105 protein-coding genes and 2 pseudogenes (2 of these 107 running past the window's edge) are annotated in these 115,343 nt (G+C 33.1%); 55 read left to right on the forward strand and 52 right to left on the reverse strand.

Going from position 1 to position 115,343, the window contains the following annotated elements:
* The 3 genes from ACTJIW_RS05750 to ACTJIW_RS05760 all read left to right on the forward strand — a co-directional run.
* Window positions 1-736 carry the 3' portion of a hypothetical protein gene (locus ACTJIW_RS05750; RefSeq protein ID WP_440715009.1) on the forward strand. Its footprint begins 230 nt before the window's first position, so only the last 736 of its 966 coding nucleotides appear in the window; the start codon falls outside the window, past its left edge; it ends in the stop codon at window positions 734-736.
* A gap of 5 nt (window positions 737-741) precedes the next feature.
* Window positions 742-1,701, forward strand: coding sequence for a hypothetical protein (locus tag ACTJIW_RS05755; RefSeq protein ID WP_440715008.1), 960 nt, complete (start codon window positions 742-744; stop codon window positions 1,699-1,701).
* 63 nt (window positions 1,702-1,764) lie between these two features.
* Window positions 1,765-2,715, forward strand: coding sequence for a hypothetical protein (locus ACTJIW_RS05760; protein ID WP_440715007.1), 951 nt, complete (start codon window positions 1,765-1,767; stop codon window positions 2,713-2,715).
* A gap of 3 nt (window positions 2,716-2,718) precedes the next feature.
* On the opposite strand, the gene ACTJIW_RS05765 is transcribed toward ACTJIW_RS05760, so the two are convergent.
* Window positions 2,719-3,933, reverse strand: a complete 1,215-nt coding sequence (locus tag ACTJIW_RS05765) for a glycosyltransferase (RefSeq protein ID WP_121361692.1) — start codon at window positions 3,931-3,933, stop codon at window positions 2,719-2,721.
* Window positions 3,934-4,060: 127 nt separating this feature from the next.
* On the opposite strand from ACTJIW_RS05765, the gene ACTJIW_RS05770 reads away from it, so the two are divergent.
* The gene (locus tag ACTJIW_RS05770) at window positions 4,061-4,621 is read left to right on the forward strand and encodes an L-threonylcarbamoyladenylate synthase (protein ID WP_440715006.1); all 561 of its coding nucleotides are present in this window, start codon (window positions 4,061-4,063) and stop codon (window positions 4,619-4,621) included.
* An 86-nt stretch (window positions 4,622-4,707) separates the two neighbouring features.
* Here ACTJIW_RS05770 and ACTJIW_RS05775 read toward each other — a convergent pair whose 3' ends face one another.
* The gene (locus ACTJIW_RS05775) at window positions 4,708-5,832 is read right to left on the reverse strand and encodes a cysteine desulfurase family protein (RefSeq protein WP_440715005.1); all 1,125 of its coding nucleotides are present in this window, start codon (window positions 5,830-5,832) and stop codon (window positions 4,708-4,710) included.
* Window positions 5,833-5,918: 86 nt separating this feature from the next.
* Between ACTJIW_RS05775 and ACTJIW_RS05780 the strand changes: the two genes are divergently transcribed.
* Window positions 5,919-6,926 carry a hypothetical protein gene (locus ACTJIW_RS05780; RefSeq protein ID WP_433810157.1) on the forward strand — a complete coding sequence of 336 codons (1,008 nt, stop codon included), beginning with the start codon at window positions 5,919-5,921 and terminating at the stop codon, window positions 6,924-6,926.
* A gap of 140 nt (window positions 6,927-7,066) precedes the next feature.
* On the opposite strand, the gene ACTJIW_RS05785 is transcribed toward ACTJIW_RS05780, so the two are convergent.
* A complete protein-coding gene (locus ACTJIW_RS05785) occupies window positions 7,067-7,618 on the reverse strand; it encodes a Smr/MutS family protein (protein ID WP_440715004.1) in 552 nt (183 codons plus the stop codon).
* Window positions 7,608-7,793: a hypothetical protein gene (locus ACTJIW_RS05790; RefSeq protein WP_012024574.1), complete on the reverse strand. Its 186-nt coding sequence runs from the start codon at window positions 7,791-7,793 to the stop codon at window positions 7,608-7,610. The genes ACTJIW_RS05785 and ACTJIW_RS05790 overlap by 11 nt, the downstream gene beginning before the upstream one ends.
* Window positions 7,794-7,917: 124 nt before the next feature.
* Here ACTJIW_RS05790 and ACTJIW_RS05795 point away from each other — a divergent pair, with 124 nt between their 5' ends.
* The gene (locus ACTJIW_RS05795; protein WP_316251617.1) at window positions 7,918-8,184 is read left to right on the forward strand and encodes a DUF2752 domain-containing protein; all 267 of its coding nucleotides are present in this window, start codon (window positions 7,918-7,920) and stop codon (window positions 8,182-8,184) included.
* A 17-nt stretch (window positions 8,185-8,201) separates the two neighbouring features.
* Here ACTJIW_RS05795 and ACTJIW_RS05800 read toward each other — a convergent pair whose 3' ends face one another.
* Window positions 8,202-8,903 carry a DUF1003 domain-containing protein gene (locus ACTJIW_RS05800; RefSeq protein ID WP_012024572.1) on the reverse strand — a complete coding sequence of 234 codons (702 nt, stop codon included), beginning with the start codon at window positions 8,901-8,903 and terminating at the stop codon, window positions 8,202-8,204.
* A gap of 190 nt (window positions 8,904-9,093) precedes the next feature.
* Between ACTJIW_RS05800 and epsC the strand changes: the two genes are divergently transcribed.
* The 4 genes from epsC to ACTJIW_RS05820 all read left to right on the forward strand — a co-directional run bounded on the left by epsC (window position 9,094) and on the right by ACTJIW_RS05820 (window position 12,451).
* A complete protein-coding gene (epsC, locus tag ACTJIW_RS05805; protein WP_012024571.1) occupies window positions 9,094-9,885 on the forward strand; it encodes a serine O-acetyltransferase EpsC in 792 nt (263 codons plus the stop codon).
* Window position 9,886: 1 nt separating this feature from the next.
* Entirely contained in the window at window positions 9,887-10,774 is an 888-nt protein-coding gene (gene cysM, locus ACTJIW_RS05810) for a cysteine synthase CysM (RefSeq protein WP_121361697.1), read from the forward strand.
* Window positions 10,775-10,918: 144 nt separating this feature from the next.
* On the forward strand, window positions 10,919-11,905 hold the full coding sequence (locus ACTJIW_RS05815; RefSeq protein WP_440715003.1) for an aldo/keto reductase: 987 nt from the start codon (window positions 10,919-10,921) through the stop codon (window positions 11,903-11,905).
* 144 nt (window positions 11,906-12,049) lie between these two features.
* Window positions 12,050-12,451 carry a hypothetical protein gene (locus ACTJIW_RS05820; protein WP_121361699.1) on the forward strand — a complete coding sequence of 134 codons (402 nt, stop codon included), beginning with the start codon at window positions 12,050-12,052 and terminating at the stop codon, window positions 12,449-12,451.
* Between the two features lie 75 nt (window positions 12,452-12,526).
* Here ACTJIW_RS05820 and ACTJIW_RS05825 read toward each other — a convergent pair whose 3' ends face one another.
* The gene (locus ACTJIW_RS05825) at window positions 12,527-13,405 is read right to left on the reverse strand and encodes a sensor histidine kinase (RefSeq protein ID WP_440718441.1); all 879 of its coding nucleotides are present in this window, start codon (window positions 13,403-13,405) and stop codon (window positions 12,527-12,529) included.
* Between the two features lie 332 nt (window positions 13,406-13,737).
* Between ACTJIW_RS05825 and rlmD the strand changes: the two genes are divergently transcribed.
* From rlmD to ACTJIW_RS05840, 3 genes are read left to right on the forward strand one after another with little or no spacing between them, the layout of a single operon-like run.
* Window positions 13,738-15,150, forward strand: a complete 1,413-nt coding sequence (rlmD, locus tag ACTJIW_RS05830) for a 23S rRNA (uracil(1939)-C(5))-methyltransferase RlmD (protein ID WP_440715001.1) — start codon at window positions 13,738-13,740, stop codon at window positions 15,148-15,150.
* A 14-nt stretch (window positions 15,151-15,164) separates the two neighbouring features.
* Window positions 15,165-15,713: a DUF6452 family protein gene (locus ACTJIW_RS05835; RefSeq protein WP_012024565.1), complete on the forward strand. Its 549-nt coding sequence runs from the start codon at window positions 15,165-15,167 to the stop codon at window positions 15,711-15,713.
* Window positions 15,685-16,509, forward strand: a complete 825-nt coding sequence (locus tag ACTJIW_RS05840) for a DUF6048 family protein (protein ID WP_073409719.1) — start codon at window positions 15,685-15,687, stop codon at window positions 16,507-16,509. The genes ACTJIW_RS05835 and ACTJIW_RS05840 overlap by 29 nt, the downstream gene beginning before the upstream one ends.
* 52 nt (window positions 16,510-16,561) lie before the next feature.
* Here the strand turns inward: ACTJIW_RS05840 and ACTJIW_RS05845 are convergent, their stop codons facing one another.
* From ACTJIW_RS05845 to ACTJIW_RS05855, 3 genes are all read right to left on the reverse strand, one after another.
* Window positions 16,562-17,254: an aspartate/glutamate racemase family protein gene (locus ACTJIW_RS05845; protein WP_012024563.1), complete on the reverse strand. Its 693-nt coding sequence runs from the start codon at window positions 17,252-17,254 to the stop codon at window positions 16,562-16,564.
* Window positions 17,255-17,272: 18 nt separating this feature from the next.
* Window positions 17,273-17,509 (reverse strand): hypothetical protein, encoded by a 237-nt coding sequence (locus tag ACTJIW_RS05850; RefSeq protein WP_012024562.1) that lies wholly within the window; start codon window positions 17,507-17,509, stop codon window positions 17,273-17,275.
* A 155-nt stretch (window positions 17,510-17,664) separates the two neighbouring features.
* Complete coding sequence (locus tag ACTJIW_RS05855; RefSeq protein ID WP_012024561.1) at window positions 17,665-18,828, reverse strand: THUMP domain-containing class I SAM-dependent RNA methyltransferase; 1,164 nt, start codon at window positions 18,826-18,828, stop codon at window positions 17,665-17,667.
* A gap of 114 nt (window positions 18,829-18,942) precedes the next feature.
* Here ACTJIW_RS05855 and ACTJIW_RS05860 point away from each other — a divergent pair, with 114 nt between their 5' ends.
* Both ACTJIW_RS05860 and ACTJIW_RS05865 read left to right on the forward strand, forming a co-directional pair.
* Window positions 18,943-19,707, forward strand: coding sequence for a class I SAM-dependent methyltransferase (locus ACTJIW_RS05860; protein ID WP_012024560.1), 765 nt, complete (start codon window positions 18,943-18,945; stop codon window positions 19,705-19,707).
* 95 nt (window positions 19,708-19,802) lie between these two features.
* Complete coding sequence (locus tag ACTJIW_RS05865) at window positions 19,803-20,471, forward strand: ZIP family metal transporter (RefSeq protein WP_012024559.1); 669 nt, start codon at window positions 19,803-19,805, stop codon at window positions 20,469-20,471.
* Window positions 20,472-20,688: 217 nt separating this feature from the next.
* Here ACTJIW_RS05865 and ACTJIW_RS05870 read toward each other — a convergent pair whose 3' ends face one another.
* Both ACTJIW_RS05870 and ACTJIW_RS05875 read right to left on the reverse strand, forming a co-directional pair.
* A complete protein-coding gene (locus ACTJIW_RS05870; RefSeq protein WP_440715000.1) occupies window positions 20,689-23,076 on the reverse strand; it encodes a TonB-dependent receptor domain-containing protein in 2,388 nt (795 codons plus the stop codon).
* Window positions 23,077-23,232: 156 nt separating this feature from the next.
* Window positions 23,233-24,372 (reverse strand): helix-turn-helix domain-containing protein, encoded by a 1,140-nt coding sequence (locus ACTJIW_RS05875; RefSeq protein WP_440714999.1) that lies wholly within the window; start codon window positions 24,370-24,372, stop codon window positions 23,233-23,235.
* A gap of 167 nt (window positions 24,373-24,539) precedes the next feature.
* On the opposite strand from ACTJIW_RS05875, the gene murQ reads away from it, so the two are divergent.
* The 5 genes from murQ (at window position 24,540) to ACTJIW_RS05900 (ending at window position 26,829) form a co-directional block, all read left to right on the forward strand.
* Entirely contained in the window at window positions 24,540-25,352 is an 813-nt protein-coding gene (gene murQ, locus ACTJIW_RS05880) for an N-acetylmuramic acid 6-phosphate etherase (protein WP_440714998.1), read from the forward strand.
* A 138-nt stretch (window positions 25,353-25,490) separates the two neighbouring features.
* A complete protein-coding gene (locus tag ACTJIW_RS05885; protein WP_073409714.1) occupies window positions 25,491-25,712 on the forward strand; it encodes a DUF6095 family protein in 222 nt (73 codons plus the stop codon).
* 27 nt (window positions 25,713-25,739) lie between these two features.
* The gene (locus tag ACTJIW_RS05890; protein WP_012024554.1) at window positions 25,740-25,970 is read left to right on the forward strand and encodes a hypothetical protein; all 231 of its coding nucleotides are present in this window, start codon (window positions 25,740-25,742) and stop codon (window positions 25,968-25,970) included.
* Window positions 25,955-26,269, forward strand: coding sequence for a type II toxin-antitoxin system RelE/ParE family toxin (locus ACTJIW_RS05895; protein ID WP_440714997.1), 315 nt, complete (start codon window positions 25,955-25,957; stop codon window positions 26,267-26,269). Before ACTJIW_RS05890 ends, ACTJIW_RS05895 begins: the two co-directional genes overlap by 16 nt.
* The gene (locus ACTJIW_RS05900; RefSeq protein WP_440714996.1) at window positions 26,257-26,829 is read left to right on the forward strand and encodes a pentapeptide repeat-containing protein; all 573 of its coding nucleotides are present in this window, start codon (window positions 26,257-26,259) and stop codon (window positions 26,827-26,829) included. The genes ACTJIW_RS05895 and ACTJIW_RS05900 overlap by 13 nt, the downstream gene beginning before the upstream one ends.
* A 22-nt stretch (window positions 26,830-26,851) precedes the next feature.
* On the opposite strand, the gene ACTJIW_RS05905 is transcribed toward ACTJIW_RS05900, so the two are convergent.
* Both ACTJIW_RS05905 and ACTJIW_RS05910 read right to left on the reverse strand, forming a co-directional pair.
* Window positions 26,852-27,655: a DNA alkylation repair protein gene (locus tag ACTJIW_RS05905; RefSeq protein ID WP_440714995.1), complete on the reverse strand. Its 804-nt coding sequence runs from the start codon at window positions 27,653-27,655 to the stop codon at window positions 26,852-26,854.
* The gene (locus ACTJIW_RS05910) at window positions 27,652-28,290 is read right to left on the reverse strand and encodes a peroxiredoxin-like family protein (protein WP_440714994.1); all 639 of its coding nucleotides are present in this window, start codon (window positions 28,288-28,290) and stop codon (window positions 27,652-27,654) included. The genes ACTJIW_RS05905 and ACTJIW_RS05910 overlap by 4 nt, the downstream gene beginning before the upstream one ends.
* 99 nt (window positions 28,291-28,389) lie before the next feature.
* Between ACTJIW_RS05910 and ACTJIW_RS05915 the strand changes: the two genes are divergently transcribed.
* The 7 genes from ACTJIW_RS05915 (at window position 28,390) to ACTJIW_RS05945 (ending at window position 35,955) form a co-directional block, all read left to right on the forward strand.
* Window positions 28,390-28,740, forward strand: coding sequence for a winged helix-turn-helix transcriptional regulator (locus ACTJIW_RS05915; protein WP_440714993.1), 351 nt, complete (start codon window positions 28,390-28,392; stop codon window positions 28,738-28,740).
* A 12-nt stretch (window positions 28,741-28,752) separates the two neighbouring features.
* The gene (locus ACTJIW_RS05920; RefSeq protein ID WP_433810128.1) at window positions 28,753-29,328 is read left to right on the forward strand and encodes a DUF1572 family protein; all 576 of its coding nucleotides are present in this window, start codon (window positions 28,753-28,755) and stop codon (window positions 29,326-29,328) included.
* Window positions 29,329-29,357: 29 nt separating this feature from the next.
* A complete protein-coding gene (locus ACTJIW_RS05925; RefSeq protein ID WP_440714992.1) occupies window positions 29,358-29,729 on the forward strand; it encodes a DNA topoisomerase IV in 372 nt (123 codons plus the stop codon).
* A 184-nt stretch (window positions 29,730-29,913) separates the two neighbouring features.
* Entirely contained in the window at window positions 29,914-31,833 is a 1,920-nt protein-coding gene (locus tag ACTJIW_RS05930) for a DUF294 nucleotidyltransferase-like domain-containing protein (protein WP_440714991.1), read from the forward strand.
* A 1-nt stretch (window position 31,834) separates the two neighbouring features.
* A complete protein-coding gene (locus tag ACTJIW_RS05935) occupies window positions 31,835-32,464 on the forward strand; it encodes a 3'-5' exonuclease (protein ID WP_440714990.1) in 630 nt (209 codons plus the stop codon).
* A gap of 157 nt (window positions 32,465-32,621) precedes the next feature.
* Window positions 32,622-34,103, forward strand: coding sequence for a hypothetical protein (locus ACTJIW_RS05940; RefSeq protein ID WP_440714989.1), 1,482 nt, complete (start codon window positions 32,622-32,624; stop codon window positions 34,101-34,103).
* Window positions 34,104-34,170: 67 nt separating this feature from the next.
* Window positions 34,171-35,955, forward strand: a complete 1,785-nt coding sequence (locus ACTJIW_RS05945; protein WP_440714988.1) for a cytochrome-c peroxidase — start codon at window positions 34,171-34,173, stop codon at window positions 35,953-35,955.
* A 56-nt stretch (window positions 35,956-36,011) separates the two neighbouring features.
* Here the strand turns inward: ACTJIW_RS05945 and ACTJIW_RS05950 are convergent, their stop codons facing one another.
* The 10 genes from ACTJIW_RS05950 to ychF form a co-directional block, all read right to left on the reverse strand.
* Window positions 36,012-36,338 (reverse strand): hypothetical protein, encoded by a 327-nt coding sequence (locus tag ACTJIW_RS05950; RefSeq protein WP_440714987.1) that lies wholly within the window; start codon window positions 36,336-36,338, stop codon window positions 36,012-36,014.
* A gap of 153 nt (window positions 36,339-36,491) precedes the next feature.
* Complete coding sequence (locus ACTJIW_RS05955) at window positions 36,492-39,212, reverse strand: DNA gyrase/topoisomerase IV subunit A (RefSeq protein ID WP_440714986.1); 2,721 nt, start codon at window positions 39,210-39,212, stop codon at window positions 36,492-36,494.
* 23 nt (window positions 39,213-39,235) lie between these two features.
* The gene (locus ACTJIW_RS05960) at window positions 39,236-40,303 is read right to left on the reverse strand and encodes a PDDEXK nuclease domain-containing protein (protein ID WP_440714985.1); all 1,068 of its coding nucleotides are present in this window, start codon (window positions 40,301-40,303) and stop codon (window positions 39,236-39,238) included.
* A gap of 21 nt (window positions 40,304-40,324) precedes the next feature.
* Entirely contained in the window at window positions 40,325-42,193 is a 1,869-nt protein-coding gene (locus tag ACTJIW_RS05965) for a DNA topoisomerase IV subunit B (protein WP_274252958.1), read from the reverse strand.
* 163 nt (window positions 42,194-42,356) lie between these two features.
* A complete protein-coding gene (pncB, locus tag ACTJIW_RS05970; RefSeq protein WP_012024538.1) occupies window positions 42,357-43,532 on the reverse strand; it encodes a nicotinate phosphoribosyltransferase in 1,176 nt (391 codons plus the stop codon).
* A 77-nt stretch (window positions 43,533-43,609) separates the two neighbouring features.
* Complete coding sequence (locus ACTJIW_RS05975; RefSeq protein WP_440714984.1) at window positions 43,610-44,590, reverse strand: transglutaminase domain-containing protein; 981 nt, start codon at window positions 44,588-44,590, stop codon at window positions 43,610-43,612.
* Window positions 44,591-45,115 carry an NADPH-dependent FMN reductase gene (locus tag ACTJIW_RS05980; RefSeq protein ID WP_440714983.1) on the reverse strand — a complete coding sequence of 175 codons (525 nt, stop codon included), beginning with the start codon at window positions 45,113-45,115 and terminating at the stop codon, window positions 44,591-44,593.
* A 66-nt stretch (window positions 45,116-45,181) separates the two neighbouring features.
* Window positions 45,182-46,099 (reverse strand): YihY/virulence factor BrkB family protein, encoded by a 918-nt coding sequence (locus ACTJIW_RS05985; RefSeq protein ID WP_440714982.1) that lies wholly within the window; start codon window positions 46,097-46,099, stop codon window positions 45,182-45,184.
* A gap of 269 nt (window positions 46,100-46,368) precedes the next feature.
* A complete protein-coding gene (locus ACTJIW_RS05990) occupies window positions 46,369-47,046 on the reverse strand; it encodes a TIGR02117 family protein (protein WP_121361716.1) in 678 nt (225 codons plus the stop codon).
* A 341-nt stretch (window positions 47,047-47,387) separates the two neighbouring features.
* On the reverse strand, window positions 47,388-48,482 hold the full coding sequence (gene ychF / locus ACTJIW_RS05995; RefSeq protein ID WP_012024533.1) for a redox-regulated ATPase YchF: 1,095 nt from the start codon (window positions 48,480-48,482) through the stop codon (window positions 47,388-47,390).
* A 294-nt stretch (window positions 48,483-48,776) separates the two neighbouring features.
* On the opposite strand from ychF, the gene ACTJIW_RS06000 reads away from it, so the two are divergent.
* Window positions 48,777-51,440, forward strand: a complete 2,664-nt coding sequence (locus tag ACTJIW_RS06000) for a TonB-dependent receptor (RefSeq protein ID WP_440714981.1) — start codon at window positions 48,777-48,779, stop codon at window positions 51,438-51,440.
* 142 nt (window positions 51,441-51,582) lie between these two features.
* Here the strand turns inward: ACTJIW_RS06000 and ACTJIW_RS06005 are convergent, their stop codons facing one another.
* Both ACTJIW_RS06005 and ACTJIW_RS06010 read right to left on the reverse strand, forming a co-directional pair.
* Complete coding sequence (locus ACTJIW_RS06005) at window positions 51,583-52,743, reverse strand: hypothetical protein (RefSeq protein WP_121361717.1); 1,161 nt, start codon at window positions 52,741-52,743, stop codon at window positions 51,583-51,585.
* Window positions 52,744-52,913: 170 nt separating this feature from the next.
* Entirely contained in the window at window positions 52,914-53,264 is a 351-nt protein-coding gene (locus ACTJIW_RS06010) for a 4Fe-4S dicluster domain-containing protein (RefSeq protein WP_012024530.1), read from the reverse strand.
* Window positions 53,265-53,413: 149 nt separating this feature from the next.
* Between ACTJIW_RS06010 and ACTJIW_RS06015 the strand changes: the two genes are divergently transcribed.
* The 8 genes from ACTJIW_RS06015 (at window position 53,414) to ACTJIW_RS06050 (ending at window position 62,147) form a co-directional block, all read left to right on the forward strand.
* Complete coding sequence (locus ACTJIW_RS06015) at window positions 53,414-54,478, forward strand: acyl-CoA reductase (RefSeq protein ID WP_440714980.1); 1,065 nt, start codon at window positions 53,414-53,416, stop codon at window positions 54,476-54,478.
* A 105-nt stretch (window positions 54,479-54,583) separates the two neighbouring features.
* Window positions 54,584-55,654: a 3-phosphoserine/phosphohydroxythreonine transaminase gene (gene serC, locus ACTJIW_RS06020; protein WP_073409696.1), complete on the forward strand. Its 1,071-nt coding sequence runs from the start codon at window positions 54,584-54,586 to the stop codon at window positions 55,652-55,654.
* Between the two features lie 249 nt (window positions 55,655-55,903).
* Window positions 55,904-56,854: a D-2-hydroxyacid dehydrogenase gene (locus ACTJIW_RS06025; protein ID WP_073409695.1), complete on the forward strand. Its 951-nt coding sequence runs from the start codon at window positions 55,904-55,906 to the stop codon at window positions 56,852-56,854.
* A gap of 97 nt (window positions 56,855-56,951) precedes the next feature.
* Complete coding sequence (locus ACTJIW_RS06030; protein ID WP_440714979.1) at window positions 56,952-57,341, forward strand: hypothetical protein; 390 nt, start codon at window positions 56,952-56,954, stop codon at window positions 57,339-57,341.
* Between the two features lie 119 nt (window positions 57,342-57,460).
* A complete protein-coding gene (locus ACTJIW_RS06035) occupies window positions 57,461-58,024 on the forward strand; it encodes a DUF937 domain-containing protein (protein ID WP_440714978.1) in 564 nt (187 codons plus the stop codon).
* Between the two features lie 179 nt (window positions 58,025-58,203).
* A complete protein-coding gene (locus ACTJIW_RS06040) occupies window positions 58,204-58,638 on the forward strand; it encodes a DUF6146 family protein (protein WP_073409692.1) in 435 nt (144 codons plus the stop codon).
* A gap of 31 nt (window positions 58,639-58,669) precedes the next feature.
* The gene (locus ACTJIW_RS06045; RefSeq protein WP_440714977.1) at window positions 58,670-58,987 is read left to right on the forward strand and encodes a DUF6787 family protein; all 318 of its coding nucleotides are present in this window, start codon (window positions 58,670-58,672) and stop codon (window positions 58,985-58,987) included.
* 400 nt (window positions 58,988-59,387) lie between these two features.
* Window positions 59,388-62,147 carry a T9SS type A sorting domain-containing protein gene (locus tag ACTJIW_RS06050; RefSeq protein ID WP_440714976.1) on the forward strand — a complete coding sequence of 920 codons (2,760 nt, stop codon included), beginning with the start codon at window positions 59,388-59,390 and terminating at the stop codon, window positions 62,145-62,147.
* Between the two features lie 54 nt (window positions 62,148-62,201).
* Here ACTJIW_RS06050 and ACTJIW_RS06055 read toward each other — a convergent pair whose 3' ends face one another.
* Window positions 62,202-62,501, reverse strand: coding sequence for a hypothetical protein (locus tag ACTJIW_RS06055; protein WP_440714975.1), 300 nt, complete (start codon window positions 62,499-62,501; stop codon window positions 62,202-62,204).
* A gap of 228 nt (window positions 62,502-62,729) precedes the next feature.
* On the opposite strand from ACTJIW_RS06055, the pseudogene ACTJIW_RS06060 reads away from it, so the two are divergent.
* From ACTJIW_RS06060 to ACTJIW_RS06075, 4 genes and pseudogenes are all read left to right on the forward strand, one after another.
* Window positions 62,730-62,942, forward strand: a pseudogene (locus ACTJIW_RS06060) (ATP-binding cassette domain-containing protein); the annotation flags it as partial.
* A 219-nt stretch (window positions 62,943-63,161) separates the two neighbouring features.
* A pseudogene (locus tag ACTJIW_RS06065) lies at window positions 63,162-63,608 on the forward strand (ABC transporter ATP-binding protein); the annotation flags it as partial.
* A gap of 14 nt (window positions 63,609-63,622) precedes the next feature.
* On the forward strand, window positions 63,623-64,387 hold the full coding sequence (locus tag ACTJIW_RS06070; RefSeq protein WP_012024519.1) for a TIGR02757 family protein: 765 nt from the start codon (window positions 63,623-63,625) through the stop codon (window positions 64,385-64,387).
* Window positions 64,388-64,489: 102 nt separating this feature from the next.
* A complete protein-coding gene (locus ACTJIW_RS06075; protein ID WP_012024518.1) occupies window positions 64,490-65,842 on the forward strand; it encodes a DEAD/DEAH box helicase in 1,353 nt (450 codons plus the stop codon).
* Between the two features lie 117 nt (window positions 65,843-65,959).
* On the opposite strand, the gene ACTJIW_RS06080 is transcribed toward ACTJIW_RS06075, so the two are convergent.
* Complete coding sequence (locus tag ACTJIW_RS06080; RefSeq protein WP_440714974.1) at window positions 65,960-67,072, reverse strand: lactonase family protein; 1,113 nt, start codon at window positions 67,070-67,072, stop codon at window positions 65,960-65,962.
* 254 nt (window positions 67,073-67,326) lie between these two features.
* Between ACTJIW_RS06080 and ACTJIW_RS06085 the strand changes: the two genes are divergently transcribed.
* The 7 genes from ACTJIW_RS06085 (at window position 67,327) to ACTJIW_RS06115 (ending at window position 73,206) form a co-directional block, all read left to right on the forward strand.
* Window positions 67,327-69,255 (forward strand): BatA domain-containing protein, encoded by a 1,929-nt coding sequence (locus ACTJIW_RS06085; protein WP_440714973.1) that lies wholly within the window; start codon window positions 67,327-67,329, stop codon window positions 69,253-69,255.
* Window positions 69,256-69,401: 146 nt separating this feature from the next.
* Window positions 69,402-70,652, forward strand: a complete 1,251-nt coding sequence (locus tag ACTJIW_RS06090) for a dihydroorotase (RefSeq protein WP_440714972.1) — start codon at window positions 69,402-69,404, stop codon at window positions 70,650-70,652.
* A gap of 4 nt (window positions 70,653-70,656) precedes the next feature.
* On the forward strand, window positions 70,657-70,983 hold the full coding sequence (locus ACTJIW_RS06095; RefSeq protein WP_012024514.1) for a membrane protein: 327 nt from the start codon (window positions 70,657-70,659) through the stop codon (window positions 70,981-70,983).
* 211 nt (window positions 70,984-71,194) lie between these two features.
* Window positions 71,195-71,839 (forward strand): alpha/beta hydrolase, encoded by a 645-nt coding sequence (locus ACTJIW_RS06100; RefSeq protein ID WP_440714971.1) that lies wholly within the window; start codon window positions 71,195-71,197, stop codon window positions 71,837-71,839.
* A gap of 112 nt (window positions 71,840-71,951) precedes the next feature.
* Window positions 71,952-72,545, forward strand: coding sequence for a hypothetical protein (locus tag ACTJIW_RS06105; RefSeq protein ID WP_440714970.1), 594 nt, complete (start codon window positions 71,952-71,954; stop codon window positions 72,543-72,545).
* Between the two features lie 29 nt (window positions 72,546-72,574).
* A complete protein-coding gene (locus tag ACTJIW_RS06110; protein ID WP_440714969.1) occupies window positions 72,575-72,898 on the forward strand; it encodes a hypothetical protein in 324 nt (107 codons plus the stop codon).
* Between the two features lie 137 nt (window positions 72,899-73,035).
* Window positions 73,036-73,206, forward strand: coding sequence for a hypothetical protein (locus tag ACTJIW_RS06115; RefSeq protein ID WP_440714968.1), 171 nt, complete (start codon window positions 73,036-73,038; stop codon window positions 73,204-73,206).
* Window positions 73,207-73,265: 59 nt separating this feature from the next.
* On the opposite strand, the gene ACTJIW_RS06120 is transcribed toward ACTJIW_RS06115, so the two are convergent.
* From ACTJIW_RS06120 to ACTJIW_RS06130, 3 genes are read right to left on the reverse strand one after another with little or no spacing between them, the layout of a single operon-like run.
* Window positions 73,266-73,688, reverse strand: coding sequence for a hypothetical protein (locus ACTJIW_RS06120; RefSeq protein ID WP_262410486.1), 423 nt, complete (start codon window positions 73,686-73,688; stop codon window positions 73,266-73,268).
* Between the two features lie 45 nt (window positions 73,689-73,733).
* Complete coding sequence (locus ACTJIW_RS06125; protein WP_012024509.1) at window positions 73,734-74,237, reverse strand: hypothetical protein; 504 nt, start codon at window positions 74,235-74,237, stop codon at window positions 73,734-73,736.
* A 13-nt stretch (window positions 74,238-74,250) separates the two neighbouring features.
* Window positions 74,251-75,015, reverse strand: coding sequence for an MBL fold metallo-hydrolase (locus ACTJIW_RS06130; RefSeq protein WP_440714967.1), 765 nt, complete (start codon window positions 75,013-75,015; stop codon window positions 74,251-74,253).
* A gap of 89 nt (window positions 75,016-75,104) precedes the next feature.
* On the opposite strand from ACTJIW_RS06130, the gene ACTJIW_RS06135 reads away from it, so the two are divergent.
* The gene (locus ACTJIW_RS06135; protein ID WP_073409682.1) at window positions 75,105-76,565 is read left to right on the forward strand and encodes a TonB-dependent receptor; all 1,461 of its coding nucleotides are present in this window, start codon (window positions 75,105-75,107) and stop codon (window positions 76,563-76,565) included.
* A 267-nt stretch (window positions 76,566-76,832) separates the two neighbouring features.
* On the opposite strand, the gene bcp is transcribed toward ACTJIW_RS06135, so the two are convergent.
* Window positions 76,833-77,285, reverse strand: a complete 453-nt coding sequence (gene bcp, locus ACTJIW_RS06140) for a thioredoxin-dependent thiol peroxidase (protein WP_012024506.1) — start codon at window positions 77,283-77,285, stop codon at window positions 76,833-76,835.
* Window positions 77,286-77,311: 26 nt separating this feature from the next.
* Entirely contained in the window at window positions 77,312-77,866 is a 555-nt protein-coding gene (locus ACTJIW_RS06145; RefSeq protein ID WP_012024505.1) for an Imm21 family immunity protein, read from the reverse strand.
* Between the two features lie 67 nt (window positions 77,867-77,933).
* Here ACTJIW_RS06145 and ACTJIW_RS06150 point away from each other — a divergent pair, with 67 nt between their 5' ends.
* The gene (locus ACTJIW_RS06150; RefSeq protein WP_012024504.1) at window positions 77,934-78,590 is read left to right on the forward strand and encodes an endonuclease III domain-containing protein; all 657 of its coding nucleotides are present in this window, start codon (window positions 77,934-77,936) and stop codon (window positions 78,588-78,590) included.
* A gap of 15 nt (window positions 78,591-78,605) precedes the next feature.
* Here the strand turns inward: ACTJIW_RS06150 and ACTJIW_RS06155 are convergent, their stop codons facing one another.
* The 9 genes from ACTJIW_RS06155 to ACTJIW_RS06195 form a co-directional block, all read right to left on the reverse strand.
* A complete protein-coding gene (locus ACTJIW_RS06155; protein WP_012024503.1) occupies window positions 78,606-79,670 on the reverse strand; it encodes a tetratricopeptide repeat protein in 1,065 nt (354 codons plus the stop codon).
* Between the two features lie 457 nt (window positions 79,671-80,127).
* On the reverse strand, window positions 80,128-80,271 hold the full coding sequence (locus ACTJIW_RS06160; protein ID WP_165608771.1) for a hypothetical protein: 144 nt from the start codon (window positions 80,269-80,271) through the stop codon (window positions 80,128-80,130).
* Between the two features lie 50 nt (window positions 80,272-80,321).
* Window positions 80,322-80,906, reverse strand: coding sequence for an RNA polymerase sigma factor (locus ACTJIW_RS06165; RefSeq protein ID WP_012024502.1), 585 nt, complete (start codon window positions 80,904-80,906; stop codon window positions 80,322-80,324).
* Between the two features lie 320 nt (window positions 80,907-81,226).
* Window positions 81,227-81,985 (reverse strand): glycoside hydrolase family 16 protein, encoded by a 759-nt coding sequence (locus tag ACTJIW_RS06170; protein ID WP_440714966.1) that lies wholly within the window; start codon window positions 81,983-81,985, stop codon window positions 81,227-81,229.
* A 68-nt stretch (window positions 81,986-82,053) separates the two neighbouring features.
* On the reverse strand, window positions 82,054-83,724 hold the full coding sequence (locus ACTJIW_RS06175; RefSeq protein WP_440714965.1) for a family 16 glycosylhydrolase: 1,671 nt from the start codon (window positions 83,722-83,724) through the stop codon (window positions 82,054-82,056).
* A gap of 11 nt (window positions 83,725-83,735) precedes the next feature.
* Window positions 83,736-85,334: a hypothetical protein gene (locus tag ACTJIW_RS06180; protein WP_440714964.1), complete on the reverse strand. Its 1,599-nt coding sequence runs from the start codon at window positions 85,332-85,334 to the stop codon at window positions 83,736-83,738.
* A gap of 12 nt (window positions 85,335-85,346) precedes the next feature.
* Complete coding sequence (locus tag ACTJIW_RS06185) at window positions 85,347-86,846, reverse strand: RagB/SusD family nutrient uptake outer membrane protein (protein WP_440714963.1); 1,500 nt, start codon at window positions 86,844-86,846, stop codon at window positions 85,347-85,349.
* An 11-nt stretch (window positions 86,847-86,857) separates the two neighbouring features.
* Entirely contained in the window at window positions 86,858-89,893 is a 3,036-nt protein-coding gene (locus tag ACTJIW_RS06190) for a SusC/RagA family TonB-linked outer membrane protein (protein ID WP_121361736.1), read from the reverse strand.
* Between the two features lie 241 nt (window positions 89,894-90,134).
* Window positions 90,135-92,936, reverse strand: a complete 2,802-nt coding sequence (locus tag ACTJIW_RS06195; protein ID WP_440714962.1) for a triple tyrosine motif-containing protein — start codon at window positions 92,934-92,936, stop codon at window positions 90,135-90,137.
* 196 nt (window positions 92,937-93,132) lie between these two features.
* On the opposite strand from ACTJIW_RS06195, the gene uvrA reads away from it, so the two are divergent.
* Entirely contained in the window at window positions 93,133-95,928 is a 2,796-nt protein-coding gene (uvrA, locus tag ACTJIW_RS06200; RefSeq protein ID WP_440714961.1) for an excinuclease ABC subunit UvrA, read from the forward strand.
* A gap of 140 nt (window positions 95,929-96,068) precedes the next feature.
* Here uvrA and ACTJIW_RS06205 read toward each other — a convergent pair whose 3' ends face one another.
* The 6 genes from ACTJIW_RS06205 to ACTJIW_RS06230 form a co-directional block, all read right to left on the reverse strand.
* Window positions 96,069-96,434: a hypothetical protein gene (locus ACTJIW_RS06205; RefSeq protein ID WP_440718442.1), complete on the reverse strand. Its 366-nt coding sequence runs from the start codon at window positions 96,432-96,434 to the stop codon at window positions 96,069-96,071.
* Window positions 96,435-96,611: 177 nt separating this feature from the next.
* Window positions 96,612-98,264 (reverse strand): mechanosensitive ion channel family protein, encoded by a 1,653-nt coding sequence (locus ACTJIW_RS06210; RefSeq protein ID WP_440714960.1) that lies wholly within the window; start codon window positions 98,262-98,264, stop codon window positions 96,612-96,614.
* A 93-nt stretch (window positions 98,265-98,357) separates the two neighbouring features.
* Window positions 98,358-99,827: an oligosaccharide flippase family protein gene (locus ACTJIW_RS06215; protein ID WP_012024492.1), complete on the reverse strand. Its 1,470-nt coding sequence runs from the start codon at window positions 99,825-99,827 to the stop codon at window positions 98,358-98,360.
* Window positions 99,828-99,904: 77 nt separating this feature from the next.
* Window positions 99,905-101,188: a glycosyltransferase family 4 protein gene (locus ACTJIW_RS06220; RefSeq protein WP_440714959.1), complete on the reverse strand. Its 1,284-nt coding sequence runs from the start codon at window positions 101,186-101,188 to the stop codon at window positions 99,905-99,907.
* Between the two features lie 39 nt (window positions 101,189-101,227).
* Entirely contained in the window at window positions 101,228-103,666 is a 2,439-nt protein-coding gene (locus ACTJIW_RS06225; RefSeq protein ID WP_440714958.1) for a YfhO family protein, read from the reverse strand.
* A gap of 51 nt (window positions 103,667-103,717) precedes the next feature.
* Window positions 103,718-104,005, reverse strand: coding sequence for a DUF4834 family protein (locus ACTJIW_RS06230; RefSeq protein WP_044048302.1), 288 nt, complete (start codon window positions 104,003-104,005; stop codon window positions 103,718-103,720).
* Between the two features lie 124 nt (window positions 104,006-104,129).
* Between ACTJIW_RS06230 and ACTJIW_RS06235 the strand changes: the two genes are divergently transcribed.
* A complete protein-coding gene (locus tag ACTJIW_RS06235) occupies window positions 104,130-105,098 on the forward strand; it encodes a transporter (RefSeq protein ID WP_073409672.1) in 969 nt (322 codons plus the stop codon).
* A 45-nt stretch (window positions 105,099-105,143) separates the two neighbouring features.
* Entirely contained in the window at window positions 105,144-106,262 is a 1,119-nt protein-coding gene (locus ACTJIW_RS06240; RefSeq protein ID WP_440714957.1) for a GTP cyclohydrolase, read from the forward strand.
* 107 nt (window positions 106,263-106,369) lie between these two features.
* Here the strand turns inward: ACTJIW_RS06240 and ACTJIW_RS06245 are convergent, their stop codons facing one another.
* On the reverse strand, window positions 106,370-106,852 hold the full coding sequence (locus ACTJIW_RS06245) for a hypothetical protein (RefSeq protein WP_012024486.1): 483 nt from the start codon (window positions 106,850-106,852) through the stop codon (window positions 106,370-106,372).
* 118 nt (window positions 106,853-106,970) lie between these two features.
* The gene (locus ACTJIW_RS06250) at window positions 106,971-108,230 is read right to left on the reverse strand and encodes an aminotransferase class I/II-fold pyridoxal phosphate-dependent enzyme (protein WP_012024485.1); all 1,260 of its coding nucleotides are present in this window, start codon (window positions 108,228-108,230) and stop codon (window positions 106,971-106,973) included.
* 263 nt (window positions 108,231-108,493) lie between these two features.
* On the opposite strand from ACTJIW_RS06250, the gene nirK reads away from it, so the two are divergent.
* The 3 genes from nirK to ACTJIW_RS06265 are packed head-to-tail and all read left to right on the forward strand — an operon-like array spanning window position 108,494 to window position 111,342.
* The gene (gene nirK / locus ACTJIW_RS06255) at window positions 108,494-109,933 is read left to right on the forward strand and encodes a copper-containing nitrite reductase (RefSeq protein WP_149207968.1); all 1,440 of its coding nucleotides are present in this window, start codon (window positions 108,494-108,496) and stop codon (window positions 109,931-109,933) included.
* A 15-nt stretch (window positions 109,934-109,948) separates the two neighbouring features.
* On the forward strand, window positions 109,949-110,725 hold the full coding sequence (locus ACTJIW_RS06260; RefSeq protein WP_440714956.1) for a formylglycine-generating enzyme family protein: 777 nt from the start codon (window positions 109,949-109,951) through the stop codon (window positions 110,723-110,725).
* A gap of 17 nt (window positions 110,726-110,742) precedes the next feature.
* Window positions 110,743-111,342: an SCO family protein gene (locus tag ACTJIW_RS06265; protein WP_121361745.1), complete on the forward strand. Its 600-nt coding sequence runs from the start codon at window positions 110,743-110,745 to the stop codon at window positions 111,340-111,342.
* Window positions 111,343-111,427: 85 nt separating this feature from the next.
* Here the strand turns inward: ACTJIW_RS06265 and ACTJIW_RS06270 are convergent, their stop codons facing one another.
* From ACTJIW_RS06270 to ACTJIW_RS06280, 3 genes are all read right to left on the reverse strand, one after another.
* Entirely contained in the window at window positions 111,428-112,657 is a 1,230-nt protein-coding gene (locus tag ACTJIW_RS06270; protein ID WP_440714955.1) for a hypothetical protein, read from the reverse strand.
* Between the two features lie 282 nt (window positions 112,658-112,939).
* Window positions 112,940-113,671 (reverse strand): iron-sulfur cluster repair di-iron protein, encoded by a 732-nt coding sequence (ric, locus tag ACTJIW_RS06275; protein ID WP_121361747.1) that lies wholly within the window; start codon window positions 113,669-113,671, stop codon window positions 112,940-112,942.
* A gap of 23 nt (window positions 113,672-113,694) precedes the next feature.
* Window positions 113,695-115,343, reverse strand: the 3' portion of a protein-coding gene (locus tag ACTJIW_RS06280; RefSeq protein ID WP_440714954.1) for a nitric-oxide reductase large subunit. Its footprint extends 586 nt past the window's final position; the window shows 1,649 of its 2,235 coding nt (coding positions 587-2,235); its start codon lies off the right edge, out of view; its stop codon occupies window positions 113,695-113,697.

The following is a 115,343-nucleotide window of genomic DNA, read 5'->3' on the forward strand; positions in this document are numbered from 1 at the left end:
CGAAATTCAAGATGTCATACTTGTTATTAAAGGTGATTTTATTGACCCTAAAAGTATTGTTGAATTAAAAAAATATAGTAAAAAAACGATTGCTTATTTTAACGACAACACACAAAGATGTCCTAAGATAACAAGAGTACTTCCATTTTTTGATGAAGTATATTCATTTGAAAAAGAAGACTGTCAAAAATATAATTTAAAATTTGCTACAAACTGGATTTATAATTCTCCTTCTACAGATCCAAACAAAAATTACAAATACAAAGTTTTTAACATTATTTCAAAAGACAAGAGACTTAAAACACTCTCTAAAATTGCTAATAATCTTCAAGCAAAAAATATTAGCCATAAAATAATTGTTCATAATAAAAAACATATAGAAAAAAACTCTTCTATTGAATTTATTACAGAATATGTTTCCTTATCAGAAATTAATGAATATATAAACAATTCGCAGGTATTATTAGATATTAACCGAAAAGGACAAACCGGCTTAACATTCAGGGTCTTTGAAAGCATTGGATTACATAAAAAATTAATCACAACTAATAAAGATATTATAAATTATGATTTTTACAATCCAAATAATATTCTAGTAATAGACGAAAAAAATCCAGAAATACCTGTTACTTTTTTCGACAAAGAATACGAAAAAATACCTGAAGAAATTTTCAAAAAATACACCATTCAAGGCTGGATAGAACACGTAGTTTTTAACAGCCAAAAAATTAATTAATAAAAATGTCTAAAAACATATACATTATCTGTCCGCCAAAAAAAGCAACCGGAGGACCAGAAGCTTTACATCAATTGGGTTACATCTTAAATACTCTTGGATATAATGCTAAAATGCTATATTCAAAATATAAAAAAGATCCTGTTCATCCATTTTACAAAAATTACAATGTACCTTATGTAATGAATGTAAAGGACAGCTCTGAAAACATTATTATAATTCCAGAATCAATGACTAATTTAATTGCTAAATATCCTTTGGCAGAAAAAAAAGTATGGTGGCTGAGTCTTGATTTTTATGAAGTTTTAATGAACAGCCGTGAAAAGAAAAAAAACTGGCTGAGAAAATTAATTGTTCCTTACAAACACACTGAATATCGTTTTGAACCTAATAAGACCGTTACACATTGGTATCAGTCACAACGAACTAAAGAGTTCTTAATGACTAAAAAGCTGGATAACGAAATAGCCTATTTATGCGATTATGTAACAGAATTATTTTTTGAAAATCTTCCGGATTCATTTACGAAAGAAAACATAATAACATACAACCCTAAAAAAGGACTTGAGAAAATTGAAAAATACATGCAGCTTCTTCCTCAATATCAATGGGTTCCATTAACAGGAATGACAAGAGAAGAAATGCGTGACACTTTAAGAAGAGCTAAACTTCATATTGATTTTGGTTATTTTCCAGGAAGGGATAAAATTCCAAGAGAAGCTTTAGTTTCTGGAGTTTGTCTTTTAACAGGACGTGATGGAACTTCTGCTTTTAAAGAGGATCTTGGAATTCCTGAACAATATAAACTACATGAAAATGAAATGGAAGATGATAAAATAATAAAACTTATTAATCATCTTATGGATAATTATGAAACTGTTTCACTTGAATTTGCTGATTTCAGATCATTTGTCGTGAATGAAAAAAACAATATGATCGAAAATGTGAAGAAGCTTTTTTCTTAGAAACAAATCCAGCAGCAATCAAATTACCCGCAAAATTCATTTTAAAGCATTAAAAAGATATTTATGAAAATCTGTTTAATTAGTTTCGATTCAACTTATTTTGATCACAATATTATTCTTGAATTAAAAAGAAAAAATATTGATGCTCATCATATTGACGCTTCAAAATTCAGATATAAATACAAATCAGTTTTTGAAAAAATAAGCAATTCAATAAAAAAAAATCTTTTTAATGCTAATATAAAACAAGAAGCCTTAGAACATTATGTACTAACTGAGGTTAAAAAATTAGGACATCAGGACATTATCATGTTTATTCGTCCAGACAGAGTGAGTAAAAAAACGCATTTAGAAATAAAAAAGCAAAGCAATAAATACATCACATACATCTACGACAGTTGTCGACGTTTTCCAATTGACCATCTGCTGGATGGAATATTTGATGAAATTTATTCTTTCGATTTAATTGATGTAAAAAAATACAATTTCAACTTTATTTCAAATTATATCTATCTTGATAAAAGACATTTAGATTCAAAAATAAATGAGAATGTTTTTATCGTAATATCAATTGACGAGCGCTTTGATTTTCTAAATAAACTTGCAGAGTATTTTACAAATCATGCTGTCAAATTTAAATTTATAGCAGTTGGTAAAAAAACTCCTAACAATATGAATAAAAATATTATTCATTTAGAAAAAACACTTTTACCACACGATATACAAGAAGATTTAGAAAACTCAAAAATATTTTTGGATCTAATAAGACATGGCCATAACGGATTAAGTTTCAGAATATTTGAAGCTTTAGCTATGCAGAGAAAAATAATAACAACAAATCAGTCTATAAGCCAATATGACTTTTATAATCCAAATAATATTTTGATTCTTCATGAAAACGAACCTATAAACATAAATCCTGATTTCTTCAATACGCCTTATGAACCATTGAGTGATGAAACATATAATAAATATACTATCGAAAATTGGGTAAAAACAGTTTTTAAAATATAGGATTTACTTAACCAAACTCAGTATTTTTTGTTCAATTGCAGAAGTTGAAAAAGGTTCTATTACATTTTTTGAGTTCAAACTTACCTTTTCCCACACTTCTCTATTTTGATAAAGAAGTATAATATTATCAACTATTTCCTGAGTTGAATTACCAACCATAACATCCTTACATTCTCCAAAATCAAATCCTTCTGCACCAACATCTGTTGTAACTAACGGAAGACCAAACTCCAGACTCTGCCCTATTTTACCTTTAATTCCTGCACCGTATCGAAGAGGTGCTGCAAAAATTTTAGACTCTAAAAAATAAGGGGAAACATTTTCAGCATAACCTAAAACTTTAAAATTTTCAGAATTCAAACTAACAATAGATTCCGGCGGATTACTGCCAATTATAGAAATAGAAATTTCTGGGTATGATTTCCATAATAAAGGCATAATTTCTTCTGCCAGATAATTTACAGCGTCAACATTTGGTTTATGATCAAAGCCGCCAATAAATAATAAACCTTTTCGTTTCTCAAAAGGAACCGAATTTTCATTTTCAATAAATTGATGAATATTGCTAATGCTTATTATTTTAGAATCTTCTTTATAATGTTCCTGAAGAGTTTGTTTTTCAACATCTGAAATTACAATAACTTTATCTGCTTTTTTACAATTTTCTATTTCCAATTGCAAATACTCATTAGCAGTTTTCATGATTTCAGAATTACCCAAAAGTTCTGACTCTCTTTTAAATCTCAAATAATGAAAGTCTACCATATCAAAAAACACCTTTACATTTGGTTTATACTTTTTGACAATTGGGTAATACTTTGCAAAAATTTCAGGTCTGTGCAGCCAGGCAAAATCTGCAAAAGGAAGAACCTGTTCTAAAAAATCATTTTTCATAATTAATTTCCCGGTTCCATCTACAGCCGGCTCGTAAACTACAGCTCCTAAATCCTTAAAGTACTGAACATAATCAGCTGTAAAACGATGCTCTCTAAAATCTGGCAACAAAAAAACCCCGATATTATTAGAAAGAAGCAGTTTTATAATTTCAGTTAATCGTCTCGATCCAGAATCTTTATCATATTCCGGAAGTTTAACATCAACTATAATAACATTTTTATTAAATTTTAAATTACTCGTAAAATCAATTTCTTTTTTTTGTTTTTGAAGTCTTCTTGCTAATGATTTTAACCTAAAGTATAATTTTATTGATTTGAACATTTTTACGATTTTATTAAACCCCAAAAATAGTTTATTTTTGGCATTTAAAAAGTCACTTCAAATAAGAAATGGCATTTAGTTTTTTACTCAATTAAAAACTAAAAACAGAATTTAATATCAATAAATCATGAATGAAGAAATAATCAACGCTTACGAAGTTATAAAAGAAGGCGGAATCATACTTTATCCAACTGATACCGTTTGGGGAATTGGCTGTGATGCGACGAATCCGGAAGCTGTTGCAAAAATATACAAGTTAAAACAGCGTGCCGAAACACAAAGCATGATCGTTTTAATGAATGGAGAAAAAATGATGTACAATGTTTTTAAGAATATTCCCGAAGTCGCATGGCAGATTTTAGATTTATCTGAAAAACCAACAACATTAATCCTGGACGATGCCAGAAATGTTGCTCACAATGTTATTTCGGCAGATAAATCACTTGGAGTTAGATTAGTAAAAGAGCCTTTTTGCTACAAACTAATGGAAAGAATGAAAAAACCTTTGGTTTCGACATCGGCAAATATTTCCGGACAGCCAACGCCAATGTCTTTTAAAGAGATAAGTCCAGAAATTATTAAGGGAGTCGATTATGTCGTAAAACTAAATCAGGATAAAGTTGCCGGAAAACCTTCGACAATTATAAAACTGACAAATGATTCTCAGGTAAAAATTATTCGAAAATAGAACTTAAATTAAAAAGCCGGATCAAAAACAAATTTGATTCAGCTTTTTATTATTAAAAAAATGCAAACTCAGAGTTGTGCATCTTTTTAAACATTTTTTAAACTCTCAATCAGCCAGTCGATATCTTCTTTTGTATTGTAATGGCTAAATGAAATTCTGAGATTTGGCAGTTTCAAATCCGCTTCTGAAAGCATTTCTTTTAAAACATGCGAAGGTTTTATACTTCCTGACTGACAGGCACTTCCTCTAGAAACAGCAATTCCCTTCATATCCAAACTAAACAAAAGCATAGAAGTTTTATCTGAAGAAAATGGCAGTGTAATATTTATAATATTATAAAAATCATCCTTTTTTCCGTTTATTCTAAAACCCGGAAATTCAATTTCTAATTGCTCTATTAGATATTTCTTTAAATCAGAAATATAATCTCTCTCCTGATCTAAATTTTCATAAGAAAGAGACAGCGCTTTAGCCATTCCGGCAATTTGATGCACTGCTTCTGTTCCCGCACGCAATCCTTTTTCCTGCTCACCTCCAAAAATTAAAGGCTGTAAACCAGTATTTTTTCGAATAAAAGCAAAACCAACACCTTTTGGTCCGTGAAATTTATGTGCGCTTGCTAAAATAAAATCTACAGGAGTTTTTTGAAGATCAATTTCAGTTTTCCCAACTGACTGAACTGTATCTGAATGAAATAAGGCATTATATTGCTTGCAAATAACACTTACTCTTTCTAAATCTAAAATAGTTCCTGTTTCATTGTTTATATGCATTAAACTAACGATTGTTTTCTTTTCGTCAGATAATAAATTAGACAGATGCGTTAAATCAATGCTTCCGTCTGTATTTACATTTACATAATCAACCTGAATATTATAATCAGACTGTAAAGCCAAAACAGTGTATAAAACGGCATGATGTTCAATTCTTGAAGTAATAATACGTTCTACCTTAAGATCTTCAACTGCCGATCTTAAAATCCAGTTATCGGCTTCAGTCCCGCCCGAAGTAAAAAGAATTTCCTGTGCAGAACAATTTAAATATTTAGCAATAGTTTTTCTTGAAAGTTCTAAAATGGTTTTTGCATTACGTCCAAAACTATGTGTAGATGATGGATTTCCAAAATCTTCGCTCATAATTTTAGTCATTTCCTGAACGACTTCAGGACGCATCGCAGTAGTTGAGGCGTTATCGAGATATACTTTTTTCATTAATGCAAAGTTATAAAATATCAATTGTCTAATCTTAAATATCATTTGCCAAATTTTTCACTATTTTTGGCACAAATAAAACTACAATGAAAAAATATGCAAGCCTTATATTTCTGGCGTTTTTGTTAAACGGCTGCGACGATGGTGATCTAACCGTAGACGAAATCAATTTTGATTCTGTAACTCCTGTAAGCTGTACTACATTTACAGAAAACTCGCTTAGTACTGATCCTACGATAATATATAAGTTAAAAACTCAGGAAGCGTTTGTTTTACAGCTGCCTCAAACCAATGGACTTGTAAATAACAATGGAACTGTAACGTATGACATTGATAACTCAACATACCGAGTTTTATACAGGGCTTATAACGGAGCGGTTGCAAAAGATAATATCTGCGGCACTATTCCGCCTAGTTCTCCAAATGTTACTGAAGAATGGGTTGGATCTTCTGGAAAAATAAAAATTGTTTCTTCTCAGGTTCCAACAACGACAGATGCAAATGATTCATTTCGAATCGAGGCATATAATCATGTTATTACATTTGAAAACATTACTTTTCAAAAACCATCTGGTCCTCAGGTTCAAGAAATATTTGAGTTTGGTACATTTAAAACTACTGTTACGCCTGCTGATTTAACATTTCAAAATACTGATACTGGAGAAGCTTTTAACTGTCCTGACAATAAAAAAATATATAATTACAATGCTTCATTTACTTTAACAGTAGAGAATTTAGATCCTGCTTTACTTACTAATGAAGCAACTGCTCCGAATCAACCAAGATCTCAAGCAATTACTGCAACAACCAATAAAGTTGTTTATCGAAATTTTGTAAACGGGTCTGGAAGTATTACTTCTACATATGATTTCTGCGCAGCTCAAATTCCAAGCTTACCATTACTAAATCAAACCTGGATTGGTGCTGATACAAGTGAAACAAAAAAAGCAACTATAGAAGTAACTACAGAAAAAATTGGAGACAAAACATTTATCCATACAGTTGTACTAAAAAATGTAAAACTAACAAAAGACAGCAGTTACTTTCAGTTAGGGAACACTTTTACTTTGGGTAAAATAACAGTAAACTTATAGTAAAAAACAAAAGGATTCACAGCTTTTATTTCTTACAAAAAAACGTCCGTTTTTCATTTGATTTTTAAATTAAATCAATACTGAAAAACGGACGTTTTTTTATGCTCTAAAATGAATGATTTTAAACTATAAAAGCAATTTTATTTGTTATTCTGACGAATATAAACTTCGGTTGCACCTAAGCCGTATTTTTGATAATTCGCATCCTGAAAATCAATTCCGTCATAACGGCCTAATAAAAAATCAAGTTCGGCTTTTAAAATTCCTTCGCCGACACCGTGAATAAAAACAATTTTTGGAATGCGGTTTCGTATCGCAAATTCAATATGTCTTTTTGCAGTTTCAGTCTGCAGAGTCAGGATATCATAATTTGACATTCCTCGTTTATTTGGAACCAGTTTTTCGATATGTAAATCAAATTCCGGAACTGCAACATCGCGTTTATCCTTCTTTTCTTTTACAAAACTTCTCGGTTTTGGCTCAGTTTTCTCTTTTGTAACTTCTTCTAAATTAATTCTTTTAATAGAATTCATTAAATCACTGGAATCTTGTATTTTAACCAATTCATTGACAAAAAATGTCATCGTAAATCCGTCTTCAGTTTCTATTAAAACTTCATTGTTTTTAACCGAAACCACAGTTCCGTTTATTGCTTCGTCCAAAACCGAAACTTTATCTCCTTTAGTCAACATCCTGCTCTTCTTTTTCTTGATTCTTACTTGGTGTTTTTGCGCTCAGCTGCATCATTCCGTACATGAAAACTGCAATTGCAATAACCATTACATAAATATTTTTTTGATCTGAAACCTGCTCGTACAAAGCAACTGAAATAGCAAGAATCATAATTATAATTTTAAACGTTTTCATTTTTTTGAGTTTGAGATTTCAAAAGTATAAAACTTTAAATTAGCTGTTGTTTTTCTTTTAAAATGTTATCCAATATTTTTTTGTAAAATTGTAAAAAAATCCCCTCGTGAATTTAGAGAAATATATGATCCCCTGCCCGTTCAAAAAACTCTTTGGTTTTGAGTGTCTAGGCTGTGGTTTTCAACGCTCTTTATTCTTACTTTTTAAAGGCGAGTTTTCGGCTGCCTTTTATATGTATCCGGCAATTTATACAACCCTTCTTTTTTTAATTTTAGTTGGTTTATATTTTTTGGATAAATCCAGAAATTATCACAAAATAATATGGAAAGCAGCAACCCTGAATATCATTTTTATGTGCATTGGTTACATCTATAAACACTTTTATATTTAATTTTTGACACAGCTGTTTTACTTCTTAACCTGGTTCAAAATATCATTCATCATTTCGATCTGCACTTTTTGAATTTCAATTAATTCTTGCTGCTGATGCATAATAAGATGATCAATTTTATCGTGAATCATTCTAATTTCTAATTCAGATTTCAGGTTAATCATATAATCTTTTTTAGCGCGGTTTCGGTCTTTTTCTTCCTGACGGTTTTGACTCATCATGATTACCGGAGCCTGAAGTGCTGCAATACACGATAAAATCAAATTCAATAAAATAAACGGATACGGATCAAAACCTTTGTTAACCAAAATATAAACATTTGAGCCAATCCAAATAACAATAAAAACAACAAAAGAAATTATAAACGTCCAGCTTCCGCCAAAATCTGCCACTTTATCGGCTATTTTTTGACCAAAACTTCTCGTTTCATCTTCATCTTCAACAATGCTTACAATCGATTTATCTTCTTTTAATGACGAAATAACATTTTTCTCTAGATCAGAAAGCATTCCTATCTCAGTAGACAAATAATTCGAAATATACTTTTGACGGTATTCATTTAATTCCTGAACCGAAATAGAATCATCATCACAAAAAGAAGGATGATCTTTTACAATAAGGCTTAAAATTGGATCATGAATCGATTTACCGTAAATTTTCTCGCTTTCGGGAAAAGAAATACTAGAAATCGCACTTTTAAAAGTTGAATTGTTTTTCATTTTTGCAAATTTTATCTGCTAATTTACACAATTAACTTCTTAAGAATCATATAAAATATAACCATTTATAAGTGCTTGATTTATCACAAATAGGATTTTTAAAACAAAATTTCTTTAGTTAATTCGTGTCCTTATTTACAAAAAACACCTTACTTTTAACGTTTTAAAATATCCACTCAATTTTATTATTGTGACAAAAGACAATATCATACAAAATATTAAGGCTTTAAAGAGCCATTCTAATATAAATTACGGTATCAAAACCAAAACTGAAGATTTTACCGAGAAGCTTTTCTATACCCTTTTTGATTCGAATGCCGCACTTGACGAAAGCATTGACGAACTTGAAATTCGTTTTAAAGAAATTGCTGTTTTAGCGTGCAAAAAACCCGAAAATCTTTGTGAATCAATCTGGGATCGCTTTGTAGAAAAACTTCCGGGCGTTTTAGAAAAATTAAACGAAGATGCTGCTTATATTCTTGAAAATGATCCGGCATCAAACAGTATCGATGAAGTTTATCTAGGATATCCTGGTTTTTATGCCATCGCAATTTACAGACTTAGCCACGAATTATACAAACTAGACTTATTGTTGTTTTCGCGATTAATGAGCGAATATGCGCATAGAATTACCGGAACTGATATTCATGCTGGTGCTGATATTGCTTCGCCATTTTTTATAGATCACGCCACAGGAATCGTTATTGGCGAAACTACCGTTATTAAAAAACATGTCAAGATTTATCAAGGTGTTACTTTGGGAGCTTTAAGCGTAAGCAAAGACATGAAAAATGCCAAAAGACATCCAACCGTTGAAGCGAATGTCTGTATTTATGCCAATGCCACCATTTTGGGCGGAGGCACAATTATAGGAAAAAACAGTGTTATTGGAGGAAATTCATGGGTTACTAAATCTATTCCCGAAGATTCTATCGTATTAAACACAACTACAACAGAAGTCAAAATAAAAGAAAAAAAATAAAATGGGTCCACAGAAACTGCTAAACCTAATTGGAAATACTCCATTAATGGAAACGGTCAATTTGGTTAAAAATAAAAACGTTAAACTTTTACTGAAACTTGAAGGAAACAATCCGGGAGGAAGCGTAAAAGACAGAGCAGCATATAACATGATTGCAGCTGCTCTTGAAAGAGGCGAAATTAAAAAAGGAGACAAATTAATTGAAGCAACAAGCGGTAATACAGGAATTGCCCTTGCTATGATTGCACAATTGTTTGGAATAGAAATCGAATTGGTTTTACCGGAAGATTCAACAAAAGAAAGAACACAAACCATGCGTGCTTATGGCGCTACGGTTATTTTAACGCCTGCTGAAGAAGGAATTATCGGTTCAAGAGATTATGCTGATAAAAAAGTAGCACAAGGCGGATATCTTATGCTGAATCAGTTTGCAAATGATGACAACTGGAAAGCACATTACAAAACAACCGGACCAGAAATATGGAATGATACAGAAGGAACCGTAACTCATTTTGTTTCGGCAATGGGAACAACCGGAACTATCATTGGAACTTCGACTTATTTAAAAGAAAAAAATCCGGCTGTTCAAATTATTGGTGCACAGCCTAGCGACGGATCTCAAATACCGGGAATCCGCAAATGGCCTCAGGAATATTTACCTAAAATTTTTGATGCTTCGAAAGTAGATACTGTTGTAGATGTAAGCGAAGAAGAAGCCCGAGAAATGACCAAAAGGCTGGCTCTTGAAGAAGGTGTTTTTGCCGGAATGAGCAGCGGCGGTTCTGTAGCTGTTGCCCTTAAAATCGCCGAACAATTAGAATCAGGAGTTATAGTTGCCGTTATCTGCGACCGCGGCGATAGATATTTGTCATCGGATTTATTTGACTAAAAAGGAACAAAGCGACAAAGGTTCAAAGGGACAAAGGCAGTCACAAACTACAACCCTTATACCCAAAAAAGACGCACTGCTGTGCGCCTCTATAAAAAACCTTTACACCTTTGTACCTCTGAACCTTTGTAACTTAAAAAGAAAATGAACTACAGAAAACTAGGAAAAACAAATTTTAATATTTCTGAAATCTCTCTGGGAACCTGGCAGGTTGGCGGAAAATGGGGATCAGGATTTAATGATAAAACAGCCGACGAATTAATAAATACTGCCATAGATAATGGCGTAAATTTTATTGATACGGCCGATGTTTACGAAAACGGATTAAGCGAAACTGCTGTTGGACGAGTAGTTCGTTCACGATCTGAACGTATTTATGTAGCCACAAAATGCGGACGCCAGATTAATCCGCATGTGAATGAAGGCTATCAGCCAAAAGTGCTTCAAAAGTTTGTTGAAGACAGTTTGAAAAGAACCGGATTAGAAACTTTAGATTTAATTCAGCTGCACTGTCCGCCGACAGAAGTATATTACCGTCCTGAAATCTTCGAAATGTTTGATCGTTTAAAAGATCAGGGTAAAATTCAAAATTTAGGAGTAAGTGTCGAAAAAGTTGAAGAAGCTTTAAAAGCAATCGAATACTCTAATGTAATGACTGTTCAGATTATTTTTAACCTGTTTCGTCAGCGTCCGTCACAATTATTCTTCTCAGAAGCCAAAAAGAAAGATATTGGAATTATTGCGCGTGTTCCTCTTGCCAGCGGACTTTTAACGGGTAAATTTGATGCTAAAACGACTTTTGATGCTCAGGATCATCGTAATTTCAACAGAAACGGAGATGCTTTTGATAAAGGCGAAACTTTTTCAGGAATCGATTATGATTTAGGTTTAAAAGCTGTTGAAGAATTAAAAGCACTTTTTCCTGAAACTACAAACCTCGCTCCTATTGCACTGCAATGGATTTTAAGTTTTAACGAAATAAGCTGTATTATTCCGGGAGCTTCAAAAGAAAGTCATGTGCTTTCTAATTTATCTGTTTATGATCTGCCGAAATTATCTCCTGAGAAAATTTTGGCTATGAATAAAATTTACGAAGAGTATATTAAACCTTCTGTGCATCATCTTTGGTAGCTTTTTTATGCTTCTAAGATACTAAACTGCTGAGTTTCTAAGTTTTTCCAGACTTAGAAACTCAGTTTTTATTTTTCTTCCTGACGCAACCATTTTACTAAAGAAACATCTTACTAATAAAACTAACCCTAAAATTCACTAACCATGAAAAAATTAAGTTTTATTTTGTTTTCGATCTGCCTGATATTTGCTTCTTGCAGCAGTGATAATGAAGAATCTGCCGAAGAAACATCAAAAAGATTAGACAAGATGTATAATGAAATTATTGAGCTTTCTTTAATTAACTCCCAAACTTGTACAAATCCGGAAGAATGGGGTTTTGAACTTCTCAGCTCGTCAGGATGCGGTACCAATAGAGGTTATATTCTATATTCTAAAAAAGCTGACAAAGCTAAACTAGATGCAAAAATAAAAGAGTACATCAAAACAAAATCAGATTATGTAACAAAATGGAATGTTCTTGGCGATTGTGCTCCTACTAATGCGCCAACCAGCATTAACTGCGTTGATGGAAAAGCAAAACTTGTTTTTCAAAATCCCTTATAAACGAATTATTGCTTAATTCAATTTCCTGCAAAAAATAAGGTCATTAAGATTTTCACTCTTAATGACCTTATTTTTTTAATTGATATCGAACTCAATTTTAAACTCGGCGCCTTTATTTTTGCCTTCGCTTAAAGCACTTAATCGGCCTTTATTTTTTTCGATAATTTTTTTACATAAATAAAGTCCAATTCCAGTTGATGATTCATTCGCAGTTCCCAATCGGCTCATTTTGGTAAACTTCTTAAATAACTCTTCTATCTGATGTTTATCAAAACCAATTCCCCTGTCGGCAACTGTTATAATTAAATCTGATTGTTCTTTATAAATTCTGACTTTAATTACACTATCAAAATAAGAGAATTTTACAGCATTGCTAATCAAATTCACAATCACCTGAACTAAGAGACCTTCATCTATTCTAAGTTTAGCTTCATCTATTTCAAGACTTAAATTAAGTATTATATTTTTGTCTAATAAACGCTGTTCGACCTGCTCATTTATAAAAGGCAGAATATTTTGGAAATTAATGATTCTGGATTCAGATGTTATTTTTGAAATCTGATCCTGTTCTTTTAATAATTTTATAAAATTTTCGATATAACGAAACTGTAAATTAGTCGATTCGCAAATTAAATCGGCTAAATGTTTTACAGATTCAGATGGATTTTCACTTAAAATTAGTTTCGCCAGACCCTGAGGATTTCCGGCAAAATTTTTCAAATCATGTGAAAGCATATAAATTAAATCCTGTTTTTCATTTATAAAACTCTCAGACTCATAAATCGATTCCTGAATGTTGCACATCAGCAAACCTGCTTCATCAGTATATTCTGTTGGAAGAATAGACAATTTACGGCTGTTTCTGTAATCGTCTAAAGATTTTGATGCAACAGAAATGGGTTTAATGAGCTGTTTTAAAACCATAAGAGTTATTGCTGTCGCCAGCAATGTCATTATTAATGAAAAAAACAAGATTGATGCAGGAGAAATAGTGTGCTCAAAAAAAAGGACAAAAAAAAGGATTCCTATTAACGGAATATGTATTCCTATAAAAGCAACAAACAAAAATTTAAACGCATAACTTTTTTTCAAAAAGCTAATTTGCGAAAGGTTATGATATAATTTCATAAAACATAACAAAACTATAGGTTATATACTGCAGCTTGGGGCTCAATAGCAGAAACAAAGTTAACTTTTAAAGTTAATTAAACTAGCAAATTACATAATTTGATAAAATATTATGAAAATAAAATTTGTAAAAGTTTACAAAGGCTTATTTTTGCGCTATGGGAAGAAAAAATACAGACAAAGTTGTCTTTCATCAAATTCAGGTTCTTGATGCCGGAGCCAAGGGAGTATCAGTAGCAAAAGCTCCTGACGGAAAAGTTATCTTTATTCCAAATGTCGTTCCTGGAGATGTTGTTGATGTACAAACATTCAAAAAAAGAAAAGCATATTACGAAGGAAAAGCCGTAAAATTTCACGAATTATCAGAACATCGTGTAGATCCTATCTGCGAACATTTTGGTGTTTGCGGCGGATGCAAATGGCAGAATATGAAATACAGCCAGCAGCTGTATTACAAACAAAACGAAGTAAAAAATCATTTACAGCGTATTGGAAAAGTTGAATTGCCGGAATTTGAAACTATTTTGGGTTCGGAAAAGCAGTTTTTTTACAGAAATAAAATGGAATTTTCGTTTTCTAACAGCCGTTGGTTAACCGAAAAAGAAATAGGAAGCACTGAAGATTTAGGAAACAGAAATGCATTAGGCTTTCATATTCCGAAAATGTGGGATAAGATTCTGGACATTGAAAAATGTCATTTACAGGAAGATCCGTCAAATGCTATTAGAAACGAAATTAGAGCTTTTGCCAACGAGCATAATTTAGCTTTTTTTAATCCAAGAGAACATTCCGGTCTTTTAAGAACTTTAATGATACGTACGGCTTCAACCGGAGAAATCATGGTTTTGATCCAGTTTTTTGAAGATGATAAAGCAAACCGCGAATTGGTTTTAGATCATTTATACGAGAAATTCCCGCAGATTACCTCTTTACAATATGTGGTAAATGCCAAACAAAACGATACTATTTACGATCAGGATATAAAACTTTACAAAGGAAGAAATTATATCTTAGAAGAAATGGAAGGCTTAAAATTCAGCATTAATGCTAAATCTTTTTACCAAACCAACTCTGATCAGGCTTACGAATTATACAAAATTACACGTGATTATGCAGGACTAACAGGAGAAGAAACTGTTTATGACTTGTATACAGGAACAGGAACTATTGCACAGTTCGTTTCTAAAAAAGCAAAAAAAGTAATTGGTGTAGAAAGTGTTCCTGAGGCAATTTTAGACGCTAAAGCAAATGCAGAACGCAATAATATTACCAATTGTGAGTTTTTTGTTGGAGACATGAAAGTCGTATTCAACGAAGCTTTTATTGCACAGCACGGAGAACCAGATGTTATTATTACAGATCCTCCAAGAGACGGAATGCACGCTGCGGTTATCGATCAGATTTTAAAAATTGCGCCTAAAAAAGTAGTTTATGTAAGCTGTAATTCTGCAACACAAGCACGTGATTTAGCTTTAATGGACGAAAAATACAAAGTAACACGCGTACGTCCGGTTGATATGTTCCCTCAAACGCATCATGTTGAAAATGTTGTACTTTTAGAACTTCGATAATTATAAAACTGTAAATGAAAAAAATAATCTCTCTTTTATTACTTTTTACTTTTGGCTTGTCCAGCTGTGAGAAAGATGATATTTGCGATGCAAATACGCCTACAACTCCCAGACTTGTAATTACATTTTATGATAACGCAGCTCCAACAAGTCTTAAAACGGTTACCAATTTAAAAGTAGTCGGCGAAGGTAAAGAGGATACTGATGCAATTATTTTTAACGAAACCGGAACTTCGGTAACTAAGTATTTAACAAATGCAAATACTATTTCTATTCCGTTAAAAACAGATGCAAAAACAACAACATACAAGTTTATTTATAATGCAACAAGCGCAACTCCAAATATTGATGTTTTGACGTTTAATTATGAAACTCAAAGTGTTTATGTTTCGAGAGCCTGCGGTTTTAAAACCACTTTTACACTAAATCCTCGTGATAATACCGCCAATTCAGGATTAATAAGAACAGATCCCGCTGGTGACGGACTTTGGATGCTGAATATAAATGTAGTTAATTCTAATATCGAACTTGAAAATGAAACACACGTTAAAGTATACTTTTAGTCTTTGTTTTCTTTTATCAATGTTCTTGGGATATTCTCAGGTGGTAATAAAAGATACCGTAACAGTAAGAGATCTTGATGATCAAAAACCGAAAACTGAAGTTGCGGCAAAACCTGCAGTCAAAGAAATTAAAAAAGACAGTATTTCTATAAAAACTGATCGTTATGGTTTAAGAGTAGGTGTCGATCTATATAAACTAACCAGAGGCTTTTATGATAAAAATTATAAAGGAATTGAGTTTACAGCAGACTGGCGTTTAACTAAAAAGTATTACATCGCAGCCGAATTAGGTTTTGAAGATAAAACTACAGATGACGATAGATTAAATTCTACAGCTACAGGAACGTACATAAAAGGAGGTTTTGATTATAATTTATATGACAACTGGCTTGACATGGAAAACCTTATTACGATTGGTTTAAGAGGAGGTTTTAGTTCTTTCAGCCAGGATTTAAACAGTTATAAAATCTACAATCCAAATCCGTATTGGGGAGAACAACCCGCAATATCCGCAAATCAAAAATACAACGGATTATCTGCTGCATGGTTAGAAGTTGCATTGGGAGTTAAAGCCAAAGTTTTCAATAATATCTTTGTTGGATTTGGTGTACAGCTTAAACTTTTGGCAATGAACAACAAACCTTCAGGATTTGATAATCTTTACATTCCGGGATTCAACAGAACGTATGACGGAAGTTTTGGAGTAGGATTCAATTACACTGTTTCGTATTTCATTCCTATCTACAAGAAAAAAACAATTGTACCTGAAATCATAAACCAAGCTCCAAAAAAGTAACGTTTTAATTCATAAAAAAAGCCCTAAATTTAAAAATTCAGGGCTTTTTTATTTAAGACAACTGAAATTCAACAGCTGCTTTTGCGTGTATTAAAGTCGTATCAAAAATAGGAACAGATAAATCGCCTTCTTTTATTACTAACGGAATTTCTGTACATCCTAAAATAATACCTTCTGCTCCGTTTTTAATTAATTCGTCTGCAATTTCAAGATAACGTTTCTTTGTTTCATCTGTCACAATTCCTCTCCCCAGTTCTTCAAAAATAGTATAATGAACAAAATCTTTATCTTCCTGACTGGCTGGAATTACAGCTTCAATTCCTTTTTGTTTTAATTTATCTTTAAAAAAATCAAGCTCCATTGTAAACTTGGTTCCCAATAAACCTACTTTTTTAAGATTCTGTTTCTGAATTTCAATCGCTGTTTCGGCAGCAATATGAATAACAGGAAGACCAATTGCTTCCTGAAGTTTATCTGCAATTAAATGCATCGTATTGGCGCATAAAACAATAGCTTCTGCCCCGCCCGATTTTAAAAATTCACAGCCTTTAAAAAGCATCTTAAAAGTAGAATCCCAATCGTTGTTATCGTTATTCTTTTTAATATCAGCATAATTGAAAGAGTAAACCAAACATTCAGAAAAGTTTAAACCTCCCAGTTTTTCGTTTATTCCAAGATTTATAAGTTTATAATAATCTGTAGTCGAAACCCAGCTTATACCGCCAATAAGTCCAATTTTTTTCATATTGCTGATTTAAAAATTTTATCCAATTTCTCTAATTCCTTTTATAAAAATCCATTTCATAAAAAGTTTCTCGCCGTCTTTTGTTTTCACGGCCTGAAATTTAGGCGAAATCAAAGTAGCCGCGATAAAAGCAGTCATAGGAATCCAAAGTCCCGTTAGACCCGTGTACATTGCCACCAAAAATCTTCCTAAAATAAATAGAATTGCGAAACATCCTAATTGATATAGAAATGCTCTTACTTGTAGTTTTGTCATTTTTTTTGAGATTCAAAGCTGCAAAGGGACAAAGTTTTTTTCTTTGCGACTTGAAGCTTTATATTATTTACTTGACTTATTATTTCATTTTTTTGAGATTCAAAGCGTGCAAAGTTTTAAAACCTTTGTTACTTTGAACCTTTGTTACTTTGTAACTATTCAGAAACCTGAAACTTCGTTCTCTTACTTCCTTCGTACATTTCGTATTTTACCAAACGTGCTTCAAGACTTCCGTTAAAAAGTTTAATTTTTCTTGACGGTTTTAATCCAACGAATTTTAAAGCTTCAAGGTTTGCAGTTATAAACCACGCATTTGTTCCCGGATAATTTTTCTTTAAAGTATCGCCGATATTTTTGTAGAACTGCTCCATGTGAATATCCAGACGCTCATCATACGGAGGATTAAAAACAATATGCAGTTTTCCTTCTACCTCTTTTTCAGTATCAAAAAAGTTATCTTCATGAATTGTTATATAATCTTCAAGATTCGCATTTCTAATATTGTCTTTCGCTTTGCTTACAGCACTTGGCGCTTTATCAAAACCTTTTATAGTGTAATGAAACTCTCTTGTTTTCTTCATCAAACTGTCAACAATAGTATCAAACAAATCGTTGTCCCAGTCTTTCCATTTCTCAAAAGCAAATTCTTTACGATTAATATTTGCCGGAATATTGCAGGCAATCATAGCTGCTTCGGCAAGAAAAGTTCCAGATCCGCACATTGGGTCTAAAAAGTGAGTTTGTCCGTCCCAGCCTGATAATAAAAGAATCCCAGCCGCTAAAACCTCGTTTATAGGCGCAATATTAGTAGCCGTTCTGTAACCGCGCTGATGAAGTGAACTTCCGGAAGTATCTAAAGAAACAGAAACCTGATCTTTATCAATATGAACATTAATTCTTAAATCCGGATATTGTTTATCAATACTTGGTCGTTGTCCTGTTCTTTCTCTAAACTGATCAACAATAGCATCTTTACATTTTTGAGAAACAAACTCAGAATGATTAAAATAAGTAGAATGAACTGTTGAATCGATTACAAAAGTCTGATTAGCGTTTAACAACTTCGACCAGTTAATGCCCGAAATTCCTTTATACAAAGCCTGTTCATTGTTAGCTCTGAAAGAATAAATTGGTTTCAGGATTTTTAATGCAGTTCTAAGCGACAAATTGGCTTTGTACATAAAACCTTTATCTCCTTTAAAACTTACCATACGCACTCCTTTTTCAACATCCTGAGCCCCAAGCGTGCGCAATTCTTTCTCTAATATTTCCTCAAAGCCAAAAAAACATTTGGCTATCATTCTAAAATTTTCTTCCATTTTTACTTTTTGTATTAAAAACAACCCCAATCGCAGACAGATGCCGCGAAATAGTTATTTTTCGGCAAAAATACACTAAATTTGCCGGACTTTGAATTAATTGAAATAGAATAAATGTCTGACGCACCGAACTCATCAACACCAAATCAGGAAAGAAACACTGAAAACTGGTTTACATCATGGTTTGATACTCCATATTATCATATTCTGTATAAGGATAGAAACTATAGAGAAGCTCAGATTTTCATGGATAATTTAACGCATTATTTAAATCTTCCCGAAAAAGCTAAAGTTCTTGACTTAGCCTGCGGAAAAGGGCGCCATTCTATTTACTTAAACCAATTAGGTTATAATGTTTTAGGCGCAGATTTATCTGAAAACAGCATCGCTGAAGCCAATAAAAACAGCAACGAACATCTTCATTTTAAAGTGCACGATATGCGCGAACCTTTTGAGGAAAAATTCGATGCCATTTTTAATCTTTTTACCAGCTTTGGCTACTTCGAAAATGATGATGATAACCTGACAACACTAAAAGCCATCAAAGAAAGCTTATCTGAATATGGTTTTGCCGTTATCGATTTTATGAATGTAAATCAGGTAATTGAAACTCTCGTTCCTGAGGAAGTTAAAACCGTTGACGGAATTGATTTTCACATCAAAAGATATGTGGAAGACGGACATATTTTAAAAGAAATTGATTTTGAAGACCAAGGCAGAAAATACCATTTTACCGAAAAAGTAAAAGCCTTAACTTTAAAAGATTTTCAGGATTTAATGGATGAAGCCGGAATCTATCTTTTAGATATCTTTGGAGATTATAAGCTTAAAAAATTCCATAAAACCGAAAGCGAAAGATTAATCATGATTTTTAAATAGGTTTAATTGGTAAACCGTTTATTTGTTTAACCGTCAAACCGATTAAACAAATACAACGATTAAACGATTAAACAACAAAAAACGATTAAACAAAAATGAATTATCTACTACCCTTATTTTCTGTACTTTTAGGATATAGTGTGGCTTTGTTTATAAAACCCGAAAACAAAACCAATTTAAAATTGCTTCTGGCATTCAGCGGTTCATTTTTGTTATCGTTAACTGTAATGCATCTTCTGCCCGAAGTTTACAGTACTCACAATCATAAAATTGGAATATTTATAATGATTGGGATTTTATTTCAAATTGTTTTGGAATTTTTCTCAAAAGGAGCCGAACACGGACATGTTCATGGTCATGCAAAAATGTCACAAATTCCGTGGCTGCTTTTCATCAGTTTGTGTATTCATGCCTTTTTAGAAGGATTTCCGGTAAGTCATCATCATGATCTGGCGGTTGGAATTGCCATTCATCATTTGCCAATTGCTGTGATTCTAACGACATTTTTTATCAATGCCGATCTTAACAAAAAAGCTATTTTTGCTTTTATGCTGACTTTTGCCCTCATGACACCGCTTGGAACTGTGGCTTCTCAATATTTACAATTCTTAAACGATTATTATACCGAAATAACAGCCATTGTAATTGGTATTTTATTCCATATTTCTTCGACCATTATTTTTGAAAGCAGCGAAGGACACAAATTTAATATCGCCAAAGTTTCGATGATCGTTCTCGGAATTATATTGGCATCTTTTTTATAATCTGGACGATTTAATAAAAAATGCTCCAGAGGAGCAGAATATCTATAACAATTATTTACCCTTGATTTCAAGCTCCAGAGGAGCGAAACCTACATTGTTTAAAATTATGCCGCTCCTCTGGAGCTTTTATACATGGGAAATAAATTGATTATGCTATAAATATCATGCTTCTCTGAAGCTTTGAATTATCTAATTACCTAATTGACTAATTTTCTAATTACTTACCTGTTCGTTTTTTCTCCTCTTTATTTCCAAAATCACGTTCCTGAACTTTAATTTTCTTATTTCCAAAATTATACGTTGCAGACAATCTCACAAATCGGTTACTTTCATTCTGGCTGTAAACCTGCACTACTCCATTTACAATCGATTTATAACCTTTTAAATAAGAAGTATTAAAAATATCATTCACCAAAAAAGTCAATTGCAGATTGTTTTTCAAGAAACTTTGTCTAATTGCAATATTCAATCCCGCCATATAACCAATTTCATATAAACCTTTTTTGAAAGGTGAACTGTAAAAATATTCCAATTGCAGTTTTGTAGTTTCACTCAGTGAAAAAGAATTTTCGGTTGTAAAATAAACCTGTGCACTATTTGACGGAACCGCATTTATATTCGAAATAAACGAAGTTTTTGAACCTAAAAGATAAACCGAAGTCTGTGTTTCAAACCAGTTTGTAACTTCTGCCGAATAGCTTTCACCAATTCCAAAAGAACTTTCGTCAAAATAATTCTCTCTCGTTACAATCTGTGTATTGATTTCAGGATTTGAAGTAAAAACAACGCCGTAACCATTAGTAGTTTTATTGAAGGAAATATTAGTTCTTAAATTCTTTTTAAACGAATACGTAAAATCAAAATTATTACCGAAAGACGGTCTTAAAAACGGATTTCCTTCTGAATAACTGTTACTGTTAATATAAGATCGAAACGGATTTAATAATCCAAATCCCGGACGGTTAATACGTTTTCCGTAAGTAAAATTAAAACCATGATTGTCATTCAGCTGATAATCCAGATACAAACTCGGAAACAGTTTTAAATAATCATTTTTTACTTCTTGATCTAAAGTTGCAGAATAACCGTTTGTCTGCGTATTTTCTAATCGAAAACCAAGCTGAACAGAGAATTTGTCATTGATTTTTTTATTTCCATTCAAATAAACTGCCTGATTGTTTTCTTTATACTCAAATACGTTCGACTGATTGGGATCCAAAACTTCACTTCCCGAAATGGTATTGTAATAAAACACATCACTGTTACTTTTTACAAAACTTACTTTTCCTCCATAAGACAAATTAACAGCTTGCATTGAATGTTCAAAATCAGCTTTTAAACTAAAATTATCAATATTCTGGTTCGAGTTGTTTCGTGCTGCCTGATTCGTATTTTGATACGTTCCGTCTGGCAGATACGATTTGGCTGTGAAATTTTTATCAAATTTTGAGTCGTAAGTAAAATAATCCACATCAACACTTACTTTTCTGCCAATAGAATCCAGTTTAGAAATCAAATGTGCGTTATAAGTCTGGCTTCCTGAATATTTATTATTAAAACCTTTATTTATAAGTACAGAATCTATTGAATTTGAATTGTTAAAAATGGAAATAACTGTATTCGAATTCATATCAGGATTATAACTTTCGTTTAAATACTGAAAACCAATTGTAGTTTTATCTGAAATATCATAATCTAAAGAAAAACGTCCTGAAATACTGTTTTCCTTTTGCTTAGAAACATCTCTTAATTCCCAAAGCCCTGTTGGGTAATAAATATCTAAATCTTCTGTATTATTGGTGTTTCCAATTCTTCCATTTCCGCTGAAAGCAAATCTAAATTTGTTTTTGTTGTAGAAAAAGCTATTTCTTAAAGTATAAATTCCGTACTTATTTTGGTCGTAAGAGATTGTAGTCGCATTTTTCCATGAATCGCGGATTCCTTTTTTCAAAATGATATTGATGATGCCACCTGTTCCATTTGCTTCATATTTTGCCGGCGGATTCGCAATGACTTCGATACTTTTAATATCATTGGCAGAAATAGATTTTAAATAACTATTTAATTCTTCGCCAGATAATTCAATCATTCTGCCATCGATCATGACTCTCGACGCGCCTTTTCCTAAAATATTGATAACATTATTCTGCACTACAACGCCCGGAGCCGTATTTATGGCCGTAAGCGCATCTCCGCCAGTTACTGAAATATTATTTTCGACATTATAAACAACTCGATCTATCTTTTGTTCTACCGTTTTCTTTTTGGTTTGAATTACAACTTCTCCCAAATTGGTTGTGGTTTCTTTTAAAATAATGATTCCTAAATCTGTATCTTTTTCTATTGAAATTTCTTTTTCATATTCTGAATATCCCAAAAGACTGATTGTAATTTTATAAGTTCCTTTTTTAAGATTGATTTCAAAACTTCCGTCTTGTTTGGTTGTCGTTCCATCAATAATTTTCCCTTCTGAATTGAATACAGAAACATCTGCCCATGCTAATCCTGCAGTTTCATTTGACACTTTTCCTTTTAATTTTAAAGTTGACTGCGCTAAACAAAACAAAGGCAATAATAAAAAGATAAGGAGATTTGACTTTTTCATAATTTCTAATTTTAACTTGTTCGATTAATTTGAAGCAAAGCTGCGTTAGAAAATCTCCCTGCGCGACCGACAAAAAAAAGTCGAACCATTTTCTAATTCAAAAATTGGTTCGACTTTATTTGTTATGAAGTACGACTTTTTACAAAACGTTTATTTTCAACTGTTTCTATAAGCCGTTGGCGTTAAATTGGTATATTTTTTAAAAGAAGTATTAAAGGAAGATTTTGAATTAAAACCCACTTCATATAAAATTTCTAAAACTGTAAGTTCTTTTTTTGATGGATTTTTTAAAATACTCATGGCTTTTTGAATGCGGTATTCGTTTACAAAATCAAAAAAATGCTGATCGATATGATGATTTATCAAAACTGATAAATCGCGAACTGGAATATTGATCTGGTTTGCCAATTCCTGTATCGTTAGCGACGGATCGAGATAAGGTTCTTTATCAGTCATATATTGTCTTAAAGTCTCAATTTGAGCAGTAATTACATCGTTTTGAGAGTTTGCGGTTTCTGATTTTATTTCGCCTTCGGGCAGAATATCTTTTGTGAGTTTCAGCTTAGAGTTAATTCCCCTGAAAAGTTCCGGATGATTCAGGGCTTTCATTATAAACCAGCAGGTAATCAATAACGCAATGCTTCCTACCAAAACATTGGCCCAGAGAAAGGTTTCGTTTAAATCTGTATATCGCAATAACGTTTTTAATACTACAATAATATGTGCGATCAGGAAAACGGTTGCCATTTGAAAAAGCCACATATAAGTTGAAAAACCTGTATTGGCGTAATTCTCTAAATAAAGTTTTTTGTATTTCTTTAAAATTAAAAATACACCCACAATATAATATACATACTGAAACTCAACAATTGAACGAAAGATCAACATTTCGGGCATTTGATTGTGTATTCTAAAAAACTGTATTTTTTCTACTTCACCTGCCAGATAAAACCTTGGCACAAAAATTAAATTAACTGCCAAAAACGGAAAGAGATGCCATAAATGTTTCCACTGTAATCTAAAATCAGAATAACATACAGCAAGAACAAATAAATAAAACAAAGGCATTCCTAGCAGACAGGTTGTCCATCTAAAAACCTCAAGATCAAATTGTCCGTCAATAAATTCATAGAAAAAAAATCCGCTTAGATCAATAGCAGATAAAATAAAAAAGAAAGCAAATAAACGATTGGCAAGTTTATTTTGAGTTTTTACCGTAAATAAAAAGAAAGCCAGAAGCATAGAAACAAAAACAGCAATCCAGGCAATACCATTCAAAAAACTTAGTTTATCCATTTGTCTATTAATATTAAACAAATATAATATTTTAGTTCTTGTAACAAAACGGCTTGCGGGTAGTCTTTATACAGAAAAATAAGAAGAAAAAAAAGAGTATAAATCTTTGAGACTTTGCAAGATTGAGATAAAAAATATTAATTTTGACTGGTCTAAATAACACTAAAATGACATTTACGAAAACCACTGAACAATCATCAAAATACGAGCATTTAGAAAAAATGTCTGTTCATGAATTGTTATCAAATATTAATCAGGAAGACAAAACTGTTCCTTATGCAGTAGAAAAAGCTCTTCCGCAAATAGAAGCTTTAGTACCGCAAATCGTGGCAAAATTAAAGCTGGGCGGAAGATTATTTTATATAGGAGCAGGAACTTCTGGCAGACTTGGTGTGGTAGATGCATCTGAATGTCCTCCAACTTTTGGTGTTCCGTTTGATTTAGTAAATGGCATAATTGCCGGCGGTGACACTGCTATTCGTCGTGCAGTAGAAAACGCCGAAGACAATGCAGTACAGGCCTGGATTGATTTGCAAGCGCATAATATTGGCGAAAATGATGTGGTTATAGGAATTGCGGCTTCTGGAACAACTCCGTATGTTATTGGCGGATTAGAGACTTGCAATCAAAATAATATTGTTACAGGCTGTATTACAAACAATGCCGGAAGTCCGCTGGCGTTAACGGCAAAATTTCCTATTGAAGTTGTAGTGGGACCTGAATTTGTTACCGGAAGTTCAAGAATGAAAGCCGGAACAGCTCAAAAACTAGTTTTAAATATGATTTCGACTGCTTCGATGATTCAGCTTGGAAAAGTAAAAGGCAACAAAATGGTCGACATGCAGTTAAGCAACATAAAACTGGTTGATCGCGGCGTAAAAATGATTATGGGAGAAATTCCGGTTTCGTATGAAGAAGCTTCAGAATTATTAAAAAAATACGGCAGTGTAAGAAACGCTGTTGACAATTATATAAAGTAAAAGGTTTTCTGCTTAGTTATTTAACCGCAAAGCGCGCAAAGGTTTTTTCGCAAAGTACGCAAAGTTTAAATTAATAAATCTTTGTCAAAATTTAAAACTTGAGACAAAGCAGACCTAAAACTTGAAACAAAAAATAAAATGGCAACAAACAAACAATTATTAGGGAAAGGAATTAAATATCTAACAGGAGCTCTGCCTTTAATGTTTATTGGACCGTCATTGATTTATAATGCTTTTATGAATCAGCACACAAATTGGCATTACTTAGTTTTAGGGATTGGAATTGCGGCTTGTCTGAGTTCTATGGTTTTGATTTTCTTAGGATTGAAAATCATTATGAAAGGTATATTTAATGACTAATTTGTATCTTTACTAAAATTCTTTATTATGGATATACAGGCAGAAATAAATTGGATTCATCAGGAAATTGATAAAGTAAAAGATCCTTCTTTTGTAGAAAAACTAAAACATCTTTTACAATCAATTAATAATACCTCAGTTGACTCAGATGCGTCTTATAATTTAGACATCGAAAATGCCTTAAATAATATAAAAAAAGGTAATTTTTATACTGAAGACGAAGCAAAAGAGATTGCAAAAAAATGGGGAAGAAAATAATTTGGTCAAGCGATGCTTTAGATCAATTAGAAGACATTCATTTTTACATTTTCTTTGAAAGTAAATCAATTAAAATTGCAGACAAGGTTGTCAATACAATTTTTGACAGCACAGATATACTGAAAACACAGCCGGGAGTTTATAAATTAGACAAACAAAAAAATAAAAACGACGGCAGTTTTAGAGTTTATTTCGTTTATAACTATGCAGTTTCATATCAAGTAACAGAAGAAAACATCTATATTCTTCGAGTTCGTCACAATGCACAGAAACCCCAAAAACACTCATGGAAGAAATAATTCACATTCAGAAAACATTTGAGAAAGTTGTTTATATTGATAAAAGAATAAACAACAGGGAATTTGAAGACTGTGTGTTTAAAAACTGTGATTTTTCGAATAGTAATTTCGGCTCTAATACATTTTTGGACTGTGAATTTATTGACTGTAACTTATCTATGACAACTCTAGCCGGAACGAGTTTAAAAAATGTGAGTTTTAGAAACTGTAAACTTCTGGGAATTGCTTTTAATGAATGTGATGATTTCTTATTTCAGGTTCATTTTGAAGACTGCACTTTAGATTATGCTGTTTTGTCAAATAAAAAAATGCCAAAAACAAAATTCATCAATTCTTCGGTGCGTGAAGTGACTTTTATTGGTACTAATTTAACAAGCTCTGTTTTTGACAATTGTAATCTTGACGGCGCTATTTTTAATGAAACCCAATTGGCAGGTGTCAATTTTAAAACAGCTTATAATTATAAAATCGATCCAGAATTCAACCCAATGAGAAAAGCACAATTTTCTACAGAGGGAATTGTTGGACTTTTAGATAAATACGATATTAAGATCGTATAAATAATTTTAAACAGCATAAATTTTACTTTTCAATTGTTCTCAGTGCTTTCTTTATAATATAGGCAGTTTCTTTTGTTGGACTTACTGTCTGCCATTTTTGACATAAATCTTTAACAAAATCAGGCCGCGATTTGCTTGCATCATTAAGCCAGTTACCTACACTATCCTGAACATATTTAGAAGAATCCGATTTCAGTAAATCTAAAATTTTCAAAGCTGATTCCGGTTTTTTCTTAAGCTCTTCGATATGTTCACACCAAACACCTCTTGGTCTTATTGCTTCAGTTGCAAAACGTCGGATATTTTCATCTTCAGATGAAGCCCATTTTAATAAAATTTCAAAACTTCTGTCCAAATTCTTAGTAATATTATGGCGGACAGCTAACCATGAAATTTCCCGAACTCCAAAATGTTTATCGGCTGCCAAAAACTGAATCTGCTCTAACATTTCTTCAATTGTAAATTTGGAATTTCTGCCAATTGCATATGCTGACCAGCATCGAACTAAATCTGATTTATGCTTAGAAATAATTGATACAATTTTTAAATCATTATTTAAAACAGACTGTTTTAATATTCCTGTTCCAATTGCTTCGTTTATCGTATTAACTGTTTGCTTTTTTAAATTTCTAACATCTATTAAAACAGGTTCCAGATATTCAATTTTATTCAATTCATTTAATACATTCTTAAGAAGCACAATTTGATCTACTGCCAGCCATTCAACCAAATTTGCTGATTCAATTTCACCTTTATTAAGCTGTTCTAAAATAGAGACCGGAATATCTTTGGCAGATCGCGCCCCTTTACGTTTTACTTCCTTCATAATACGTTAATTAATTCTTCAATATCAATCCTATTCATATAATTTACATCCAGGAATTTATAAATTATAATTCCGTTTTCGTTTACTGCAAAAACAGCAGGAACCGGCAATGTATTCTCTTGATCTTTATTAAAATCTTCAAGATTAATACCAAGAGTTTGATAATGCGGTATGACAAAATCCTGCAGCTGAAAAGTAATCCCTAACTGTTTTGCATAAGCATTATGTAAATCTGTAAGCACTTCAAACTGTAAATTATGTTTTTCTTTAAGTGTTAAACTATTATCTGAACTCTGCGGTGAGATTGCAACTAAAGTCGTATTTTTTGCCGTAATTCTCAAAAGATTTTCTTGTAATGCTCTTAATTCCAAATTGCAATAAGGACACCAGCTCCCTCTGTAAAACGCGATTATCATTTTTCCATTCCTTAAAATACTGTCAGATGTAATGGTCTTATTTACTGCATTTTTTAAAGAAAAATTTGGAATTTTATCTCCAACTTTTAAGCTATTAATTTCTATATTCAGGCTTTTCAAATCTTGAATTGATTTTTGGAGAGCTCCCAGTATTTCTTCTGGAACCTGTTTTAAAAGTTCTATATTCAATGTTTCAATTTGATGGGCTAAATCATTCATTCTACTTTAATTTTTGATTATTTTTGCAAAGATCGGAAAGCCGGATAGGTCTGGCAATACCGCATATTTTTGTCTCATAGGGATATAAAAGTCAATTTTATGCAAACAAAGGAACGTAGCACAGAAAATAAAATCTGCCCATTAGAAATTGCTGTAAATACTATCAGCGGAAAATGGAAAATCCCCATTGTCTGGCAGATTAATGATGGAAAAAAAAGACCAAGCGAATTTTTGCGCGGTATTGCTAAGGTAGACAGACGTGTTTTAAACCAGCAGTTAAATGAAATGGTTGAAGATGGCATATTAATCAAACATTCTTTTAACGAACTGCCTCCGCGGGTTGAATACACTTTGACCGAAACAGGAAAACAATTAGTCGAAATACTTTGGAAACTAAATGACTGGGGAAAAACACTGATTTCTGAAAACAAAATCGAACTCCAACCTTAAAACATTTCAATCATGAAAACTGATGAATCTTATCTGGAAAGCGTAAAAAAGCAATTTCTGTACTACAAAATGCTTGGAGAAAAGGCAATGGATCAATTAGAGCCGGAACAGCTTTTTACGGCCATAAATGAAGATACAAACAGTATTGCTGCTATTGTAAAACACATTTCGGGTAATATGCTTTCGCGCTGGACCGATTTTTTAACTTCAGACGGTGAGAAAGAATGGCGAAACCGCGATGCCGAATTTGAAAATGATTTACAGTCAAAAGAAGAAGTTTTAGAGATATGGAATAAAGGCTGGAATTGTCTCGAAAATGCTTTAGAGAGTTTAAAACCGGAACAGCTTTCAGATATTATTTATATTAGAAATGAAGGTCATACAGTTATTGAAGCCATAAATCGTCAATTAGCGCATTATCCTTATCATGTGGGACAAATCGTTTTTTATGCCAAACAATTGAAAAAGAGTTCATGGGAAAGTTTATCAATTCCGAAAAATAAATCCGGAAATTATAACGCCGAAAAGTTTGCCAAAGAAAAAGAAATCAAGAACTTTACCGATGATGAATTAAAGAGATTGAAATGATAAAAGCCATAGGCTTAAAGCATAAAAAAATGAAAAAAATACTATTCTTATTTCCGGTACTGGCTTTAGTTTCCTGTTATGATGCCGAACACAATTGCAAAGATTTCAAAAACGGAAAATTTAAATTTGAGTTTGAAGTAAACGGCGTAAAAAAGGTGACTTTTTTTGAACGCAAGGACAGCATCGAAATTGAAACTTTTGAAGGAAAAACAGATACTGCAACCATTCGCTGGGTAAGTGACTGCGAATATATACTGCAAAAAAAACATCCAAAAAACATGGCAGAAGAAAAAGCCATAAGCATGAAAATTTTAACAACAGCAAAAGATTCTTATACTTTCGAATTTGGAATGGTTGGCTCTGAAGAGAAACAACGAGGCACTGTTCACAAAGTTGATTAAATCTGATTTTATATATAAAGCTCCTTATGGGGCTTTTTTTTATGCCGTTAAGACACTAAGTTTTTTGTATTCTCATTTTTAAAAACCTTGCAGCTCTGCATCTTTTCCCTTTGCAACTAAAAAATAAATGTGTTTCTTTTACATTTCTATTTTAAATAGTACATTAGAACTCTAATCTAACCCAATGAAAAATACCATTTCGCAAAGAGTTGCCGACTTTTTAAAAAATTATCCGCCTTTTAATTTCCTGCATCCAATGGATCTTGAAAAGCTTTCGGAACAAATTTCTATTGTTTATAAAGATAAAGACGCCGTAATTTTTGCCGAAAATGATAAAACACATGATTCTTTTTATGTGGTTCATAAAGGTGCGGTGGCACTCAAAAAAAGCACAAAAAACTCAGTTTTAGATATGTGCGACGAAGGCGACATATTTGGACTTCGCCCGCTTTTGGCACAGGAAAACTATATTATGGAAGCGGTGGCGCATGAAGAAAGTATTCTTTACGCCATTCCTATTGCCGTTTTTAAACCTTACGCACTTGAAAACAGAAATGTTGGTAATTTCCTGATCGAAAGTTATGCTTCGAATACAAGAAATCCGTATTCTGACATTCATAAAGACAAATTATATGGTGATGATCTCTTAAATGAAAATCTGCATTCCAGCAATCATTCTTTTGATTTAGCACCGATAAAATATTCAAAAAAAATAGTAACCTGCAGTCCGTCAACTACCGTTAAAGAAATTGCCAGGATTATGAATAAAAAGAAAGTCGGAGCAATTTTAATTGTAGACGAAATGCTGCCAATAGGGATTTTGACAGATAAAGATCTCCGCAATAAAATTGTAACAGGAGATTTTCCGATAACCACAACAGCCGAAACGATAATGACAAAACCCGTTATTACGTATCCAAAAAAAATGACCGTTACAGAAGCACAAATGGCGATGATGAAAAGCAACATCAGCCATTTATGCCTTACTAAAGACGGTACAGTTAATACCAAAGCTGTCGGAATTTTGTCGAAACACGATGTAATGGTGGCTTTAGGAAATAATCCAGCCGTTTTAATTAAAGCTTTAAAAAGAGCCAAAAAAACAAAGGAAATAAAACCTATTCGAAACCGAATCATGCAACTGCTTCAGGGATATTTAGATCAAAATATTCCGATGACTTTAATTTCTAAAATCATAACAGAGCTCAATGAAGCTTGTACAACTCGTGTTATTGAAATATGTTTAGAAAAAATGAGCAGTCCGCCGCCGGTAAAATTTGCATGGCTGGCAATGGGAAGTCAGGGACGCGGTGAACAAATGCTTCATACAGATCAGGATAATGCGATTGTTTACGAAAATGTAAATGAAGTTTTTAGGGACGAAACGAGAATTTATTTTCTAAAATTTGCCGGACTTGTTAATAAAGGTCTTTTTGAAATTGGTTACGATTATTGCCCTGCAGATATGATGGCATCAAGTCCAAAATGGTGCATGAGTCTGGATGAATGGAAAAATCAGGTACACCACTGGATTACCAATCCGGGGAAAAATGAGGTTTTATTGTCGTTCATTTTCTTCGATTACAGCATGACATACGGCGACGCTGAAACTGTAGATCAATTATCAGAATATATTTTTGAAACCATAAAAGCAAACCCGATTTTTTATATGCATTTAGTGAGCGGCGCTTTACAAAGCCCGTCTCCTACTGGTTTCTTCAGACAATTTTTAGTAGAACAAGACGGTGCCAATAAAGATAATTTTGATATTAAACGAAGAGCATTAATGCCGTTGACAGATGCAGCGCGTGTTTTGATTTTATCACATTCTGTAAAGTCAATCAGCAATACGGCAGAACGCTTTGAAAAACTGGCCGAACTCGAACCTAATAATCGTGAATTGTATTTATCATGTTCATATTCTTTTAAAGCTTTACTGAAATTCAGAACCAAACAAGGACTTTTACATCATGATTCGGGTCAGTTTATTGAACTTGAATCTCTAACCAAAATGGAGAAAATTAAACTGAAACGCACTTTTAAAACCATTAAAGAGCTTCAGGAATTAATTTCTGTTCGTTTTAATATTTCAAATCTGGTATAAAATGGGATTATTCAGTTTTTGGAAAAAAGAAGAAAATCTCTTCGATGAAAGTATTACTATAGAAGAAACCAGATTTGTTGTTTTAGATACCGAAACTACTGGTTTTGATTATGAAAAAGACCGAATTTTATGCATTGGCGCTTTGGCATTACAAAACGGCGTAATTTCTGTTCAGGATAGTTTTGAAATATATTTACATCAGGATCATTATGATAAATCGACAGCACAGATTCACGGAATTTTAAAAGATCTGCTTGTTAAACGTCCAACAGAATTAGAAGCTTTACAACAGTTTTTAGATTTTTTAGGCGATTCAATAATCATAGCTCATCATACCATTTTTGATGTTACTATGATTAATAAAGCTCTCGAAAGAAACGGACTGCCTCAACTCACAAATAAAACTTTAGATACGGCTTATTTGTACAAAAAAACTCTGATTCAGTCACATTTATTTGAGCGAAAGGATCATTATACTTTAGATGATCTGGCAGATAAATTCGACATTTCTAAAAAAGACAGACACACTGCTTTGGGAGATGCTTATATAACCGCTATTGCTTTTCTTAAAATTGTAAAAAAATTACGAGAGAAAAAGGCAGTTTCATTAAATCAGCTTTTTAAAAATTAAGATATTTTTATGAAACTTAAATTTACATTTGGCTGAAAATTTTACGTTTTAGTAATACAAGACTTATTATTTGTTAGCAATAAGAAAAAATTCACGTAACATGTATTTTATTTTTGAAGGATAGCTTTGCTTAATCAAAAAAAATAAAAACACAGTTATGAAACTAAATTTTCTAAAATCAATTGCACTGCTTGGTATTACAGGTTTCTCTGTAATAAGCTGTCAGAATGATGACAAAGATTCTTCAAACGATGTAAATTCAAGCATCGATTTTACTTCACATTCAAAAGTTCCTGCTTTTGTTTATCCAATGACAGGTTTTGAAAACTTAAAAATCAGCACTTTAATCGCAAGTTCTGATGTTTTACCAGAATCACCTTCATTTGTTTATGGTGCACAGCCAGATGGTGCAGGATTAATGAGAAATCCAAATGGTGAAGGTTACATCATGATTACAAATCACGAAATCCTTCAATCAGTTTCTAGAGTTTATTTAGATAAAACTTTCAAACCTGTAAAAGGAGATTATATAGTTGACGGCGTTGGAGGTTTAACACGTTTATGTTCTGCAACTTTGGCTACTCCTGAAATCCACGGCTTTGGACCAATCTTTTTAACTGCCGGAGAAAGCGGTCAGGAAAGTATGGTTCACGGAATTAATCCGCTTGGATTATCTTCTGATAAAGCAAGAACAGACAGAGTTTTGCCAGCTTTAGGAAAAGCTAGTATGGAAAATGCTGTTCCACTTACAAAAGAAGCATATCCTGGAAAAACAGTTATTTTAATTGGAGAAGATCAATCGTATGCAACTTCTCACGTAAGTGCAGGACAATTAATCATGTACATCGGTTCTTCTGTTGGTGACTTATCAAACGGAAAACTATATGCTTTAAAAAGAACAGACGGAAATCAGGTTGAAACTTCTATGACTTTAAATAATTCATATCCAGTTGAATTTGTTGAAATTCCAAATGCTAAAAACCTAACTGGAGCCGTTATTAATACTACTGTAAACGACTTAAAAGCCATTCGTTTCTCAAGAGTTGAAGATGTTGATTACAGAAAAGGAAGCGCAAGCAATAACAGAGAAATCTATTTTACAGCAACTGGTCAGGCAACAAACAACGCTCCTGTTGAAGGATATACAATGTGGGGAAGAGTTTATAAATTGAAATTGGATGCTTCTAACCCATTAAAAGGAACTTTAGAATTAGCTGTTGAAGGTGACAGTACTCCAGGAACCGGAATTATCAATCCAGACAATTTATGTGTAACTGAAAACTACGTTTATATTCAGGAAGATGGTGACAGTTATTATGCTGATGCTAAACACGATTCATACATCTGGCAGTACAGCATCGCGACAAAACAAAATAAACCGTGGTTAAACATGAACCATAAAAGAACTGATGCTGCATGGAATGGACTTTACAACCAAACTGGCGAAATGAGATTTGGAAGCTGGGAATTTGGTGCTATGGAAGACATTTCAGATATCATTGGTGTTCCGGATACTTTTACGGTAAATATTCACCCTCATACCTGGCAGAGTGATGCATTTAAAAATGCAGACGGTTCTGGTACTCAAACTAATAAAGAGGGAGGTCAAACTGTAATTATCAGAAACGTACAACGATAATAATTTCGTTTAAATCATAAAACAACCCTTATTTTTCAATAAGGGTTGTTTCTATTACAATACTATTATGAAATTAAAACATTTTACTTTCCTGATTTTACTACTTTGCTTTTTCTTTTCATGTCAAAAGAATGAAAAATCAAAAGCAACAATACAACAAGATTTACTTATTGATTTAAGTAAACTAAATAATGAAATTGTTCAATTTCAAAAACTTGTTAATAATAATTCTCCTCAAAAAGAAATTGTAGAACAGTTTAAAAAATCGCGTCTGGTTTATAAAAAAGTCGAATGGGCAATTGAATATTTTGTTCCCGAAACTGCCCGATTTATGAACGGTCCAGCTCTTGATGAAATGGAACTGGAAGAAAACAGATCTTTTGAACCTCACGGTTTTCAGGTAATGGAAGAAATGATTTATCCGGAATATAATTCTGAAAATAAAGAAGATTTAATTCGGGAACTGAATATTTTCCAAGCGAATATTAAACAGTTAAAAAGTACTTTTGAAGTTATTACAGTAAGTGATGATTATGTTCTGGATGCTGTTCAGCAAAATGTATTTCGTGTGATTGCTCTGGGAATTACAGGTTTTGACAGTCCAATTTTACAATCTTCCATTCCCGAAGCAGGAGAAAGTTTAATTTCGATTCCTGAATCTCTTTCAAGAATTAATTCAAACAATAAATCATTAGCAGAATTAAAAAATCTGACTGAAAAAGCTCAAAAATATTGTGCCGCTAATAATAATTTCAATGCCTTTAACAGAGCTGTTTTTATAAGTGAATATTTAAACCCTATTTCGAAAAAGCTAAAAGCTTTCCAGAAAGAAGAAAACATTAAAAACGTAAAGAAAAACAGTCCGCTAAAACCAACAATTGAAACTTTATTTGATAAAGATGCTTTTGATGTAAATGCTTTTGTGCTTTCTAAAGAATATAATTTCACGAAAGAAAAAGCGATTTTAGGCGAAAAACTATTCTATGATAAAAGCCTTTCTAAAAATAACGACCGAAGCTGTGCAACCTGTCATAATCCTGAGAAGGCTTTTACAGACGGGTTAAAAACCAATGTTTCATTAACCGGAATAAATTTACCCCGAAATACTCCTACTCTAACCTATGCTTCGTTACAAAATGCCCAGTTTTGGGATATGCGTCAGCTGGATTTAGAAAAACAAAGTGTAGATGTAATACAGAATAAAGATGAAATGCACGGCTCAATGGAAAATATTCATGCTAAAATTCAATTAGACAAAGAATATATCGATCTTTTCAAAAAAGCCTATCCAGGAAATTCGAAACCTGAAGCCTGGCAGATTCAAAACGCTATTGCAAGTTATGTACGTTCTCTAAACTCTTTTGATTCGAGATTTGACGAATATATGAGAGGAAAGAAAAATGCGCTAAATAATGAAGAAATCGAAGGAATGAACTTGTTTATGGGAAAAGCAAAATGTGCCACCTGCCATTTTACTCCATTGTTTAACGGAACGGTTCCGCCAAGTTATTCCAAAACCGAACACGAAGTTATTGGAACTCCAAATGAACCTTCCGGAAAATCCATAAGCCCTGATAAAGGGCGTTATATATACAATCAAATGCCTCAATTGGTTGGAGCTTTTAAAACTCCTACAGTTAGAAATGCTGCTGTAACTGCACCATATATGCACAACGGAGTTTTCAAAACACTGGAAGAAGTAGTTTCTTTTTACAATAAAGGCGGTGGAATTGGTTTAGGTTATGAAGTAGAAAACCAAACACTTCCCTTCGACAAACTAAATTTGACTGTAAAAGAAGAACAGGCGCTTGTTGCTTTTATGAAGACACTTACAGATAAAAAATATCAATAAAACCAAAATAATTTTTTAACCAAAAAAAGCCGGAAAATAAGCAATCCGGCTTTTAACTATTTTGAAAATTCGCTTTCTTCTTTAAATAAATAAATTTTATGCTTTTTTAGATTTCTCTTGCTAAACATTCCCAGAGAATCTGGTCTGCAGTATACTTTTTTTACTTCATATTCTGCTTTCTGCAATAATATTATACAATCTTTATTTGATTTTATTTTAGCAGAAAAATAACCAGTACTGTCTGTTTGGGTTGTTATACCATTTATATTGACCTGTACGTCTTTTATTGGTTTTTCTGTATCATAGTCATAAACATAACCAAAAAAATTATTATTAGTACAGCCGGATAGTAATACTATCAGAAAAATATATTTGAACTTCATACTAAAATATAGTGTTTAATTTACTAAGAAATACAAATGTAAGTTGCGCATATTGAGAAAAAGTCTAGTGTAAGTTTTAAAACTATAACAATAAGCCTTTTTTAATAACACATAAAAAAAACGCTAAGAGTTATTTCTTAGCGTTTTTTTATATTATTCTAAAACCAATCCTATTTGGCCATCATCATCTAATTCTGTTTCTACAGGATCATCTTCTAAAATTTCCGGTTTTTCAGGAATTTCTTCAATCGGCTCTTCGTAAGGAAGCGGATCTAAGAGATTTACTTGTTTTAATTTATCTGTTGTTAATTGATTTCCTAGAGCTTTAAAACCTTTTACAGCTATAAAGTCTTCTACATCAATATGTAAATCGTCTTTTTGAACGCCTTTTACTTTGGCAAAAACCAATTGTGCTACCGGACGATAATCGGTCGAAACAATCTCTAACTGCGAATTTGGATGGTCTGTAATAAAGCTTTCTTCTTTTCCTTCATTTTCAACAAGGAAACGTTTTAAGAAATAACGCTCTTTTTCTCCATCATAATAAATCGCAGAAATTGGTTTTTTAGGTTTCCATTTTTCCAGAACAATCATGTCTTCATCAAAATGAGTCGATAATTCAGGGATTATTACTTTTAATTTACCTGACTGATTAATTATTAAGATTTTGTCTGTTGGTTTAAATTCACCTAACAACTCTCCTCTTGCATCAACATTTAAACGTTTTACCGTATCGTCAAACCAAACTTTTCTTGGCAGTAATGTCGAAATTCCTTTTTCTTTTAATTCGATTTTCTTGATTGGATATTTAGTTACTAAGTTTCCTTTAGAACCACGTCCTTTAATAGCTAACTTAGCAAAATCAATATCGAATTTCAGTTTCTTAATCGTTCCAACCTGACGCAGTAATATAGTAACTACCTCAGCTTCACCATTTGGATTATGTGAAAAATAAACCACCTGAGAACCGTTTGTACCATTTGTTAAATCGTAAGCCTTATCACGGGTTACTCCTGTAACATTGAAACGTTTTATATAAGACGGCCCTGATTTACCATCGCGGTACATCATGTTATAAATGGTGCGCTTATCGTTTTTATCAAAAACTGCGACGTGTATAATGTCTTTTCCAATAAAAGTTTTGGCGTCGACTTTGGTTATCATCAATGTTCCGTCTCGTAAAAAAACGATAACATCATCAATATCCGAACAATCACCTACGTATTCATCTTTCTTTAAACTCGTTCCTACGAAACCTTCTTCGCGGTTTACGTAAAGTTTTGTGTTACGCAAAACTACTTTTGTAGCTTCAACGTTATCAAAAACACGAAGTTCAGTTTGACGCTCGCGTCCTTTTCCGTATTTCTCTTTTAATTTAGTAAAGTAAGCAATTGCAAAATCTGTTAAATGTTCCAGATTATGCTCTACTTCTTTCATTTCGTCTTCTAACTTCGCGATTAAATCATCGGCTTTATCAGAGTCGAAACGTGTAATACGAATCATCGGGATTTGAGTCAAACGCTGTAAATCGTCGTCATTAATTTCTCTAACGAATGATTTTTTGAAAGGCTCGAAACGATCGTATAAATATTTGTAAAGTGATTCTCTGTCTCCGTATAATTTGAAGTCGATATACATTTCTTCACGAATGAATATTTTCTCTAAAGTAGAAAAGTGCCACTTATTTTTTAATTCTTCTAACTGAATTTCTAATTCCTGACGAAGTAAATCAACTGTTCTGTGTGTTGAAATCTTCAACATATGAGAAACACCAATAAACAACGGCTTATTGTCTTCGATAACACATCCTAAAGGCGCTACAGAAGTTTCGCAGGCTGTAAATGCAAATAATGCATCAATTGTTTTATCTGGAGAAACACCCGGGAAAAGATGGATTAAAATCTCAACATCAGCAGCCGTATTATCTTCAATTTTCTTGATTTTGATTTTACCTTTATCATTGGCTTTCAAAATACTGTCAATTAAACTCGATGTATTGGTAGAAAACGGAATCTGTGTAATTACCAATGTATTTTTGTCTAATTGCGAAATTTTAGCACGCACACGCACACGTCCGCCGCGCATTCCGTCGTTGTAATTCGAAACGTCGGCAATACCCTGTGTCATAAAATCAGGATAAAGCGTAAAGGGCTTTCCTTTTAAGATTTTAATCGAAGCATCAATTAATTCGTTAAAGTTATGAGGCAGTACTTTTGTTGAAAGTCCCACCGCAATACCTTCTGCTCCCTGAGCTAAAAGCAATGGAAATTTTACCGGAAGATTAATCGGTTCGGCTTTTCTACCGTCATATGATAGTCCCCATTCTGTAATTTTTGGAGAATATAAAACCTCTAAAGCAAACTTAGATAAACGTGCCTCAATATAACGGGGAGCAGCAGCACCGTCGCCCGTTAAAATATTTCCCCAGTTACCCTGGCAGTCAATTAATAAATCTTTCTGACCAATTTGTACCATCGCATCACCAATACTTGCATCTCCGTGTGGGTGATACTGCATGGTGTGACCTACAACATTGGCAACTTTATTATAACGACCATCATCCAGCTCTTTTAAAGAGTGCATAATACGACGCTGAACAGGCTTAAATCCGTCCTCGATAGCAGGAACTGCACGTTCCAGAATCACATACGAAGCATAATCCAAAAACCAGTCCTTGTACATTCCCGTTACTTTAGTAATAACGTCCTCACCTTCTTCTTCCTGATTTTCGTAAAAATGCTGTCCCTCGAAATGCTTCGCATCTACGTTTATAATATCCTCGTCATCTCCATCCTGATTGTCATCCATCAGGTTTTCATCTTGATTATTCTCGTCGTCGTTTGGAATTATGTTATCGTCTTCTTCGTCTTTCATTTAATTATATTCTAATTATAATTCTATTTGTTTTCGAGTAGTTGTTTTAAAGCTTCAACACTTGGTAAAACGGTCTTATATTTACTGGCAAATATTTGCTCATTATTTTCTGGTAAAGTATATTTTACTACAGCTTCACTTTTGGTCTGACAAAGTACAATTCCGATAGTTTTATTTTCATCTTCCAATCGCATTTCTCTATCGTAATAATTAACATACATTTGCATCTGACCTAAATCCTGATGTTTTAATTCGCCTATTTTCAAATCTATAAGCACAAAACACCGCAGTATTCTATTGTAAAAAACTAAATCAATTCTAAAATGTTTATCACCAAAAGTAATTCTTTCCTGTCTTGCAACAAAAGTAAAACCATGACCTAATTCTAATAAAAACTGCTCTAGTTTACTGATAATTTCTTCTTCTAACTGCGATTCAGAATATTGATTCAATTCTGGTAATCCTAAAAACTCCAGAATATAAGGATCTTTAATAATATCTTTCGGTTTCTCGATAATCTGACCTTTCTCTGAAAGCTTTAAAATTCCTTCTTTATCTCTGCTTAAAGCCAATCGTGTATAAAGTGCTGTATTGTATTGACGTTTTAATTCCCGAACACTCCAATTATGTTTTTCAGATTCAATTTTGTAAAACCTTCTTTCTTTTTCATCTTCAATTCGCATTAGAAAAATATAATGGCTAAAAGTCAATTTAAAAAATGAAGATAAAGTTTGATAATCTACTTTATTAAATTCCGCAGTCACTGACTGGTTTTTTTGATTTTGTAAAATCCGAGACAGTGTCTCGGATTTTGAGAAAGTCAAAAAGAGCTTCCTCATATTTTCCAAATTATCAATAGAAAAGCCTCTCCCGAATTCTTTCGTCAATTGCTTTGAAAGATCTTTTAAGAGTTGTTTTCCATATTCAGCCCTATCTTTTCCATTTTGTTCTTCTTCAACAATTATTCTTCCTATTTCAAAATAGGTAACTGTCATTGTTGAATTTACAGTACGCAAAACCTGCTGTCGGGCATTTTGTAATAACTCCGCAACTTGCTGGAAAATAACTTTATTTTGAAGACCGTCTGACACTATTTGCTATTCTAAAAATTCTTAAACCTCCTCCAATTCATCAATCTCAACCTTCAGGTTCTTAATAATAAACTCTTGTCTATCTGGTGTATTTTTACCCATGTAGAACGATAACAACTGCTCGATAGAAGTATTTTTATCCATCATAACCGGATCAAGACGGATAGTGTCTCCAATAAAGTTTTTAAACTCGTCTGGCGAAATCTCTCCCAAACCTTTAAATCGGGTGATTTCCGGTTTTGGTTTTAATTTCTCGATGGCGTCTTTTCTTTCTTCATCAGAATAACAGTAAATCGTTTCTTTTTTGTTTCGAACCCTGAAAAGCGGTGTCTGTAAAATATACAAATGCCCTTCTTTTATTAACTCAGGGAAAAACTGTAAAAAGAACGTAATTAAAAGCAAGCGAATGTGCATTCCGTCGACATCGGCATCGGTTGCAATTACGATGTTATTGTAACGTAATTTTTCTAATCCGTCTTCGATATCAAGCGCTGCCTGCAATAAATTGAATTCTTCGTTTTCATACACGATTTTCTTCGTCATTCCGTATGAATTCAAAGGTTTACCACGCAAACTGAAAACTGCTTGTGTATTCACGTCACGCGACTTTGTAATCGATCCGGAAGCCGAATCTCCCTCGGTAATAAAAAGTGTGCTTTCTAAGTTTCTTGGGTTTTTGGTATCAGGAAGATGCGCGCGGCAGTCTCTTAATTTTTTATTGTGAAGATTAGCTTTTTTAGCACGATCTGTCGCCAGTTTTCTAATTCCCGATAATTCTTTACGCTCACGTTCTGCCTGCAGAATTTTACGCAATAAAGCATCCGCAGTTGTTGGATTTTTATGCAGATAATTATCTAACTTGGTTTTGATAAAATCGTTTACGAAAGTACGAACAGAAACTGCTGGCGTTCCATCATCAGAACCCATATCTGTAGAACCTAATTTTGTTTTGGTCTGAGACTCAAAAACCGGTTCCATTACTTTAATACTAATCGCACTTACAATCGATTTACGAACGTCTGATGCTTCGAAATTCTTATTATAAAACTCACGAATCGTTTTTACAACCGCTTCACGATAGGCCGCTAAGTGCGTTCCTCCCTGCGTTGTGTTCTGACCGTTCACAAAAGAGTGATATTCTTCGCTGTACTGCGTTTTACTGTGTGTAAGCGCAACCTCGATATCATGCTCTTTTAAGTGTATAATTGGATATTCTAAATCTTCTTCGCTGATTGTTTCTTCTAATAAATCACGAAGTCCGTTTTCTGAATAATATTTTTCTCCATTGAAAATAATTGTCAAACCATTGTTTAAGTAACAATAGTTTTTAACCATTTTGATAACGTATTCTAAACGGAATTTATAGTTTTTGAAAATTGTTTCGTCTGGCGTAAAAGTTACTTTTGTTCCTTTACGTTTTGTAGTATCGATTACATCTTCTTCTGAAACTAAATTCCCGCCGGAAAACTCTGCCGCTTTTTGTTTATCATCACGAACTGATTCTACACGGAAATAAGTAGAAAGCGCATTTACCGCTTTTGTTCCGACACCATTCAAACCAACTGATTTCTGGAAAGCTTTAGAATCGTACTTTCCTCCTGTGTTCATTTTCGAAACTACATCGACCACTTTCCCCAACGGAATTCCACGTCCGTAATCACGAACCGAAACCGTTTTATCTTTTATCGTTACCTCAATAGTTTTTCCAGAGCCCATTACGAACTCATCGATACAGTTATCTAAAACCTCTTTTAATAGAATATAAATACCATCATCTGGAGAAGAACCGTCTCCAAGTTTTCCGATATACATTCCCGGACGCATACGGATATGTTCTTTCCAATCAAGTGAACGAATATTATCTTCGGTATATTGATTTTGCTCTAGCATATATGAATTTAGGATTTTTTGCTAATGTACCATTTCTTAGCAAAAAATGAAAGCGTATTTTCTTTTTGTTATGAATAATAACAGTTTAAAATCTATTTAAATTGATTTTAAAATAAAATGGGCGGTAAAATTATAAAAAACTGCTTTTTTGTCAAAAAAAATACTATTTGATTCCCAGTACTTCTTTTGCCAAAGCAATCATTTCGGGCGTTCCTGTGTTTTTGTTTTTCTCGTCAGAAAGTTTAACAACTCCCTGCCAATGTATATTATCAGGTTTTGTATCGGTTAATTTTATAACCATATTCATGGCTGGAAGTCCAACATCGTTGGTGAAATTTGTCCCTATTCCAAATGACATTTTTATTTTGTCCTGACAGAAATCAACAATCTTTTTTACTTTATCGTAATTGAGTGAATCTGAAAAAACAATAACTTTTGATTTTGGATCAATTCCCATTTTGGTATAATGAGAAATTACTTTTTGGGCAAACTCAATTGGATCGCCGCTGTCATGTCGAACGCCGTCAAAAAGTTTGGAATATTTTTTATCAAATTGGTTGAAAAATATTTCTGTAGTATAAGTATCTGTTAAAGCAATTCCGAGATCACCTCCGTAGACTTTTGTCCAGTTTTCAAGACTTATAAAATTCGCTACCTGAAAACCATATTGTGCAGCATGAAACATAAACCATTCATGAGCGTGAGTTCCCAAAGGCCTTCTATTATTAACCATTGCAAAGTGTACGTTGCTGGTTCCAATAAAACTGTTTCCACCGTAGGTTCTTAAAGTTTCATTTACTAAATCATGAACATCGTAAGAATGACGTCTTCTTGTTCCAAATTCTAAAATCGAAACTCCTAATTTATTGTAATTATCAATTTTCTCTTTTGTCAGCTCTTTTATGGCTTCATCATTTAAACGAATTAAATGATTTGATTTATAAAAAAGTTCCGAAATCAAGGCCATCAAAGGAACTTCCCATAAAATAGTTCTGTACCAATAACCTTCTACTGTTACTGAAATTTCTGAACCTTCCTGACTAATCTGAACTTCAGACGGATCAAAACTATATCCTTGCAGAAAATCTAAATAGGTTGGGTCAAGATAAGGGCAATAATGAGCTAAATAACTTTTCTCTTCTTTTGTTAAACGAAGTTCAGACAATGCATCAACTGAACGTCGAAGTAAATCTGCAAATCCTTCCGGAAAGATATGTTTACCACGATTTATAAATCCGTAACGAACTTTTGCTTTTGGAAAAAGTTTAATTACAGCATGCTGCATTGTAAATTTGTAGAAATCATTATCTAAGATCGATTTCAGAAAAGTCGCTTCCATAGTGTTCAAATTCGAATCATTCTTGCTAAGATACGGCAATTTCAGAAAACATGAAAATTGTACAATCCTTAAATAAATTATTTTGAAACTACTTTAAAAGAAACAACACTGTTTGTATCTGCAAAAACAGTTATATAATCTCCAATATTGTTATCTATAGTAATTTGAAATTCTAACCCTCCTCGTTTTTCTTTTGGGTTTTGAACTTTAACCGGCTGATTCTTTTTATTTAAATAAAAAACCTGATTAGATTTTGAGAGATTTTTGATTTCTACCGTAATCTTATCTCCATTTCTGGCTTCAATTATACCAGAATCCGGTGATTTAATTTTATAATCTTTTTCGATTGTGGTATTGTAAATCAATGGACCGTTTAGAAAATCGTCTTTACTTAATCTTTCACCTAAATAAGTTCCGGAATCTGGAAAATGTTTGGCAAAAAAGTAATCTGGATCTGTGTCAAAATAAACTGGATTAAAATCGTTTACCATTCTGCCTTTGCTGCTGTCATAATAACCTTGTCCCCAGGTTACATCAATTAAGCGCCATTTTTTATCGATCAAAACCATATTCCAGGCATGATTGGACGAAGTCGTTTTTCTTCCGATATCTCTAACTGAAATTTTAGAATCGCCGCGGATTATTTCGCATTTAATTCCCATTAGAGAAGCCAAATGCTGATACAAAGCCGTAAAACCTTCACAAACTGCTTTCTTTGATTTGAAAGCTTTCTGAATGAGGTTATCATTTAATTGTTTGATTTTACGCTGTTTTTCTGCTTCTGTAGAATAACTAAATCCCTGCACTCTCGGCGGATTCAAATACGCATTATAATCGTATCTTATATTAAAGGCAATCCAGCCGTAAATAGCGCGTGCACGCTCAGCATCTGAATCAAAATCTTTTTCGATTCTTTCTGCTAACTTTTCGGTGCTGTCAAAACTTTTAGGATATTTTGCAACTATTTTATCGACTTCGCTAATCTTTTGAGAAAACGTAAAATTGATAAAAATGCTATTTAATAAAAGGAAAATAAGGGCAAACTTTTTTTGTGGCATTTAAAAATTTGATTTAATAATGTTTTTCAGTTCATTATCTAACTCAACGTTAGAAATTTTATTTTCCTGTAAATCAAAATTCGAGCCAAATGCTGGTAATGAGAAACTTCCTTTAATTTCTGCCCCATAACGAGGGAAAAGAGTTTGGGCAATTCCCAAAACAGATGCACCTCCTCTGCCGCCTGGAGAGGTTGATAATAATAACATTGGTTTATGCTGAAAAACATCTTTTTCAATTCTTGAACTCCAATCGAAAACATTCTTGAAAGCAACAGAATAATTTCCGTTATTTTCTGCCATTGAAACAACCAGAATATCAGCTTCTTTAAGTTTATTAAGGAATGCCTGCGCCACTTCATGCTGACCTATTTCTTTTTCAAGATCTACGCTGAATACAGGCATTGCAAAATCATTAAGATCTAAAACCTCAACTTCTGCATTTTCAAATAAACTTGACGCGTAAGTGGCTAAACGTTTGTTGATTGACTGCTTACTGTTACTTCCTCCAAAGGCAATTATTTTCATATGTGGTATTTGTTTTTTGCCACAGATTAAGAGGATTAAAATGTTTTTTTAATCTGCTGCGGTTCTTTAATTATTTTCTATTTCAAAAATTTCTTTTTGAATTTCAACTGAATATTCATTTGGGTAAATTTTACCGCCGTAAGACTTTGCATATACTTTAGTAAATTCTGCTCCAAAATACAGAATAATTGCCGAATAATAAACCCAAACTAAAATAATTATTACAGATCCCGCCGCTCCATAAACAGAAGCTACAGTTGAACTTCCTAAATAAAAACCTATCGCAAACTTCCCGATCATAAATAGTACCGCAGTAACTCCTGATCCTATAAAAGCATCTTTCCATCTTATTTTTCCGTCTGGTAAAGTCCTGAAAATTATAGTAAAAAGCAGTGTTATACTTGCCAGTACAATCACTACATTAACAACATAAAACAAATAAACGGTACTTTCCGGAAAGTAGATTTTTAATCTCGAACTCACTAAATCTAATGTTGTATTTACGAGTAAACTCACCAGCATTAAAAAGCCTACAGATGCTATCATTGAAAAGGACATTAATCGATTCTGAATGAATTTCTTAATACCTTTATCTGGTTTTGCGCGTAATCCCCAAATAAAATTAATAGAACTTTGTATTTCAGCAAAAACTCCAGATGCTCCAATTAACAGCATTACGATTCCAAATACAGTTGCAAACATATTGTCTCCAGACAATTGCACATTTTTTATAGCTTCCTGAATTTGAATTGCGGCGCTATTTCCCACCATTCCATTTATTTGACCATACAGCTGGCCGGTTACTGCATCTTCTCCAAAAAAGAAACCACAAATAGTAATGATAATAATTAACAGCGGAGGAAGTGCAAATATCGTATAATACGATAATGCCGCGCTGAGCTTAATAGCGTTGTCATCATTAAATTCTAAAAAAGTATTCTTTAATAGAAACCATATTTTTTTAAAGATATTTTTGATTTTCATCTGCTGATTAATTTGATATTCTCTCAAATTTACGCAATAATAAAAAATCTTGAATTCTCGTTTTTTAATGGAATTTTATATTTTTTCCATCTGCCGATATTTAATTCCTAACGGAATAAATGTACTGGAAACATATTTTTAGTTACCAACATTTAATTCCATAATTTGAATTAACAATATACATCATGAAATAATCTCGTAGAGATTTGACATTGGTAACTAAAAAACTAACATTTGAAGAATATCCCCATAGGGACTGTATTTATGCATTATTTATAATGATAGAAAATCCCTTTATCATAAACGGTCCATAAACTTGCTTTTTGATTGGCCGCTTTCAAAGCGTTATTTGCCCAAGTATTGCAGGTATAGAAAAGACTATAACTTCCTTTGGCTTCATAAAAGGCATCTTTTTTTCCGTAGCTGTGTCCCTGAATCCATTCGGGATGAACTGGATCACTAAAACTATTTGAAATATAGTTTACTAACTCTTGATAATCATCTTTTGAAACTAAAATACGTTTACAATCATCGCCTTCTCTCAACTGCTTAAAAAATGTAGCATGTACAGCCGATGAACTGATTCCAAACGCAGCTTTAAACGCTGTGCTTGCTTTTAAATCTGCCCATTCTGGAGTTTCAAGATAAAAGCCTTTATCTCCCCAGCCAAAAGCGATATAATTCATTAAAGAATCTTTTGATTGGGTTTGATTAAATTGAATTTCGCTTCGCCAGTCTTTAATCTCATTTTTTATTGGAACCACAATATCAGTATGGACTCCGTTTGAAAGAATGTAAATTGGAACTGCGTTTTGTTCTTCGACTTTTGCGACATCCGAATTCACCGTAATTTTTGAAATAATTAAAACAGATGTAACATACAAAGCAAGGAAACTGAAAATTCCGAAAAGCGTCCAGCCCAGAATTTTGAATGATTTTTTCAGCATTTTAATTGGTTGATTTTAGATTAGTAATTGGTTAATTTTTTACTAACCAATTTTTGAGCCAAAAATTTTTAAGCAGTTAATTTGTTTGCAAAATGGGACGCGGATTTTACTGATTCGCTTTCGCGAAAGCGCGGATTTAAACGGATTTTTTGTCATTGCGAGGAACGAAGCAATAACAATACGAAAAGCAACAAAAAGAATCGACAATCTTTACGTGAGCTTCGACTTCGCTCAGCCTGACAAAAGATAACTTTGCTTTTCAAGCATAAAAAAACTGCTGAATTCCTCCAGCAGTTTTTTCTATTATCTTTCTTCTTTACTCTATTTTCTAAAGAAAAAAATTAAACGTTAAAACGGAAATGCATTACATCACCATCTTTTACGATATATTCTTTTCCTTCAACTCTGAATTTTCCAGCTTCTTTTGCTTTTGCTTCAGAACCATACTGAACGTAATCATCGTATGAAATTACCTCTGCACGGATAAATCCTTTTTCAAAATCTGTATGGATAACTCCAGCTGCTTGCGGTGCAGTTGCTCCAATATTGATTGTCCAGGCACGAACTTCTTTTACACCAGCTGTAAAGTAAGTCTGCTGTTTTAATAATTTGTAAGCAGCACGAATTAAAACAGATGCTCCCGGCTCTTCCAATCCCATGTCTTCAAGGAAAACCTGACGCTCTTCGTAGCTTTCTAATTCTGTAATATCAGCTTCTGCTCCTACTGAAAGTACAATCACTTCAGCCTCTTCATCTTTTACTAATTCACGAACCTGATCAACATATTTGTTTCCGTTTACAGCAGAGCTTTCGTCAACGTTACAAACGTATAAAACTGGTTTTGCCGTAATTAATTGGAAAGCTTCCATAAGAACTTCTTCATCATTGTTTTGAGGAACAATTGTTCTTGCAGATTTTGCCTGTAAAAGAGCTTCTCTAATTCTGTTTAATAATGCTTCTTCTGCCTGAGCTTCTTTATTTCCGGTTTTTGCAGCACGTTTTACTTTTTCTAAACGTTTTTCGACTGTTTCTAAATCTTTTAACTGCAATTCGATATCAATTGTTTCTTTGTCACGAATTGGGTTTACGTTTCCGTCAACGTGTACAATATTGTCATTATCAAAACAACGTAAAACATGAATGATAGCATTACACTCTCTAATGTTTCCTAAAAACTGGTTTCCAAGACCTTCTCCTTTACTTGCTCCTTTTACCAAACCTGCAATATCTACGATATCTACAGTTGCCATTTGAACGCGTTCTGGTTTTACCAATTCCTCTAACTTGTTGATTCTTGGATCTGGAACGTTTACAACACCAATATTAGGTTCGATAGTACAAAATGGAAAGTTCGCACTCTGCGCTTTTGCATTAGATAAACAATTAAATAATGTTGATTTTCCAACATTTGGCAATCCTACAATTCCTGCTTTCATTTCTTGTTTCTGTTTATTTTATTCGACACTGAACTATCAGGTCTGGTCATTAACAATTGTATTGTAATGATTTATGATTTACGTTTTTATTTTTCGTTTCTGCCAAAATGATATTTTTTGGCTTTAAAATTTTGCAAATATAAGATTTAATACCTCTTAACCGAAGTAAAAATGTGCATTAATATAATTTTAAGGCTATTCTTAAAAATTTTTAAACTTTTTATTAAGTTTTTGTTAAATAATAGTAATTTTATAAAAATTTCCAACAAAAAACAAACCAAAAAACCAATAACCATGAAAAAGATTGCATTATTTTTATTGATGCTGAATTCAGCATTTCTTTTTGCGCAGAAAGAAGTATCGGGTATCGTTAGAGACAAAGCAGGTTCACCGCTTCCTGGAGTTAATATTGTTGAAAAAGGAACTTCAAATGGCGTCTCAACCGATTTTGAAGGAGGATTTAAAATTAAAGTAAAAGAAGGAGCAGTATTAATTTTCAGTTATGTTGGTTTTGCTTCAATCGAAAAAACAGCTTCGGATAAAATGAATATCACTTTAGATGAAAGCGGCGGACAGATTTTGAGTGACGTTGTAGTAGTAGGTTCCAGAAATACCAAAAGAACCGTTGTAAACTCTGCCGTTCCTATTGATGTTATTAACGTAAAAGAGGTTACAACACAAAGCGGGAAAATCGAAATCAATCAATTACTGCAGTATGTAGCACCTTCATTTAATGCCAATAAACAATCGGGTTCTGATGGTGCCGACCACGTAGATCCTGCTTCATTAAGAGGAATGGGACCTGACCAGACTTTAGTTTTAATTAATGGAAAAAGAAGACACCAATCGTCTTTAATTAATTTATTTGGAACCCGCGGACGTGGAAATACCGGAACCGACTTAAATGCAATTCCGGCAGCTTCTATTAAAAGAATCGAAATTCTGCGTGACGGTGCAGCGGCTCAATACGGTTCTGATGCAATTGCAGGTGTTATCAATATCGTTACCAATGATAATGTAAACGAACTTACGGGTTCTGTTACGTATGGAGTTTTTAACACAAATGCAAAAGGCGATTTCCTGCCGGGAACTCCAAACACAAAAGGATATAGATTAGATCAGCATGGAAACGGAAATTCATACGGAAAAGATCAGGATTTTGACGGAGGTTCTGTAAGAGTTGCCGCCAATTATGGCGTTGCATTAGGAACAAAAGGCGGTTATGCCAATTTTACGGGAGAATTTTTAAATAAAAATAAAACTCTGAGACCAGCTTACGATTTTAGAAAAGGTTTTGGTGATGCAGAAATGCAGGGCGTTAATCTCTTTGTTAATCTTGCTGTTCCAATTGCTGACAAAACTGAATTTTATGCTTTTGGAGGAAGCAATTTTAGAGATACTGATGCGTATGCTTTTACCAGAAATGATGGCGAAAGAGTCGTAGAATCAGTTTATCCGGGAGGTTACACACCAAGAATTACTTCAAAAATTAATGACAACTCGGTTGCTGCAGGAATTAGAACAGAATCTGGCGGAGGATGGAAATTTGATTTAAGCAACACTTTTGGAAAAAATAAATTTCAATACGACATTAAGGGAACTATAAATGCTTCTCTTGAAGAAAAATCTCCACATGAATTTGACGCTGGAGGTCACAGTTTACTTCAAAACACGACTAATTTTGACATTTCTAAAAACTATGACAGCGTTCTTAGCGGTTTCAACATCGCATTTGGAACTGAATTTAGAGTTGAACAGTTTAAGATTTTTGCCGGCGAAGAAGGTTCTTATGCTACTTATGACACAAATGGCCAGCCTATAACCGACCCAGCGACTCAAAGTCCGCCAACGGTTCCTAATCCAGATTACGATCCTTCAGATCCTACTTCTTCACCAACAATACCAAGACCAGGCGGTTCGCAAGGTTTCCCAGGATACAGTCCTGCCAATGAGGTTAATAAAAACCGTACGAACTTCTCTTTATATGCAGATGGAGAATTGGATATTACAGAGGCTTTAATGGTAAGCGGAGCAGTACGTTTTGAAAATTACAGCGATTTTGGAAGCACCGTAAACGGAAAATTAGCATCAAGATTAAAAATAAACAAGCATATTAACTTAAGAGGATCTGTGAGCACTGGTTTCCGTGCGCCTTCTTTAGCACAAATTTATTACAATTTACGTTTCACCAACTTTAATGCAAGCGGTGCAACCGAAGTTTTATTGGCTCCAAATGACAGTGAAGTTACAAGAGCTTTTGGAATCAGCAAGTTAAACGAAGAAAAAGCAGTTAATGCTTCTTTAGGTTTTACAGCTTCTTTTGGAGATTTTACTGCAACTGTCGACGGTTACTATATTAAGGTAAAAGACCGTATTGTACTTACAGGATATTTTGATGCCGAGTCTTTAAACTTAGGCGTTTCAGAAGCACAGTTTTTTGCTAACGGAGTTGATACAAGCACTCATGGTTTAGATTTGGTTTTCTCCTGGAAAAAAGCATTTGATTTTGGTCAATTGAACGCCACTTTGGTAGGAAATATAAATGACATGAAAATTGACAAAGTAAAAAATGGTCCTCTGGACGAAGCTACTTTCTTTGGAAAAAGAGAAAAAGCCTTTTTACTAGCCTCTGCACCTGATAATAAATTTGCTTTAAATTTAAATTATGCTAAAAATAAATTCGATGCAGGATTAGCTTTTACCCGTTTCAGCAAAGTAGTTTTAGTTGATTATGGTGATGAAGATGATGTTTACAATCCAAGATTGGTTACAGATTTGACTTTGGGTTATCAATTAAGCAAAAGTTTAAAGCTAAGCATTGGAAGCAATAACTTATTTAATGTGTACCCAACGAAACAAGATGAACAAGGAAATACTGAAGCCGGAGGTTATTGGGACGCTGTACAAATGGGCTTCAGCGGTGCATATTACTATGCCAGACTTGGATTTAATTTCTAAGTTTCTCACAAAGCTTATGAATTGTTCAGCCTGACAATACATTTTACATACACTAGAAAACAAAAAATCCTGAACAATAGTTCAGGATTTTTTTATATCCAAAAGACATTTCACAGTTTACATTTTACAAAAAAGTCTACAATTACAACTTAAATTCTAACGAATTTACAATTGCTTTTTCTTCATCAGTTGCTGTAAAACCCGAAATATCCCAATAATTTGTCAAGATTTTATTCTTTTTATTAAAGAGTGATTTCTCTTTAAAAACATCGCTTTCACTATAAGTAAAATTCTGTCTGTTAAAACTCGTGGTCACAAAGCTATTTCTCACCTGAATTTTCTTAACCTCGTCTTTTAACATAAGGTTATAGGCAATTTCTTCATTTGAATTCAGCAGATAATAATCCTGTCCGTCAAATCTATAATCGACTTTTACAGAAGACTTTGTAATGTTTTTTGAGTTTACCGTTGTTTTCTCTTCAATTTTATCAAGATTTTGAGGCGTAATATCTATTGTAAAACCCATAATAAGCTTTTTTACAGGATCGTACACAATCTCAAAATTATCTACAGCTTCCTTCGCTTTATCAAGAGGTGTAACATACATTACATAATAATCTTTATTTTTAGCGTGTCCTCTAATAACAAAATCATATCCTTTTTTTGTTTTTGAATCCAATAACGGATCAAAATATTTAAAATCAGAATAATTTTTCATGATATTATTCAAATCATATCCTCTCAAGTCAGCACTTATATCAGTTTCCAACAATCCGTATGACCTGTTTTGTTCAACAAGCAAAGTGGTTGCATTATTATTTTTATCGAATTGAAAATTAACCAATCCGTCATTATAATAAGAATACTGATTATTGAGCATAAAAAACTCCCTTACATATACTTTTTGTCTATGCGAAATGCTGATTTTTTTGGTAGAATTTGAAACTAATTTCTGCAGTATTTTTTCCGGATCTTCTCTGGACAAAACCACTTCGTCCAATTTATTGTTTTTACTCTTTAAATAAATAACAAATTTTTGATCTCCATTTAATGATGTCCAGCGTACAGTCGCATCCTCATAATCCGTTTGAGAAACCTGAACATTAGAACCGCCCGTAAGCATAAAAGTTACCTTACCTTCTTCATTGCTTAATAAAATCTGTTTGGTTTTCATTATTACAACAGCAGCATTTTCGATAGGCAGTAACGTTTCTATATCTCGCACAAAAATAGAGTACTCTTCATTTTGTGAGAAAACACCAACACTAAACAAAACAAAAAATAAAAGTATACTTCTCCTCATAAGCTTGTTAAATTTTCAACTAAAGTATTGTTTTTTTAACATTAAAGCAACACCCTAAAAAATAAAACACTCGTTATCAATAAACTAACTTTTACAAATACCTGATATCAGGGTAAAAAAAATCCTGAGTAAAACTCAGGATTTCTATATCATTAAATCAAAAAGATTTATTATTCACCGTGCAGAAACGCTTGTCTGTTTAACAAAGTTTCGTCATCTTCTACGTGGTTATCATCTGGCACACAACAATCAACAGGACATACAGCTGCACATTGAGGTTCATCATGAAAACCTTTACATTCTGTACATTTTCCTGGAACGATATAATAAATTTCATCAGAAATTGGAGTTTGTGCATCATCTGCATCAACTTCAGTTCCGTCAGGTAAAATTACAGTTCCAGAAAGACTTGTTCCGTCTTTATATCTCCAGTCATCCGCTCCTTCATATATTGCTGTATTTGGGCATTCTGGTTCGCAGGCCCCGCAGTTTATGCATTCGTCAGTTATAATTATTGCCATCGTTTATTAATCTTAAGGTTAAAAGTCTTAAAGTTCTAAAGTCAAAATAAAGACAAGCATAGCTTTTGACTTTATGACTTTTGACTTTCGACTTAATTATGCTTATTTTTGTGCAAAATTACAATCAAAACAATTCATAAACAAACATTATGACATTAGAAACAAAAAAAAGTGTTTTTGTTGAATTAGGAAAATTTTTAAGTCAGTTTTCTGAAGGTGCTTCTGCAAGAAAGTCTGACGTTTTATACAATGATATCTTTTTTGATGATTTCGAAAAACTTATACATTTATCACAGTCCCATAACGGCTGGTACACACCGGAGCAGGTTTATTTTGCCGTAAAATCATGGGCAGATGCTCTAACAGACGAAAACATTACCAAATGGATTTCTAAATATGATTTTAGCGCCAATCAAAAAGAAAAGACTGTTGCTTTGATTTTGGCCGGAAATATTCCGTTAGTTGGTTTTCATGATTTTTTATCTGTTTTAATTACCGGAAACAAAGCATTAGTAAAAACTTCTTCAAACGATCAGCATTTACTGCCGTTTTTAGCTAAGTATTTAATCGCTGTTGATGAAAATTTAAAAGATAAAATCACTTTCGTGGAAGGTAAACTGGAAAATTTCGACACAGTAATCGCTACCGGAAGCAACAATACCGCTCGTTATTTTGAATATTATTTTAAAGATAAACCTTCGATTATTCGAAAAAACAGAAATTCGGCAGCTGTTTTAAACGGAAAAGAAACCAAAGAAGAATTAGAAGCTTTAGGTGAAGATATTTTTAGATATTTTGGTTTAGGATGCCGAAATGTTTCTAAACTTTTTGTTCCTAAAGACTATTCTTTTGAAAATTTCTTTCAGGCTGTTTTTAAGTATCAGGACGTTATACATTATGAAAAATACGCTAATAATTACGATTATAATAAAGCGGTTTTCTTAATGAGTAATTTTAAACTGACCGATAATGGTTTCCTTACCTTAAAAGAAGATTCAAGCTACGCCTCGCCTATTTCTAGCGTTTTCTTTGAATACTACGAAAATCTTGAAGATTTAAAATCCCGCCTTAAAGCCGAGGAAGAACAAATTCAATGCATCGTAAGCAATAATTTAATCGAAAATAGTGTTTCGTTTGGGCAGACCCAAAATCCTCAATTGTGGGATTATGCAGATAACGTTGATACTATAACGTTTTTGTTAACAACAAAGTAAAAAAATGTTTAATTATTTCGAATTATTTATCGCTTTTTCAGCTCCTATTACCGAAATTTGCATCTTTAAATTTTTCGACAAATTTTTCGACTATTAACAACAACCATGAAAAAACACAACTACAGCGCAGGACCTAGTATTTTACCTCAGGAAGTTTTTGAAAAAGCATCAAAAGCAGTTTTAAATTTTAATGATTCAGGATTATCTATTCTTGAAATTTCGCACCGAAGCAAAGATTTTGTGGCTGTTATGGATGAAGCTCGTTCGCTGGCTTTAGAATTATTAGGACTTCAGGGAAAAGGATATCAGGCTTTGTTTTTACAAGGTGGTGCAAGTACTGCATTCTTGATGGCTCCTTATAACTTAATGAAAGAAAACGGAAAAGCAGCTTATTTAGATTCAGGAACGTGGGCAACTGCGGCTATTAAAGAAGCTAAACTTTTTGGAGAAACTGTTATCGTAGGCTCTTCAAAAGATGACAATTATACTTATATTCCAAAAGGATACGAAATACCAGCCGATGCTGATTATTTTCACTGTACAAGCAACAATACTATTTTTGGAACTCAAATGCAGGAATTCCCATCGACTAACATTCCAGTAGTGTGCGATATGAGTTCTGATATTTTCTCTCGTGAATTGGATTTTTCTAAATTCGATTTAATCTATGCCGGAGCTCAAAAAAATATGGGACCTGCAGGAACAACTCTTGTTGTGGTTAAAGAAGAAATCTTAGGCAAAAACGGAAGAACAATTCCTAGTATGTTAGATTATGCTAAGCATATCAAAGCAGAAAGTATGTACAATACTCCTTCTGTATTTGCTGTATATGTTTCACTACTAACATTACAATGGATTAAAGCTAAAGGCGGAATTGCTGCTGTTGAAAAATTAAACAACGCAAAAGCAGATTTACTTTACGCTGAAATCGACAGAAACCCATTATTTAAAGGTGCTGCTAATGTAGAAGATCGCTCTAAAATGAACGTTACTTTCTTATTAAACAACCCTGAGCATACTGAAACTTTTGACGCTTTATGGAAAGCTGCAGGAATTTCTGGATTGCCGGGACACCGTTCTGTTGGTGGTTACAGAGCTTCTATTTACAACGCTATGCCTATCGAAAGTGTTCAGGTTTTAGTTGATGTAATGAAAGCATTGGAATCTAAAGTTTAAAAAGGCTTAATCGGTTATTCGGTTAATTGTTTAATCGAAAATACTTATTGAAACTTTAAATTCCAGCCCCGATAGAAGTGGAAATCCTTTTTTGTTTTTTCTTTAAAAACAAAAAAGATTGTAACGAATAGCGGGATTAGCTCCTAAATCAAAAAAAAAAAAATATAATACTTGGTTCATCGATTAAACAATTAAACGAATAAACAGTTAAACTTTTATACGATTAACCAAATAAACAATAAACACACAATGAAAGTATTAGCAAATGACGGAATTTCTAAAAGTGGAATTCTAGCCTTAGAAAAAGGCGGATTTGAAGTTATAACTACAAAAGTAGCTCAGGAACAAGTAGCTAACTTTATTAATGAAAATAATGTAGACGTAATTTTAGTGCGCAGTGCGACTAAAGTTCGTAAAGATATTATCGACGCTTGTCCTGGTATCAAAATCATCGGACGTGGTGGTGTTGGTATGGATAACATCGATGTTGATTATGCTAAAAGCAAAGGAATTCATGTAATTAATACTCCTGCTTCATCTTCAGAATCTGTTGCTGAATTGGTATTTGGACACTTATTTTCTGGTGTTCGTTTCTTACATGATTCTAACAGAAATATGCCTCTTGAAGGAGATTCTAACTTTGACGGTTTGAAAAAAGCGTATGCAAACGGAGTTGAATTAAGAGGAAAAACTCTTGGTATTGTTGGTATTGGACGTATCGGACAAGCTACTGCAAAAATGGCGCTTGGTCTTGGTATGAAAGTTATCGCTGCTGACAGCTTTATTCCTCAGGTAGACATAAAAGTTGAATTTTTCGACGGACAGTCTATCACGACTACAATCGTTTCTCAATCTTTAGAATCTTTATTTAAAGAAGCTGATTTCATTACATTACACGTTCCTGCTCAGGATGGTTACATCATTGGAGAAAAAGAACTTGCAATCATGAAAGACGGAGTTGGAATTGTAAACTGTGCTCGCGGCGGTGTTATTGATGAAGTAGCTTTAGTAAAAGCTTTAGATTCAGGAAAAGTAGCTTTCGCTGGTTTAGACGTTTTCGAAAGTGAGCCAAAACCAGAAATGGCAATCTTAATGCATTCTAAAATCTCTTTAACTCCTCACATTGGAGCTGCAACAGGAGAAGCACAAGACAGAATTGGTACTGAATTAGCTTCACAAATTATTACTTTGTTGAGTTAAATATCAAAAAAACAAATAAATCTATTAAAGGGATTTACTGCTTATTTGCAGTAAATCCCTTTCTTTTTAATTAGTTTTGACGCACAATCTTGTAATTATGAAAATTGATACAAAAAAATCTGTTTATAAATGGATTATCCTTTTGATAGTATTAACAGGTACAATTATTTTATACTGCACAACTATCTTAGCAAATACATTTTCGCTTATTATCGAAAAAGAATATTTTATACCAAAGCAGTCTTCAATTTTTACTTTTAAAGAAACTGTAAAAAATGATGGTTCAAGTGATGTATGGAGATATGGAGAAGATTGCACTAATTATTATTACAACCTAAGCAAATTTAATAATGATGTACTGGTTTTTCCTAAAAAGAAAACTAATAATTGTCCTGGATTTAATCCTGAAAACATAAACACTTGGTGCGGAGTAAAAATACCGAAAACTATATTTACTATTGATTCCTATTTAAAGTCAAATAAGTAGACAAAAAAAACATAACTACTTATAAATAAATTATTTGAAAAACATTTATTAACATCGTTTGCTAAATCCCTTTCTTTTTTTGACTAAATTTGATTTCTAATCCCTAATTTATCGAAATCATGTTTGAACAATTAACCCAATTAGTACAGCAATATGGAGGCGATGCTGTTACAAACAATGCCGCTGTCCCAAATGAACATAACGAAGCCGTAATAAATGAAACCAGCAGTTCTATTTTTGAAGGCTTAAAAAAAATTGCTTCAGAAGGCGGAGGTGAACAACTTGCCGGATTATTTCATGGAAATTCACCTATTGACAGTTCAAATCCTGTTGTACAGCAGATCACACAACAATTATCCGGAAATTTAGGAGAAAAATTTGGTTTAAGCAGTACTGCTTCATCAGGTGTTGCTTCTAGTTTAATTCCGCAGATTTTAGGCTCGCTGGTTAATAAAGCAAAAGATCCAAACGACAGCAGTTTTCAAATTTCAGATATAATCAATTCTATTTCTGGAAACAGTACGCAAGCGTCTGGAATTATGGATACAATTTCAAAATATGGAGTTCAATTTGGACTTGACCAAAACAACGACGGAAAACTAGATGTTGCCGATGTTCTTGTAGTTACCAAAAGTAAAGGCGGTATTGCAGGATTTATTGGTAAATTGTTTGGAAGCAAATAAAGTAACTAATGTGCTGAGATTCTAAGATACTGAGTGTTTAGCCTCATTTATAAATAATCAAAAAAGCTGTTTGTAAAACAAACAGCTTTTTTGATTATATAAGCTAACCTCTTTACAAACTGTTAAATAACATTTCTCTTTCCTCAATAAATCGTAACTTTAAATCTTCAAGAAAAGTTATGAAAAAATATATTTCCATATTAATCCTTCTGCTTATTATAATTGCGTGTTCGACAACCTCGCAGACTATTGCCAGTAGTGATACTGCTTCGGCAAAAAAAATAAACGATACGGTTAGAATTGCAAATGATTCTCTTGAATATGAAGTAATAATTATCGATAATGGTTTTAGCACCTGGCTTGCATCAAGAGCATACCCAAGAAATTATTATTCTTTGCAATACCTTGAAAATAAAAACTATTTGTACGTAACAGAATGGAATAATCGTGTCTTACAGCCGCAGCGTTATAATCCAAATTTATACGAAATGTCAATAAACTACAGACCAGACATTCATTACGGATATGAAGTAAATTATCTAATTTATAATTATATGATTTATTTTCAAAATACTTACAAACAAAAGCTTTGGGGTAACGTTCCTTCAAGATAATATACTATATTTGTAATCATTACAAATAACAATGAATAGATTAAAAAAACGCTGGGGAATTACCTCAAATTTACAAGCCATTATTATACTTACCGTTTTTGCTATCACTGGATCAGCTTCTGCCTGGCTGTCTAAACCATTCTGCGTTTGGCTGGGTATTACTAAAGAAGATTTTGGAGGCTGGTTTACCTTAATTCGTTTAATAATTATTTTTCCTATTTATCAGGTTTTACTGGTTGCAATTGGAACCGTTTTTGGACAGTTTAAATTCTTCTGGAACTTTGAAAAGAAAATGCTCAAAAATATGGGATTAGGATTTTTATTTAAAAATGATATCTCTAAAAATTAAAATCATTTTTCATTTCTAATTTCCTGTTTTTTCATTTCCATTTCTATTTCATTTTTCATCCCCAATTGTATACAAGATACCTTCATTCCTGCCCTTTTCTGCTTTTCTCTCATTTGGTTTCCAAAAAATAAATAAGCAAAAAATTAAGACAAAAGTACACTTTACTAAAAAACAAATGCAATTAAGTGTAAAAAACACATTTTCACAGGATAGTGCAGGATAGTTTTATTTTAAGTATTCCCAATATTTACATTACTCATAATCATAGAGTTATTTCTAAATCAACACGTAATATCTGACCAATATTATCATTTTCAACATTTAGAAAACAAATAATTTTATGACAAAGAGTAACCTAGATTTTACTTAACTAACCTAAAACATTATGTCTAAAAGCTCTATGAAATTACGTTATGTAATGGCATTAGCCTGCCTTACAATGACATTTACTGCACTTTTTGCACAAAATCCTGTAGTAAAAATTGATTTTGACCAATCCGGCCGACCAAAAGCCGAAGTCAACGAACCTGATTACACCGCTTGGGTAATAGGATCAGGAAATACCAGCACTTATACTGAAAATGGAGTAACCTTTACCGTTACGAGAGTTGGAAATAACGGAGATGCCCTGGGAACCAACTGGTATAAAGCCGGAATACAGGCTCCTTATTATGCCCGGTTAGTCTGCGACGGACTTACAGTAAAAGGGAACACCGCAAATCTGGGTGCTCAAATTGAACTTAGAATATCAGGACTAGCTCCCGGACAGCACACTTTATTAGCTTTTTTTAATGCTGTAGACAGTCCAACAACCAACACCTTTAGCCCAATTGACATTTCTATAGACGGCAGCTTAGTAGTCGATAATTTAATTCCTAGTGTAAGAGCCACAAAAACAGCCGATGCTAAATCTACCTATTTGAAATTTCAGGCAAATGCGGATACCGATGTAGTTTTCTTATTTGCTGCTGAAACTTCAGGAACTGAAAATGTAAAAAACTTTATTTTAAATGGTTTCGAATTAAATACTCCAAACATTTTTTATCAGGCAACAAATCCTTCGCCAAAACATAACGATGAGCATGTTGAATTAACTTCAAAAAATCGGGTTTTAGGATGGACAGCTGCTGCAAATGCTTTATCGCACAATGTTTATTTCGGAACAGATCCTGCAGCTGTTGAGGCCGCCACAACATCATCACCGGAATATAAAGGAAATCAAAGTTTAGCCAATACCACTTTTCAGGTTAACGGACTTTATACCGGAACAACCTATTATTGGAGAATTGACGAAGTTTTAGCAAACAATGCAGTAGAAAAAGGCAATTTATGGCGTTTTCGTCCTGCACAGCTTGCTTTTCCTGACGCAGAAGGTTACGGTCGTTTTGCACGAGGCGGAAGAGGCGGAAAAGTCGTTGTCGTAACCAATTTAAACGACAGCGGTCCGGGAAGTTTACGTGAAGCCGTAACCAATGACATTGGTCCAAGAACAATTGTATTTAGTACTTCGGGAATTATTCAGCTTACTTCACGTTTGGTTTTAAGCCAGCCTTATGTTACGGTTGCCGGTCAGACTGCTCCGGGTAAAGGTATTTGTATAAAATCAGCTCCTTTTGGCGTGACCGGAAATGATGCAGTAGTTCAAAATATTCGTGTTCGTGTTGGGGGTGGCCCTACTTTTGACGGAATGGGTTTAACCGGAGCAGATCACAGTATAATAGATCACTGCTCAATAAGCTGGACAATCGACGAAGCTTTCAGTTCACGTTCTGGTAAAAACATTACTTTTCAAAGAACCTTAATATCTGAAGCATTAAATGCCGCTGGTCATCAAAATTATCCTGCCGGAACAGAACATGGTTATGCCGCTACCATAGGAGGTGACATTGGAAGTTTTCATCATAATCTTTTAGCGCACTGTTATGGCCGTAACTGGAGTTTAGGAGGCGGACTTGACGGAAGCGGTGCTTATACTGGAAAAATGGACATTACAAACAATGTTGTTTATAATTGGGGAAGCAGAACAACTGACGGCGGTACTAAAGAAGTAAATTTTGTAAACAACTATTATAAACCTGGTGCCGGATCAAAAATATTTGTGGCGTTTAACCAGCAAAATGAAGGCGTGGGAACCGGAATGCAGCAATGTTATTTTAACGGTAATGTAATGCCAGGCTATTTTGACGAAAGCAGTCAGACTGCAGGAAGAAAAGCTTCCGGAATAACAGTTTCTTACGAAAATTTTGTAAACACACCGTTTTTCCCTTCTTATGTAACTACCCAATCAGCTAAAAATGCCTATAAAATTGTTCTTTCTGATGTTGGATGCGTTCAGCCTGAATTTGACGAACACGATCAAAGAATAATCTCTGAAACCTTAAACGGAACATATTCAATACGAGGAAGTGTAACTAATAAACCTGGATTTCCGGATAATGAAGCAGATGTTGGCGGTTATGAAGATTATCCGGTTGTAAATAGAAATGAAGATTGGGACACTGATCAGGACGGACTGCCAAATTGGTGGGAAAATATCATTGGCACCAATGTAAACTCTGCCACAGGTGATTTCTCAGATTCAAATGCCGATGCTGATCAGGACGGTTATACCAACCTTGACAATTATTTACAATGGATGTCGCTGCCTCATTACGAATCGACAGACGGAAATAAAATTGATATTAATATTCAAAAACTATCCAGAGGATTTACCAGCGGTGTTTCATACAGCATTTCAGATATAGTAAACGGAAATGCCGTATTAAATACAGATACTGTTGCATTTACTCCATCTGCCAAAGGATTAGCTTCTTTTAACTTTACAGTAATCGATACTGAAGGCGGTACAATGACCAGAAAAGTAAATATTCTAAGCGGCTATTCTACTTTATCTGTAAAAGAAAATAATAAAAAAACTGCCGACAGTTTTAAAGTCTGGCCGGTGCCAACTAACGGGAATTTTTCTGTTTTACTAGATAATGAAATTGAAAAAGCAGATCTTAAAATTTATGATGTATTAGGGAAAGAAGTTCAAAAACGCAACATAAACGGAAAAACTACAGAAAATATTCATCTTCGAGAAAAAGGTGTTTATATCTTAAAAGTTTCCAATCCAAATAATAAAAAAGTACTACACGTTAAAAAAATTATAGTACAGTAAAAACAAAGAAGGCCTTTTCAATTAATTGAAAAGGCCTTCTTTTATATTCAAACTCTAAAATGAGTCATTGTTTTCTCTTTGAAAAAAATAAGTATAAATCCATGTCAGGGTAAAAGAAGGTATTATATCCGTAAACGGAAGTATCTCCTCAAGAAAAGTCAAAACTCCGGCTACTTTCCCTACTCTGCCTTTATACATTTTGGACATAATAATACCTGCAATAGGTGCCCAGATTACATCTGAAAATTCACCAAGAAGCGGAATCGAAAAAGAAATCATACCAATTCCGTCCAAAATTAACCCAATTATTAATTTTGACATTCTGTTATCTTCTATAACCTTTAAGTCCTGCATTTTAAGTCTTATTTGAGTTTATTCGAAATTAAAAATAATTCACGAAAACTGTTTTATTTCATTATTAAATTTAATTTCTAAATTCCCATACAATAAACGTACCCTTTTTTAAATACAGATTTCTGATTTTAAATTTAAATTGAAACAAAGCCAAAGTTTTGGAATTTAAAATATTGCAATTTGATTATAATTATAATCTTCGTTTCTTTGTAAAAACAGTTTCACTAAATGATACACGCAAAAAACATACATAAATTCTACGACAAACTTGAGGTTTTAAAAGGAGTTGATTTACATATTAAAAAAGGCGAAATTGTTTCGATTGTCGGCGCTTCCGGAGCCGGAAAAACAACTTTACTGCAAATTCTAGGAACACTGGATAAACCTGAAAGAAACCCAGATTCATCGTTAACCATAAATGGAGAAAACATTTTAAAACTGCAGGATATTGAAAACGATAATTCAAAGCAAGAAAAAACCTTTAAAATCATAACCTGGGCAGGTTCTCTTTATATCATTATTCTGGCTGTTTATTTATTGTTTTTTAAAACTAAAATTTTCGACGATACCTTACGCATAGTAGTAGTTACAGCTTTATTTTTACCTATAATTTCAATGCTTGTTTATTATAACAGATATTTTAAAAAGAAAAGCAAGCAAGACAAAATACTATCTGATTTTAGAAATTTAAATCTCGGATTCATTTTCCAGTTTCACCAGTTACTCCCTGAATTTACTGCCTTAGAAAACGTTTGTATTCCCGCTTTTATGGCTAATAAACCAAAAGCAGAAACCGAAAAAGAAGCAAAAAAAATCTTAGAATATTTAGGTTTGTCACATCGAATTAACCATAAACCAAACGAACTTTCGGGCGGAGAACAGCAGCGTGTAGCTGTTGCAAGAGCCTTAATTAACAAACCCGATGTTATTTTTGCCGATGAGCCGTCTGGAAATCTGGATACCCATTCTGCAGAAAATTTACATCAGTTGTTTTTTCAGCTTCGTGACGAATTCGGACAGACTTTTGTAATCGTAACCCACAATGAGGAATTAGCCAATATGGCTGATAGAAAATTAATCATGGTCGACGGCCAGATTAGCAATTAAGCATTCCCATCAAAATGAATCAAAAAGAACTCAAAGAATTTCTCGACGAGAAAGTCATACAATATAACAATCAGGATTTTATAGAAAGTGATCCTGTTCAGATTCCACATTTATTTTCTCAAAAAGAAGACATTGAAATTGCAGGTTTTCTTAGTGCTTCAATCGCTTGGGGAAACCGTAAAATGATCATCAAGAATTCACATAAAATGATGGAATTAATGGGCAATACGCCTTACGATTTCGTTATGTCACATTCTGAAGATAATTTAGCCGATTTAGAAACGTTTGTTCACCGTACTTTCAACGGAAAAGATTTTGGAGGATTTATAAAAGGCTTAAAGCATATTTATCAAAACCACAACGGACTTGAAGCTGTTTTTGCTAAAAATCAGGAAAAAGACAGTCTGCAGAAAAGCATCAGCGAATTCAAAAAAATATTTTTTGAAACAGATCATTTAGCCCGAACTCAAAAACACATTTCAGATCCGTTGAATAATTCGGCAGCAAAACGCATTAATATGTACCTGCGCTGGATGGTTCGCCAGGACACAAAAGGAGTCGATTTAGGAATCTGGAAAAGCATTTCACCAGCAGTTTTATCATGTCCGCTTGATGTACATTCCGGAAATGTAGCAAGAAAATTGGGCATTTTAGAACGAAAACAAAACGACGCAAAAGCTTTGGCAGAATTAGACAAAAAACTCCGCAAAATGGACGCTGCAGATCCTGTAAAGTATGATTTTGCTTTGTTTGGTTTAGGTGTTTTTGAAGGGTTTTAAAATTGAAAATCAAATAATTATCATTACAAATTATTAGATGATTCGAAAATTTTAGTGATCTAACCGCCATTTTAATGTACATTTGCACAAAATTTAATGCAAATGAGCACTTTCGAAAAATTCAATCTTCCAAAATCATTACAAAAAGCAGTTGACGAATTAGGGTTTGTTACGCCTACTCCTATTCAGGAAAAATCTTTTTCTGTAATCATGTCTGGACGCGATATGATGGGAATTGCACAAACCGGAACCGGTAAAACTTTTGCTTATTTACTGCCTCTTTTAAAACTATATAAATTTACCCATACCAATACGCCAAAAATCGTAGTGCTTGTACCAACCCGCGAATTAGTAGTTCAGGTGGTTGAAGAAGTAGAAAAGCTGACCAAATATATGTCGGTTAAAACTTTGGGTATTTATGGCGGTGTAAACATCAATACACAAAAAAAAGCCGTTTACGAAGGTGTCGACATTTTGGTTGGAACACCAGGACGTACAATGGATTTAGCACTTGATGCTGTCGTTCGTTTTGACGAAACTCAAAAATTAGTAATCGACGAGTTTGACGAAATGCTGAATTTAGGTTTCAGACCACAGCTGACTTCACTTTTTGCAATGATGAAAACCAAACGTCAAAACATTCTGTTCTCGGCAACGATGACAGATGAAGTTGATGATATCTTAAATGATTATTTTGATTTCCCGGAAGAAGTAACATTAGCACCATCTGGAACACCGCTTGAAAAAATTACACAGTTTACTTATAATGTACCAAACTTCAATACAAAAGTAAATTTGCTGAAACATTTATTAGAAACAGACGAAAGTATGAATCGTATTTTGGTTTTCGTAAACAACAAAAAAATTTCGGATATGCTTTTCAATCGTATTGATGAGCTTTTTGAAGGTCAGTTTGGTGTTATCCACTCTAATAAATCTCAAAATTACCGTTTGAGCACAATGGCTGAATTTCAGGAAGGAAACCTTCGCGGTTTAATTACAACCGACGTTATGGCAAGAGGTTTGGATATTTCGAATATCACTCACGTAATTAACTTCGAACTTCCGGAAGAACCTGAATTGTATATGCACAGAATTGGTCGTACAGGTCGTGCAGATGCAACTGGAACTGCTATTAGTTTTGTTACACCAAGAGAAGAAGAATTCAAAATTGAAACTGAACTTTTAATGGATCAGGAACTTAAAATTTCTGATTTTCCTGAAGAAGTAGAAATTTCTGAAAAATTGATTGAAGCTGAAAAAGATAAACTGCCAAGAAAGTTTTTATTGAAAAAACCCAAACTTGAAGGTGACGGTGCTTTTCACGAAAAATCTAAGAAGAATCAAAAAATTAATCTGGGCGGTCCTTCAAAAACCAAAAAGAAAACGCACGGATCAGTTAATAGAAATATGCTGAAAACGAGAAATGAGAAGAAGAAAAAAAATAATAAGTAACTTTTTTTTAGTTACAAAGGTTCAAAGGAACAAAGTGACAAAGTAATAAAAAAGGCTCAAAAGTACAGTTATAAACCTCTGTACCTTTGAGCCTTTGTTACTTTTAACCTTTAAAAACTATATTTTCGTAAAAACCAATCCAACAGGCGAACACAATTGAATTCTTTTTCCAGTATCAGTAAGTTTTCCTGTTGTGATATCTCTTTTAAAAATTACAATATCATTTGTGTATTGATGTCCCACTAAAAGATAATTTCCAGTTGGATCAATAGCAAAATCTCTTGGGCCTTTTCCTAAAGTACTTTGCTGTTCTACCTGTTCAATACTTCCGGTTTTAAGAATTTTATAAACTGTAATCGAATTTGCATCTACACGATCAGAAACATATAAAAAGTTTCCGTCAGGAGAAATTTTTATCGCAGCTGCTCCCGTTCCGCCTTTAAAATCTTTTGGAAGAATACTTGTTTCTGCAATTTGCTTTAAACTTCCGGTTTTATCATAACTAAAAGAAGTAAGCGTTCCATCTAATTCCTGAACCAGATAAACAAATTTCCCGTCTTTACTAAAAGTCAAATGTCTTGGACCGCTTCCTGGTTTTACATCAACACTGCTTTTTAAAGTCAGAATTTCATTTTTAGAAACTGGATTATATTTATAAATAAAAATTTTATCCAATCCTAAATCATTTACCAAAACAAACTTTTTATCCGGAGAAAAAGTAACCATGTGTACGTGTGCTTTTTCCTGACGTGCAGCATTTGGACCTTTTCCTTCATGCTGAATCAGCTGCTGTACCTCTGAAATACTTCCGTCTGCATTCTTTTTATAAACAACAATACTTCCGCCGGAATAATTGGCTGCAATTACATTTTTATCGTCATTAATTAAATGACACGGATCTGCTCCTAAAGCATCATTTTTATTTAATAAACTAATTTTTCCCGAAGCAGAATCATAACTAAAGGCACTTACAGTACTATGGCTTCCGTTTTCGTTTACAGCATAAATAAATTTATTATCTGCTGATACTGATAAATAACTTGGACTTACCACACTCTCAGAAGATTTCTTCAATTTAAAATCACCAGATGAAGCATCAAATTCGTAAACGTAAATTCCGTTGCTCTGGCATGTATTGGTGTAGGTTCCAACCAATAGGTTAAATTTATTCTGCGCTTTTGCCGTTGTGAAAGCTAAAGCAGAAAATAATACAAGATATATTTTTTTCATAGTTTGTTTTTTTTGAATAGCTAAAATACACATTAAAATCTTTTAGAAATAGTTTCTTTGTTACAAAAGAAATTACAAAAGTTACATTTCTGTGCTTTTTTTCAACGTACAAGTTATATAAACCTATTTTAATTTCATTCTAAACTTTCCTTGCTCTCTTATATAAACTTATATGGTTTAAATAATTTTTAATTTGTATTTTTGACCTGCATCTTCGCGAAAAATAAAACGTAGCGAAGTAAATCGAAGCCAGAATGCACTTTAAACACCCCGAAATTCTATACTTTCTGTTTTTATTGATTGTTCCAATTTTGGTTCATTTATTTCAATTACGACGTTTTAAAACTTCTTATTTTACCAATGTTCGTTTCTTAAAAGAACTTGCAATACAAACCCGTAAAAGTTCTAAAATCAAAAAACGTTTATTGCTTGCCACTCGTATTTTACTGCTTACCTGTGCTATAATCGCTTTTGCACAGCCTTTTTTTGAGGCGAAAGACAGCAAAAATGCCTCAAACGAAATGTACATTATTTTAGACAATTCGTTTAGCATGCAGGCAAAAGGCAAAAAAGGAGAATTATTAAAACGTGCCGTTCAGGAATTACTCGAAAACACGCCCGAAACTGCTCAGTTTTCATTACTTACAAATACCGAAAACTACTGGAATACAGATATTAAATCAGTAAAAAGTTCTTTACAGAATTTAAAATACAGTGCCGCGCCATTTGAACTTTCGTCGATTATGGCAAAAGTAAAAGCGCACAAATCTGCATATAATAAAGATATTGTAATTATTTCTGATGCAGTTGGCTTAACTGAAAATGATATTAAAAATATTGACACTGGAGAAAAACCTTATTTCATAATTCCCGAAGCTGAACAAAAAAACAATGTGTCTATTGACAGCGTTTACATTAATCAGACTTTAGAGAATTTCTACGAAATTGGTGTTGATTTATCAGGCTACGGAGAAGATTTCAAGCCCATTTCTACAGCATTATACAATCAAAACAAACTGATTGCCAAAACAATCATAAATTTTGATACAAAGAAAAAGAAAATCAGCTTCACGATTCCAAAAGAAGCTTTTCATGGTTATGTTTCAATAGAAGACAATGGTTTGACTTACGATAATAAATTGTTTTTCAGCATTTCTAAAAACAAAAAAACAAACGTAATCAGCATTGGCGAACCTGAAAAAAGTAATTTCTTATCAAGAATTTATACTTCTGCCGAATTCAATTACAACAATTACTCTATCAGTTCTCTGGATTACAACAGTTTAGAGAAACAAAATACGATAATCTTAAACGAATTAGCTGAAATTCCGCAGGCTTTGCAGACCACTTTAAAAGCATTTGTTTCAAAAGGCGGTAATTTAGTTGTAATTCCTTCTGAAAAAACTTCAGTTTCAAATCTAAATTCGTTTTTAGGAAATTTTGGAAAAGTTCAGTTTAACAATCTAAAAACAGAAAGTAAACTCATTACCAAAATTAATTTTGATCATCCGTTATTTTCTGGTGTTTTCGAAAATAAAATTACAAATTTTCAATATCCAAAAACAAATAGTTCATTTGATATTTCAAGCCCATATCCGGCTGTTTTATCTTATGAAGATCAAAGTGCATTTGTAACGGCAGTTCAAAATCCTACAGCTGGAATTACAGTTTTTTCGGCTCCTATAAATGCCTCAAATTCAAATTTTCAGCAATCGCCTCTAATTGTACCGTTGTTTTACAAAATAGCACAGCATAATCAAAAAACTGGTGTAAATGCCTTGACAATTGGAAATAACCAGCCTTATTTTGTTGATGTTTTATTGACAAAAGATGCTATTTTGGAAGTAAAAGGAACTGAAGATTCGTTTATTCCGATTCAGCAGATTTTGAACAACAAAGTCAAATTAACGTTTAATGATTTCCCTGAAACAGCTGGAAATTACAGCATTTTTGATAAAAAAGAATGGGTTGAAAATTTGAGTTTTAATTATAAAAGAACCGAAAGTGATTTGAGTAAGGTAAACACAAATGTAGTTTCTGATTTTAAAACTGCCGATACGATTTCGACCATTTTTAACACCTTACAAACTGAGCGTACCGACAGTCAAATTTGGAAATGGTTTGTTATCTTTGCACTGTTATTTTTAGCATTAGAAATGGCAATTATAAAATTTGTAAAATAATTTTTTCACCATTAAAGAACATTAAGAATATTAAGCTTTCTCTTTATTAACTTAATTCTTCATGGTTCAAAAAAATTAAGCACTAATGTTTTAAAAATAATTTTACTTTTTACAGAAATCATTTTACGACAAAAAAATATTTACATATGAAAATAATCATCAAAAGCGCCAAAATTATCGACTCAAAAAGTCCGTTTCACAACCAGACCGTTGATCTTTTAATTGCAGATGGTTTAATAGAAAAAATAGGAGTTTCTCTTCCCGATGATGGTGCCGAAATAGTTCGATTTGATGATCTGTATGTTTCTCAGGGATGGTTTGACAGCAGTGTTTCTCTTGGAGAACCTGGTTACGAAGACAGAGAAACCATTGCAAACGGACTTAACGTTGCCGCAAAAAGCGGTTTTACAGCAATTGGTTTACAGCCAAACTCCTTACCTGTTATCGACAACCAGTCGCAGGTAAGTTTTGTAAAAAACAAAGCAAATGATTTTGCGACAGAAATTTTCCCAATTGGAGCTTTAACTAAAGCAAGTGAAGGAAAAGATATGGCAGAACTTTTTGATATGAAAAACGCCGGCGCAATCGCTTTTGGAGATTATAACAAAAGTATCGACAACGCTAATATCCTAAAGATCGCTTTGCAGTATGTACAAGATTTTGACGGATTGGTAATTGCTTATTCACAAGACCCGAATATTAAAGGAAACGGCGTTGCAAACGAAGGAATCGTTTCTACAAGATTAGGTTTAAAAGGAATTCCAAATCTAGCCGAAGAACTGCAAATTTCAAGAAACTTGTTTATATTGGAATATACAGGCGGAAAACTTCACATTCCAACTATTTCAACAGCAAAATCGGTAGAATTAATTAGAGAAGCTAAAGCTAAAGGCTTAAATGTAACAGCAAGCGCATCTGTACACCATTTGGTTTTAACCGATGAAAAACTAGACGGTTTTGATACTCGTTTTAAAGTTACGCCGCCATTAAGAACTGAGGTTGACAGACAGGCTTTACTAAACGGAATCGCCGATGGAACTATCGACATGATCACTTCTGACCACAACCCAATTGATATTGAATTCAAAAAAATGGAATTTGATACAGCCAAAAACGGAACAATTGGTTTAGAAAGTGCTTTTGGAGCATTATTAACCATTTTACCAGTTGAAACGATAGTTGCAAAACTAACTGCAGCAAGAATGGTTTTTGGTCTTGAAAATCACACTATTCAAGAAGGATCAAAAGCAAATATCACTTTATTTACAACCGAAGGTAAGTCAACTTTTACGAAAGAAAACATTCTTTCAAAATCTAAAAATTCTGCTTTTTTAGGAACTGAACTTAAAGGTTCTGTGTACGGAATTTTAAATCAAAATCAACTTGTTACAAAATAATACAATGAACAATACAATAGAAGAGGGAAAATCAATCGCTATTACCAGTTATATTTTAATTATTGGCGTTTTGATTGCAATGTCTATGAATTCTGAAAATAAAAACAGTTTTGCGTCTTTTCACATTCGCCAGGCTTTAGGTTTATCACTGACTTTTATTTCTTTTGGAGCGATCATCAGCAATTTTGACAGCTTTTATATCACTTTCCCAATGTGGATCTGTATTTCGATTCTTTGGACATATGGGATTTTCAGCGCTATTCAAGGCCAGATGAGACCAATTCCTTTAGTTGGAAATGTATTTCAAAAATGGTTTAAATCTATTGGATAAATATTCGGGATTTTGAACTTCCAAAAAATAAATCTGTTCAAATCAGCGTATAAATTTAGAACACAGATAACACGGATTTGCAAGCAAAAACACGGATTTCAACGGATTTATCTAATAACATCATCAACAAAGTTTGTTAAAGTTAACAACTAAAAATTGAGACTGCGACTGAAAATCAACAATTCACAATTTACAATTCACAATTAAAAATATGAGTCTATCTTTAGAATACAAAATAAGAGAACCAAAAGTAATTTTAGATAAAAATCCGTTGTTACTTTTATTACACGGATACGGAAGCAATGAGGCTGATTTATTCTCATTTGCATCTGAACTTCCTGATAATTATTATATAATTTCTGCAAGAGCGCCTTATGATTTACAATATGGAGCTTATGCCTGGTACGCGATTAATTTTGATGCAGATCAGAATAAATTTTCAGACAATGAGCAAGCCAGAACTTCAAGAGATCTAATTGCGGGTTTTATTGATGAATTAGTGGCAAATTATCCAATTGATGCCAACAATGTGACTTTGATTGGTTTCAGCCAGGGATCTATTTTAAGCTATGCGACAGCACTTTCTTATCCTGAAAAAATTCAGAGAGTTGTGGCTATGAGCGGTTATTTTAATGAAGAAATTATAAAAGAAGGTTTTGAAAATAATGATTTCAAAAACCTAAAGTTTTTTGCTTCACACGGAACTGTAGATCAGGTTATTCCAATTGAATGGGCTAGAAAAACTCCGGCAATTTTAGAAAAATTAAATATTCCGGTTACGTATAAAGAATATCCTGTTGGTCACGGCGTTGCACCGCAGAATTTCTTTGATTTTAAAAATTGGTTAACACTATAGTTTATTGAAGGAAATATCTTTCATTTTAATTTAATTTTTCATTTTTAAGTTTTAACTTTGAAGCCAAAAAGTTGACTCATTTGTATTGAGTTTACAATAAATTTAAATGGCTATGAGCAAATTTCCTGAAATATTAACTGATGAAAAAATCAAAGAAAATAAACCTGATTTTAGAAAAGCTTTATTTTCTTTAGATAAGAATTTGATTGATAAAAACAATATTAGTCATCTAATAAGAATTTATTCTACTACAAAACATCTTGATATAAGAAATAAAATATTAAGATTATTATATGACTGCGATTTTCCAGAATTAAAAGATTTCTTTAATAATGCTTATAAAAAAGAAAGGTATCTGGACATGAAGATATATGCTCTTCGCGGGCTTGCAAAATTTATATCTGAAAAAGAGATAGAAAAGCTTCTGATAAAATTTAATGAAATATTAAAAAAAAGACAGGTAACTACGCCTTATAATTATCAGGAATATGAGCTATTAAGAGGAAAAAATGCTTTACCATACCTCGCTGATAAATATAAATACAATTGTTTCAAAGTAACTTTAGATCAGGTAAATGAGCAATATGAAGTAATGCCGGAAGTGTTTAAAGGAATTTTTACAATAGATGAAAACGGAGAATTTATACAATTGAAACAACCTGAGGAAACTTCAAAATCATTGACTGCCTTTTTTGATAACAAATAAAAGACTTTAGTCAAATTAAAAAAGTAAATATGTCAGATTGGTTTAGAAAAAAAACATGGGCGAAAGATGATGAAGAGCATTTTTTTACCAAACTTTCACGTGCAAGAAAAAATGGACGTGCGCAATATCTAAAAATTCAGGCTATTGAATTATTGTACACTAAAGACAATAAACTTTTAAACATTGCAAAAGAATTACTTCAAAAAGTTCTTGATGACTATCCTGACAATAATTTGGAGAAAAGTTCTGTTTATAAAACTTTTGGAGATATTTTTTTACTTGAAAAAAATTTAGAAAAGCAATCGAATATTATAGAAAAGCAATTGATTTTGAAAAAGTTTATCCAAACGTAAAAACAAATTCCGATATAATTTATTCTGAGTTAATTATCAAAAATAAATTAACTAATGAATATTTAAATGTAGAAAAGATATTAGAAGAGAAAATATCGGGTTTATTATTTCCTATTGATAAGTATAAAGTTTTTTCGATGCTGGCAATTCTAAATTATTACAATTCCAACATTCAAACTGCAAAAGAATATGCTCTGTTAGCAAATGAAAATGCACAGGCTGAAACTTCCGGATTACGTTATCATAAACACTTAGGAATCGTTTCTGAAAGAGATGACTTTTTTGATCGAATAATAAATAAATTATAGTAAAAAAAAGTCGCAGTTTTCAGCCCAACAACTGAGACTGAAAACTGCGACTGTAAACTTTATTCCCCAGTATAAAGAATCTTCCCTGCTTTCTTCAAAACATATCCTTTCCATGGAATTAACTGCCAATCGCCATTAATCCACGAATCTCCTTCTGATTTTCTTTCTAAAATTATTGATTCTTTTTGAGTATCTAAGAAAAGTTCTGCTTTATTTCCTTCGAAGATTACGTAAGAAACTGTAGTATAGGTTTTACCATCATCGTAATGCGACAGTTTTGTTCCTTCAAAAACTCTAATACATTCTTTTTTAAGCGTTGACCAGGTATAGCCGGCTGAACCTTTACATCCATGTTCATCAGAATCTCCTCCAACTAATTTCTTTTCCTGCGGTTCTTTTACAACAGTATTTTCTTGAGAAACTTTTTTAGCACAAGAAAATCCCGCAATTGCAATAATCGTTAACAAAAACATCTTTTTCATAATCCTATCTATTTTATTGGGTCAAAAAAAATAGGATAAAAAATCCTATTTTTGATATAACCAAGTTTGATTTACTTCAAAGGTAATGTTATCATCATTATCAACAAAGTATTTTAACAAGACTTCTCCCCATAATTCTCCGTTACTGTAATCTGCAATGATCCAACGGTGGTTTAAAAGTTTTACTTTGTTAATGATAAATTTATTTGGACCTATTTGGTCTTGTCCTGTATATGGATTCCCTTTTGGATTTGCATTAAAATCTAATAATTTCTCTGTTACAACCGGAATCAGTTTTTCAAATAAAATTACTTTTCCTCCAGATGCACTGTTATCAAAATAGTTTTGTGCATTTTCGTTGTGTTCCAAAGAAAAATAATCTGCTTCGGCTAATTTAGCTGAAACCAAATTAATGCTGTCTCTTAGCTTTTTAGTTGTTTTCTCATATCTTTCTTCACCAAATTTAACTTCGCGGCTATAAAACATGTATGTAAAAACATTCATTAATATCGCAAGGATAAAAAGGTAAAGCATTAAGGATTTTTTCATTTTTGTGGTATAATTAAATTGTAATTTCTAAATTATCGTAAGCCAGAAAAACATTTTCCGGAAGTTGTTTCTGCACTTCTTCATGAAAACCTAATACGTGGCTGATATGTGTTAAATACGCTTTTTCTGGTTTTACCAAATTAATAAAATCCAGTGCTTCCTGAAGGTTAAAGTGAGTGTCGTGAGGTTCTACACGCAAGGCATTTACCACTAAAACTTTTAAACCTTTTAGTTTATCAATTTCAGCTTGTTCAATCGTTTTTACATCGGTTAAATATGCAAAATCCTGAATGCGGTATCCAAAAACCTGTAAATCACCATGCATCGCGTTTATTGGGATCGCTGTTTTATCTCCAACGGCAAAGGATTCGTTGTTTTTAACTTCAATAGTTTTTACGCTTGGCGCTCCGGGATATTTATTTACAGTTTCAAAAACATAATCAAAACGACGTCTTAAATTATCTAGAACGCGTTTATGCCCGTAAATAGGAATTTCTCCCTGACGGAAATTAAACGGACGTATATCATCTAAACCAGCTGTATGATCTGAATGTTCGTGAGTAAATAAAATAGCATCGAGTTTACGGCATCCGCAGGAAAGCATTTGCTGCCTGAAATCGGGACCACAATCGATTACATACGAATGCTCCTCCCATGTAATCCAGATGGATACACGGAATCTTTTGTCCTTAGCATCAGTGCTTTTACAAACGGGATGATCGATTCCGATGATAGGAATGCCTTGAGAAGTACCAGTACCTAAAAAATAGACCTTCAATTGAACTTATTTTTTTTACAAAAATAGGATTATTTCCTTTCATTAAAAGCCTAATTTACTAACTTTGTAACAAATCTATTTAAAATAAAATGGGTACAGAAATAAAACTCAAAGGTGACAAAGTCATCGAACAGATTCCTTCTATAAAAGACAAAGCATTACGCATTAATTTAAACGAGAATATTTACGGAACATTTGCTGAAATTGGAGCTGGACAAGAGACAGTTAGACATTTTTTCAGATCCGGAGGTTCATCAGGAACTATTGCAAAAGCGATGTCTGCCTATGACAAAGATTTTAGCGACGCCGTTTATGGTGCTGAAAACGACGGAAGATATGTTACTGAAGAGCGTTTAAAAAAAATGCTTACCCATGAAGGACAGATCATTGAAGAGCGTTTAAGCCGCGAAAAACATCCAACCAAACTTTTTTTCAGTTACGCCAATACGGTCGCTACAATAGATTTTGCTAAACAATTTAAAGGTCACGGATGGGTTGGAATTCGATACCAAATTGAACCAGACGAAGCTTACAACGAAATTATTCTTCATATTCGTTTTAAAGAGACTGATGCAAGATTACAACAAGAAACACTTGGAATTTTAGGTGTAAACTTAATTTACGGTGCTTTTTACAAATACAACGATCCAAAACGATTACTTCGTTACTTATACGATCACTTAGACAAAGATCAGTTAGAAATTGACACTATTAACTTTTCCGGACCTCGTTTTGCAGATGTTGATAATCGTTTGATGAGTTTACAACTGGTTAAAAACGGAATGACTGATGCGGTGATGTTTAATCCTGAAGGGAAAAACATTCTGCCTGCTGCTATTCTTTACAAAAAGAACCTTTTAGCTTTAAGAGGAAGTTTCCGCCCGGTTACGAAAGTAAACATGGACATGTATGAGAAATCATTAGAAATGTTCCTTAAAGAAAATAAAGTAGAAAAAAATAACACTCTTGTTGTTTTTGAAATCACACTTTCAAATTTACGTTCAGATGGTGAGATTGACGAACGTGATTTTATGGATAGAGCCGAACTGCTTTGTTCATTAGGACAAACGGTTATGATCTCGAATTTCCAGGAGTATTACAAAGTAGTAGAATATTTCGCTAATTATACTAAAGCCCGTATGGGACTGGCAATGGGTGTAAACAACCTTGTTGATATTTTTGACGAGAAATACTACCGCCATTTGAGCGGAGGAATTCTTGAAGCGTTTGGAAAATTATTCTATCGTGATATGAAAGTATTCTTATATCCAATGTTAGATGAAGATGGTGTATTGATGAATTCAAACAACTTAAAAGTACACCCAAGAATGAAAGAACTTTACAAGTTCTTTAAGTTTAACGGAAAAGTTGTTGACATTGAAGATTACGATCCGGATAATTTATCAGTATTCTCTCGTGAAGTTCTAAAAATGATCAATCAGGGTAAAAAAGGCTGGGAACCTATGCTTCCAAGCGGTATTTCAGAGATTATAAAAGAACATCATCTTTTTGGATATCATCCTCAGAAAGAATTAGAACAAAATACATAATAAAAAAAGTCCCTTTATTGGGACTTTTTTTTGTTTCAAGTTTCAAGTTATTGTTGGAGCGGGTATTTTTTTACCGCAAAGCACGCTAAGTTTTTTTATGGGCCAAACTTAATAAATGCGCAAAGTTCGCAAAGCTTTATACAGATTTAGCTTTGCGAACTTTGCGGGTTTCAGCTCAAGCTCAAGCAAAAAAACTCAGCGTGCTTTGCGGTAAAACTAAGCGTTAAGTAAAACAACTTGAAACATGAAACTTGAAACAAAAAAACTCTATTTCAAAATCTGCGAAGCGTGTTCTTTTGTTTTTACTTTTTCAATTACTTCTTCGATGATTCCTTTTTCATCGATTACAAAAGTAGTTCTGTGAATTCCGTCGTATTCTTTTCCCATAAACTTCTTTGGTCCCCAAACTCCAAAAGCATTAATAACTGCTTTATCTTCATCTGCAATTAACGGAAAAGGAAATTCGTATTTATCTTTAAATTTTGACTGCGCTTTCTGGCTGTCTGCACTTACTCCCAAAAGTTCGTAATTATTTGCTTTAAAGCGCTCAAAATTATCTCTCAAATCGCAGGCTTCAGCTGTACATCCAGGTGTACTTGCTTTTGGATAAAAAAATACTACGAGTTTTTTTCCAGCATAATCTGCCAGTTTATGTGTTTTTCCGTCTTGATCTGTTCCTGAAAAGTTTGGTGCTTTATCTCCGGCTTTTAATGTTGTCATATTTTTATTTTAGATTTTAGGTTTTATTAACTTTCGATTTCAAATTTATGTAATACTAGTTTTGTTTTGTCATCAGGTTCAAACAAAGACGTAAATATTTTATAACATCCCTTTTTAATATTTATTTCCAAATATTGTTTTATTTTCTTATCGAACGAATTAACTGAATCAAACAAAAATTGTTTATCCGAAAAAAAATCAATTATAAATTCAAAATGCCAATTTTCAATCAAATCCAATTCAATATTCAATAAAAAATAATTAACCGAAGCTTTATCTTCTCCATAAATCCATCTTGCTAAAACAGGTTTTTCAGACACAAAAAAGAATGATGTTGATAAAGGTTCATCTGCAATTACTAATACATCTTCATTTTGAACTTTAACAAGTCCTAAATAATTATTAATCATACAAGCCTTTCCGTAATCAGTTTCATTTGGATCTAAAAAATCTTCTACATCTTCTTTAATTTTTGCTAAATATGCGCTTCGTTTTAATATTCCACTCCAAAATTCTGCTGATTTATCAGAAATAAGAACAAGAGGACCTCCTGATGAATCTACCCATTGTAAATTACCCATATTTTATATTATTACTAAACTGCTCAAGTAAAATTTATATTACTTTTACGACTTTAAAATTACGGAAATGAATAAAGAAGCCCGCGTACAATTTGTTATAAATACGTTAAAAGAACTCTACCCTACTATACCTGTTCCTCTTGATCATAAAGACCCATATACTTTATTAATTGCCGTATTGCTTTCTGCACAATGCACAGATGTACGTGTGAACCAGATTACACCTCTTTTGTTTGCAAAAGCAGATAACCCGTATGATATGGTAAAAATGTCAATTGAAGAAATTAAGGAAATTATTCGTCCGTGTGGTTTATCGCCAATGAAATCAAAAGGAATTCATGGTTTATCTGAAATTTTAATTGAAAAACATAATGGAGAAGTACCGCAGAGTTTTGAAGCTCTTGAAGAATTACCAGCTGTAGGACACAAAACAGCAAGTGTTGTAATGTCTCAGGCTTTTGGCGTTCCGGCATTTCCTGTAGATACACATATTCATAGATTGATGCACAGATGGAATTTGTCGAACGGAAAAAGTGTAGCTCAGACTGAAAAAGATGCTAAACGATTATTTCCAAGAGATTTATGGAACGATTTGCATTTACAGATCATTTGGTATGGCCGAGAATACTCTCCTGCCCGTGGATGGAGTCTTGAAAAAGATATCATTACCAGAACTGTCGGCAAAAAATCAATATTAGAAGAAGCTGCTAAAAAGAAAGTTTAGCAGCTTCTGTTTTTTTTACATTCCGTTTTTTAACGCATTGTATTCATTTGTCATATCAAGTGATCGATATACACCTAAAAGTGTTTTTGTAGCTTCTTCATTTTTAGGTTCAATTGTCAATGCTTTTTTAAGATAAGGAATGGCACTTTTTACAATTTCATCTTTTTGTGCACTTAGTTTGTCATACTCTTTCATTTCTTTTGGACTATTGCCCAATTGATTCATCTGATCCAGTATTTCTTTTTTTAACTGCATTTTTACGTAAGCAAGGTTAATACAGCAATCCAGGCAATTTGGATTTAACTGAAGATCGCTTTCGTAATATTTTGCTGCATTGACATAATCATTTCTTTCTAAGTAGCAATATCCTAATGATATAAGAATATCTTCTTTTTTAGACGGAGGCAGAAAATCTCTGGGTTTTTCATAAAGTCCAGCCTGAATATTTGATTCTCGTGCACTTCTTGAAATAAAAGCTTCTTCTGTTTTTGTTTTTTTATTCATCGCATAATAAACCATCCCTTTACCGGTATAATTTATCTTTCTAAGCTCTTCATAATACTTAATTGCAGAAACATAATCTTTTCCGTTTAAAGAAGATCCTGCCGCATTGAAAAGGTTCAAAGTATCTTTTTTATCTATCAGATAAACTTCATAACTTTTAGCCGCGCTTTCTTTAAATTTTCCTGCTTTGTAATCACTAAATGCTCCGTCTACCAATGTAGATTTCATACCTTTTAAAGCTAAATTGGCTTTGAAAGCATATTTGTAATTACGGGAATCATTTTCATACAGAAGAACATCCTGATAAGCACTGGAAGCCTGAGCAAAATTATTTATTGCATCTATATTTTTTGCTGCTAAATCTTTGCAGATGTTTCCTTTTAAATAAAAGAAATCCGACTTATCTGAATCTGATGCATTTATGATCAAATATTCTGTTTTTTTTAAAACTGCTAATGCCTCTTCGTTTTTTCCTTTATCATATAAAGACTGGGCTTCTTTTATCTGGTCTTTTTGAGCAAATGCTCCTACTGTTACCAATAGAAATATTGATAACACAATAAGGTTATTTTTCATTTCTTGTAAAGTTTTGTTATTAAATAGACTGGGGTTTTAAAAGATTTTACGTTTAATAAAATCCTGCTCTTAATAAGTATTAAGGTCTAAACAAAACTAAAATGAAGCTGAGTAGTTTTTCGCCATACAATTACTGGTATTAAATTAAACATTTATTACTGGTTGGTTAGTTGGTTTATATTAAAAGTAAACATTACTCATTTTTACTGAAATAAAAATTACTTTTTAACTAAAATAAAATTAATAATCGAAAAAACTAACAAATAAGAGTAAAAATTAAAAACTTTAACAAATAACAATAAAAAACCACCAAAAACCTTACATTATTTAAATTTCACCAAGTTTATTGCATAAAAAAACTCACTATCTGTATCTGCATACAAATAGTGAGCTTTTAACCAAAACGACCATTTGGTTTTTCTTTCGAAATAAACATCCGACCAAAGCAGCGGGCTGTTTAATTAGCTATGATTTCAAAACTTTTATCTTCGATTTTCACAACTTTTAAAGCTTGTGAATAACTTAATAAAAAAGAAACTACTTCTTTTTTAGGTTTTAAATCTTTAGAAGCTAATGCTTTTTTTGAGTAAATTTTCGCCATACTGTGTTAGTGTTTTATTATAGTATAACGGGCTAATTTTCAAAATAGTATTAGTTGGTCAAAATAATTTGATGTTTGTCGATAATTTTTCTCAAATTCATCAACGCATAACGCATTCTTCCTAATGCTGTATTGATACTTACGTCTGTTAATTCTGATATTTCTTTAAAGCTCATGTCCTGATACATTCTCATTACCAAAACTTCTTTTTGGTCTTCCGGAAGTTCTTCAATTAGTCTTTTTAAGTCCACCTCAACCTGATCTACAATCATTCTGCTTTCGATGTTTAACGAATCATCAGACATAATTGAGAATATTGAAAACTCTTCGGTTTCTCTGTACATTGGCATCTTTTTGGTTTTGCGAAAGTGATCCACAATTAAGTTGTGTGAAATACGCATTACCCACGGAAGAAATTTACCTTCTTCGTTATAAGAATTGCTTTTTAATGTTTTTATCACTTTAATAAAAGTGTCTTGGAAAATATCATTTGAAATATCTCTATCAGCAATCTTAGAATATATAAAACCATATATCTTAGATTCGTGCCTTTTAATTAATGTTGCAAGAGCAGCTTCACTGCCTTCAACATAATTTTTTACTAATAGAGCGTCTGGAGTATGCAGATCAGCCATAATACTACTTTTTTAGTTTTAATAATTTGGAGTAATTCTAAAAAGTAATTTTATTTTATAGGCGGATCTTTTTTTTGAGTTATGTTAATATTGTGACCAAATTTAACAAATATTTATTTTAAAAAGCAAACAAAAACAATAATAATTAACAATAAATCGTTAAGTTTTTTACTGCAAAGTTTTATTTCATTAAAAATAGTTAAAAAAATAGATTTAAAAAAACTATTTGCAACATTTAAAAAACAGATGTAAATAACTTACAATTAATCACTTAAACTACTTACACCTGCTTTATTACTGAAATTTTAAGGTATTATTTTTTATTGGTAAACTCGTATATAATCTACGTAATATTTTTGCGGTAACACAGAATCATCTACTTCCGGACCTCCAAAATTGCCTCCAATTGCCAAATTTACAATGATATAAAATGGTTTATCAAAAGGCCATGTGTCTTCATTTTTCACTTCCGGATTGAAGGTGTAAACTAAAGTTGTATCAACAAAAAAATCAATTTTGTCTTTGTTCCACTCAATGGCATATACATGATAACCTTCTTCAATATTTGGAAATTCTGTACGTTTTGTATTGATTGTATTTCCATGGCTGTCTTGCGTATGCAGGGTTGTGTAAACCATATGAGGATCTCTGCCTATATATTCCAAGATATCAATTTCACCTGTTTTTGGCCATTTTACCTCATCAATATTAGCTCCAAGCATCCAAAACGCCGGCCATAAACCATGCCCGATTGGCAGTTTTGCCCTTGCTTCAATTCTGCCGTATTTAAATTCCTTTTTGCCTTTTGTAGTAATTTTGGTCGAAGTATATGTATTTCCTTCTTTTCTGGCTTCAATAATTAAATTTCCATCTTTTATTTCGTGGTTTGTTTTGGTATAAATCTGTCTTTCATTATTTCCGTAACCACATAAATCTGGACAGCCGTCGCCAAGTTCAAAATTCCAGTCTTTTTCGTTTATATTTTTTTTACTGAAATTTTCTTCCCAGACTAATTTTCTTTTTGTTTCCTGTGCATACGAAAAATTACAGATTAACAGCAGTAAAACTATTTTATTCATATTCTTTTTTTAATTAAGAAGGCCAGCCTAAACTGACCTTCTCAGAATTACTAATTAATTAACTCAACTTATTGATATACTCTAACATAATCAACTTCCATAGAAGATTGTGAAAAAGCACCATCAATAGCTCCACCCAAATTACCTCCCATTGCAACATTTAAAATCAAGAAAAAGCTGCTGTTAAAAGGTAATGATGCAGTATTTGCCAGGGTATGAATCAGTGTATCATCAACATAAATTGAGATAGATTCCGGACTCCAGATTGTTTTATAAACATGAAACTCTGTAGATACATTTGGAATTGTTTTCGATGCTGTATCTGCGTTTCCGCCAAAACGTGCCGGATAATGAAATGTACCGTGAATCACGTTCTGATTGTTTCCTACGTGTTCCATAATATCAATTTCTCCGCAGGCAGGCCATGGTTTTGTTGCATAATTCTGCCCAAGCATCCAGATAGCCGGCCAGGTTCCGCCGCCAGAAGGCAGTTTGGCACGAACCTCAACTTTACCATATGTAAAAGAATATTTTCCATCTGATTTAAGTCTTGCCGAAGAATAATCTGCTCCGCCAGAAGCTTCTTTTTTAGCTGTAATAATTAAGCTTCCGCCTTGTACTTTTATGTTTGAAGCTGAACTGGTATAATTTTGTTTTTCATTATTTCCCCAGCCGTTATCGCCTCTTCCTAAATCATAAACCCATTTTGCAGGATCTGGCGCTCCGTCTGTATTAAATTCGTCCTGCCATACAAGATTTGTATAATCTGTTGATGGATTTGGATTTTGATTTGGAGGCGTAGTTGTAAAGGTATGGTACCATGCCAATGCCGGATTTCCGCCCATTACCGCTCTCACTACCATACGATTAGCTGTAAGTGATAAAATCTCATAAGAATTTTGACCAATATAGTAACCCATAAATCCATTGTCTGAGAAGTTCATTGTTGTACCTCTTGTCTGCTCTGCATATTTTGGGTTATTCATTATCACAGATTCAGAAGGGCTTAATGAAACTGTTTTTGCAGCACCAGTGTTATAGCTTAAACACATGTCTTCTGATAAACCAGATGCTCCAGCAACGCTTCCAAAATCTTTATTGAAGAATGTTGCTCCGCCATTATCTAATTGGAATTTAAGCTGATCTCCATCAAGTGAGAATGTCAATACGTTATCGTATAAACAGCTGCTGTTTGGTGAATTTGCTTTTTCAAATGCTCCTGCACTGTAGTAATTAGGGAAGAAGTTTTTCTCTGCATCGCCATCGTTCTGACCTACACCAAGATGTCCTGGTTCTCCGGCTGCCCAATACCATTTTTTAGAAGATCCTCCGGTAAGCAATTGAACGGCCTGATCATCGCTAAAATCACTTTTTACTTCAACATCGATTGTTGTATTTGCTGCTACTCCTCCTGCTCCTGTTGCTACAACAGTTACGGTATAGGTGTTAACTCCTGTTTTGGTAAATCTTTTAGAAATTTTTCCGCTTGGAGCATTATCAGAAGTTCCGTCTGGATATACATATTTATACGAAATAGCATTATCTGCTGTTGCAGCAAACTTTACTATTCCAGATCCGTCTCCATAAGGAGCATCGGCCGTTTTACCAACAATTTCGGCTGTTACCTTTAAATTAGATGGTGTAGTTATTGATCCGAATGTAAAATCGTCTTTCTGACAACCCGTCATCAAGAGAATCGTAAATAGGGATACTATCTTTATAATTAATTTCTTGCTCATGATTTCTTGTTTTAATTGGATTGTTTAATATCATCAAAGTAATACGTTTCTCCTAGTCCGTTTTTGCCGAAATCAGGGAATAGAATTACTCTGTCGTATTTTATACTGCTGTTGAAAGAAGCTGCAGTTGTAAGGTCGAATGTCAATACTTCCCATCCATTAGCAACTGTTGTTAATGCCTGTACTTCTAAATTAACACTTGGATTTCCGTTACCGTCTTTTGGTGAAGTCGAAAGTTCCATTTTGTATAATATTGCAGCACCTGCTTTTGGCGACCAAACTGTTACTTTTACTTTAGTTCCTTTTGAAGCATCAAATGGATTTTCAAGATTTAAACTTGCTCCTCCCCAGGTTTCAGCCCCTGTCTTTTTGTCCAGCTTTACCACTTTATTAGAAACATTAACTCCTGTTTTATTAGGATTTGTAACTACTGAAGCATCTACATTTCCAAATCCGCCCCAAGCGTAAGTTAAAGTTGATTCGAAATCAATTGGCAACCCTATTGATTGAGAAGCTGTTTTATAGAAATAAATATTATCAATATAAACGCTTTTTCCTGCCGTAACAGCATCTAATTTTAATTGGAAAATATCAGCAACTGTAAAACCAGACTGACTTGTAAAGTCTGAAATTGGAATATCTATACTAGTCCATTGGTTTGCTGTAAGATCTTTTACAACCTTTCTTTCTCCATTTGATTTACTAATTGGGAAAATTGCCAGTTTATCTAAATCTGCTGTCCAGATATCCATGTGAAGATATTCCATTCCTGAAACATCAATCGTAACATTATCTGCCAGCGCAATTCCCTGATAATTTAGATTTGTATAGTTAAGCATTTTATCTCCATCTAAATCAAACTCAGCAAATCCTGTTGACTGCCCCCAGTTTGGATAAAAATTAGTTCCTGCAATATCTGTGTATTTAGAACTGAAAATTGAAATAACATCTCCTGCTTGTCTGCCTGGCTGTGCCGGTGCAGATGTAGTTGGGTTCAATACTAATTTTGCCGTAACTTCTTCTGTATGTTCAGTTGTTTTAATAGCAGCACTTTTAGAAACAACTTTAATTGTATAAACTCCTGCAGCCTGATAAGTGTACGAAACTGGTTCTCCATTATTAGCTGAAATTGGATCAGGATGTCCTGCTTCTCCAAAATACACATCATAAAACAAGGCAAAATCAGCGGTTGCTGTAACGGTTATTTTATTAGAAACCAATTTATCATTTGTTACTACAACTTGTAAATTTTCCGGAGCTCTAAAAGAAACAACAACTTCTTTCTCTATTTCAGCTGTTTTGCCGCTAAGTCCTGACGCAATAATTTTCGACTTATAAACGCCTTCTTTGTAAACGTGAGAAACTGTCGATCCAACTCCTATGTAATCAGAATCTGGTGTTCCGTCGCCAAAACTAATTTTGTACTGTGTTGCACCTTCACCTTTTGGCAGGAAGGTAACTTTTCCGGTATTATCCTGCGTAACTGTAATTAAGACCGAAATATTTGCCGGGGCAGCTATTCCGTCTAAATCAATATCTAAGTCATCGTTTGCACAGCCTATGAGTACTGCCAAAACGAAAAAATTTATAATAAAATGTATTTTTTTCATAATTGATGTTTTTTAGTATCCAGGATTTTGTGCCCAGTTTCCGTTAGCAAATTGAATTTCTTCAATTGGAAGTGGAAATAATTCGTTTTTATTCGCTTTAAAGCCAGGGATAGTTCCGGCAGCTTTACCAGTTCTAACCAAGTCAAAGAAACGATGTCCTTCGCCAAAAAGTTCAACTCTTCTTTCGTCTAAAATATTATCAGTCAAAGCTGCTCCCGAAGTTGCAATATCATGATTTGTATCTCCAAAAGCACGTCTTCTTACTTCATTTAAATACGTTCTTGCTTTTCCGTCATCAATTCCTCCTCTGTTATATGCTTCTGCAGCCATTAAAAGTACATCTGCATAACGAATCGCTCTGTAGTTGTTTGGATTTGTTAAGTTCAAATCTCCTGCAGCATCTTTGCTTCTTTTTCTTGGAAGATATTTTCTATTGAAGAAACCTGTATCTTCATTTCCTTTTCCGAATGTGATACCGTTTCCGTTATCATAAGAAGCATTAGCCAAAGCCCATGCATTAATATCTAAAATAGCTACATCTTTGCGTTTATCTCCGCTTTTAAATGCATCATACGATTCCTGAGTTGGAATATTAAAGCTGTATCCAGAAGAGAATAAAGGCCCTGAATAGTTACGAATACCATTAAAACCAACAGCTACGTTTCCTTCACTGCATTGTAAACATCCAAATCCTGCTCCTTCAACATCTGTATACTGCACTTCAAAAACAGATTCTGTTCCGTTTTCTCCTTCTGCTTCAAACATTGCATTATAATCTGTTACCAATTTGTATTTCCCAGAAGTAATTACAGCATCAAGTGAAGCTGCAGCCTGAGCAAATTTATTTTGGTACAAATAGGCTTTTCCTAATAATGCCTGAGCAGCGCCTTTTGTTATGCGTCCCTGCTGCGCTGCATTTGGAGACAGATTAGCAGATGCGAAAATCAAATCGGCTTCAATAGAAGCGTACACTTCCTGAACTGATGAGCGGGGAATTATTTTTTCATCTCCAATTTTAAATCTCGCATCTCCTTTCATCGGGATACCTCCAAACCATTTTACTAACTCAAACTGATAATACGCTCTTAAAAAACGTGCTTCTGCTATGACTTGGGTTCTTCCCGGAAAATCTGTTTTATTTTGAAATTCAAGGATATAATTTGCTCTTTGAACACCGGCAAACATCCAATTCCAGATATCTCTTAAATTACTGTTTACAGGTGTATGAATCATATCATCGATCTGCTGGAAACCAATTACATCGGTTGGGCTTTCTCCTCCGCAAAGTGTATTATCTGAAGCAATTTCTCCTAATAAAACATTTACATAAGAAGACTGCAGTAAATCATAAGCTGCAATTAATGCATTGTCATATTCTTCTTTAGAATTAAAGTAATTCTCAGCATCGATAGAATATTCTGGTTTTGGATCTACAAACTCATCCGAACATGATGTTAGTACGGTCGAGAATAAAACCAGTGTTATAGTGGAAATAAATAAATACTTTTTCATTTTAACTGAAATTAAAAATTAATGTTTAAGCCCATTAAATAGGTTCTTGGGATTGGATAGAAACCATAATCGATTCCTCCTCCAATTGGAGCTCCATTTGAAGCACCTGGATCAAAACCTTTGTATTTTGTAAATGTGTAAAGGTTATTTACTCCTGCATAAAGTCTTAATTTAGATACTCCTGCTCTTTTTGATATTTCCGGATTAAGTGTATAACCAAGCTGTACATTTTGAATTCTTACATAAGAAGCATCTTCTACAAAATAATTTGAAAAAACATTATTTGATGTTGCTCCTGTTGTTACTCTTGGCGTCGAATTACTTGTCCCAGGTCCTGTCCATCTGTCTAAAACATAATTTATACGATTGGCATCAGAAAGTGTTCTTTCGTAGTTACGCACCATATCATTTCCTACTGATGCAAATGTAAATACAGCGAAATCAAGTGACTTGTAATTTAACTGCAGATTGAAACCCATTGTAGCGTCTGGAATTGGATTACCAATATCCGTTTTATCTTTTGTATCAATTACACCGTCTCCGTTTAAGTCAACATAACGAATGTCTCCAGGCGCAGCATTTGCTCCTAAAGCCACCTGAGATGGATGTGCGTCAACTTCTGCCTGAGTCTGAAAAATTCCGTCAGTTTTGTATCCATAGAAATACCCCATCGGTTTACCAACTTCCATTCTTGAAGGAGCAGGCTGTCCTACACCAAATGCACCGCCTTCAATAAATCCTGTTCCGTTATTCACTTCAGTAACTTTATTTTTAAGGAAAGTAACATTGTAACCTACGCTGAAAGTCAGTGCATCAGATATTTTATCTTTATAATCTATAGAGAATTCAAAACCTGAATTTTTAACTGTTCCAGCATTTAAAGTCGGTGCACTCGCACCTGGCGCACCAGTACCGTTAATACCTGAAACCGGAATATTAGGAATCAATAAATCTTTTCTGGTATCAATAAAATAATCAGCAACGATGAAAACTTTGTCATTTAATATTTTTAAGTCTAAACCAACATCAAACTTCTGAGCTTCTTCCCATTTCAAATTTGGATTTGGCACCTGCCCGTTTGCTGTTCCGTTTACTAAAGCTCCATTAAATACATAAGTAGCTTCTCCATTTAATAATCCTAAATAACCGTAGTTAGGAATCTGGTCATTTCCTAAAGTTCCGTAACTCGCTCTAAATTTCAGGAAGTTTACAAATTTAGGCTGTCCAAAGAAACTTTCGTCAGAAACTACCCATCCAGCTGTAAACGAAGGGAAGTAACCTACTTTGTTTCCAGGTCCGAATTTTGTAGAAGAATCACGTCTTAACATAGCAGAAAGTAGATATTTTCCTTTGTAATCGTATTGTAATCTTCCAAAATAAGAAAGTCTTCTTTGATCGTAAACATAAGAACTATTGGTAAGTGTTTCTGAAGTTCCTTTTGTTAAAGAGATATCGGCATTTTCCCAAACATTATTAGGCACATCAAAACCAGTTGCTGTCAAGCCATTCCCCCATTCTTTAAAAATGGTTGTTCCAATTGTTCCTGTAATATTATGAGATTGTGCAATTTTTGCATTGTATGTACCAAAAAGGTCAAATGAGTAATTGTTATCATTTACAGCTCCTTGTGTAACTGAGCTTCTTTGTACATCAAAAACTTTTCCGCCGTAGCTTATTTGTTTATTAAACGTTTTTGATTCACTGTTTGACGTATTAAAACCTATAGAACTCGATAAGGTAAATCCTTTGAAGATTTTATAATCTAAACCAAAATTTCCGTTTAATTTTTTATAATTATAATCATTGTAAGTATTAGCAATCTGCGCCAAAGGATTAATAATTTCGGTTCCTAAACCTGCTGTACTCGGCACTAGAGTAAAATCGCCGTTTGCATCATACGGACTTAATGTTGCCGGAACGTTTAAAGCGTTAAAAAGAACAGATCCTAATCCGTTTTCATTTAATGTATTTCTTGTAAAATAGGTATAAATAACGTTGGTCTTTAATTTAATTTTATCGCTTAAATCTGCACCTAGACCAATTCTGGCTGTATTTCTTAAAAATCCAGATTTGTCGCCTCCCACAATACCTTCCTGATCTAAATGAGAACCACTGATAGAATAAGTAATTTTATCAGATCCGCCGGAAATTGTTAAATCGTTATTGATAATTGGAGCATTTTGAAAAACTTCATCCTGCCAGTTTGTTCCTTTTCCTAGTGAACTCACATTTGGATAAGGCAGTGGTCTTCCTCCATTTGCATAACTTTCATTTAAAAGCAGTGCATATTCTGTAGCGTTTAAAGTAGGCAGTTTTCTTGAAGTCTGCTGAAAACCTGCATAACTATTAAATGAAACTCTGGTTTGAGAATTCTTTTTCCCCATTTTAGTAGTAACCAAAATGATTCCGTTTGCACCAATTGTACCGTAGATTGCTGCCTGAGCATCTTTTAAAACTGTAATGGTTTCTATATCATTAGGATTTAAAAGTCCTAAATCTCCAACATAACCGTCAATAATAACCGTTGGTCTGTTTTCACCATTTGTGGCTATACCACGAATACGAATATCAAGCGGTGCACCCGGCGCTCCTGACTGCGTCGTTACATTCACTCCTGAAACAGTTCCCTGCAGAGCCTGCTCGATTCTGGCTGGTTTCAAAACATCTAGTGTTTTGCTGTCTACAACAGCAACAGACCCGGTAACTTCTCTTTTTTTCTGAGTACCGTAACCAATAACAACGACCTCATCAAGTGACTTAGCATCGTCGCTCATTTTAACTGTCATTTTAGTTCCAGAAACAGCAGCCTCCTGTGTTCTGTAACCAATATAACTAAAAACAATTACAGTTCCTTTTGGAACATCGGTTAGTTTAAAAGATCCGTCGAAGTCCGTGGTTGTACTTTTAGACGAATTTTTAACTTTTACATTTACACCTGGCAATGATAAACCAGAAGCATCTAATACCGTTCCTGATACATCTAAGTTCTGCGAGAATGCAAAAGATGTAAACAGTAATAGTACTGTTAGTAATAATTTGGATTTCATAATTAGTTAGTTTTTATTGAAAGTTAAATTTATTTGTTCCTCTTATTAAAACGATAAAATTAACCTCAACAAAAAACATACATCATAAAAAAACAAAGCCTAAATTCAGGATATGATAAAATAAAGCACCAAATAACTACAATTTCAGAATGTTAATTTTGTTAACATTTCCCTCTTAAATTCCTAATAAAACCATAATGTTGTGGTAATGTATAGGTATTTTATACTGATTTTGGGATTACTATACAGCCAGAATATATTCTACTAAACCGATTTCGTGTTGCAAATCCATCTTTTTTCGCAAACGGTATCGTTTTATCTCAACGCTTCGTACCGAAATATTAAACATTGGAGCAATTTCTTTAGATGAAAGATTCAATCTGAGATAAGCACACAAACGCAGATCATTTGGCGTTAAGGCTGGATGCATTTGTTTTATTCGTTTAAGGAAATCTTTATCGGCATTATCAAAAGCTTCTTTAAACACATTCCACGAATCTTCTTCGGTAATGTTTTTATTGATGGTACTAATTACAGATTTAATATTTGAACTGTCATTTTGAGCTGTTTTTTTCAAATCTTCTTTAATAAAAGCCAGTAATTCGTTCTTACTGTTTAAACTCATCGTAGAAACTGCCAGTTCACGGTTTTTATTATCTACATCCTGAGAAAGCTGTTCGTTGCGAAGTTTCATTAACTGCTGTTCGTTTTCAAGCTCTTTAATCTCTAATAAAAGGTTGTTTTCTTCAATAAGTTTTTCTTTCTGCTTTTGATAATAGTTTCGATACGCCTTATTAATAAAATAAGCCATTGCAAGCATCAAAAGAAAATAAATAAAATAAGCCAGATTAGTTAAATACCACGGTTTTAAAACCACAAATGTATATGAGGCCGGATTTTGCAAAATTACATTGGCATATTTTGCCCTGACTCTAAAAGTATATTTTCCCGGAGGAAGATTTTTAAAATTCACCGTTGCTTTTGTACTCCATTCGCTCCATTCATTCTGAAAGCCTTCCAGCAGATATTGATATTCAGAATTGATGTATTTATTGTATTCCGGAACTGTATAATTCAGGGTAATGTTATTTTCATCAGACTTAAAACTTCCTTCGTTAAAAATCGCAGCATTTCTAAAGGTTTCATTTTGTTTATTAGTCATAATATCAGTAATAAAAACATTGTAATTTTTAAAACTCAGATCATCAATATTAAGCGTATAATATCCGTCTGTAGTTCCTATTAAATAAGTCGATTTTGAAATTTGGGTGATATTTTCATATCCTAACATCGAATTGGTCAGCGAAGACGGAATTGGTATTATATTTTCTTTTAACTGACTGCTCAATTTACTGGCTGAGAAATAATGAATGTAGTTTTTAGAAAACAGCCAGATTTTGTTTGAATTATCAACAATTAATTTACCCGATGTATATTCGTCTTTTTCAAAAATAGAGCTTAATACATTGTCTTTTACAAACTGTTTTGTTTTTGGGTTTAGTTTAAAAATACCGCCTTTATAAGCGTAATAAATCGAATTATTGAATTTTGTTAAGCTCGCATATTTTCCTTTATCGGGACTTTTATACGTATAGAATCCTTGTGTTTTTGATAAAGACGAATCCAGTTTTAATCTAAAAATCCCTTTGTATTCATGACTTACATATACTTCGAGATTATCACCTATTTCAAAATAACGCGATGAATAATCAAATCCCTGTACTTTATTTTTGAAAACCCACTGATTTCCTGTTTTTTCTAAAACCGATAGACCATAATAATTTCCCTGAAGTAATTGGTTTTTATTTCCCGGAACCGGTTCAAATTTCCAGGTTCCTGAAGCCGAAAATATACTTTTGGCAATATCATTTACCACTACAAAAGTTCCCGAATCATGTCCGCAGAAAAGCGTATCATCATAAACTGCTAAAGACCAGACCTGCCCTTTTGTGCCGTTTATAAATTTAAAATCAGAATTACTTTGACTTGGTTTACAAAACAATCCCTGATTGGTTCCAATATACAGCATTCCGTTATGAATTGCAGATGCGTAAACGGTTCCTAAAACACCCGAATCATCGGTAAAACTGCGCACCGGTGACTGCATATTGATGCAGTTTATTCCGTTATCGAGTCCCGTCCATAAATTTTGGTCTTTATCTTCAAAAAGAGATAAAGCAGTATTATTGCTCAAACCTTTGCTCTGTGTCAGGTGATATTTCAGTTTTCCTTTATCAGACAAAATAAAAATCCCGTTTGAAACAGTTCCTAAAGCAAAACTGCCGTCCTGTAAACGCTGGCTGCTGTAAACAAAACTTGCTTTTAATTCGGCATCAACATCTGTCACTATACGGCTTAATGAGTTTCCGGTAAGTTTATGTATTCCGTCTAACTGTGTTTGGATTATCAAGCCTTCATCTGCTGCAAAAACATTGGCAACGGTAAATTTTTTCAAAATCGGATCATCTGAAACTAATTTGGCTTTACCGCTTTCTATTTCAAAAAGTCCTTCTTTTAAAGTCTGAAAATAAATAGCATTGGTTGAAGCAAACGATTTTACAACACCATTTTTGGGTGCAATTATTTTAAACTGCATCGTTTTGGTATCATAAATATAAATTCGGTTTAAAGACTGAAACAATATCCAATGATCATATTTTAGGATATTCCAAAACTGTTCATCATCTAAAATCTTATTTTTTATACTGTCACTCAGCGAAGTATATTTCAGTTTTCCATCTGCTTGTCTCGTCCAGAAACCAAAATTCATATAACTGCCCGTATACACTTTATTGCCAATCACTTTTACAGATCGAATAATGGTTTCGTTTGGCCCGGGGTATAACTGCCAGCTTGTTCCGTTATATTCTAACAATCCGTCATTATTAGCGAAATACAAATAATTATTATGATCCTGCGAAATCATCCAGCTCTGATTTCCGGCTCCATAAACAGAAGGTGAATATTTTACGATGGGTGGAAATTCCTGAGAGAACATCAGGAAATGAATTAAAAGCAGTAAGGTAGATAGTTTAGTTTTCAAAATTTGGTCAGGATATTAAAATAGTACTAAAACAGTTCTAAAGTAGGATATTTTTACAATGAAATAACAAATTTTCAATAAAAAAATGTCTGCTTATAATCAGATGTTAACATGGAAATTCTGTTAAGATTTGGAACAATATCCTTAACAAAACTCTGCTTAAAATTGATTACTTTTGTAAAAATTGACTTTTTTTATGCAAATTGATCTTTCTACACTCGACCCAAAGCAAAATATTATAATAAAGGGCGCACAAGTACATAATTTAAAAAATGTAGATGTTGCTATTCCGCGAAACAAACTCGTTGTTATTACAGGGCTTTCCGGATCGGGAAAATCAAGTTTGGCTTTTGATACTTTATATGCCGAAGGGCAGCGTCGTTATGTTGAAAGTTTGTCATCATACGCACGTCAGTTTCTTGGACGTTTAGATAAACCAAAAGTTGAATATATAAAAGGAATTGCTCCTGCAATTGCTATTGAGCAAAAAGTAAATACAACCAATGCCCGCTCAACGGTTGGAACTTCTACAGAAATATACGATTACATTAAACTTTTATTTGCCAGAATTGGAAGAACTTATTCGCCAATTTCAGGTCAGGAAGTCAAAAAAAATACTGTAACAGATGTTGTTTCTGATGTTAAAACGCTCGAAATCGACAGCAGATGGCTTCTACTTGCCCCTATTCATTTAGAAGAAGGACGCCAGCTTGAAGATAAACTAAAAATACTTTTACAGCAGGGTTTTGCACGTATTTTGGTTGGAAATGAAATGGTTCGTTTAGATGAATTTTCTACAGAAAATATTCATGAATTAGACAATAAAGATATTCTCTTAATTATTGACCGTATTGTAGTTAAGGAAGAAGAAGAATTTTACAATCGTCTTTCAGATGCTGTACAAACTGCATTTTTTGAAGGAAAAGGAATTTGTTACCTGCAAGAAGTAGGTACAGATAAAAGATTTTCTTATTCTAACAATTTTGAATTAGACGGAATTTCGTTTCTGGAACCAAACGTACATTTATTCAGCTTTAATAATCCTTACGGAGCTTGTCCTGTTTGTGAAGGTTATGGAAATATTATTGGTATTGATGCTGATCTTGTAATTCCAAACACTTCTTTATCTGTTTTTGAAAGTGCTATTTATCCTTGGCGCGGCGACAGTATGAGCTGGTATAAAGACGAATTGGTTAAACACGCTTATAAATTCGATTTCCCAATTCACAAACCTTATTTTGAACTTTCAGAAAGTCAAAAAGATTTAATCTGGACTGGAAATCAATATTTTCAGGGATTAAATGATTTCTTTAGAGAATTAGAAGAAAAAAATTACAAAATACAAAACCGTGTGATGCTTTCTCGTTACCGAGGGAAAACCAAATGCCACGCCTGTCGTGGGAAACGTCTACGCGAAGAAGCTTCGTACGTAAAAATTGGAGGCAAAACGGTTTCAGATTTAGTAGATCTTCCTATTAAGCATTTGGTTACGTTTTTTAAAAATCTTGAATTAAACCCATACGAACAGCAGATCGCAAAGCGTTTAATGGTAGAAATCAACAATCGTTTGTCATTTCTAACCGAAGTTGGTTTAGATTATTTAACCTTAAATAGAAATTCTTCTACACTTTCCGGAGGAGAATCACAGCGTATTAACCTTGCAACTTCTTTAGGAAGCAGTTTAGTAGGTTCAATGTATATTCTGGATGAACCAAGTATTGGTCTGCATCCAAAAGATTCAGAACGATTGATAAAAGTTCTTCTTTCACTTCGTGATTTAGGAAATACCGTAATTGTGGTAGAACATGATGAAGACATCATGAAAGCAGCCGACATGATTATTGATATTGGCCCGGAAGCCGGAACTTTTGGAGGTCAGCTAGTTGCTCAGGGAACTTATCCGGAAATTTTAAAATCAGATTCGCTTACTTCTAAATACCTGAACGGCGATCTTGAAATTTCTGTTCCAAAGAAAAGACGAAAATTCAAAAATCATATTGATATAATTGGCGCCCGAGAAAACAACCTGAAAAATATTAATGTTACTTTTCCTCTTGATATTTTAACAGTTGTAACCGGAGTTTCAGGAAGCGGAAAAAGTACTTTGATTAAAAAGATCTTATTTCCTGCCATGCAGAAAAAACTGGAGAATGCAGCCGAAAAAGCAGGTCAGTTCAGTGAACTTTCAGGTTCTTTTTCGCAGATTAAGCATATCGAATATGTAGATCAAAATCCTATTGGAAGAAGCTCTAGATCGAATCCAGTTACTTACATAAAAGCTTATGATGATATCCGTGATTTATACGCCAAAGAAAAATTATCCAAAATAAGAGGTTATCAGGCAAAACATTTCTCTTTTAATGTTGATGGTGGCCGATGCGAAACTTGTAAAGGAGAAGGCTCTATAAACGTTGAAATGGTCTTTATGGCCGATGTTTCGCTGCCTTGTGAAACTTGCGGCGGTAAACGATTTAAAAAAGAGATTCTGGAAGTGACTTTTGATAATCAAAACATCAACGATGTCCTTACCATGACTATTGATGATGCAATTGCTTTTTTCGAAAAAAACAAACAATCTAAAATCACACAAAAATTACAGCCTTTACAGGATGTAGGTTTAGGATATGTACAATTAGGACAATCTTCTTCTACCCTTTCAGGCGGTGAAGCACAGCGTATTAAACTGGCTTCCTTTTTAGTAAAAGGTGCTACAAAAGACAAAGCTTTGTTTGTTTTTGATGAGCCGACAACAGGTCTGCATTTTCATGATATTAAAAAGCTTTTAGCTTCATTTGATGCTTTAATCGAAAAAGGACATTCGATAATTGTAATTGAGCATAATCTTGACCTGATTAAATGTGCCGACTGGATTATAGATTTAGGCCCGGAAGGCGGTGAAAACGGCGGTCATTTATTAGCAGCCGGAACACCTGAAGATATCGTCAAAGTTAAAGAATCGGTTACAGGAGTTTATTTGAAAGATAAATTGTAGAAAAAGGTTCTAAGATACTAAGTTGCTGAGATACTAAGCTTTTTTTAGAGCTTAGCTGACTAAAAATAAAAATTCCAAATTCCGATGACTTATTAATCATATCTGGAATTTGGAATTTTTTAATTTTGAAATTTAAGCTGCTAAGCAACTAAACATTTTTCTTCGAAAGGGAAACCATCTTCGTCAATGGCAACTAATACCTTTTTTTGTTTTGAAGCCTCAAATGTTAGATAAAGCCACGCAAATGACCATAATCCGAGGGTTAAACAAAAAATCATGAAATTTAAACTGTGGTTAACTACTTTTCCTCCTTTGGAAAGAACAGCAAAAAGTAACTCATCATTTCTCTCTTCTAGTGTGAATCCGTTATGAACTTTATTAGATATCATATTAGAGAACACCTGTACACTTTGTTCCTGACTTAGCTTATTGCTTTTCATAATCATCTGTTTTGGTTTGTCTGTTTTGATACTTAAAAAATTAATAATATTGAATGGGTATTTCAATTTTAATAAAACACTTATATATCTCTTTTATTGCATTTTATAAAACATTTTCTACAATAAAAATGTAAGAGTGTTCAAAAAATGAACATAAAATTAATTTTAATAAATTGAATTTCAAAGAAATGAGCCAAAAAAGTTAAGATTATATTCACATTTTCAACATCTTACAAAAAGAGACTAACTTTTATTCTTAATATTAAAAAATGAAGGTTCATAATCGTCATTTAGATAATCTGGCGGTATTGTAGTAGTGTTTCCATCTCTTAAAGCACTGTAATGAGGTGACATAATCTCTATTCCCGCAGCATTAAAAGAATCCTGAATATTTTGATGGAGTGATGAATAAATTCTAGGCTGTTTTGTTGGTTCTTTTGTGTAAACATTGATTTGATACGAAACATAAAAATCATCCAAACTTGTCTGTAGTACAAAAGGCGTTGGTTCTTTTTCAGTCATTTCTGTTTTTAGAGCGGCATCTATTAATGCTTTATGAATGTCTTTCCACGGAACATCATAACCAATTGTGACTGTTGTATGTATTAATAAACCATTATTGTTTTGTTTCGTATTAGCAGAAAAATTGGTTGAAGTGCTAGATAAAACAGTTGAATTGGGAATGGTAATATCTTCAAATTTTGGAGTTCTGATTCGGGTTACTAAAGCTGTTTTTTCTATTACTTCACCGCTTACATCGCCAATTTTTATAAAATCACCAATTTTAAACGGACGCATATAAGTAATAACTAATCCGGCTACCATATTGGCTATGGCATTTGATGAACCTAAAGAAAATAAAACCCCGACAAACACTGAAACACCTTTAAAAATAGGAGAATCTGAACCAGGAAGATAGGGAAATATAACTACAATCATAAAAGCAAAAAGCAGTAATCTGATGATATTAAAGGTAGGCATTGCCCAATCGCTGTAAAAACCATCAATTTTGATATTCTCCTGCTTTATTTCGTCAAAAAAGAACTTGATGACTTTTATTGCATACTTAAAAATGAAAATTATAACGATTATAGTAACTAAACTTGGTAAAAATCGAATAAAGCCCATTAACGCCGATTTTGCAGGCGAAAGAATCCAGTGCAGCAATGTTTTGGTATAATTTTCAGTGGCAGGAAAAATACTGAATAAGGCAGGAAGCGAAAGATAAACGATAAAAATTAAGGCTGCAATTTTTATAAAACCATACAATCGCATCAATAATGACTGCTGTCTTTGAGGCGATAAAAAATTTATATTATTGTAACTGACACCCTTAAAATACTTATCGCTGTTTTTTAAGATGTATAATTTTATTCTGTTAAAGATTTTCCCAACTACATATAAAATTATACCAATAATTAAAATCAACAATGCCGTATATCCAAGTCTTTTTGGAAGCAGTGAATAATTTTCATTTTGATAAATTACTGCTTTCTTTATTATGTTTAAATTCCGTTTTGCAATAAAAGCTGTTGTTTGATTTTCTGCTTTTGCATCGGCTTCAAGAACCGACATGATAATAAAATCATTTTTATAAATAATATCTTGTGACAGATCTGAAGGAACGACTAAAATAGAATCTTGTTCGAAAAAAGAATCTTCATAAAGCTTTCTAATCTTTTCTGTAATGGCATGTGCACGGTTTTCTGCAGAAAATGAACCAACTTTATTGTAGATAAAGAAAAGTGTATCCTTAAATGGAGCAACCGGATATGGTTTTAATTTCGGCTTAACTTCAATTTTATGTAAAGTATCGCGGCTGCTGTTTTGAGCAAATGAAGCCCAATAAAACGAAACAGTGAAAACAGCTAAAAACCAAAGTAATTTATTTTTCATATTTCATTTATAATTAGTTAGTTACTACTAACAAATATAAAAACAAAATAGATTCGAATTTAAATTACCTCCTTATTTCGAAATAAAATCGTACTAAATTTTAATTCCTATTTTTCTCAGAATGTTGTCTATAACTTTATTAATATCCGGAGAAATATTAAACCTGTAATTCAGGTAAACATATAAAATGGTTACCAAAATAGATTTTAAAGCAATACTGATAAGCTGAAAAAACGGAAACTCCCAGAAATAAAATACTAAAAACAAAGCAAATGTTAATAGCATTGATGAGATTGTTTCTTTTGTAAAAGGATATAAATTAAGCTTTTTAACCACAAAAAGCAGTTTAGCTAAACTGTATAATGTAATAGATAATAAAGTGGCAAAAGCAGACCCGAATATTCCGAAAATTGGAATAAATATCATGTTTAAAACAACTGTTAGTACAACCAGCATTAATCCTAAATAAAGCACCATTCGGTAATATTTAGTATTAAAAATGATAGCGTTATTGTTTCCTAAAATTAAATCAAAGTACTTAGATAAACCAATCATAAATACAACTGCAATTCCGCCGCTGTATTCTTTTGGAACAAGTTCGTACAATTGATTAATGTTTACGAATATGCAAAGCATTACAAAACCACCCACAATCTGCAGGTTTATAGAAGTCTTTTTATAAAGCTGATTCAGTTCGTCATGTTTATTTTCATGCATTAATTTTGCCGTAATAGGATATACAATTTGGTGCATGGCACGACTCGGCACCGAAATTACCAAAGCAATATAAGTTGCTACAGAATAGAACGCAATATTTTCAATCTGCATGTACTGATTCAATATCATTTTATCTCCATCTAAAAGCAAATTGGCAACGCTTCCAGATAAAATAATATAAAATGTATATATCAATATATCTTTTGTATTTACTGGTATTGTAAACTGAAAAGTTGGCTTTTGAATACTGAACGCATATAACATCGTAACCAGAAATGCCAAAAAGTATAAAACAGCTGTTGCATACACAAAACCTTCTACACTGAGCCAATCGTAATAAACGCCTATCAATAGAAATAATGAAAACAATCGTAAACCTACTTCTTTAATAAAGTTTCCAAAAACGGAATGCATATTTACACGGAGCCAGGCATAAAATATTTCAAAATAAGCCATACACAGCCCTATAAATGGTATTAACCAGATATAACTTTTTACAATCGCATTCTTTTTTGATACAAAGAATATAATCTCATCGTAAAAAACAAGACCAATAAGCAAAAGCGGAATTATTAATAGTAACGGAAATAAAACGGTAAAGGATAAAAAACGGGATTTTTCTTCATCTGTTTGGTACTGCGAATAAAATTTAACCAAAGTATTTTGCATTCCAATTGCAAACAAAGGCATAATAACATTTGCAGCAGATGTGATATAATTCGTTAAACCATAAAAAGTTGCGCCTAAAAAAACAGGATATAAATAAAGCGTATTAATGGCTCCAATTCCAAAGCCTATATATGTAATTATGGTGTTTTTAAAAGACTGGTTTAAGACAATACCCATTTTTTGATTGCAGAGTTTAGATTGTAGAGTTAAGATTTTTGATTTTCTGCTCTCTTTTTATTTTTGAAATTGTTGTTTTAATTTATCAATTGTACTAATTGCTTTGTCAGGTTTTTTCGTGAATACTGCTGTAAACCAACACCATTAGCTTGTAATTTTCCTTCCAAAAATTGATTATAAAAGTCCAAAATTACACTTTTTAACTTCGCTTTTTCTGAATAGTCAAAAAATACTCCTGTATTTGTTTCTTTTATAATATCGGCAAAATCAGAACCATTTGGTCCAATCGCAATTATTGGGCGGTTTGAGACCATATATTCAAACAATTTCCCCGGAATAATGCTTTTGGTATCTTCTGAATTAATTTCGATTAAAAGCAGAACCTGAGATTTTTTTTGATTTGCAATCGCTTCATTGTGCGAAACATATCCTAAAAGGTTCAAATAGTCATTTAATTTAAATTCGTTTATAGAATCTAAAACTTCCTGACTTACAGCTCCAATTAGTTTAATTTCTAAATGAGACTTAAAATCTGGAATTTCCTGAAGCAGTTCAACCAGACATTCCCATAAGAATTTAGGATTTCGGTCTGATAAAAATGAACCAATATGTGCAAGAGTGAATTTTTCGTCTAAAGGCTGTTTTTCAACCTTTTCAATATCGTATCCGTTTGTAATTACAGAAATTGGCTTATTAGTAATTGCTTCAAATTCTGTTTTTGTTGTTTTACTCGTTACAATAATAGTATCAGCAGAATTCAAAACTTTGTGTTCTAAATTTTTATGTTTTTTAGCTGCATAGCCAGATAAACGAAGTGCTTTATGATAGCCAATAGTTGTCCACGGATCGCGGAAATCGGCAAACCATTTTACATTTAGTTTTTCTTTTAATTCTAAACCTATCAAATGCAGACTATGCGGCGGTCCAGAAGTTACAATAGTATCAATATTGTTTTCTTTGATATATTTCTCAAGGTAAGCAACAGAAGGTTTTACCCAAAAAACGCGTGCATCCGGAATGAATAAATTACCACGCACCCAAAGAAAAGTTTTATCTAAAAAAGTCTGCTTTTTTTTATGCGGAAAAATTCCGGAACTGATTTTCTTAGTCTTATTTTTTGAAAACACAGAAGCCAGCTGGTAGGGCTCCCAAATTTTATTTTTTAGAACAATTGTTTTATCTGATATTTCGCTTACCAAACCTTCATCAACAATTGGATATGTTGGATTTTCTGGAACATAAACAATAGGCTGAACACCAAAATCCGGCAGATATTTTACAAATTTCAACCAGCGTTGTACTCCCGGTCCGCCAGCTGGAGGAAAGTAATACGTAATAATTAAGAGCTTTTTTTGTTCCAATGAAAATCGATTATTATTTAAAGTGCAAACTGATGCTAATTACTTAGCCTGTTCGCTAAACTTCTTTCTTTCAAAATATATTCCTCCAATTAAAAGCACAAACATTCCAATAGAACTAACCAGGTTAATTGTACCTCCTGTTTTAATAACATTTGGCTCAAACTTAAATTCAATTGTATGTTTTCCACCCGGAATTTCCATAGCTCTTAAAACATAATCAACAGGGAAATGATCCGTTAATTGTCCGTCAATGTAAGCGTTCCAGCCGTTTTTATAATAGATTTCAGAGAAAACAGCCAATCCGTCTTTTCTATTATCAGATTGGTATTTAATGTAGTTTGGTTTGTATTGAACTAGTTTTATTGTTCCGGTTGTATCCCATTGCTTTTTCATACGGGCATTTCTAAACTTGCCTTCATGCTCATGAACATTGAAAACAGCCACCTTTTTAGTATCAAGATGATCTAAAGTTTTCATAACTTCATCAGCTTTATTAACCAGCTTAACTGAGCTTACAAACCATGCATTTCCATTTGCATCAGGATTGATTGTTGGAATTTCTTTTCCTTCCTTATCGGTTTGAATCACATACTTAACATTTAACATATTAAGTACTTCCAGGTTATTTTTAGCAATTTGATAATCAAATAACTGCTGCATTCTTCTTGGTTTTGCTGCATGATAACCTCCAATAGAATGGTGAAAAAAGGAAGCTCTTGCGCTTGACATATTACCGTTTACTTCAAAAACTCTATAATGTGTTGTATCTTCTAAAATTTTTGCATCAGCAGGTGTTTCCTGAAACGGAGCCGCAATTTGAACCGGACTCACAAAATCTTTCGCAGAAACATATTTTTTGTCAACAAAAAACAAATCAAAAATCATTAAAAGAGCTACAATTACCAAAGTAGTTGTTTGCGAGAACTTATTTTTAATAAACAGCCATAAAGCTCCAAAAGTCACGACTATAAAAAATCCTGAACGAAGTAAATCAGCTAGGTATAAAGATTTTCTGTCTTCTTTTAATGCATCTACAAATGCTGCTCCATAACTTTGAAGGAAATAATTATCATTGCTACCTGTAAAGTGGAAAAAGCCTTTTGCAAAAACTAAAATCAAAATAACACCTATACCAAAAACTCCTGTTTGTATAAGAGCTTTTTGCTGTAATTTAGGCTCTTCTTTTGCTTTAAAAAACGATTGAATTCCCATTACTGCTAATACTGGAAAACACAATTCTAAAATGACCTGAATAGATGATACTGCTCTAAACTTATCATACATTGGCACATAATCAATGAAAAAATCAGTTAAAAGCGAGAAATTTTTTCCCCAAGAAAGCACTAATGAAAACAATGCTCCTGAAAGAAATACGTATTTTATTTTTCTTTCATCAATAAATAATGCCAATACTGCCAGGAAAAAAACTACTATGCCAATATAAGCGGGTGCAGCAACTATTGGCTGATCTCCCCAGTATGTCGGCATTCCTGATACAAAATCTTCTGCCTGACTTGCCGGTACTCCCTGCTCCATCATAAAAGAGTACATACTGCTGTCAGTTCCTATATTTTCGTGGTTAGAACCTCCAAAAAGTCTTGGAGCAATAAGGTTAAAACTTTCAGCTATTCCGTAACTATACTCAGTAATATACTCACGGCTTAAAGCATTTTCATTTGTCTTTTTTGTTCCATCCGGATTAAAAGTCAATTCACTGTTGCTTCGTGTACTAAATTTAGCATACTCACTTGTTGCCATTAAATTGGCTGCATTGGCACCAATAGCAAAAATTCCGGCAACGGCTAAAGTTCCAATCGCAGTTAAAAGCGGTTTATATTCTTTATCTTTTATAAAATTGAAGGTAAAATAACCTGATAATATCAATAAGAAAATCAATAAATAATAGGTCATTTGAAAGTGGTTGGCGTTAACTTCTAACGCAACGGCAAACATGGTAAGCAGACCTCCCCAAATGTATTTTTTCTGAAAAACGAGTATAAATCCGGCAATAACCAATGGCATATACGCAATAGCATGTGCCTTAGCATTGTGCCCAACTCCAAGAATAATAATTAAATAAGTAGAAAATCCAAACGCAATAGCGCCAATAAAAGCTTTTAACGGATCTGTTTTTAAAACCAATAACAAACCATAAAAACCTAAGAAATATAGAAATAAATAATCTGCAGGACGCGGCAGAAAACGAAGCATATCATCTATTTTACCCACAAAATCATTTGGATAATTAGCTCCTAACTGGTAAGTCGGCATTCCTCCAAAAGCAGAGTTTGTCCAGTATGGCTCAGCGTGTTCTGCTGCTCTAAAATCATTTTGCTCTTTGGCCATTCCGGTATATTGAGCTATATCTGACTGGAAGATTTGTTTTCCCTGCAGAACCGGATAAAAATAAATTAATGAAACGAGAATAAAGCCCAGTACTACAAGGGCATGCGGATAGAATTTATTTACTATTTTCAATTTTGGGCTGGTTTGGTTAAATGATGAATCCTTATTTGTCAGGATGCAAACTTAATCTATTTCTTCGTAATCAACATAATCACCCACTTTTTTGGTCTCGCGCGGCTTTTTAGCATTAGCGGTATTGATGATTATTTCGTCATTGTTGTTATTGCGGGTTTGCTGCCATGAATTATCCTGGCTGTATTGCTGTTGTCTTTGGAAGTTTTCTCCTGCCTTTTCGACTGCTTTTTTTACCAATACAGGCAAAAAGATTCGAGCCAAAAATTTAAAAATATAATAAAACGCAATAATCCACATTATCGTTTTAAACAAATTTGTAAAAGATGCTTCTTGCATGATCATATAATTTTTTTCCAAAATTAGTAAATCCGTTGTTTAAAATTAAAATATCAATCTTAAATAAATAATAAAATATAGTACATTTGAATTGCGTTATTATTTTTCTAATCCCCAAATAATTATGTTGAAAATTAAAAAATTACTTTTTACCGCACTTTTTTTTACTCCGCAAATTTTCTTTGCACAATACACAGACGTCATTAATTCAAACCGTCCCGGCGAAAGTATGTCTGCTTATTCAGTTGGAAAATCAGTTATTCAAGGTGAAATAGGTGTTTATGGTATTAAAGAAAAACACAATTTACTAGATTATGACGCCTCTGGTTTTGGTACAGATTTAAGCATTAGATATGGTGCTTTTCTGGAACAGCTGGAATTTGTTCTGGATGTTCAATATCAAATGGAAAACTTTGACACACCTTATACCAGCTACAAAAAAAACAATTTCAGACAAACGCTTTTAGGAGCAAAATATCTTATTTACGATCCGTACAAAAACTACAAAAGAGAAGCTAATATTTACAGCTACAAAGCCAATCGTAATTTTCAATGGCGCGAATTGATCCCGGCGGTTTCTGTTTTTGCTGGAGCTAACTTTGTTGGAGCTGATAATCCGTATTATTTTTCTCCTGATGGTGCCATTTCTCCAAAAGTTTCGTTAATTACACAAAACTTATTAGGAGGCGGATCATGGGTTTTTGTAACAAACATTTTTGCTGATTATATAAGTACAGATTACCCTAGTTATGGTTATATCTTAACTTTAACGCACGGATTTAATGACAGATGGTCTGGTTTTGTTGAAAACCAAGGGTTTAAAAGTGATTTTTACAGTGACGCAATTATTCGCGGCGGTGCAGCTTTTCTTTTATCATCAAACATGCAGGTTGATGCTTCAATAAGCACCAATTTTAAGAACACTCCTTCTGTGTTATATGGCGGAGTTGGATTCTCTTGGCGTTATGACGGATGGTACAAAGAGAAAGTTATTGAATATAAAAACAAGGAAAGAGCCAAAAAGAATATCGATAATAAAAAACCTATCGATTATCAGGAAAAAGAAAGAAAACGTAAAGCTAAATACGAATAAAATAAACAATCAAATACCTCTGTAACAAGAGCAAATACCAACTTAATGATTACAATTAAAGAAGCCAAAACCAAAAAGGAATTAACTGAGTATATCAAATTTCCGTTTTCACTTTACAAAGACAATCCATATTGGGTTCCTCCTATTATTGCTGATGAATTAGAATCATTTGATAAAACTAAAAATCCTGCTTTTGATAACGCCGAAGCTTATTTTTATCTTGCTTACAAAGACAATCAAATTGTTGGAAGAATAACAGCAATTATAAATTGGGCAGAAGTAAACAATCAGCACAAGCGAAAAGTTCGTTTTGGATGGTTTGATGTTATTGATGATATTGAGGTCACAAAAGCACTTCTTGACAAAGTATTTGAATTAGGAAGAAAACACAATCTGGAACATGCAGAAGGTCCAATGGGATTTTCGAATCTGGATAAAGTGGGAGTTCTTACAGAAGGATATGATCAGGTTGGAACTATGATTACGTGGTACAACCACCCATATTATGTAACACATTTAGAACAATTAGGATTTGCAGTAGAAAAACAATACATCGAAAGCATATTTCCTTTTTCGAATGTTAAACCTGAATTTTTCCAAAAAGCCCAGGAATTAATTAAAAAACGTTACGGGCTAAAAGCGCTTAATTTTACAAAAACCAAAGACATTATGCCTCATGTAGACAAAATGTTTGATTTGTTTAATGAATCGTATGAAAAACTGGCTTCGTTTGTAGCGATTTCTGATGTTCAAAAAGAATATTTTAAAAAGAAATATATCAGTTTTATCAATCCGGAATACATAAAATTTGTAGTTGATAAAGATGATAATTTAGTAGCTTTCAGTATCGTAATGCCAAGTTTTACAGAGGCATTACAAAAAATAAGAGGCAAATTATTTCCTTTTGGTTTTTTAAAGCTGTTAAAAGCAAAAAAACACAGCAAAGACGTAGTTTTTTATTTAATTGGAGTTCGTCCGGAATATCAAAATAAAGGTGTTACCGCTATTATTTTTGATGAATATTATAAAACTTTTTCTCAAAAGGGAATTCAAAATTGTATTAGAACTCCAGAATTACTTGAAAACAATGCCATTCACTTACTTTGGAAAAACTTTGACCCAACGATTCATTGCCAGAGAAAGACTTATTTGAAGAATCTTTAAAAAAGTTCTCTGTTCAACTTACGTGAACACTAAACACTTTGTTATAATATAAAAAAAATCCATTCGCCCCCAAAACGAATGGATTTTTCACTTTATAAACACTTCATTTATTCTACTTTACAATCTACTTTAGTAAGTGTATTTTTTGGATCAAATTTCAATTTTGTTTTGTCTTTAAAAGTCACTTTGTCATTTGCAGATACTACATCTCCATATCCTTCAATAAAGGTATTTTCTCTTTTTAAAAAAGCAACCTCTCTTACTGATGAAACCCCTTCAGAATTAAAAGTATAATCAGCAATTAAAGTATCACCTTTCATATTACCAATCAGAGTTCCTTCATTTTTATCTTTTCCTACTATATCAACCTTTAATTTTCCATTTACTTCCTGATGAGAGTTTACATTAAAACTCATCTCCATAATGCTTCCGTTTGATCTCCATTCATAACATTGATCTCCGGCAGGTTCTACAATTTCAGCCTTTTTTGGCGGACTTGGAGTAATTTGTATTGGCTCTGTTTCGGTAGCTTTTTTACAGGAAATAAGAACCGTAAAAACAAGGGCCGTTAGTGTTAGTACTTTTTTCATAATGCTGTTTTTATTTTGTGATTATGAAATAAAGTTACCTCAAATAAAAAAAATCCATTCGCATAACGAATGGATTTTTTTACATAATTCCCATGTGAGAATTTATTTTTTAAATCAATTACGAAACGTCTACTGTTGTACGTTCTGCAATTTCTTTATACGTTCCGTTTACCAGTTTCTCACGAATTGCTTCAAAAGCTGCTAATGTTTCTTTGATATCTTCTAATGTATGAGAAGCTGTTGGAATCATTCTTAACAAAATAATTCCTTTTGGAATAACAGGATATACAACAATAGAAAGGAAAATACCGTAATTTTCTCTTAAATCGTTAACCATTACCATTGCTTCTGGAATACTTCCTTCTAAATAAACTGGTGTAATACAAGTATTTGTATCTCCAATATTAAATCCTCTTTCTTTAAGACCGCTTTGTAAAGCATTTACGTTTTCCCAAAGTTTATCTTTAATTGCAGAAGACTGGCGTAATAACTCTAAACGTTTCAAAGAACCAATTGTTTGAATCATTGGTAATGCTTTTGCAAACATCTGAGAACGTAAGTTATATTTTAAGTAATCAATAACTGTTTTATCTGCTGCTACGAAAGCACCAATATTAGCCATAGATTTTGCAAAAGTAGAGAAATAAACATCAATATCTGCCTGAACTCCCTGCTCCTCACCTGCTCCTGCACCTGTTTTACCAAGTGTACCAAAACCGTGTGCATCGTCAACTAATAAACGGAAATTGTATTTTTGCTTTAATGCAACAATTTCTTTTAATTTTCCCTGCTGTCCGCGCATTCCAAAAACACCTTCGGTAATAAATAAAATACCTCCGCCTGTTTCTTCGGCCATTTTAGTAGCACGCTGCAGGTTTTTTTCCATACTTTCAAGATCATTGTGTTTGTAAGTAAAACGTTTACCCATGTGCAAACGAACACCATCAATAATACAAGCATGTGAATCTACATCATAAACAATGATATCATTTTTTGTAACCAAAGCATCAATAATAGAAACCATTCCCTGGTAACCAAAATTCAATAAATAAGCTGATTCTTTCATTACAAAAGAAGCCAGTTCATTTTCTAATTGCTCATGATAAGTAGTGTGTCCAGACATCATACGAGCACCCATTGGGTAAGCTGCACCAAACTGAGCTGCTGCATCTGTATCAGCCTTACGAACTTCTGGATGATTAGCTAAACCTAAATAATCATTTAAACTCCAGTTTAGGATATTTTTTCCATGAAATTGCATTCTAGGCCCCAACTCTCCTTCTAACTTTGGGAAAACGTAATAGCCTTCTGCCTGAGAAGCCCATTTTCCTAAAGGTCCCTTATTGTCCTGAATTCTTTCGAATAAATCTTTTACCATAATATAGTGTAGTAATTTTTTTAACTTAATCAGCGAGCAAAAATAATCATTATTATTCTAAAATTCAGACAGTCATTTATTTTTATTAAAAAATAATCAACATCCATTTTTTAACAAGATTTAACTCTGGCTTTTTTAATTTTTATAATTAGTAAATTAATTTTTTCTTTCTCTTCAAAGTATGACTTTTATCATAATAAAAGACAAATTAGTCTTTTATTTTTGATAAAAATTTTAAACCTGAAAAATAAAAACCAAGTCTTATGAAAAAGAATAACTGCATTTTAATAAAATTATTGGTTTATTCTCTTTTTGTCGTCCTGTTTTTAGGAAGCTGTAAAAAGGAAGAATCAAAAAACTATGCTGATATCATGACCGAAGGAGAAATGGAAGCAGAACTTACCTCTCCGCCTCATGTGCCAAAACCAGTAGGTAACAGAACAGCCATGAAACTAAAACTAAACATGGAAATCAAAGAACAGGAAGGTACAATGACCGATGGCGTAAAATATACCTATTGGACATTTGGGGGCTCTGTTCCGGGAAGTTTTATTAGAACTCGTGTGGGTGACGAAGTAGAATTTCACCTAAAAAACCATCCAGACAATAAACTGCCTCATAATATTGATTTACACGCCGTAACAGGTCCGGGCGGCGGAGCAACCTCATCATTAGTAGCTCCGGGGCATGAAAAAGTATTCAGCTTTAAAGTAATTAATCCTGGGCTCTATGTTTATCATTGTGCTACTGCGCCTGTTGGAATGCATATTGCAAACGGTATGTATGGTTTAATTTTGGTTGAGCCGGAAGGAGGACTTCCTCCTGTTGATAAGGAATACTATGTTATGCAGGGAGATTTTTATACTCAGGGCGAATATGGAGAAAAAGGTCTACAGCCTTTTGATATGAACAAAGCTGTAAAAGAAACTCCGGATTATGTAGTTTTTAACGGAAAAGTGGGGTCTTTAACAAATGGCGGTGAATTGACAGCAAAAGTGGGCGAAACTGTACGTTTGTTTGTTGGAAACGGCGGACCAAATTTGGTTTCTTCTTTCCACGTAATTGGTGAAATCTTCGACAGTGTTCATATAGAAGGCGGAAGTACTATCAATAAAAATGTACAAACTACTTTAATTCCTGCCGGCGGTGCCGCAATTGTAGATTTTAAAGTAGAAACTCCGGGAACTTTTATTTTGGTTGACCACTCTATTTTCAGAGCATTTAATAAAGGTGCTTTGGGAATGCTGAAAGTTGAAGGAAAAGAAAACAAAAACATCTACTCGGGAACAATTCAGGAAGGTATTTACCTGCCGGAAGGAGGAACAATTCAAAAAATGCCGGGAGGTTCAACTGCAAAAACCGCTGTTCCGAAACGTACAGTTGAAGAGAAAATTAAAATTGGAAAAGAAATCTTTGGTACAACCTGTTTTGCCTGTCATCAATCTGAAGGGCAGGGAATTCCAAGTACTTTCCCTCCTCTTGCCAAATCAGATTACTTGAATGCCGATTCTAAACGCGCTATTACAACAATATTACATGGTTTAACTGGCGAAGTAACTGTAAACGGAAAAAAATACAACAACGTAATGCCCGCTCAAAATTTATCTGATGATGAAATAGCAAACGTTCTAACTTATATCTACAACAGCTGGGGCAATAATAAAACAGAGATTACTCCAGAAATGGTAAAAGCATTAAGATAACAGCAATTCTTTAGCATGAAAATACACTTTTTCATTATTACCTTTTTTTTGATGCTCTCAGGGTTTTCAAGGGCTCAGGAAAATGGAATGGTTCCGGTAAAGGAGGGCACGTTTGTCCCTCTTTACGGAGCCTCTTCCAAAAAGCCTGTACTCGTAAAATCTTTTTATATGGATGTTTACCCAGTTACAAATGCAGAATTTTTAAATTTTATTAAAAAAAATCAGCAGTACAGTAAATCAAAAATAAAAGGAATTTTTGCAGACAAAAGTTATCTGTCGTATTGGAAAAGCGATTTTGATTTTGGAAATGCTGACTCTAAATCGCCTGTAACTAGTGTTTCATGGTTTGCTGCAAAAAAATACTGTGAATGTCAGGGAAAGCGGTTACCTACAATGGATGAATGGGAATACGCGGCTATGGCCGATGAAAAAAAAGTAGATGCCAGAACCAAAAAAGAGTTTAACGAATATATTTTATCCTGGTATGAAAAGTCCAAAACCTATGAAAATAAAATTGGGCAGACTTTTAAAAATTATTGGGGTGTTTATGATATGCACGGTTTAGTCTGGGAATGGACCTCTGACTTTAACAGCATTTTTTTATCGGGAGAATCAAGAAAAGACAAAAGCAGTGATAAGAATTTATTCTGCGGAAGCGCCTCTGTAAATGCCACCGATTTGATGGATTATGCGGCTTTTATGCGATATGCTTTTAGAGGAAGCCTTAAGGCTCAATATTCAACCCGAAATCTTGGTTTTAGATGTGCATCCAGCACAAAACCAAAACTCTAATTTTAATTTATTTTGAAATGAAAAAAATAATAATTGCTCTTTTTATCTTCTCATTTTCTTTGCAAAGCTGTAAAGAAGCCGATAAAAAAGATATTCCCGCAGAAAAAAGTAAAGACATCAGCGATTTGTCAATTTACAACCTTCCGTCAAAATGGACTACTCAGGACAATAAAGAGATAGAATTAAAAAGTCTTAAAGGAAATGTTTTGGTAATGGTTATGATTTATACAAGCTGTAAAGCTGCCTGCCCACGATTAGTTGCTGATATGCGCGATATTGAATCGAAACTCGACAAGAAAACAAAAAAGAATGTAAAACTAATTTTGGTAAGCATAGATCCAAAAACCGATACTCCGGAAAGACTTAAATCTTTTGCAATCGAAAATAAAATGAATCAGGAACCCTGGCTTTTCCTTCGTTCATCTGAAGAAAATACACGCGAATTTGCTGCTGTTTTGGCTGTTAATTACAAACAAATATCTCCGGTAGATTTTTCGCACTCAAATATTATAAGTGTATTTAATGAGGCAGGAGAACTAGTGTTTCAGCAAGAAGGTTTAGGTGTAAACAATGAAAAAACAATTGAAGCAATAAATAGGGAAGCACAAAAAATATAAAGATTACACATTTTGATTTAGGAGGAAAACAAGAGGAGATTTTTTAGGAATGGATCGACTCTTGTTTTTTGTTTTTTAATTCTGTTTAGTTTTTAGTTTCTGAGGAACATATTCTAAATTTATTACTGGATACCATCATTAAAATTAATCCAAACACCAAAAGCACGCTAAAAACAAAAATACTTTCATAATATCCTGCAAGCATTGCTTTACCAAAATAAAGAAGCGCACCCTGAAAAAAAAGCAGAATTTCGGTTGCTAAATAACCTATTATAAAAGCTTTTACTCCTATTTTCAATACTCTTGAATCAGCTGAAAGCATTTTATTCTGCAATAATATTCCAAACAAAAATCCGGTTATAATTCCCAAAGTTGTTAAATGAATAAACCCAATTACAAAATTTCGGATTTGATGCGAAACTTCGGCTAAATTGGGAGAAATCGTCAATAACTGAATTCCTGCTTTGAGAAACAACGAACATAAAGCCAAACCATAAACTGTTTTAGTTATTTTATCCAAAGAATTTTTAAAATGATGAATTTGCGGCCGCAGCATTTTATAGAAATAAACAAAAGCCGGCAGTTGAACCAAAACTCCCAGAACATTAATGTAATTCAATATATTATTTTCTACAAACCATCGTATTGGAAAAGAAACCGTTAAAAGCGTTGAAATAATAATTAAAAGATAAAATTTTCTAAAATTTACCTCATCTATTTTATTCTGAAATTGTTTTAAAAACAACGCTAAAATTGCCAGTATAAACCAGCCGTTAAACTGAAAATGCAGAAAAAACTGAATCGCAATTTGATAAAAAACACTCTGCTTGCCAAGCGTACTTACAGCCGGCCCTAAACACCAAACTCCAAAAGTCGACAAAATCATAAACAAAACAGAAGCCTGTAAAAGTCTTTGCTGCGGTGTTTTTTCTTTAGCAGTATCTTTCCAAACCAATCTGCAAAAAACATAACTCAGTAAAATATGCAGGGTCGAAAAAACAATAGAAAACAAAGCATACCCCTGAATAGGAAAAGCAATCATCATTCCGATAACCGAAAATTGTGTCAGCCAGAATAAACGATTATAAATTCGTTTTTGCCTTTTCTCCTTCGGAATAAAAAAGCGGACAATTAGAACGTAAATCATCATATATACCCAGCCCAGCATCGCGACATGAGAATGTGCGTGAAGCAGAAAACTGTAGTTTATAAAATCTAAAGGAAAAAGATACACCAGCCGCATTACTAATCCGAATACACAAGCAATCAGAAAATTAAAAAAACAGCAGAGTATCCAGGCTTTTTGAGAATTCATAAATGAATAAATTTTGTTTAAACACATAGAAACATAGATTTTGCAAGCGTTTAAAAGGCGTTTCACTTGCATGAATACATCCCGAAACTTCGGGACTATGTGTAAAAATCTAGATTTTCTCAAATCGTCTTTCAAGTTTGTTAAAATCTATGTTTCTATGTGTTTATTTTTTTTTTAGTAAAACTCAATGAGTTAAAAATAACATTTCTTCAAATAAAAAACACCGATAAATATCATTTTAAAATGTGCTATCGGTGCTTTTCGAACTATTAAAATTTATTTTTATTCTACTTCAACAAAATCTTTTTCTAAAAGAACAGCTTTTGGAAACAGGATATTATTTTCTAAATGAATGTGCTTATGTAAATCTTCTTCAAATTCCTTAAGCATTGCAAAAGTTACTTTATACGTTGTACAAGCATCTGCAGGCGGCGTGTAATGATCTGTTAAAGCAGCAATTTCTCTAAAACGCTCTCCCTCATTATCATGTTCGTGCATCATCATCGCAATTGGATTTGAAACTGAACCAAACGAAGGCTGAGATAAAATTCCGTCAGATTCTTTGGTTTTTGTCATTCTTTTCACAAAAGGGAATAAAATTAATTCCTCTTTTTTCATGTGCTGTGATAATTCGCCGGCACAGCCAATAAACAATTCGTTTATCTTAAATAACTCAGGATGATTGGCTCCGTGAACTTTACATAATTTATCTAAAAAAGCAAGCAGTGTATGTGTTTTATCTTCAACATAACGATGATGTGTTTTTTCGATATAATCTGCCAGTAAATCCAAAGGCCATGAGTTAAAATCAATCGAACCGTTGTTTTCAGACTGAATAACTTCGTGAATGTTTTGCAATAAAACATCGGCATCAATATTTTGTTTTTCGCAGACTTCGTCTACGGTTCTGTTTCCTTTGCAGCAAAAATCAATTCTGTATTTAGAGAAAACCGCAGCAGTTCTATAATCCTGAGCTACGAATGATCCTATTGTTTTGTTTTTTAAATTTTCCATGATACTCAATTTTAAATTTGTTTTTATTTTTTGTTTTTTAAGGTCAGGTCAAATACAAACCATGCCATTGTTATAAATCCGATTCCGAAAATAGAATCTCCTATCGCACGAAGCCATTTTAAGGTAATCATTGCCGGCTGCTGCATTAATTCTGATGAGCGGGCGTACCACATTCCGTGATCGATACTTTCAATTGCCTGCCACACTCCAATTGGAAGTAAACTCAATACTGCCATTAAAAACAAACCGATATTCAGCGACCAGAAAGTAATTTTCAACAGTTTTGTATTCCAGTTTACATTTCTGTATAAACTTCTTAATACAAATAATACCAGTCCAATTCCCAGCATTCCGTAAACTCCAAATAAAGCCGTATGTCCATGTAATGGCGTTGTATTTAAACCTTGTATATAATAAAGTGCAATTGGCGGGTTAATAATGAATCCGAAAATTCCGGCTCCAAGGAAATTCCAAAATGCAACAGAAATCATAAAATAAATTGGCCATTTGTAATCCGCAATCCATTGGGTTGATTTTGAGATTTTATAGTTTTGATAAGCTTCAAATCCTATTAAAGTTAAAGGCACAACTTCTAGCGCGCTGAAAGTCGCTCCAAGAGCCATAATCGCGGTTGGCGTTCCTGAGAAATACAAGTGATGGAATGTTCCTAAAATCCCTCCCGACATGAAAATAATGGTCGCAAACAATACATTTAAAGTAGCTGTTTTGGTTTTCAGCAATCCTAAACAAACAAATAAGAAAGCCATAACAACAGTTGCAAAAACTTCGAAGAAACCTTCAACCCAAAGGTGAACTACCCACCATCTCCAATATTCAGCAACGGCTAAATTGGTTTGTCTTCCCCACATTAATCCTGCGCCGTAAAACATGGCAATTGCCGTACAAGAAATCAAGAAAAGAATAATTAGGTTTTTCTCTTGTGTTTTTTTCTTTAAAATCGGGATTAAAGGGCGAATCATTAAGGCAAGCCATAAAAACAATCCAACTAAAAGGAAAATCTGCCAGAATCGCCCTAAATCAACATATTCGTAACCTTGATGACCAAACCAGAAGTTTTGCACCAAATCTAATTTCTGCATTACACCAAACCATTGTCCAGCCATTGAACCTAAAACAATAATGAGCAGGGCGATAAATAAGAAGTTGATACCAAAACATTGAAATTTAGGATCTTTACCAGAAACCGCAGGAGCAATATACAATCCAGTTGCCAGCCATGCCGTCGCAATCCAGAAAATAGCCAATTGGGTATGCCATGTACGTGTAACGGCGTAAGGCAAAATCTGATCGATTGGAATTCCGTACAAGCCGTTTCCTTCTACTCCGTAATGGGCCGTTATGATTCCAAAAGCCATTTGTAAAATCATCAGTAAACTTACAATCCAGAAGTATTTTACAACCAGTTTCATCGAAGGTGTTTTGCCCTGATTGATAATTGGATCTTCGTTTGGAAGCGGAAATTCTTCTTCTTCACCTGATTTTGCATGATAGAAAACTAAAATTCCAATACTTAAAATCAGCAGAATAATACTGACTCCAGACCATGCCAAAAGTTCTTTGGTTGCTTTGTTTCCAACTAATTCATCTGACGGCCAGTTGTGTGTATATGAAATATCAGAATCCGGACGATTAGTAACTGTTGCCCAGGCAG

Origin of the sequence: Flavobacterium sp. 22659 (assembly GCF_052044235.1) — a bacterium.
GTDB lineage: Bacteria > Bacteroidota > Bacteroidia > Flavobacteriales > Flavobacteriaceae > Flavobacterium > Flavobacterium johnsoniae.

Excerpts from the sequence above, each read along its gene's own strand:
- ACTJIW_RS05755 (WP_440715008.1), top strand. The coding sequence starts at position 742 with ATGTCTAAAAACATATACATTATCTGTCCGCCAAAAAAAGCAACCGGA.
- ACTJIW_RS05760 (WP_440715007.1), top strand. The coding sequence starts at position 1,765 with ATGAAAATCTGTTTAATTAGTTTCGATTCAACTTATTTTGATCACAAT.
- ACTJIW_RS05765 (WP_121361692.1), bottom strand. The coding sequence starts at position 3,933 with ATGTTCAAATCAATAAAATTATACTTTAGGTTAAAATCATTAGCAAGA.
- ACTJIW_RS05770 (WP_440715006.1), top strand. The coding sequence starts at position 4,061 with ATGAATGAAGAAATAATCAACGCTTACGAAGTTATAAAAGAAGGCGGA.
- ACTJIW_RS05775 (WP_440715005.1), bottom strand. The coding sequence starts at position 5,832 with ATGAAAAAAGTATATCTCGATAACGCCTCAACTACTGCGATGCGTCCT.
- ACTJIW_RS05780 (WP_433810157.1), top strand. The coding sequence starts at position 5,919 with ATGAAAAAATATGCAAGCCTTATATTTCTGGCGTTTTTGTTAAACGGC.
- ACTJIW_RS05785 (WP_440715004.1), bottom strand. The coding sequence starts at position 7,618 with ATGTTGACTAAAGGAGATAAAGTTTCGGTTTTGGACGAAGCAATAAAC.
- ACTJIW_RS05790 (WP_012024574.1), bottom strand. The coding sequence starts at position 7,793 with ATGAAAACGTTTAAAATTATAATTATGATTCTTGCTATTTCAGTTGCT.
- ACTJIW_RS05795 (WP_316251617.1), top strand. The coding sequence starts at position 7,918 with ATGATCCCCTGCCCGTTCAAAAAACTCTTTGGTTTTGAGTGTCTAGGC.
- ACTJIW_RS05800 (WP_012024572.1), bottom strand. The coding sequence starts at position 8,903 with ATGAAAAACAATTCAACTTTTAAAAGTGCGATTTCTAGTATTTCTTTT.
- cysM (WP_121361697.1), top strand. The coding sequence starts at position 9,887 with ATGGGTCCACAGAAACTGCTAAACCTAATTGGAAATACTCCATTAATG.
- ACTJIW_RS05815 (WP_440715003.1), top strand. The coding sequence starts at position 10,919 with ATGAACTACAGAAAACTAGGAAAAACAAATTTTAATATTTCTGAAATC.
- ACTJIW_RS05820 (WP_121361699.1), top strand. The coding sequence starts at position 12,050 with ATGAAAAAATTAAGTTTTATTTTGTTTTCGATCTGCCTGATATTTGCT.
- ACTJIW_RS05825 (WP_440718441.1), bottom strand. The coding sequence starts at position 13,405 with ATGACATTGCTGGCGACAGCAATAACTCTTATGGTTTTAAAACAGCTC.
- rlmD (WP_440715001.1), top strand. The coding sequence starts at position 13,738 with ATGGGAAGAAAAAATACAGACAAAGTTGTCTTTCATCAAATTCAGGTT.
- ACTJIW_RS05835 (WP_012024565.1), top strand. The coding sequence starts at position 15,165 with ATGAAAAAAATAATCTCTCTTTTATTACTTTTTACTTTTGGCTTGTCC.
- ACTJIW_RS05840 (WP_073409719.1), top strand. The coding sequence starts at position 15,685 with ATGAAACACACGTTAAAGTATACTTTTAGTCTTTGTTTTCTTTTATCA.
- ACTJIW_RS05845 (WP_012024563.1), bottom strand. The coding sequence starts at position 17,254 with ATGAAAAAAATTGGACTTATTGGCGGTATAAGCTGGGTTTCGACTACA.
- ACTJIW_RS05850 (WP_012024562.1), bottom strand. The coding sequence starts at position 17,509 with ATGACAAAACTACAAGTAAGAGCATTTCTATATCAATTAGGATGTTTC.
- ACTJIW_RS05855 (WP_012024561.1), bottom strand. The coding sequence starts at position 18,828 with ATGGAAGAAAATTTTAGAATGATAGCCAAATGTTTTTTTGGCTTTGAG.
- ACTJIW_RS05860 (WP_012024560.1), top strand. The coding sequence starts at position 18,943 with ATGTCTGACGCACCGAACTCATCAACACCAAATCAGGAAAGAAACACT.
- ACTJIW_RS05865 (WP_012024559.1), top strand. The coding sequence starts at position 19,803 with ATGAATTATCTACTACCCTTATTTTCTGTACTTTTAGGATATAGTGTG.
- ACTJIW_RS05870 (WP_440715000.1), bottom strand. The coding sequence starts at position 23,076 with ATGAAAAAGTCAAATCTCCTTATCTTTTTATTATTGCCTTTGTTTTGT.
- ACTJIW_RS05875 (WP_440714999.1), bottom strand. The coding sequence starts at position 24,372 with ATGGATAAACTAAGTTTTTTGAATGGTATTGCCTGGATTGCTGTTTTT.
- murQ (WP_440714998.1), top strand. The coding sequence starts at position 24,540 with ATGACATTTACGAAAACCACTGAACAATCATCAAAATACGAGCATTTA.
- ACTJIW_RS05885 (WP_073409714.1), top strand. The coding sequence starts at position 25,491 with ATGGCAACAAACAAACAATTATTAGGGAAAGGAATTAAATATCTAACA.
- ACTJIW_RS05890 (WP_012024554.1), top strand. The coding sequence starts at position 25,740 with ATGGATATACAGGCAGAAATAAATTGGATTCATCAGGAAATTGATAAA.
- ACTJIW_RS05895 (WP_440714997.1), top strand. The coding sequence starts at position 25,955 with ATGGGGAAGAAAATAATTTGGTCAAGCGATGCTTTAGATCAATTAGAA.
- ACTJIW_RS05900 (WP_440714996.1), top strand. The coding sequence starts at position 26,257 with ATGGAAGAAATAATTCACATTCAGAAAACATTTGAGAAAGTTGTTTAT.
- ACTJIW_RS05905 (WP_440714995.1), bottom strand. The coding sequence starts at position 27,655 with ATGAAGGAAGTAAAACGTAAAGGGGCGCGATCTGCCAAAGATATTCCG.
- ACTJIW_RS05910 (WP_440714994.1), bottom strand. The coding sequence starts at position 28,290 with ATGAATGATTTAGCCCATCAAATTGAAACATTGAATATAGAACTTTTA.
- ACTJIW_RS05915 (WP_440714993.1), top strand. The coding sequence starts at position 28,390 with ATGCAAACAAAGGAACGTAGCACAGAAAATAAAATCTGCCCATTAGAA.
- ACTJIW_RS05920 (WP_433810128.1), top strand. The coding sequence starts at position 28,753 with ATGAAAACTGATGAATCTTATCTGGAAAGCGTAAAAAAGCAATTTCTG.
- ACTJIW_RS05925 (WP_440714992.1), top strand. The coding sequence starts at position 29,358 with ATGAAAAAAATACTATTCTTATTTCCGGTACTGGCTTTAGTTTCCTGT.
- ACTJIW_RS05930 (WP_440714991.1), top strand. The coding sequence starts at position 29,914 with ATGAAAAATACCATTTCGCAAAGAGTTGCCGACTTTTTAAAAAATTAT.
- ACTJIW_RS05935 (WP_440714990.1), top strand. The coding sequence starts at position 31,835 with ATGGGATTATTCAGTTTTTGGAAAAAAGAAGAAAATCTCTTCGATGAA.
- ACTJIW_RS05940 (WP_440714989.1), top strand. The coding sequence starts at position 32,622 with ATGAAACTAAATTTTCTAAAATCAATTGCACTGCTTGGTATTACAGGT.
- ACTJIW_RS05945 (WP_440714988.1), top strand. The coding sequence starts at position 34,171 with ATGAAATTAAAACATTTTACTTTCCTGATTTTACTACTTTGCTTTTTC.
- ACTJIW_RS05950 (WP_440714987.1), bottom strand. The coding sequence starts at position 36,338 with ATGAAGTTCAAATATATTTTTCTGATAGTATTACTATCCGGCTGTACT.
- ACTJIW_RS05955 (WP_440714986.1), bottom strand. The coding sequence starts at position 39,212 with ATGAAAGACGAAGAAGACGATAACATAATTCCAAACGACGACGAGAAT.
- ACTJIW_RS05965 (WP_274252958.1), bottom strand. The coding sequence starts at position 42,193 with ATGCTAGAGCAAAATCAATATACCGAAGATAATATTCGTTCACTTGAT.
- pncB (WP_012024538.1), bottom strand. The coding sequence starts at position 43,532 with ATGGAAGCGACTTTTCTGAAATCGATCTTAGATAATGATTTCTACAAA.
- ACTJIW_RS05975 (WP_440714984.1), bottom strand. The coding sequence starts at position 44,590 with ATGCCACAAAAAAAGTTTGCCCTTATTTTCCTTTTATTAAATAGCATT.
- ACTJIW_RS05980 (WP_440714983.1), bottom strand. The coding sequence starts at position 45,115 with ATGAAAATAATTGCCTTTGGAGGAAGTAACAGTAAGCAGTCAATCAAC.
- ACTJIW_RS05985 (WP_440714982.1), bottom strand. The coding sequence starts at position 46,099 with ATGAAAATCAAAAATATCTTTAAAAAAATATGGTTTCTATTAAAGAAT.
- ACTJIW_RS05990 (WP_121361716.1), bottom strand. The coding sequence starts at position 47,046 with ATGCTGAAAAAATCATTCAAAATTCTGGGCTGGACGCTTTTCGGAATT.
- ychF (WP_012024533.1), bottom strand. The coding sequence starts at position 48,482 with ATGAAAGCAGGAATTGTAGGATTGCCAAATGTTGGAAAATCAACATTA.
- ACTJIW_RS06000 (WP_440714981.1), top strand. The coding sequence starts at position 48,777 with ATGAAAAAGATTGCATTATTTTTATTGATGCTGAATTCAGCATTTCTT.
- ACTJIW_RS06005 (WP_121361717.1), bottom strand. The coding sequence starts at position 52,743 with ATGAGGAGAAGTATACTTTTATTTTTTGTTTTGTTTAGTGTTGGTGTT.
- ACTJIW_RS06010 (WP_012024530.1), bottom strand. The coding sequence starts at position 53,264 with ATGGCAATAATTATAACTGACGAATGCATAAACTGCGGGGCCTGCGAA.
- ACTJIW_RS06015 (WP_440714980.1), top strand. The coding sequence starts at position 53,414 with ATGACATTAGAAACAAAAAAAAGTGTTTTTGTTGAATTAGGAAAATTT.
- serC (WP_073409696.1), top strand. The coding sequence starts at position 54,584 with ATGAAAAAACACAACTACAGCGCAGGACCTAGTATTTTACCTCAGGAA.
- ACTJIW_RS06025 (WP_073409695.1), top strand. The coding sequence starts at position 55,904 with ATGAAAGTATTAGCAAATGACGGAATTTCTAAAAGTGGAATTCTAGCC.
- ACTJIW_RS06030 (WP_440714979.1), top strand. The coding sequence starts at position 56,952 with ATGAAAATTGATACAAAAAAATCTGTTTATAAATGGATTATCCTTTTG.
- ACTJIW_RS06035 (WP_440714978.1), top strand. The coding sequence starts at position 57,461 with ATGTTTGAACAATTAACCCAATTAGTACAGCAATATGGAGGCGATGCT.
- ACTJIW_RS06040 (WP_073409692.1), top strand. The coding sequence starts at position 58,204 with ATGAAAAAATATATTTCCATATTAATCCTTCTGCTTATTATAATTGCG.
- ACTJIW_RS06045 (WP_440714977.1), top strand. The coding sequence starts at position 58,670 with ATGAATAGATTAAAAAAACGCTGGGGAATTACCTCAAATTTACAAGCC.
- ACTJIW_RS06050 (WP_440714976.1), top strand. The coding sequence starts at position 59,388 with ATGAAATTACGTTATGTAATGGCATTAGCCTGCCTTACAATGACATTT.
- ACTJIW_RS06055 (WP_440714975.1), bottom strand. The coding sequence starts at position 62,501 with ATGCAGGACTTAAAGGTTATAGAAGATAACAGAATGTCAAAATTAATA.
- ACTJIW_RS06070 (WP_012024519.1), top strand. The coding sequence starts at position 63,623 with ATGAATCAAAAAGAACTCAAAGAATTTCTCGACGAGAAAGTCATACAA.
- ACTJIW_RS06075 (WP_012024518.1), top strand. The coding sequence starts at position 64,490 with ATGAGCACTTTCGAAAAATTCAATCTTCCAAAATCATTACAAAAAGCA.
- ACTJIW_RS06080 (WP_440714974.1), bottom strand. The coding sequence starts at position 67,072 with ATGAAAAAAATATATCTTGTATTATTTTCTGCTTTAGCTTTCACAACG.
- ACTJIW_RS06085 (WP_440714973.1), top strand. The coding sequence starts at position 67,327 with ATGCACTTTAAACACCCCGAAATTCTATACTTTCTGTTTTTATTGATT.
- ACTJIW_RS06090 (WP_440714972.1), top strand. The coding sequence starts at position 69,402 with ATGAAAATAATCATCAAAAGCGCCAAAATTATCGACTCAAAAAGTCCG.
- ACTJIW_RS06095 (WP_012024514.1), top strand. The coding sequence starts at position 70,657 with ATGAACAATACAATAGAAGAGGGAAAATCAATCGCTATTACCAGTTAT.
- ACTJIW_RS06100 (WP_440714971.1), top strand. The coding sequence starts at position 71,195 with ATGAGTCTATCTTTAGAATACAAAATAAGAGAACCAAAAGTAATTTTA.
- ACTJIW_RS06105 (WP_440714970.1), top strand. The coding sequence starts at position 71,952 with ATGAGCAAATTTCCTGAAATATTAACTGATGAAAAAATCAAAGAAAAT.
- ACTJIW_RS06110 (WP_440714969.1), top strand. The coding sequence starts at position 72,575 with ATGTCAGATTGGTTTAGAAAAAAAACATGGGCGAAAGATGATGAAGAG.
- ACTJIW_RS06115 (WP_440714968.1), top strand. The coding sequence starts at position 73,036 with ATGCTGGCAATTCTAAATTATTACAATTCCAACATTCAAACTGCAAAA.
- ACTJIW_RS06120 (WP_262410486.1), bottom strand. The coding sequence starts at position 73,688 with ATGAAAAAGATGTTTTTGTTAACGATTATTGCAATTGCGGGATTTTCT.
- ACTJIW_RS06125 (WP_012024509.1), bottom strand. The coding sequence starts at position 74,237 with ATGAAAAAATCCTTAATGCTTTACCTTTTTATCCTTGCGATATTAATG.
- ACTJIW_RS06135 (WP_073409682.1), top strand. The coding sequence starts at position 75,105 with ATGGGTACAGAAATAAAACTCAAAGGTGACAAAGTCATCGAACAGATT.
- bcp (WP_012024506.1), bottom strand. The coding sequence starts at position 77,285 with ATGACAACATTAAAAGCCGGAGATAAAGCACCAAACTTTTCAGGAACA.
- ACTJIW_RS06145 (WP_012024505.1), bottom strand. The coding sequence starts at position 77,866 with ATGGGTAATTTACAATGGGTAGATTCATCAGGAGGTCCTCTTGTTCTT.
- ACTJIW_RS06150 (WP_012024504.1), top strand. The coding sequence starts at position 77,934 with ATGAATAAAGAAGCCCGCGTACAATTTGTTATAAATACGTTAAAAGAA.
- ACTJIW_RS06155 (WP_012024503.1), bottom strand. The coding sequence starts at position 79,670 with ATGAAAAATAACCTTATTGTGTTATCAATATTTCTATTGGTAACAGTA.
- ACTJIW_RS06160 (WP_165608771.1), bottom strand. The coding sequence starts at position 80,271 with ATGGCGAAAATTTACTCAAAAAAAGCATTAGCTTCTAAAGATTTAAAA.
- ACTJIW_RS06165 (WP_012024502.1), bottom strand. The coding sequence starts at position 80,906 with ATGGCTGATCTGCATACTCCAGACGCTCTATTAGTAAAAAATTATGTT.
- ACTJIW_RS06170 (WP_440714966.1), bottom strand. The coding sequence starts at position 81,985 with ATGAATAAAATAGTTTTACTGCTGTTAATCTGTAATTTTTCGTATGCA.
- ACTJIW_RS06175 (WP_440714965.1), bottom strand. The coding sequence starts at position 83,724 with ATGAGCAAGAAATTAATTATAAAGATAGTATCCCTATTTACGATTCTC.
- ACTJIW_RS06180 (WP_440714964.1), bottom strand. The coding sequence starts at position 85,334 with ATGAAAAAAATACATTTTATTATAAATTTTTTCGTTTTGGCAGTACTC.
- ACTJIW_RS06185 (WP_440714963.1), bottom strand. The coding sequence starts at position 86,846 with ATGAAAAAGTATTTATTTATTTCCACTATAACACTGGTTTTATTCTCG.
- ACTJIW_RS06190 (WP_121361736.1), bottom strand. The coding sequence starts at position 89,893 with ATGAAATCCAAATTATTACTAACAGTACTATTACTGTTTACATCTTTT.
- uvrA (WP_440714961.1), top strand. The coding sequence starts at position 93,133 with ATGCAAATTGATCTTTCTACACTCGACCCAAAGCAAAATATTATAATA.
- ACTJIW_RS06210 (WP_440714960.1), bottom strand. The coding sequence starts at position 98,264 with ATGAAAAATAAATTACTTTGGTTTTTAGCTGTTTTCACTGTTTCGTTT.
- ACTJIW_RS06215 (WP_012024492.1), bottom strand. The coding sequence starts at position 99,827 with ATGGGTATTGTCTTAAACCAGTCTTTTAAAAACACCATAATTACATAT.
- ACTJIW_RS06230 (WP_044048302.1), bottom strand. The coding sequence starts at position 104,005 with ATGCAAGAAGCATCTTTTACAAATTTGTTTAAAACGATAATGTGGATT.
- ACTJIW_RS06235 (WP_073409672.1), top strand. The coding sequence starts at position 104,130 with ATGTTGAAAATTAAAAAATTACTTTTTACCGCACTTTTTTTTACTCCG.
- ACTJIW_RS06240 (WP_440714957.1), top strand. The coding sequence starts at position 105,144 with ATGATTACAATTAAAGAAGCCAAAACCAAAAAGGAATTAACTGAGTAT.
- ACTJIW_RS06245 (WP_012024486.1), bottom strand. The coding sequence starts at position 106,852 with ATGAAAAAAGTACTAACACTAACGGCCCTTGTTTTTACGGTTCTTATT.
- ACTJIW_RS06250 (WP_012024485.1), bottom strand. The coding sequence starts at position 108,230 with ATGGTAAAAGATTTATTCGAAAGAATTCAGGACAATAAGGGACCTTTA.
- nirK (WP_149207968.1), top strand. The coding sequence starts at position 108,494 with ATGAAAAAGAATAACTGCATTTTAATAAAATTATTGGTTTATTCTCTT.
- ACTJIW_RS06260 (WP_440714956.1), top strand. The coding sequence starts at position 109,949 with ATGAAAATACACTTTTTCATTATTACCTTTTTTTTGATGCTCTCAGGG.
- ACTJIW_RS06265 (WP_121361745.1), top strand. The coding sequence starts at position 110,743 with ATGAAAAAAATAATAATTGCTCTTTTTATCTTCTCATTTTCTTTGCAA.
- ACTJIW_RS06270 (WP_440714955.1), bottom strand. The coding sequence starts at position 112,657 with ATGAATTCTCAAAAAGCCTGGATACTCTGCTGTTTTTTTAATTTTCTG.
- ric (WP_121361747.1), bottom strand. The coding sequence starts at position 113,671 with ATGGAAAATTTAAAAAACAAAACAATAGGATCATTCGTAGCTCAGGAT.